103 protein-coding genes and 2 tRNA genes (1 of these 105 running past the window's edge) are annotated in these 112,948 nt (G+C 62.2%); 52 read left to right on the forward strand and 53 right to left on the reverse strand.

Annotated elements, in window-relative coordinates; genetic code table 11:
- Positions 1 to 571, reverse strand: partial view of an enoyl-CoA hydratase/isomerase family protein gene (locus tag NZ453_RS11900; protein WP_263770817.1) — the 5' portion only. 224 nt of this gene lie to the left of the window's left edge; only the first 571 of its 795 coding nucleotides appear in the window; its start codon is at positions 569 to 571; the stop codon falls past the left edge of the window.
- Positions 572 to 790: 219 nt separating this feature from the next.
- Between NZ453_RS11900 and NZ453_RS11905 the strand changes: the two genes are divergently transcribed.
- Positions 791 to 1,984: an alkaline phosphatase family protein gene (locus tag NZ453_RS11905; RefSeq protein ID WP_263770818.1), complete on the forward strand. Its 1,194-nt coding sequence runs from the start codon at positions 791 to 793 to the stop codon at positions 1,982 to 1,984.
- Positions 1,985 to 1,997: 13 nt separating this feature from the next.
- Here NZ453_RS11905 and NZ453_RS11910 read toward each other — a convergent pair whose 3' ends face one another.
- Complete coding sequence (locus NZ453_RS11910) at positions 1,998 to 2,885, reverse strand: DMT family transporter (protein WP_263770819.1); 888 nt, start codon at positions 2,883 to 2,885, stop codon at positions 1,998 to 2,000.
- A gap of 141 nt (positions 2,886 to 3,026) precedes the next feature.
- Between NZ453_RS11910 and NZ453_RS11915 the strand changes: the two genes are divergently transcribed.
- Both NZ453_RS11915 and NZ453_RS11920 read left to right on the forward strand, forming a co-directional pair.
- Positions 3,027 to 3,416 (forward strand): YajD family HNH nuclease, encoded by a 390-nt coding sequence (locus NZ453_RS11915; RefSeq protein ID WP_338051162.1) that lies wholly within the window; start codon positions 3,027 to 3,029, stop codon positions 3,414 to 3,416.
- 130 nt (positions 3,417 to 3,546) lie between these two features.
- Positions 3,547 to 4,296 carry a tetratricopeptide repeat protein gene (locus tag NZ453_RS11920; protein ID WP_263770820.1) on the forward strand — a complete coding sequence of 250 codons (750 nt, stop codon included), beginning with the start codon at positions 3,547 to 3,549 and terminating at the stop codon, positions 4,294 to 4,296.
- 82 nt (positions 4,297 to 4,378) lie between these two features.
- Here the strand turns inward: NZ453_RS11920 and NZ453_RS11925 are convergent, their stop codons facing one another.
- The 7 genes from NZ453_RS11925 to ubiU form a co-directional block, all read right to left on the reverse strand.
- Positions 4,379 to 5,200 carry a pyruvate, water dikinase regulatory protein gene (locus tag NZ453_RS11925; protein WP_263770821.1) on the reverse strand — a complete coding sequence of 274 codons (822 nt, stop codon included), beginning with the start codon at positions 5,198 to 5,200 and terminating at the stop codon, positions 4,379 to 4,381.
- Between the two features lie 24 nt (positions 5,201 to 5,224).
- A complete protein-coding gene (locus NZ453_RS11930) occupies positions 5,225 to 5,977 on the reverse strand; it encodes an SDR family NAD(P)-dependent oxidoreductase (protein WP_263770822.1) in 753 nt (250 codons plus the stop codon).
- 146 nt (positions 5,978 to 6,123) lie between these two features.
- Positions 6,124 to 6,540 carry an ACT domain-containing protein gene (locus tag NZ453_RS11935; protein WP_263770824.1) on the reverse strand — a complete coding sequence of 139 codons (417 nt, stop codon included), beginning with the start codon at positions 6,538 to 6,540 and terminating at the stop codon, positions 6,124 to 6,126.
- Positions 6,540 to 7,844 (reverse strand): phenylacetate--CoA ligase family protein, encoded by a 1,305-nt coding sequence (locus NZ453_RS11940; RefSeq protein ID WP_263770825.1) that lies wholly within the window; start codon positions 7,842 to 7,844, stop codon positions 6,540 to 6,542. The genes NZ453_RS11935 and NZ453_RS11940 overlap by 1 nt, the downstream gene beginning before the upstream one ends.
- A 107-nt stretch (positions 7,845 to 7,951) precedes the next feature.
- Positions 7,952 to 8,452: a ubiquinone anaerobic biosynthesis accessory factor UbiT gene (ubiT, locus tag NZ453_RS11945; protein WP_263770826.1), complete on the reverse strand. Its 501-nt coding sequence runs from the start codon at positions 8,450 to 8,452 to the stop codon at positions 7,952 to 7,954.
- Positions 8,453 to 8,494: 42 nt separating this feature from the next.
- Positions 8,495 to 9,418 carry a U32 family peptidase gene (locus tag NZ453_RS11950; RefSeq protein ID WP_263770827.1) on the reverse strand — a complete coding sequence of 308 codons (924 nt, stop codon included), beginning with the start codon at positions 9,416 to 9,418 and terminating at the stop codon, positions 8,495 to 8,497.
- 19 nt (positions 9,419 to 9,437) lie between these two features.
- Positions 9,438 to 10,451 (reverse strand): ubiquinone anaerobic biosynthesis protein UbiU, encoded by a 1,014-nt coding sequence (gene ubiU, locus NZ453_RS11955; protein ID WP_263770829.1) that lies wholly within the window; start codon positions 10,449 to 10,451, stop codon positions 9,438 to 9,440.
- Positions 10,452 to 10,825: 374 nt separating this feature from the next.
- Here ubiU and ercA point away from each other — a divergent pair, with 374 nt between their 5' ends.
- Both ercA and NZ453_RS11965 read left to right on the forward strand, forming a co-directional pair.
- Entirely contained in the window at positions 10,826 to 11,983 is a 1,158-nt protein-coding gene (gene ercA / locus NZ453_RS11960; RefSeq protein WP_263770830.1) for an alcohol dehydrogenase-like regulatory protein ErcA, read from the forward strand.
- Positions 11,967 to 14,168, forward strand: coding sequence for a putative bifunctional diguanylate cyclase/phosphodiesterase (locus NZ453_RS11965; protein WP_263770831.1), 2,202 nt, complete (start codon positions 11,967 to 11,969; stop codon positions 14,166 to 14,168). Before ercA ends, NZ453_RS11965 begins: the two co-directional genes overlap by 17 nt.
- On the opposite strand, the gene NZ453_RS11970 is transcribed toward NZ453_RS11965, so the two are convergent.
- From NZ453_RS11970 to NZ453_RS12010, 9 genes are all read right to left on the reverse strand, one after another.
- Complete coding sequence (locus tag NZ453_RS11970; RefSeq protein ID WP_263770832.1) at positions 14,165 to 14,956, reverse strand: SDR family oxidoreductase; 792 nt, start codon at positions 14,954 to 14,956, stop codon at positions 14,165 to 14,167. The two genes, NZ453_RS11965 and NZ453_RS11970, sit on opposite strands and share 4 nt — an antisense overlap.
- A gap of 29 nt (positions 14,957 to 14,985) precedes the next feature.
- Positions 14,986 to 15,711: a thiol:disulfide interchange protein DsbA/DsbL gene (locus NZ453_RS11975; RefSeq protein ID WP_263770833.1), complete on the reverse strand. Its 726-nt coding sequence runs from the start codon at positions 15,709 to 15,711 to the stop codon at positions 14,986 to 14,988.
- A gap of 151 nt (positions 15,712 to 15,862) precedes the next feature.
- The gene (locus NZ453_RS11980) at positions 15,863 to 16,492 is read right to left on the reverse strand and encodes an SPOR domain-containing protein (protein ID WP_263770834.1); all 630 of its coding nucleotides are present in this window, start codon (positions 16,490 to 16,492) and stop codon (positions 15,863 to 15,865) included.
- 37 nt (positions 16,493 to 16,529) lie between these two features.
- Positions 16,530 to 18,302, reverse strand: coding sequence for an arginine--tRNA ligase (argS, locus tag NZ453_RS11985; RefSeq protein ID WP_263770835.1), 1,773 nt, complete (start codon positions 18,300 to 18,302; stop codon positions 16,530 to 16,532).
- A 143-nt stretch (positions 18,303 to 18,445) separates the two neighbouring features.
- A complete protein-coding gene (locus NZ453_RS11990) occupies positions 18,446 to 19,048 on the reverse strand; it encodes a YitT family protein (RefSeq protein WP_263770836.1) in 603 nt (200 codons plus the stop codon).
- A 134-nt stretch (positions 19,049 to 19,182) separates the two neighbouring features.
- Complete coding sequence (locus NZ453_RS11995) at positions 19,183 to 20,391, reverse strand: acetylornithine transaminase (protein WP_263770837.1); 1,209 nt, start codon at positions 20,389 to 20,391, stop codon at positions 19,183 to 19,185.
- A gap of 289 nt (positions 20,392 to 20,680) precedes the next feature.
- Positions 20,681 to 21,958, reverse strand: coding sequence for a TRAP transporter large permease (locus NZ453_RS12000; protein ID WP_263770838.1), 1,278 nt, complete (start codon positions 21,956 to 21,958; stop codon positions 20,681 to 20,683).
- Complete coding sequence (locus tag NZ453_RS12005) at positions 21,955 to 22,446, reverse strand: TRAP transporter small permease (protein ID WP_263770839.1); 492 nt, start codon at positions 22,444 to 22,446, stop codon at positions 21,955 to 21,957. The genes NZ453_RS12000 and NZ453_RS12005 overlap by 4 nt, the downstream gene beginning before the upstream one ends.
- 11 nt (positions 22,447 to 22,457) lie before the next feature.
- Positions 22,458 to 23,438, reverse strand: a complete 981-nt coding sequence (locus NZ453_RS12010; RefSeq protein ID WP_263770840.1) for a sialic acid TRAP transporter substrate-binding protein SiaP — start codon at positions 23,436 to 23,438, stop codon at positions 22,458 to 22,460.
- Positions 23,439 to 23,767: 329 nt separating this feature from the next.
- Between NZ453_RS12010 and ubiB the strand changes: the two genes are divergently transcribed.
- The 5 genes from ubiB (at position 23,768) to NZ453_RS12035 (ending at position 31,215) form a co-directional block, all read left to right on the forward strand.
- The gene (gene ubiB / locus NZ453_RS12015) at positions 23,768 to 25,300 is read left to right on the forward strand and encodes a ubiquinone biosynthesis regulatory protein kinase UbiB (RefSeq protein ID WP_263770841.1); all 1,533 of its coding nucleotides are present in this window, start codon (positions 23,768 to 23,770) and stop codon (positions 25,298 to 25,300) included.
- A gap of 87 nt (positions 25,301 to 25,387) precedes the next feature.
- Positions 25,388 to 27,385: a UvrD-helicase domain-containing protein gene (locus NZ453_RS12020; RefSeq protein WP_263770842.1), complete on the forward strand. Its 1,998-nt coding sequence runs from the start codon at positions 25,388 to 25,390 to the stop codon at positions 27,383 to 27,385.
- A 207-nt stretch (positions 27,386 to 27,592) separates the two neighbouring features.
- Positions 27,593 to 29,584: a diguanylate cyclase domain-containing protein gene (locus tag NZ453_RS12025; protein WP_263770843.1), complete on the forward strand. Its 1,992-nt coding sequence runs from the start codon at positions 27,593 to 27,595 to the stop codon at positions 29,582 to 29,584.
- Between the two features lie 78 nt (positions 29,585 to 29,662).
- Positions 29,663 to 30,715 carry an Ldh family oxidoreductase gene (locus NZ453_RS12030; RefSeq protein ID WP_263770844.1) on the forward strand — a complete coding sequence of 351 codons (1,053 nt, stop codon included), beginning with the start codon at positions 29,663 to 29,665 and terminating at the stop codon, positions 30,713 to 30,715.
- 167 nt (positions 30,716 to 30,882) lie between these two features.
- Positions 30,883 to 31,215, forward strand: a complete 333-nt coding sequence (locus NZ453_RS12035; RefSeq protein WP_263770845.1) for a hypothetical protein — start codon at positions 30,883 to 30,885, stop codon at positions 31,213 to 31,215.
- A gap of 76 nt (positions 31,216 to 31,291) precedes the next feature.
- Here NZ453_RS12035 and NZ453_RS12040 read toward each other — a convergent pair whose 3' ends face one another.
- Both NZ453_RS12040 and NZ453_RS12045 read right to left on the reverse strand, forming a co-directional pair.
- The gene (locus tag NZ453_RS12040; RefSeq protein WP_263770846.1) at positions 31,292 to 31,735 is read right to left on the reverse strand and encodes a c-type cytochrome; all 444 of its coding nucleotides are present in this window, start codon (positions 31,733 to 31,735) and stop codon (positions 31,292 to 31,294) included.
- A gap of 71 nt (positions 31,736 to 31,806) precedes the next feature.
- Complete coding sequence (locus tag NZ453_RS12045) at positions 31,807 to 32,388, reverse strand: flavin reductase family protein (protein ID WP_263770847.1); 582 nt, start codon at positions 32,386 to 32,388, stop codon at positions 31,807 to 31,809.
- A 209-nt stretch (positions 32,389 to 32,597) separates the two neighbouring features.
- Here NZ453_RS12045 and mutY point away from each other — a divergent pair, with 209 nt between their 5' ends.
- The gene (mutY, locus tag NZ453_RS12050) at positions 32,598 to 33,647 is read left to right on the forward strand and encodes an A/G-specific adenine glycosylase (protein ID WP_263770848.1); all 1,050 of its coding nucleotides are present in this window, start codon (positions 32,598 to 32,600) and stop codon (positions 33,645 to 33,647) included.
- On the opposite strand, the gene NZ453_RS12055 is transcribed toward mutY, so the two are convergent.
- Positions 33,644 to 34,420, reverse strand: coding sequence for a FadR/GntR family transcriptional regulator (locus NZ453_RS12055; RefSeq protein ID WP_263770849.1), 777 nt, complete (start codon positions 34,418 to 34,420; stop codon positions 33,644 to 33,646). The two genes, mutY and NZ453_RS12055, sit on opposite strands and share 4 nt — an antisense overlap.
- 206 nt (positions 34,421 to 34,626) lie before the next feature.
- Here NZ453_RS12055 and garL point away from each other — a divergent pair, with 206 nt between their 5' ends.
- The 7 genes from garL (at position 34,627) to garD (ending at position 42,503) form a co-directional block, all read left to right on the forward strand.
- Positions 34,627 to 35,403, forward strand: coding sequence for a 2-dehydro-3-deoxyglucarate aldolase (gene garL, locus NZ453_RS12060; protein WP_263770850.1), 777 nt, complete (start codon positions 34,627 to 34,629; stop codon positions 35,401 to 35,403).
- A 98-nt stretch (positions 35,404 to 35,501) separates the two neighbouring features.
- Positions 35,502 to 36,392: a 2-hydroxy-3-oxopropionate reductase gene (gene glxR, locus NZ453_RS12065; RefSeq protein WP_263770851.1), complete on the forward strand. Its 891-nt coding sequence runs from the start codon at positions 35,502 to 35,504 to the stop codon at positions 36,390 to 36,392.
- Between the two features lie 16 nt (positions 36,393 to 36,408).
- Positions 36,409 to 37,710 (forward strand): glycerate kinase type-2 family protein, encoded by a 1,302-nt coding sequence (locus tag NZ453_RS12070; protein ID WP_263770853.1) that lies wholly within the window; start codon positions 36,409 to 36,411, stop codon positions 37,708 to 37,710.
- A gap of 151 nt (positions 37,711 to 37,861) precedes the next feature.
- Positions 37,862 to 38,824 carry a Bug family tripartite tricarboxylate transporter substrate binding protein gene (locus tag NZ453_RS12075; protein ID WP_263770854.1) on the forward strand — a complete coding sequence of 321 codons (963 nt, stop codon included), beginning with the start codon at positions 37,862 to 37,864 and terminating at the stop codon, positions 38,822 to 38,824.
- A 129-nt stretch (positions 38,825 to 38,953) separates the two neighbouring features.
- Entirely contained in the window at positions 38,954 to 39,415 is a 462-nt protein-coding gene (locus NZ453_RS12080; protein ID WP_263770855.1) for a tripartite tricarboxylate transporter TctB family protein, read from the forward strand.
- A 22-nt stretch (positions 39,416 to 39,437) separates the two neighbouring features.
- On the forward strand, positions 39,438 to 40,937 hold the full coding sequence (locus NZ453_RS12085) for a tripartite tricarboxylate transporter permease (RefSeq protein WP_263770856.1): 1,500 nt from the start codon (positions 39,438 to 39,440) through the stop codon (positions 40,935 to 40,937).
- A gap of 9 nt (positions 40,938 to 40,946) precedes the next feature.
- Positions 40,947 to 42,503 carry a galactarate dehydratase gene (gene garD, locus NZ453_RS12090; protein WP_263770857.1) on the forward strand — a complete coding sequence of 519 codons (1,557 nt, stop codon included), beginning with the start codon at positions 40,947 to 40,949 and terminating at the stop codon, positions 42,501 to 42,503.
- A gap of 65 nt (positions 42,504 to 42,568) precedes the next feature.
- Here garD and NZ453_RS12095 read toward each other — a convergent pair whose 3' ends face one another.
- Both NZ453_RS12095 and NZ453_RS12100 read right to left on the reverse strand, forming a co-directional pair.
- The gene (locus tag NZ453_RS12095) at positions 42,569 to 44,317 is read right to left on the reverse strand and encodes a response regulator (protein ID WP_263770858.1); all 1,749 of its coding nucleotides are present in this window, start codon (positions 44,315 to 44,317) and stop codon (positions 42,569 to 42,571) included.
- A 99-nt stretch (positions 44,318 to 44,416) separates the two neighbouring features.
- Positions 44,417 to 46,294 (reverse strand): MFS transporter, encoded by a 1,878-nt coding sequence (locus NZ453_RS12100; RefSeq protein WP_263770859.1) that lies wholly within the window; start codon positions 46,292 to 46,294, stop codon positions 44,417 to 44,419.
- Positions 46,295 to 46,572: 278 nt separating this feature from the next.
- On the opposite strand from NZ453_RS12100, the gene mnmG reads away from it, so the two are divergent.
- The 13 genes from mnmG to NZ453_RS12165 all read left to right on the forward strand — a co-directional run bounded on the left by mnmG (position 46,573) and on the right by NZ453_RS12165 (position 57,876).
- Positions 46,573 to 48,480, forward strand: coding sequence for a tRNA uridine-5-carboxymethylaminomethyl(34) synthesis enzyme MnmG (mnmG, locus tag NZ453_RS12105; RefSeq protein WP_263770860.1), 1,908 nt, complete (start codon positions 46,573 to 46,575; stop codon positions 48,478 to 48,480).
- Entirely contained in the window at positions 48,477 to 49,148 is a 672-nt protein-coding gene (gene rsmG / locus NZ453_RS12110) for a 16S rRNA (guanine(527)-N(7))-methyltransferase RsmG (protein ID WP_263770861.1), read from the forward strand. Before mnmG ends, rsmG begins: the two co-directional genes overlap by 4 nt.
- A gap of 1 nt (position 49,149) precedes the next feature.
- Positions 49,150 to 49,950 (forward strand): ParA family protein, encoded by an 801-nt coding sequence (locus tag NZ453_RS12115; protein ID WP_263770862.1) that lies wholly within the window; start codon positions 49,150 to 49,152, stop codon positions 49,948 to 49,950.
- Complete coding sequence (locus NZ453_RS12120; RefSeq protein WP_263770863.1) at positions 49,947 to 50,789, forward strand: ParB/RepB/Spo0J family partition protein; 843 nt, start codon at positions 49,947 to 49,949, stop codon at positions 50,787 to 50,789. The genes NZ453_RS12115 and NZ453_RS12120 overlap by 4 nt, the downstream gene beginning before the upstream one ends.
- A 136-nt stretch (positions 50,790 to 50,925) precedes the next feature.
- Positions 50,926 to 51,288, forward strand: coding sequence for an ATP synthase subunit I (locus NZ453_RS12125; protein WP_263770864.1), 363 nt, complete (start codon positions 50,926 to 50,928; stop codon positions 51,286 to 51,288).
- 2 nt (positions 51,289 to 51,290) lie between these two features.
- On the forward strand, positions 51,291 to 52,160 hold the full coding sequence (atpB, locus tag NZ453_RS12130; RefSeq protein WP_263770865.1) for a F0F1 ATP synthase subunit A: 870 nt from the start codon (positions 51,291 to 51,293) through the stop codon (positions 52,158 to 52,160).
- Positions 52,161 to 52,223: 63 nt separating this feature from the next.
- Complete coding sequence (gene atpE / locus NZ453_RS12135) at positions 52,224 to 52,466, forward strand: F0F1 ATP synthase subunit C (protein ID WP_263770866.1); 243 nt, start codon at positions 52,224 to 52,226, stop codon at positions 52,464 to 52,466.
- 47 nt (positions 52,467 to 52,513) lie between these two features.
- Entirely contained in the window at positions 52,514 to 52,984 is a 471-nt protein-coding gene (locus tag NZ453_RS12140; protein ID WP_263770867.1) for a F0F1 ATP synthase subunit B, read from the forward strand.
- 4 nt (positions 52,985 to 52,988) lie between these two features.
- Complete coding sequence (locus NZ453_RS12145; protein ID WP_263770868.1) at positions 52,989 to 53,525, forward strand: F0F1 ATP synthase subunit delta; 537 nt, start codon at positions 52,989 to 52,991, stop codon at positions 53,523 to 53,525.
- Between the two features lie 11 nt (positions 53,526 to 53,536).
- Positions 53,537 to 55,075: a F0F1 ATP synthase subunit alpha gene (gene atpA, locus NZ453_RS12150; RefSeq protein WP_263770869.1), complete on the forward strand. Its 1,539-nt coding sequence runs from the start codon at positions 53,537 to 53,539 to the stop codon at positions 55,073 to 55,075.
- A gap of 17 nt (positions 55,076 to 55,092) precedes the next feature.
- Positions 55,093 to 55,956, forward strand: coding sequence for a F0F1 ATP synthase subunit gamma (gene atpG / locus NZ453_RS12155; protein WP_263770870.1), 864 nt, complete (start codon positions 55,093 to 55,095; stop codon positions 55,954 to 55,956).
- Positions 55,957 to 55,992: 36 nt separating this feature from the next.
- A complete protein-coding gene (gene atpD, locus NZ453_RS12160) occupies positions 55,993 to 57,393 on the forward strand; it encodes a F0F1 ATP synthase subunit beta (protein ID WP_263770871.1) in 1,401 nt (466 codons plus the stop codon).
- A 57-nt stretch (positions 57,394 to 57,450) separates the two neighbouring features.
- Positions 57,451 to 57,876: a F0F1 ATP synthase subunit epsilon gene (locus tag NZ453_RS12165; protein WP_263770872.1), complete on the forward strand. Its 426-nt coding sequence runs from the start codon at positions 57,451 to 57,453 to the stop codon at positions 57,874 to 57,876.
- Between the two features lie 219 nt (positions 57,877 to 58,095).
- On the opposite strand, the gene NZ453_RS12170 is transcribed toward NZ453_RS12165, so the two are convergent.
- Genes NZ453_RS12170 through NZ453_RS12185 form a run of 4 tightly spaced genes read right to left on the reverse strand, consistent with a single transcriptional unit; the run spans position 58,096 to position 60,762 of the window.
- Positions 58,096 to 58,665, reverse strand: coding sequence for a ubiquinone biosynthesis accessory factor UbiJ (locus NZ453_RS12170; protein WP_263770873.1), 570 nt, complete (start codon positions 58,663 to 58,665; stop codon positions 58,096 to 58,098).
- Positions 58,666 to 58,687: 22 nt separating this feature from the next.
- Entirely contained in the window at positions 58,688 to 59,533 is an 846-nt protein-coding gene (locus NZ453_RS12175; RefSeq protein WP_263770874.1) for a Tim44 domain-containing protein, read from the reverse strand.
- Between the two features lie 11 nt (positions 59,534 to 59,544).
- Positions 59,545 to 60,285 carry a bifunctional demethylmenaquinone methyltransferase/2-methoxy-6-polyprenyl-1,4-benzoquinol methylase UbiE gene (gene ubiE / locus NZ453_RS12180; RefSeq protein ID WP_275983166.1) on the reverse strand — a complete coding sequence of 247 codons (741 nt, stop codon included), beginning with the start codon at positions 60,283 to 60,285 and terminating at the stop codon, positions 59,545 to 59,547.
- Positions 60,286 to 60,330: 45 nt separating this feature from the next.
- Complete coding sequence (locus NZ453_RS12185) at positions 60,331 to 60,762, reverse strand: gamma-butyrobetaine hydroxylase family protein (protein WP_263770982.1); 432 nt, start codon at positions 60,760 to 60,762, stop codon at positions 60,331 to 60,333.
- A 261-nt stretch (positions 60,763 to 61,023) separates the two neighbouring features.
- Here NZ453_RS12185 and phoB point away from each other — a divergent pair, with 261 nt between their 5' ends.
- From phoB to NZ453_RS12200, 3 genes are all read left to right on the forward strand, one after another.
- Positions 61,024 to 61,716 (forward strand): phosphate regulon transcriptional regulator PhoB, encoded by a 693-nt coding sequence (phoB, locus tag NZ453_RS12190; protein ID WP_263770875.1) that lies wholly within the window; start codon positions 61,024 to 61,026, stop codon positions 61,714 to 61,716.
- Between the two features lie 28 nt (positions 61,717 to 61,744).
- On the forward strand, positions 61,745 to 63,085 hold the full coding sequence (gene phoR / locus NZ453_RS12195) for a phosphate regulon sensor histidine kinase PhoR (RefSeq protein WP_263770876.1): 1,341 nt from the start codon (positions 61,745 to 61,747) through the stop codon (positions 63,083 to 63,085).
- Positions 63,086 to 63,274: 189 nt separating this feature from the next.
- Positions 63,275 to 64,816, forward strand: a complete 1,542-nt coding sequence (locus tag NZ453_RS12200; RefSeq protein ID WP_263770877.1) for a hypothetical protein — start codon at positions 63,275 to 63,277, stop codon at positions 64,814 to 64,816.
- Positions 64,817 to 65,038: 222 nt separating this feature from the next.
- On the opposite strand, the gene NZ453_RS12205 is transcribed toward NZ453_RS12200, so the two are convergent.
- From NZ453_RS12205 to NZ453_RS12220, 4 genes are all read right to left on the reverse strand, one after another.
- Positions 65,039 to 66,640, reverse strand: coding sequence for a hypothetical protein (locus tag NZ453_RS12205; protein WP_263770879.1), 1,602 nt, complete (start codon positions 66,638 to 66,640; stop codon positions 65,039 to 65,041).
- Positions 66,641 to 67,006: 366 nt separating this feature from the next.
- Positions 67,007 to 70,888 (reverse strand): DUF3683 domain-containing protein, encoded by a 3,882-nt coding sequence (locus tag NZ453_RS12210; protein WP_263770880.1) that lies wholly within the window; start codon positions 70,886 to 70,888, stop codon positions 67,007 to 67,009.
- 46 nt (positions 70,889 to 70,934) lie between these two features.
- Entirely contained in the window at positions 70,935 to 72,869 is a 1,935-nt protein-coding gene (locus NZ453_RS12215) for a bifunctional diguanylate cyclase/phosphodiesterase (protein ID WP_263770881.1), read from the reverse strand.
- Between the two features lie 120 nt (positions 72,870 to 72,989).
- Positions 72,990 to 73,628, reverse strand: coding sequence for a transglutaminase-like cysteine peptidase (locus NZ453_RS12220; protein ID WP_263770882.1), 639 nt, complete (start codon positions 73,626 to 73,628; stop codon positions 72,990 to 72,992).
- Between the two features lie 210 nt (positions 73,629 to 73,838).
- On the opposite strand from NZ453_RS12220, the gene ilvA reads away from it, so the two are divergent.
- The 4 genes from ilvA (at position 73,839) to NZ453_RS12240 (ending at position 81,181) form a co-directional block, all read left to right on the forward strand.
- A complete protein-coding gene (gene ilvA, locus NZ453_RS12225) occupies positions 73,839 to 75,350 on the forward strand; it encodes a threonine ammonia-lyase, biosynthetic (RefSeq protein ID WP_263770883.1) in 1,512 nt (503 codons plus the stop codon).
- Between the two features lie 72 nt (positions 75,351 to 75,422).
- A complete protein-coding gene (cysK, locus tag NZ453_RS12230; RefSeq protein ID WP_263770884.1) occupies positions 75,423 to 76,361 on the forward strand; it encodes a cysteine synthase A in 939 nt (312 codons plus the stop codon).
- A 58-nt stretch (positions 76,362 to 76,419) separates the two neighbouring features.
- Positions 76,420 to 77,565 carry a MalY/PatB family protein gene (locus NZ453_RS12235; protein ID WP_263770885.1) on the forward strand — a complete coding sequence of 382 codons (1,146 nt, stop codon included), beginning with the start codon at positions 76,420 to 76,422 and terminating at the stop codon, positions 77,563 to 77,565.
- 64 nt (positions 77,566 to 77,629) lie between these two features.
- Complete coding sequence (locus tag NZ453_RS12240) at positions 77,630 to 81,181, forward strand: bifunctional diguanylate cyclase/phosphodiesterase (protein WP_263770886.1); 3,552 nt, start codon at positions 77,630 to 77,632, stop codon at positions 81,179 to 81,181.
- Between the two features lie 43 nt (positions 81,182 to 81,224).
- On the opposite strand, the gene NZ453_RS12245 is transcribed toward NZ453_RS12240, so the two are convergent.
- On the reverse strand, positions 81,225 to 81,848 hold the full coding sequence (locus NZ453_RS12245) for a 5-formyltetrahydrofolate cyclo-ligase (RefSeq protein ID WP_263770887.1): 624 nt from the start codon (positions 81,846 to 81,848) through the stop codon (positions 81,225 to 81,227).
- 43 nt (positions 81,849 to 81,891) lie between these two features.
- Here NZ453_RS12245 and NZ453_RS12250 point away from each other — a divergent pair, with 43 nt between their 5' ends.
- The 5 genes from NZ453_RS12250 (at position 81,892) to NZ453_RS12270 (ending at position 87,452) form a co-directional block, all read left to right on the forward strand.
- On the forward strand, positions 81,892 to 83,838 hold the full coding sequence (locus tag NZ453_RS12250) for a lytic transglycosylase domain-containing protein (protein ID WP_263770888.1): 1,947 nt from the start codon (positions 81,892 to 81,894) through the stop codon (positions 83,836 to 83,838).
- A gap of 37 nt (positions 83,839 to 83,875) precedes the next feature.
- Positions 83,876 to 84,835, forward strand: a complete 960-nt coding sequence (locus NZ453_RS12255) for a complex I NDUFA9 subunit family protein (RefSeq protein WP_263770889.1) — start codon at positions 83,876 to 83,878, stop codon at positions 84,833 to 84,835.
- A gap of 27 nt (positions 84,836 to 84,862) precedes the next feature.
- On the forward strand, positions 84,863 to 85,486 hold the full coding sequence (locus NZ453_RS12260) for a glutathione S-transferase family protein (protein ID WP_263770983.1): 624 nt from the start codon (positions 84,863 to 84,865) through the stop codon (positions 85,484 to 85,486).
- Between the two features lie 41 nt (positions 85,487 to 85,527).
- Positions 85,528 to 86,766: a multifunctional CCA addition/repair protein gene (locus tag NZ453_RS12265; protein ID WP_263770890.1), complete on the forward strand. Its 1,239-nt coding sequence runs from the start codon at positions 85,528 to 85,530 to the stop codon at positions 86,764 to 86,766.
- 68 nt (positions 86,767 to 86,834) lie between these two features.
- The gene (locus tag NZ453_RS12270; protein WP_263770892.1) at positions 86,835 to 87,452 is read left to right on the forward strand and encodes a glutathione S-transferase N-terminal domain-containing protein; all 618 of its coding nucleotides are present in this window, start codon (positions 86,835 to 86,837) and stop codon (positions 87,450 to 87,452) included.
- Between the two features lie 39 nt (positions 87,453 to 87,491).
- Here the strand turns inward: NZ453_RS12270 and NZ453_RS12275 are convergent, their stop codons facing one another.
- The gene (locus tag NZ453_RS12275; protein WP_263770893.1) at positions 87,492 to 87,686 is read right to left on the reverse strand and encodes a YjfB family protein; all 195 of its coding nucleotides are present in this window, start codon (positions 87,684 to 87,686) and stop codon (positions 87,492 to 87,494) included.
- Between the two features lie 199 nt (positions 87,687 to 87,885).
- On the opposite strand from NZ453_RS12275, the gene NZ453_RS12280 reads away from it, so the two are divergent.
- Positions 87,886 to 88,104 (forward strand): hypothetical protein, encoded by a 219-nt coding sequence (locus NZ453_RS12280; RefSeq protein WP_263770894.1) that lies wholly within the window; start codon positions 87,886 to 87,888, stop codon positions 88,102 to 88,104.
- A gap of 447 nt (positions 88,105 to 88,551) precedes the next feature.
- On the opposite strand, the gene NZ453_RS12285 is transcribed toward NZ453_RS12280, so the two are convergent.
- The 5 genes from NZ453_RS12285 to cobT are packed head-to-tail and all read right to left on the reverse strand — an operon-like array spanning position 88,552 to position 92,323.
- Positions 88,552 to 88,749: a hypothetical protein gene (locus NZ453_RS12285; RefSeq protein ID WP_263770895.1), complete on the reverse strand. Its 198-nt coding sequence runs from the start codon at positions 88,747 to 88,749 to the stop codon at positions 88,552 to 88,554.
- A 47-nt stretch (positions 88,750 to 88,796) separates the two neighbouring features.
- The gene (locus tag NZ453_RS12290) at positions 88,797 to 89,981 is read right to left on the reverse strand and encodes a class I SAM-dependent methyltransferase (RefSeq protein ID WP_263770896.1); all 1,185 of its coding nucleotides are present in this window, start codon (positions 89,979 to 89,981) and stop codon (positions 88,797 to 88,799) included.
- Positions 89,982 to 90,002: 21 nt separating this feature from the next.
- Positions 90,003 to 90,509, reverse strand: a complete 507-nt coding sequence (gene cobC / locus NZ453_RS12295; RefSeq protein WP_263770897.1) for an alpha-ribazole phosphatase family protein — start codon at positions 90,507 to 90,509, stop codon at positions 90,003 to 90,005.
- Positions 90,494 to 91,249: an adenosylcobinamide-GDP ribazoletransferase gene (locus tag NZ453_RS12300; RefSeq protein WP_263770898.1), complete on the reverse strand. Its 756-nt coding sequence runs from the start codon at positions 91,247 to 91,249 to the stop codon at positions 90,494 to 90,496. The genes cobC and NZ453_RS12300 overlap by 16 nt, the downstream gene beginning before the upstream one ends.
- Before the next feature lie 33 nt (positions 91,250 to 91,282).
- Positions 91,283 to 92,323, reverse strand: coding sequence for a nicotinate-nucleotide--dimethylbenzimidazole phosphoribosyltransferase (gene cobT / locus NZ453_RS12305; RefSeq protein ID WP_263770900.1), 1,041 nt, complete (start codon positions 92,321 to 92,323; stop codon positions 91,283 to 91,285).
- A gap of 74 nt (positions 92,324 to 92,397) precedes the next feature.
- On the opposite strand from cobT, the gene cobU reads away from it, so the two are divergent.
- The 3 genes from cobU (at position 92,398) to NZ453_RS12320 (ending at position 94,294) form a co-directional block, all read left to right on the forward strand.
- Entirely contained in the window at positions 92,398 to 92,952 is a 555-nt protein-coding gene (gene cobU, locus NZ453_RS12310) for a bifunctional adenosylcobinamide kinase/adenosylcobinamide-phosphate guanylyltransferase (RefSeq protein ID WP_263770901.1), read from the forward strand.
- 9 nt (positions 92,953 to 92,961) lie between these two features.
- Positions 92,962 to 93,411, forward strand: coding sequence for a universal stress protein (locus tag NZ453_RS12315; protein ID WP_263770902.1), 450 nt, complete (start codon positions 92,962 to 92,964; stop codon positions 93,409 to 93,411).
- Between the two features lie 121 nt (positions 93,412 to 93,532).
- The gene (locus tag NZ453_RS12320; RefSeq protein ID WP_263770904.1) at positions 93,533 to 94,294 is read left to right on the forward strand and encodes a TIGR02281 family clan AA aspartic protease; all 762 of its coding nucleotides are present in this window, start codon (positions 93,533 to 93,535) and stop codon (positions 94,292 to 94,294) included.
- Here the strand turns inward: NZ453_RS12320 and NZ453_RS12325 are convergent.
- Entirely contained in the window at positions 94,283 to 95,776 is a 1,494-nt protein-coding gene (locus tag NZ453_RS12325) for a cobyric acid synthase (RefSeq protein ID WP_263770905.1), read from the reverse strand. The genes NZ453_RS12320 and NZ453_RS12325 overlap by 12 nt on opposite strands.
- A gap of 183 nt (positions 95,777 to 95,959) precedes the next feature.
- On the opposite strand from NZ453_RS12325, the gene cbiB reads away from it, so the two are divergent.
- Genes cbiB through NZ453_RS12340 form a run of 3 tightly spaced genes read left to right on the forward strand, consistent with a single transcriptional unit; the run spans position 95,960 to position 98,815 of the window.
- Positions 95,960 to 96,922, forward strand: coding sequence for an adenosylcobinamide-phosphate synthase CbiB (gene cbiB / locus NZ453_RS12330; protein WP_263770906.1), 963 nt, complete (start codon positions 95,960 to 95,962; stop codon positions 96,920 to 96,922).
- Positions 96,915 to 97,916: a threonine-phosphate decarboxylase CobD gene (gene cobD, locus NZ453_RS12335; RefSeq protein WP_263770907.1), complete on the forward strand. Its 1,002-nt coding sequence runs from the start codon at positions 96,915 to 96,917 to the stop codon at positions 97,914 to 97,916. Before cbiB ends, cobD begins: the two co-directional genes overlap by 8 nt.
- Positions 97,913 to 98,815, forward strand: coding sequence for a cobalamin-binding protein (locus NZ453_RS12340; RefSeq protein WP_263770908.1), 903 nt, complete (start codon positions 97,913 to 97,915; stop codon positions 98,813 to 98,815). Before cobD ends, NZ453_RS12340 begins: the two co-directional genes overlap by 4 nt.
- Positions 98,816 to 98,865: 50 nt before the next feature.
- Here NZ453_RS12340 and NZ453_RS12345 read toward each other — a convergent pair whose 3' ends face one another.
- The 3 genes from NZ453_RS12345 to gudD all read right to left on the reverse strand — a co-directional run bounded on the left by NZ453_RS12345 (position 98,866) and on the right by gudD (position 102,523).
- Entirely contained in the window at positions 98,866 to 99,981 is a 1,116-nt protein-coding gene (locus NZ453_RS12345; RefSeq protein WP_263770909.1) for an SMP-30/gluconolactonase/LRE family protein, read from the reverse strand.
- A gap of 167 nt (positions 99,982 to 100,148) precedes the next feature.
- On the reverse strand, positions 100,149 to 101,039 hold the full coding sequence (glxR, locus tag NZ453_RS12350; RefSeq protein WP_263770910.1) for a 2-hydroxy-3-oxopropionate reductase: 891 nt from the start codon (positions 101,037 to 101,039) through the stop codon (positions 100,149 to 100,151).
- A 140-nt stretch (positions 101,040 to 101,179) separates the two neighbouring features.
- Positions 101,180 to 102,523, reverse strand: a complete 1,344-nt coding sequence (gene gudD / locus NZ453_RS12355; protein ID WP_263770911.1) for a glucarate dehydratase — start codon at positions 102,521 to 102,523, stop codon at positions 101,180 to 101,182.
- 380 nt (positions 102,524 to 102,903) lie between these two features.
- On the opposite strand from gudD, the gene NZ453_RS12360 reads away from it, so the two are divergent.
- Positions 102,904 to 102,980: transfer RNA gene (locus tag NZ453_RS12360), tRNA-Arg, on the forward strand.
- A 94-nt stretch (positions 102,981 to 103,074) separates the two neighbouring features.
- Here NZ453_RS12360 and NZ453_RS12365 read toward each other — a convergent pair.
- Positions 103,075 to 103,683: a class I SAM-dependent methyltransferase gene (locus NZ453_RS12365; RefSeq protein ID WP_263770913.1), complete on the reverse strand. Its 609-nt coding sequence runs from the start codon at positions 103,681 to 103,683 to the stop codon at positions 103,075 to 103,077.
- Between the two features lie 347 nt (positions 103,684 to 104,030).
- Between NZ453_RS12365 and NZ453_RS12370 the strand changes: the two genes are divergently transcribed.
- A complete protein-coding gene (locus NZ453_RS12370; protein WP_263770914.1) occupies positions 104,031 to 105,704 on the forward strand; it encodes an FAD-dependent oxidoreductase in 1,674 nt (557 codons plus the stop codon).
- A gap of 67 nt (positions 105,705 to 105,771) precedes the next feature.
- On the opposite strand, the gene NZ453_RS12375 is transcribed toward NZ453_RS12370, so the two are convergent.
- From NZ453_RS12375 to moaA, 10 genes are all read right to left on the reverse strand, one after another.
- Positions 105,772 to 105,845 (reverse strand) — tRNA-Gly (locus tag NZ453_RS12375).
- Positions 105,846 to 105,913: 68 nt separating this feature from the next.
- Entirely contained in the window at positions 105,914 to 107,113 is a 1,200-nt protein-coding gene (gene purT / locus NZ453_RS12380) for a formate-dependent phosphoribosylglycinamide formyltransferase (protein WP_338051164.1), read from the reverse strand.
- Positions 107,114 to 107,467: 354 nt separating this feature from the next.
- Positions 107,468 to 108,028 carry a molybdopterin adenylyltransferase gene (gene mog / locus NZ453_RS12385; protein WP_263770917.1) on the reverse strand — a complete coding sequence of 187 codons (561 nt, stop codon included), beginning with the start codon at positions 108,026 to 108,028 and terminating at the stop codon, positions 107,468 to 107,470.
- Positions 108,025 to 109,305: a molybdopterin molybdotransferase MoeA gene (locus NZ453_RS12390; protein WP_263770918.1), complete on the reverse strand. Its 1,281-nt coding sequence runs from the start codon at positions 109,303 to 109,305 to the stop codon at positions 108,025 to 108,027. Before NZ453_RS12390 ends, mog begins: the two co-directional genes overlap by 4 nt.
- A gap of 23 nt (positions 109,306 to 109,328) precedes the next feature.
- The gene (gene mobA / locus NZ453_RS12395) at positions 109,329 to 109,937 is read right to left on the reverse strand and encodes a molybdenum cofactor guanylyltransferase (RefSeq protein ID WP_263770919.1); all 609 of its coding nucleotides are present in this window, start codon (positions 109,935 to 109,937) and stop codon (positions 109,329 to 109,331) included.
- Positions 109,934 to 110,458, reverse strand: coding sequence for a molybdopterin-guanine dinucleotide biosynthesis protein B (gene mobB, locus NZ453_RS12400; RefSeq protein WP_263770920.1), 525 nt, complete (start codon positions 110,456 to 110,458; stop codon positions 109,934 to 109,936). The genes mobA and mobB overlap by 4 nt, the downstream gene beginning before the upstream one ends.
- The gene (locus NZ453_RS12405) at positions 110,437 to 110,862 is read right to left on the reverse strand and encodes a molybdenum cofactor biosynthesis protein MoaE (protein ID WP_263770921.1); all 426 of its coding nucleotides are present in this window, start codon (positions 110,860 to 110,862) and stop codon (positions 110,437 to 110,439) included. Before NZ453_RS12405 ends, mobB begins: the two co-directional genes overlap by 22 nt.
- A gap of 1 nt (position 110,863) precedes the next feature.
- The gene (locus NZ453_RS12410; protein ID WP_263770922.1) at positions 110,864 to 111,103 is read right to left on the reverse strand and encodes a MoaD/ThiS family protein; all 240 of its coding nucleotides are present in this window, start codon (positions 111,101 to 111,103) and stop codon (positions 110,864 to 110,866) included.
- Positions 111,100 to 111,648 carry a cyclic pyranopterin monophosphate synthase MoaC gene (gene moaC, locus NZ453_RS12415; RefSeq protein WP_263770923.1) on the reverse strand — a complete coding sequence of 183 codons (549 nt, stop codon included), beginning with the start codon at positions 111,646 to 111,648 and terminating at the stop codon, positions 111,100 to 111,102. Before moaC ends, NZ453_RS12410 begins: the two co-directional genes overlap by 4 nt.
- 62 nt (positions 111,649 to 111,710) lie before the next feature.
- On the reverse strand, positions 111,711 to 112,757 hold the full coding sequence (moaA, locus tag NZ453_RS12420) for a GTP 3',8-cyclase MoaA (RefSeq protein ID WP_263770924.1): 1,047 nt from the start codon (positions 112,755 to 112,757) through the stop codon (positions 111,711 to 111,713).
- Positions 112,758 to 112,948 lie beyond the last annotated feature (191 nt).

Genomic DNA, 112,948 nt, shown 5'->3' on the forward strand with positions numbered 1-112,948 from the left:
CGTCGAGTTGTTCGTCGCCAGGGACGATCTCGTGTACCAGGCCGAGCCGGTAGGCCTCCGCGGCCGAAAAGCGTTCGGCCGAAAGCATGTAGCGCCGGCAATGCCGTTCACCGATGGCAGCTACAACGTAAGGACTGACTACCGCAGGAACCAGGCCGTGTTTCGCCTCCGTCATCGCGAACTGGGCATCGTAACTGGCAATCGCGATGTCGCACGCGGCGACGAGGCCTAGGCCGTTGCCGTATGCCGGCCCTTGCACTCGGGCGACCGTCGGTTTCGGAAGCTCGTTCAGGGTTTTCATGAGGGTAGCGAGTCGTACCGCGTCGTCGCGACACTCCTCAGCCGTGAAACCGGCGGATTCGCGCGTCCAGTTGGTATCCATCCCCGTGCAGAAGCTCTTGCCCGCTGCGGAAAGAACGACCACACGCACCCGGTCGTCGTTCTGGAGAACAAGCAACGCATCGGTGAGTTCAGCCACCAGGTGGTCATCGAAAGCGTTGTGGCGGTCGGGTTTGTTCAGCGTGACAATGGCGACCGTGTTGTCGATTTCGGTGACTATCGATTGATACATAAGATCTCCGCCAAGCGGCCAAGCAGGGGTGCGAAACACCTCAAATGAGTGGGACAGATACCCCGCGCCGCTGTCAGACTCTTGGACGGTTCACGTTTCCCCGAGAAAGAGGCGTTCTGGCGCCCTTCGGCGGGTCGGCATCTGGATGGGCTAGTGTATAGCGGACGCCCTTCGTGTTTCAACGTGCGGCAAAGCTAGCGGCAAGGAGATCACTAATCAATGATCGACGCTTCGAATGGAATGCCTTTGCCTCCGGACTATACGTGGGGCAATCTCCTTAATCTGGTCCAGAGCATCGCCGCGGCGTGCGGAGATGCCAACCCCCCCCATCCTGAATTAAGCAGCCTGACACCGGACGAACTCCGGGAAACGCGCCACATCGTACTGCTGGTAGTCGACGGCCTGGGGCAGAAAACGCTCGACGACTCGGGCGCTGCTCCCCGCTTGGCAACCCATTGGCGGACGACGCTGACGTCCGTATTCCCATCCACCACGGCATCGGCAATCACCACGTTCATGTCGGGGCTGGCGCCCTCACAGCACGGGCTGACCGGGTGGCATATGTATCTTGAGGAAATCGGCCGTACATTGGCGATACTACCCATGACGCCGCGCGAGCCGCCTCCGGTTCAGCCGGCGGCACCCGATGTCACGTCGCCATTGCTGCCGGAGCTTTTCGACTACCCCACCTTGTTTCAACGGCTCGGGCGCGAATCCTGGGTTCTATCGCCGCAAAGCATTGCCGCCAGCCCCTTCAATGCCTGGCATACGCGCGGCGCGAAGGTGGTGCCGTACGTGACCTTGCCCCAACTATTCGAACAATTACAGCTCTTGATGGCCGCCGAGACGCCACGCTTCATCTACGCGTACTATCCCGAACTCGACACCGTCTCCCACCGCTTCGGCACCGGCAGCGATCAGGCGCGGGAGACGCTCGCCGCCTTCGACGCGGCTTTCGGCGACCTCATGACGCGCCGGCAAGGGCCCCCGACCTGGATACTGGTGACGGCCGACCATGGTTTCATCGACTCACCGCCCGAGCGCGTGATTACCCTCGACGACCATCCGAGGCTTGCCGCTTGCCTGGCTCGACCGCTGTGCGGCGAACGCCGGGCAGCGTACGCCTACGTTCTCCCGGAGCGGTGTGTCGAGTTCAAAAGATACATCGAGGAGCATCTGAGCGAGAGCGCGATTCTTGTGCCAAGTGCCGAACTGATCGGTCGCGGCTGGTTCGGCCCACCACCGGTACATCGCCGTCTGGCTTCCCGGGCCGGCGACTACACGTTGCTCATGAAGGACAACTGGACGATCAAGGACTGGCTGCCATGGGAAAAGCGTTGCGCGATGATCGGAGTGCACGGCGGTACCAGCACGGACGAAATGCGCATCCCGCTGATTACGGCGAAGATTTGATCGCGTCGGGAAACTAGGCCTTGCTCGGTCGGTTGGTGAGGAAGACGCCGACGATGACGAGCGCGCCGCCCGAAAGCACCGCCGCTGGCAGCCGTTCGCCGAGGATCAACGCGCCGAGCAGGACGGCGAAGACCGGAACGAGGTTGATGAAGGCGGCGGACTTGGTGCTTCCGACCTGCTTGATAGCTTCCGAGTACCAGGTAAAAGCCGCCGCTGTGCCGATCAGCCCCAGAAAGACGATACTTGACCAGCCTTGCCAGGTTAGCCGGTCGAATGCGAATAGTGTCCCTTCGGCGAGGGCGCCGCAGGTGAGCATGATCCAACCGGTCAGACAGCCACCGAACGTCATCGCCAGCGGGGTGAAGCGTTTTGATGCGAGACGGCTGAACAGCGTATAGGCCACCCAGGCAAGCGCGCTACCAAGGAGGATGAGTTCGCCGAAACCCACCTCGCCAGCCAGCAAGCGGGTCGGATGACCGCCCGAGACGACGAGCAGACTGCCCGACAGTGCGATAGCGACGCCGAGCGTACGCAGGCGCGACATCGGCTGGCGAAAGAACAGTCGGTCGGCGATGGCAATCAGTACCGGAATGAGCGCCGTCACCAGTGCGCCGCGTCCCGCTTCTACCTGTTTCAAACCGTAGAGGAAGAACATGTTGTAGAGAAAGACACCCGTGAGCCCGAGCGCGCCAAGCAGCAACCAGTCGCGCGGCGACCAACGCGGCAACTTCTCGTTTGTGAGCAGAAGCGCGCCGAGTGCCAGCGACGCGATGAAGAAGCGCCAACTCGCGATGGTCAGCGGCGCGGCTTCTTGCACGGCGACGCGGCCGGCGATCCACGTAGCGCCCCAGAAAAGAGCGGTGAGAACGAGTTTGACGTAAATCGTGGCGCGGGCGGGCATCAGTATGCGGCTGGATCAAAGGTAGGAAGGCTTGCAGCCGCGCCTCTACGGCGGCCAGCCGTGGATTATCCCACGGGCGGAGCGCTCACGTACAATCGGCGGACTCAATCTATTCGACAATCGGAGAATAAGGGAACAACGATGCAAGGCAACGATGCGAAACGCGCCCACGCCGACCGGATGGTGGCCGAAGCCATTCGCGCCCGGCAGACGCGCGAACAGGGATATCGTGAACAGGCGCTCAAAATCTATCCGTGGATTTGCGGCCGCTGCGCGCGCGAATTCACGCGCGAGAACCTGCAGCAGCTGACAGTGCACCATCGCGACCACAATCATGACAACAACCCCTCCGACGGCAGCAACTGGGAGTTGCTGTGCCTGTATTGCCATGACAATGAACACGCTCGCGAACTCGACGCAGCCGCGGCGAATGAGGCGGGTGCGAGTGGCAACGGGGCAGCGAAGCGTGCGCATGCGACGGCGCAACCCTTCGCCAACCTCAAGGACCTGCTGAAGAGTCGAGGCAACTAGGCCGCCTCGCCACGACGGCGGCTGCGGCCGCCCGGCATCTGCGTCGTCTCCCGAACGATTTCCGGCGCTCGATGCGCATCGCTCAATGCGGTAGCATGTGAAAAAAAACAATCCGTCATAGGGGGATGTCATGCCGATATTGATGGGGCTTGAAGTCCTTATCCAGTTTTGTTTTGCTTTCCATGTCTTGAAAACCGGGCGGCCGTACTGGTGGATTTTCATCATCATGTCGTTTCCGGTAATGGGGTGCGTCATCTACTACTTCGTCGAAGTCTTTCCCGGTTCCCGAGAACACCGGCGCGCCGACAAAACCGTACGCAAGATCGTCAAGGCCATGCAGCCGGACGCCGACCTGAAAAAACGCGCCGAAGAACTGGAAATCTGCGGCAGCGTCGACAATCGCATAGCGCTCGCCGAAGAATGCATCAACCACCAAATGTATGCCGAGGCCGTGCAGCTCTATGAAAGCTGCTTGACCGGCGCCTTCGCGTCCGACGCAACGCTTCTTTATGGATTGGCGCGGGCCTCGGTCGAGCACCGGGCATGGGACAAAGCCAAGGAAGCGATAGCGCAGCTCAAGGCCGCGGCACCCAAGTCGCGCACCCAGGAAGTCCGTTTGCTCGAGGCACGGGTCAGCGAGGGGCTTGGCGAGAATGACAGGGCGTTGGCTGTCTATCAGGAGCTGATTCCTGTGTTCGTCGGTCTCGAAGCACGTTACCGGTATGCGTCGTTTCTGGCTCAGCTAGGGAAGAACGAATCCGCGCTGGAGGTCTTCAACGAGATCGTGAAAAACTCCAAGCGCTTCGCGTCATCGCTCGAAGACGAGCAGCATTGGGCGGAAGCGGCGCGTAAAGCTGTCCTTGCCGCCGGCGGGCGTTGATCCGGTCCCGGCCGCGGAAATTCGGGGGCACCGCGGGCGCCCGGTCGCGTCAGATTCGGAGAGCGGTACGCGCTTGCGTTGCTTACGTTCCGTTCCCCGCCCGCTTTCGCAACATCTCGATGATCAGCGATGCCGTCTGCTCGATCGAACGTTGCGTGGCGTCAATTACCGGCCAGCCGCGCTGGATAAAAAGCCGGCGGGCTTCGAGCACTTCCTTGCGCAGGCATTCGAGGTCGGCGTACTCGCTATTGCCGTCGTCATTGAGATCGCGCAGCCTGGCAGCGCGCACCATCGCTAGGCGTCCGGGGGTTACCGTCAAGCCGACGATCAAGGGTTCTTTAGCTTGCAGCAGCGCGGGTGGCGGTGGAGTTCCCGGAACCAACGGCACGTTAGCGGCCTTGATGCCGCGCGATGCGAGGTACATGCAGGTCGGCGTCTTGGTCGTACGCGAGACGCCAACAAGGACAACGTCGGCTCCCTCCAAGTGTTCGCTTTCCAGGCCGTCGTCATGTGAAAGCGTGAACTTCATCGCCTCCACGCGCCGGTAGTAGTCTTCGTCGAACGCATCGCCGCTGCTGTTGTGCGTCTCGACCGGTGCGCCCGAATACTCCGACAGGCGGCTGACAAGCGGTTCGAGCGCGTAATGGCATGGAACGCCGAGTTGCCGGCAGCCTTCTTCCAGCGCGCCGCGTACGTCGCTATGCGAAATGCTGTGCAGCACGTAGCCCGGTTCGCTGGCGATCGTGCTCAGAATGTCGCCGAGTTGGTCGAGGCGGCGCACCATTTTCCACAACCGGCGTTTGACCTCGAGGTCCTCAAGCTGGGCGATCGAATTGCGGGCCAGCATTTCCACGAGTTCGCCGGAGGCGTGGGAAACCAGGTACATGACGATCGCCTTGCTCATCGGCGTATCCTCAGCATCGGCTTATTAGCGGTGGTACCCGCCGTCGAGGCGAAGCACGCTGCCGTTGATCATCACGTTCTTGATCACATGCAGGACAAGCATCGCGAATTCGGCGGGGTCGCCGAAACGGTGCGGAAACGGAATCTGCCGCGCGAGCCGCGAATCGAGATCCTTCTCGAGCGCGAACAATGTCTGCGTTCCGAACAGCCCGGGCGCGATGGCCACGACGCGAATCCCAAGCGGCCCGAGCTCACGTGCCGCCGGCAGAATCATGCTCACCACCCCGCCCTTGGAGGCGGCATAAGCGGCTTCGCCGACCTGACCTTCGTACGCCGAAACCGATGCGGTGGACAGGATCAAGCCGCGCTCGCCGGTAAGCAGCGGCGGCAGCTTCGCCATGTCGGCCGCGGCGAGCCGCATCATGTTGAACGTCGAGATCAGATTGACTTCGACGAGTTGCCGGAAGCTTTCGAGCGACATCGGGCCGTTGTCGCCGAAAATCGGCTCGAAATGGCCGCGCCCGACGCAATTGACCAGCACTCTTGCAGGTCCGTGAGCCTCCCGCGCTTTGGCGAACGCCTGCTCGGCGGACGCCGAGTCCGCGACGTCGCATTGAATCGCCAGCGCACCGATTTCGTCGGCGAGCTTCTGCATGCCTTCGGCGTCGATGTCGATCATCGCTACCTTCGCCCCGGCCTCAGCGAGATAGCGCGCCGTTTCCGCGCCAAGACCCGAAGCCGCCCCGGTCACCACGGCCGGGCACTCCCACAAATCCATCAAATTCTCCAGTCGTTCGCCGCGGCCTCTCTGGCTCCACGGGCATCTTGAGGACGATTATGCGGGCTCTTGGCGCGACCCGCAAACCACACCGTCAAGCGATCCGCCGTGCGGTGCCTGGTGGGCAGAACGTCTATCGAATGAGATCAGAGCGATGGCGCAGTGTTCGGCCCGTGGTCTTTGAGCACGCGCAGGCCGGTCGCCACGTCGGCCACTTTCACGACGATGACGGCCTTGTTTACCTTGTGCTCAAGCGAGGCGTACAGGTACTCGATGTCGATCCCCTGGTCGCGAAAAAGGCCCATGATGCGGGCGAGGGCACCCGGTTTGTCCGGCACTTCGACGGCGATCACGTCGGTTTCGCGGGCAGTGAAGCCGGCATTCTTGAGCAGGGTCACGGCCTCGTCCGGTTTGTCAGCAACCATGCGCAGGATGCCGAAATCGGCGGTATCGGCCACTGAGATCGCGCGCAGGTTGATCTTTGCGTCGGCGAGCAGCTCGGTGATGTCAGCCAGTCGTCCGGCGCTGTTTTCCATGAAGATCGATATCTGCTTGATGATCATCAGATGGTCCTCCTGTCGATGATGCGCTGCGCCTTGCCCTCGCTGCGTGCGATCGTGCGAGGCTCGACGAGCTTGATGTTGGCCATGATGCCGAGTTCGCTCTTCAGTTCGTTGCGAATGCGCTGCCGGAGTTGTTCCATCGCGCGTGTGACGTCGGAGAAAACCGCTTCCTCGACTTCCACCTGGATTTCGATTTCGTCGAGGTGCGTGGCACCGCGATCGATGACGATCTGATAGTGTGGCTGCGTTCCCTCGATGCGCATGAGCACGTTCTCGATCTGCGACGGGAAGCAGTTGACGCCGCGGATGATCATCATGTCGTCGGTGCGACCGAGCAGGCGGTGGATACGTACGGAGGTTCGTCCGCAAGCGCAGGTATCGCGCATCAGGTAGGTGATGTCGCGGGTACGGTAGCGCAGGAGCGGAGTCCCTTCGCGGCGCAAGGCGGTAATCACAAGTTCGCCCTTCTCGCCGTCGGGCAGGACCTCGCCCGTGTGTGGATCGATGATCTCGGGGTAGAAGCAGTCCTCGTTGAAGTGCTGGCCGTTTTTGTGCTCGCACTCGGCGGCGACACCGGGACCGATGAGTTCGGTGAGGCCGTAGATGTCGTGCGCGCTGATGTCGAGCTTGCTCTCGATCTCGACGCGCATGTTCTCGCTCCACGGCTCAGCGCCGAAACATCCGGCCTTGAGCGGGAGTTCGCGGAAGTCGATACCCTCCTCGTGCGCTGCCTCCGCCAAAAAGAGGGAGTACGAGGGCGTGCAGGTGAGCAGCGTTGCGCCGAAGTCGCGCATGACCTTCAATTGCCGGCGCGTATTACCGGAAGAAATCGGCAGGATGTTGGCGCCGATACGTCGCGCTCCGTAGTGGACGCCAAGACCGCCGGTGAACAGGCCGTAGCCGTAACCGTTCTGCACCGTGTCGTCTTTCGTGCAGCCGGCCATCGACAGGGTGCGCGCCATGACGTCCGACCACATGTCGATGTCGGCTTCGGTATAGGCGCCGACCACCGGGGTGCCGGTGGTTCCGGACGAGGTGTGAATCTCCACCAGCTCGGAGCGGTCGCAAGCGAGCAACCCATAGGGGTAGGTCTGGCGAAGCTCGTCCTTGGTGGTGAACGGGATCTTCGCGATGTCCTTCAGGCTTGCGATCGTGTCTGGCGTGACGCCCGCGCCTTCCAACTTGTTGCGATAAAACGGTACCCGCGCGTAGACCCTTTCGACGGTCTTCTGCAAGCGTTCAAGCTGTAGTTTCCGGCGCGACTCGTGCGAAGCGCACTCGATTTCCTTGTTCCAGATCGGCATGCGATGACTCCCCTGATGGCGTAATTCTTTTCGTTCTCGCCGCCCACCTTACCTTTTATTCCAGTGGGGCCGGTGTCGCCCGCCGCTACAGCGCGGGTGGGTCCGCTTCAACGACTCGACGTGGCGAACCCCGGAAAGTGCGGCAGCTTCGGCCACTCGACCGCGTCGAGCATGTTCTTGACGACGAGGCCGAGTTCCGTGTCGCCCTCGATCGTCAGCTGCCGATTGAAAAACAGCGTGTCGGGATCTTCCTGGCGCGCCACGAGCTGCAGGAAGGCTGACAGGTTGGCGCGGAACACGAGGTCGTCCACAACGGTCGCTCCCTCACTGGTGGCGGGGGAACCGGTTTTGAACAGCGGCCGGAACAATCCGCCGCGGAAGGTGAAGCGCGCATGGCTGCCGGTGTCGAGCACCTCGACGAGAAAAGTTTTGCCTTCGAGCAACTCGAGACTGTCCTCGGGCAGCAGTCTCATTTTTACCGCGGCGTTGAGCCCGGTGGTCAGGACGACGGCGTGCGGCCATTGCGGCAGTTTGGCGCCGACGGCCGAAACGAAGGTCGGGAGCTTGAAGCTCGGAATGGTGAATGACTTCGGAAAGCTCTCGAACATGTGTTCCTCCTTGCTTGGGCCGCGGCTTGTCACCGCCGCCCGTTATCGTTGTGCGTCTTGCAGTTCCGCGAGCGCCGCATGATGATGCGCGGCGATCCCCGCGTCGCCGAACCAATAGCCGTCAACCATACCCGCGTTCGCCCAGCCGCTCATGTCAGGGACAGTCGTTTCACCCCGACGCGCGGCGTCAAAGGCGGCAACGACCTCGGCCGTGTGCTTCGGCTGCGGGCTGAGGCGGACGACGTCGATGCCCATCTGCAGCATGTCCGGGATCTCGGCCAGCAGATTATAGGTCTGTGCCGACATTGTCTGGATGCCGTTGATGGCGAGGAAGGGCTGGCCTTCGCGCGTCTTCAGCGTCATCGCCTCCGGATGGTCCAGGCACTTGAACTGACAGTCGTCCTTGTTGAGGTTGTAGTGACGCGCCGTGAAGCATCGTGCCGAAAATGCCAAGGGCAGCTTTCCGTAGGCGAACACCTCGGTTTCCACTCCGGTCGGGCGACTCGCGTGCAGGGCCTCGATAAGTGATCGGCCGCTCTCCAGCGGCGGCACCCAACGGCGCAGTCCGTAGCGATGGAAGGTGGCGAGCGTCGCCGCGTTATAGATGTTGAGATGCGGGCCGGCGACGAATGGACGCCCGGCCGCTACGTTAACCGCGCCGAGATCGTTGGCTTCGAGGGTGCAGCCGTTCAACTCGCCGAGTTCGCCAATCACGCGCCGCAGCGCCTTGAGATCGCTTTCCGATTCGAGCAGGGCCTGGGCCGAGACGACGACTTCCTTGCCGGCGTCGGTCAAATCGCGCGCCAAGCCGATCCAGTCGGCGACACGCAGCTGCTGCCGGCGCGAGCAGACCACCTCGCCGACGTAAATAATGTCGATGGCGTCGATCTGCGCCATCTCGGCGTAGAACTCGAGCACTTCCTGTTTAGGCCAGAAGTAGAGAAGGGGGCCGAGAGCGATTTTCATGAGCGGGCTCCGGAGAGTATCAGCGCCAAGGCCGGTTGTAGGCCCCGAGCGTCGCCTGAACGCCCTCGGAAACCTTGGCGAGCTCGGTTTGCCAAGTGGGCTTGACCTTGAAATGATCGACGTCGCGGCCGAGCTCGTCGAGTGCGGCGCGCAGCGTGCGCGTTACCTGTGCCACGTAGGCCGGACTGCGCTGGCGGCCCTCAACCTTGATCGCCGAGACGCCGATCTTGACGATCTCGGGCAGGATTTCCAGCACGTTCAGGCTGGTCGGTTCTTCGAGCGCGTAGTACGTTTCGCCGTTGACCTCGAAGCGTCCCTTGCACAGCGTTGGGTAGCCGGCAGGCTCGTTGTCGTCGTAGCGGTCGATCAGGATGCCGTTGAGTCGGGTGTTCATCTGCCCAGGCGCCTTCTCCCACTTGACGAACTTGGCCGGCGAACACGCGCCGACCGTGTTCGGCGATTCGCCTGTGGCGTACGAGGAAAGCCAGCAGCGGCCCTCGTTCATCACGCACAGGCTGCCAAAACCGAAGACTTCGATCTCGACGCTGGTGTTCTTGATGACGAGTTCGACCTGGGCGAGCGTGAGCACGCGTGGCAGCACGGCCCGCCGTACGCCGAACTCGCGTTGGGCGAAGTTGACCGCCTCGTAACTCGTCGCCGACCCCTGCACGGAAAGATGTAGGCGCAGGTCAGGATGACGTTTACTGGCGTAATCAAGGAGCCCTACGTCGGCCAGGATCACGGCGTCGACCCCCAGATCGGCGGCGCCATCGACCGCGCGGCGCCATTCGGCTTCGCGGCCCGGCTGCGGGAACGTATTGATCGCCATGAGCACATGCCGGCCACGCGCATGCGCGTAGCGGATGCCTTCGATCATCGCTTTTTCGTCGAAATTGAGTCCCGCGAAGTTTCGCGCGTTGGTGCTGTTCTTGTAGCCGAAATAGACGGTGTCGGCGCCGTTGTCGACCGCGGCCTTGAGCGCCGGGAGGCTGCCGGCCGGGCACACGAGCTCGGGTAATTTGATTTGAGGCATGAATGTTCTTCGCCTAGGGAAGCCTTCAAGTATACCGGCGGCCCACCGAAACCGCATGATTTCGATCAAGTTTCGAGAGTTTTCGCGCGTATCCGCTGTCCCTCGACGGAAGATCGACAGCGGTTATGACGGTACATTCTGTACGGTAGTAGGCAAGGAGTTTTATGCAGGGAGGTCGTAGCACCTTGCCTTGCCGAATTGACGGGCCTGGAGGCCAGCCGTCTGGATGCCTAAATGAAACCGTATCGTATTTCCTGGATTTCGGCCGACTAATTGTTATCCTTAATTCACGGGTACGAGAGACGCAGAAATCGAGTCGGCCGGAGGAAGCGCCGGGTGTGTCAGCCGGGCTCCGCGGGGCCAAGGAAGAAGCCATGCCGCTATACGAATTGCGCAAGTTCGTGGTCCCCGAGTTCATCTTTGGCGTCGGAGCGCGATGGCGGCTCGGCTACTACGCGCGGACCATGATGGCGCGGCGCGTTTTCATCGTGAGCGATCCCGGAGTCATTGCAGCCGGGTGGACCCAACAGGTCCGCGACGCTTTGGCGGAGGTCGGGATCGCGTCGACTGTCTTCAGTGACGTCTCTCCCAACTCCAAAGACGACGAAGTCATGGCCGGGGCGGCCATGTATGCGGCCGAACGTTGCGACGTGATCGTCGCCGTGGGCGGCGGCAGTGTCATCGACTGTGCCAAAGCGATCGCGATCGTACATGCCAATAACTGCCATGTACGGGCTTTCGAAGGAGTCGATCGAGTTGAAAAGCCGGGTCCGCCCCTGATCTGCATTCCAACGACGGCCGGGGCGTCCGCCGACATTTCCCAGTTCTGCATCGTCCTGAACTCGGCCGAGCGGTACAAGATGGCGATCATCAGCAAGACGGTGATTCCGGACGTCGCTCTTGTCGACCCGGAAACGACGGTCACGATGGATTCGTATCTGACCGCGTGTACCGGCATCGACGCCCTCACGCACGCGATCGAAGCCTTTGCGTCCACCGCGAGTTCGCCGATCGCCGATGTGCATGCGCTGGCTGCGATCCGCCTTATTTGGGCCAACCTGGGGCAGGCCGTGCGCGAGCCGCATTTGATGCCGGCACGCGAGAACATGGCTTTGGGCAGCCTGCAAGCCGGGATCGCGTTTTCAAATGCCAGCCTTGGCGCCGTGCATGCGCTTGCCCATTCACTCGGCGGGTTCCTCGATCTGCCGCACGGCGAGTGCAACGCGCTATTGCTCGAGCACGTCGTTCGTTTCAATGCGCCAACGGCTCCGGAGCGTTATCGGCAGATCGGCGAAGCGATGGAGCTTGATTTGCGCGGGGCGAGCAGCCAGATACTGACCGAGCAGGTCTCACAAGCTTTGTCGACGTTCCGAAATCGGGTCGGCATAGTCGGCGGGCTAGCGGCGCGAGGCGTGTCCGCGGCCGTCATTCCCGATCTTGCCGCTCACGCAGTCAAGGACGCGTGCATCGTCACCAACCCGAAGTACGCGAACCTCGACGACGTCAAGGCCATTTATGGTGAAGCCCTCTGACCCTAACGACTGGGAAGCTCGGCGGACCGACATCGTCGGGCTTGGCGAGCGCTCGTTCCACAAGAGCTATTACCCCCAGTTGCGCGAGAATGTTGAGCGGTTGGAACGGTTTCGCGCACTGCTCGATCGCACGACGGACTTCGTGCTCCTCGTTGCTTTGCCGGAGGGCACGGTCACGGACGCCAATGCGGCCGTCGGCGGACTGCTGGGCGAGCCCGTCGAGGCACTAATCGGGCGTCCGGTGGCGGCGCTCGGCTTGGGCGACGGCCTGCAGATCCTCAATGTCCTCAAGCGCGAGACCGAGCGGTCCGGCACCGATTACGAGGCGCCCAGCCATTCGGTGGCCGTCCGCTTTATCCCGCCCCAAGCGGAAGCGGCGGTCCGTCTCGAATTCACGTATCGGGTGGCGGTCGTCGACGGCCGTCCATATGGTGTCATGGTCGGCCGTGACGTTACCGAGCGCGAACGCCACCATGAGATGGTGACTGCGTTACTGGCGGAAAAGGAGGCGCTGCTCGAAAACGCCCTGGTCGGCATCATCATGGTTCAACAACGGCGGATTGTTTCGGCCAACCGGCGCTTCGCCGAGATCTTCGGCTACGCGCCGGCCGAGCTCATCGGCCGGTCGACCCGCCTGCTCTTCGAGTCGGAAGAGGCTTTCGCGGCCTTCGGTGTTGAAGCCTACCGTTCGCTGATCGGCGGGCAAAGCCTGACCGCCTCCGTTTCGATGCGACGCGCCGACGGCCGGCAATTCTGGTGCGAGCTGACGGGCAGCGCGCTTGATCCTCTGCAGCCGGAGGAAGCGAGCATCTGGATTTTTACCGACATCACCGAACGCAAACTCGCCGAGGAACGCGCCAATTTCCTCTCCTACCACGACACGATGACCGGCCTGCCCAACCAGGCGTTACTGCAGGACCGCCTGCAGCAGGCGATCGCGTTCGCCCACCGCAGCGGTACGAAAGTGGCGCTGATGGTTCTCGACATGGACCGCTTCAAGGCGGTCAACGATTTTCTCGGGCATACGGCAGGCAATACGGCGCTGATTGCGGTTGCCGATCGACTCAAGAACGCCGTGCGCGGTTCAGACACCATCAGCCGCCAAGGCGGCGATGAATTCCTGCTGCTGCTCACCAACCTGGCGCAACCCGACGCGATCGTTACCTTTCTTGGGGAATTGGCGGCGACGTTCCGCGAGCCGTTCAGGATCGAGGGCCACAGCATTGCGATCACGGCGTCGGTCGGTGTCGCCGTGTACCCGGAGGATGGCGCAGACTTTGCGACGCTGCACCGCAAGGCCGACATGGCGATGTATCGCGCCAAGGAGGCCGGGCGCAACGCCTACCGTTTCTTCAACGAAGAAATGAACGATGCGGTGGTCGAGCAAGCCGCCTTGTACTCGGGGTTGCTGCGTGCACTGGAAATGCATCAGTTCGTGCTCTGCTTCCAGCCGCAGATCGACATCGCTACCGGCAATCTCGTTGCTGCCGAGGCTCTCATTCGGTGGAATCATCCCGATCTTGGGCTGGTCTCGCCGGGCCGCTTTATTCCGGTGGCCGAGGAGACGGGTCTGATCGTCGATATCGGCGCTTGGGTGCTGCGCGAAGCTTGCGTTGAGGCCGCCCGCTGGCGCGAATCGGGATTCACGCATCCGGTGGTGGCGGTTAACTTGTCGGCGTTGCAGTTCAAGCGTGGCGATATCGAGCGTGCGGTCAGCGAGGCGCTGGAGGCTTCAGGATTGCAGCCGGAAATGCTTGAACTCGAGCTCACCGAATCGATCCTGATCAGCGATACCGAGAACGTTCTCTCTACGGTCAAGCGCTTGAAGCAGCTCGGGATCCGCTTGTCGATCGACGATTTCGGCACCGGTTACTCGAGTCTTTCGTACCTCAAGCGCTTCGAGGTCGACAAGCTCAAGATCGACCAGTCTTTCATACGCGATCTCGCCTCCAACTCCGAGGACGCCGCCATTGTGCGCGCGGTGATCCAGATGGCGCATGGCCTGGGGCTGCGCACGGTGGCTGAAGGTGTAGAGACCGACGCCGTACTCGAGTACTTGCGCGCGATTCAATGCGATGAATCGCAAGGCTATCTGCATGCCCGGCCGATGCCGGCGGCAGACTTTATCGCCTATTGCCGGGCGCACAACGGCGTGCCGCTTGGCGACGACGGGGAGACGGACTAGAGAACGCGCGGCTTGCGCGGAGCGTTGGCGAACAGGCGGTCGTACACGGCGTTCGGCAACAGACGCAGAAACTTGGCGACGATCCCCATTTGCCAAGGGATGACCGCATAGCTTACGCCGCGCTCGATGGCACGCGCGAAACGTCGTGCAGCCTCGTCGGCGGGTAGCAAGAAGGGCATCGGATACGGGTTGACCGCCGTCATCGGCGTCCGAATGTAGCCCGGCGCGATCGTCACCACCTTGATCCCCGAGGGGCGCATTTCGAGGCGCAGGCTTTCCAAATACGTAATGGCGGCCGATTTCGAGGCGCTATAGGCTTCGGCACCGGGCAATCCACGAATCCCCGCGACCGATGCGATGCCGACCAAGCGTCCCGGAAGGCCGGCCCGCGCTTTCTCCCGCATGGCTTCGATGAACGGCGCGAACGTTGCCGCCATGCCATAGACGTTGGTATCGAAGATGCGCCGGATGATGGCCAGATCTTCCTTGCATTCGGTGAGCGTCCCGGACGACACGCCGGCGTTGGCGATGACAATGTCCGGGATGCCGGTGGTAGCAATGAAGTCAACCGCCGCCGCGTCGAGTGCGGCAGCGTCCGCGACATCGAGGGGATAGCAGGCGACCCGCTGAGCACCCAGCTGCATCAGTTTTCCAGATAGGGTCTGTAGCGTCTCGCTACGCCTTGCCGCCAGACCGAGTACCGCGCCGTGCGCCGCATAGTGGCTCGCCAGCGCCTCGCCGATTCCAGACGAGGCGCCGGTGATAAAGACGATCGGAGAAGCAGCCACGTGCGCGGCCGGATTCCGGCTCCGGCTTCCTATTTCTTGCCGGCCGCAACCGGGGCGCCGGAACCGCCTGACTTGCCGGTTCCCGCCGCCGTATTGCGGTCCGCGCGTGCTTTGGCGACGACGCGATCGGTAAGCGCAAGGAGGTCGGGGAAGTTCTTCACATCCTGCCCAGTGACCAGGTAACGACCGTCGACGACCAGGGCGGGAACGCCCCGAATTCGTGCCGCCTGGGCCAGCTGATCGCCCCGCTTGGCTTTACTGACGACCCCGAACGAGTTGTAGGCCGCCGTGAATTTCTTCTCGTCGATACCCTGCGACGTGGCCCATTGAATGATGCTCTTGTCGTCGATCAGCTTCAGGCCCTGTTCATGGATCGCCTTGAAGACCGCGGCGTCGAGCCGCTCCAGTTCGCCGACCGCTTCCAGCGTGTAATAGAGTTTGGCCATCAGTTGGTAGAACGGATTGCCGAAACCGACCGGGACCCGCCGCAACGTCACGTCGGCGGGCAGCTTTCCAGCCCAGCGCACCAAGTGCGGATTGAGCTCGGCGCAATGTGGGCAAGCATATGAGAAAAACTCGAGAACCTCGATCTTCGAGGGGTCATCGGTCGGTTGCACGGGGTCGACGAGCACGTAGTCGCGACCGACCGTCAGTTGCTGGGCCGTGGCGGGGACGGCGCCGAGCAGCAGGAGCACGGCTCCGAGCCACATCAGGGGCAGGCTTACGAACCACCGGGACACACGCGTACGCATCATCAATCTCTCTCCTTCGAAGCCAATTCAAATATAAAGTGTCCGAGCGGGCCGCCGATCTCGCCAGCGTACCCTCCGTTGGACTTTCAATCCCCGGTGTTTGGCCCTTTATCCTGCGGTTCCCATTGCTCCAAGACCGCTTGTTGTTCGTCTCTCAATCCTTCTTCACGACGTTGGCGTCTATTCCCTGCTTGGCGAGGTCCGAGCGAACGCTGTTTACCTCCTCCATCCGCTTGAAGGGGCCGATGCGTACGCGGTACCACGTCTTATCCTGCAGCATCACCTGCTGAACCGACGCTTCGACGCCGGCGAGGGCCAGCTTGGCCTTCTGGTTGTCCGCATCCGATGCATTCTGGAAGGAACCGGTTTGCAGATACAGCGGCTCCTTCAGCACGTCATCTTTGCCTTTGACCGCGGCCGGCTGCTTTTGATCGGTGGGTTTGGCGTCGGCCGCTTTCGGGTCAGGAATCGCCTCGGCATTGCCGGGGAGAATCTTGTAGAAATCGAAGCGTGGCTTGTCGCCATTCTGCGGAACGGGGTCGCCGGGCTTGCCCGGGAGGGCGGCCGGATTCTGGGCGACCGGCTGTTTCGGGGCCGTCGTTGGCGGTGCCACCGGCGGACTCGGTTGTCCCTTGTTGCTGAACGGCATCGGTGTCTTGAAGATGTACCAGACGACGCCGGCCGCAACCAAAACGCCAATGACAAGACCGACAAAAAGGCCGACCAGCGTGCCGCCGCCTGAGCGGCTACGGGTTGTTGCTCCCCGGCTCTTGCGGGGTTTCATGTCGCGACTCATGGGTTCTCTCTATTGAGGTAGCGGCTTACATCGACTCAGGGCAACTGACGCCGAGAAGCGCCAAGCCGTTCCGGATTACCTGGCGCACCGCGGCCGCGAGAGCGACACGAGCGGTTCTTAAGGCCACGTCGTCGACCAGCATGCGCTCCGCATTGTAATAACTGTGGAATTCGGCGGCCAAATCCTTGAGGTAGAAAGCCACCATGTGCGGTGCCAGATCTTCCGCCGCGGATTCGATGATTTCGGGAAACTCGCTGAGCTTGGCGGCAAGCGCGAGTTCGCGCGGGTTATCCAGACGGGAGAAATCGGCGTCGCGCAGCGCGGCTTCGGCTTCCGCGTCGCCTCCCCATTGTGCAAGCACTGAGCAGACGCGCGCATGGGCGTACTGAATGTAGTACACGGGGTTCTCGTTGGTCTGGCTTTTCGCCAGGTCGAGGTCGAAGTCGAGATGCTGGTCCGACTTGCGCAGCACGTAGAAGAAGCGGCAGGCGTCATTGCCCACTTCATCGCGCAACGTACGCAGCGTGACGAATTCGCCCGACCGCGTCGACATCGATGCTTTCTGCCCATTGCGATAGAGGACGGCGAACTGAACCAGCGCGACGTCGAGGACGTCCGGGTCGAGTTCGAGCGCCGCCAGCGCGCCCTTTACCCGCGGAATGTAACCATGGTGGTCGGCGCCCCAGATGTTGATGATGCGCTCGAAGCCGCGCTCGTATTTGTTCAGGTGGTAAGCGATGTCGGAGGCGAAGTAGGTGTACAGGCCGTTGTCGCGTTGAACGACGCGGTCCTTCTCGTCGCCGAAGGCGGTCGATTTGAACCACTTGGCGCCGTTCTGTTCGTACAGGTGGCCCGCTTTATCCAGGCGGTCGATGCAACGTTCGACGAGGCCGGTTTCGAACAACGACATTTCGGAGAACCAGACATCGTAGTGCACGCCGAACTCCTCGAGATCGCTGCGGCAGTCCTCGAGTTGCTCGTTGAGCACATGGTCGTGCACGTAGGCCCAATCGTCACCGAGGAGCTTCTTGGCGTTGGCAATCAGCGTGTCGAGATGGACTTCGCGCTGCGCCTTGGCCTCGTCGTCGCCGCGCGACGCGTCTGGCAGGCCCGGCGTTCCTTGCGTTACGGCGGAAGCGGCACGTACGAATTTGTTGCCGTGAGCGGCCCTCATCTGCTCGGCCATTGCAATGACGTAATCGCCCTGGTACGCATTGGGCGGGAACTGAATGCGCTCTCCGTACGAGTCGAGATAGCGCAACCACGCGGAGACCGCGAGGATGTCCATCTGGCGCCCGGCGTCGTTTACGTAGTACTCGCGCGTCACGTCCCAGCCGGCGTAAGCCATCAGGCTTGAGAGACTGGCGCCGTAAGCCGCGCCGCGCCCGTGACCGACATGCAGTGGCCCGGTCGGATTGGCGGAAACGAATTCGATTTGCAGCTTCTTGTTGCCGCCTGCCTGCGAACGCCCGAAGACATCGCCGAGCGTCAGTACGCTGCGTACCACTTCGAGTTTGGCCGCTGGCAGGAGGTGAAAGTTGATAAACCCGGCGCCGGCGATTTCGGCTTTGGCGACGAACGGCGAGCTAGGAATTTCGCCGAGCAGCAGTTTTGCCAGATCGCGCGGGCTACGCTTCATCGCGCGCGCCAATTGCATCGCGAGATTGCAGGCGAAATCGCCGTGTGCGGCCTGTTTCGGACGTTCGATAACGATGGCCGTGTCAGCTTGATCGGGCGCCACGCTGAGCAGCGCCGTGTGCATCAGATCGGCGAGATGGGCTTTGATGTCGTGAGTCATCGCTTGTTTGCTTTAGTGTGAATGGAGCGAACCGGAGATTATACGATGCCCCGCGCAACCGGCGTCCGGGGCGGGGACGAACGGCGCAAGCTGGCATCGGGCAGAGAGCAGTCTCTCAATCGCCGAGGGGAACGTAGTCTCGCTCACTGCCCGAAATAACGACCGGGTCGGTGATTAATGGTGAGAACCATGTTGAGTGCGAGTACGCCAAGAATCGACAAGGCGACCCGCAGCGGCGAAACGACGAACAAGGCGCCGCCAACGATCAGGGCATCGGCGATCATTTGCAGGGTCCCGGCACGCCAGCCGCGTCTTTTTTGCAGATAAAACGCCAGGACGCCAATACCGCCGAGGCTGGCCTGATGCCGGATCAGCATCAGCAAGCCGGCGCCGGCGAGCAACCCGCCGAGAACCGCGGCGAAAGTAGGGTTGATGCTCGCGATGTCGATCCAGTGCGGTAGCCATTCGCTGTAGAGCGAGAGGAGGGCTACCGCGCAGAACGTCTTGATCGTGAACGTTCTGCCCATCGCCAGCAGGCCGAAGACGTAGAACGGAATGTTGATGACGAAATAGAGCAGGCCAAACGACATTCCGGTTGCATAGTGGGCAAGAAATGCGAGTCCCGGCGAACCGCCCGTGAGCAGTCCGGCTTGCTTGAAGAGAACGATGGCGAACGCGACAAGCAGCGTACCGGTGAGCAGCGCCTGAGCGTCTTCGAGCAGCGAATGGGCGGGTTGGTGAGTCATCTTGGAATCGTACGGGAATGCGGGGCCGTGCGGCGGAGCCGGGAGCGTAGAGCACCCGGGCCGCTTCGGCAAGCGCCTTGTCGACCGAAGCGGCTATCCCACGAAAACACCACGCTAGCCTGTATGCACCGTCGTCAAGGAACATCCGCGGTCGCCTCTTCGGCGAGGATTTCGCTCAATACGTCGTCGAGGATGCGTATTCCCTCATCGATTTCCTCGTGCGTTGAATTGAGGGCCGGCATGAAACGCAGACTGTGGGCGCGCGGGGCATTGAGCAGGAGGCCGGCTTTCCGGGCCCGGATGACGGCATCGTAGGCACACTCGCGGCCGAGTTCGAGCGCGAGGAGGAGTCCATTGCCGCGTACTTCGCCGAGCCCGAGCCCATTGGATAACGAGGTTAGACGTTCAGCGAAATAGAGACCGGTTTCGCGCACCCGTGGGAGAAACTCCGGCGCGAGGAGCGCCTGCATCACGGCGAGCCCGACGGCGCAGATGAGCGGATTGCCGCAAAAAGTACCCCCCTGGTCGCCCGGATCGAAACAGCTGATCTCGCGTCGCGCGAGAAGCGCCGACAATGGCGTCCCGCCGCCGATCCCCTTGCCGAGTGTCATGATGTCGGGCTCCACGCCAAACTGCTCGTAGGCGAACAAGGTCCCGGTACGCCCGCAGCCGGTTTGGACTTCATCAACGATGAGCAGAAGACGCTCTTGCTTGCACAGGGCAGCGATCTCCTGGACGAACGCGGGTGTTGCGGGAATCACGCCAGCTTCTCCCTGGACGGGTTCGAACATGACAGCCGCCGTCTCGGGACCGACGAGGGCGCGCACCGAATCGACATCGTTCAACAACGCCTTTGGAAAACCATCCACTTGGGGCGCAAAGAGGCGATCCCAGCCCGGTTTGCCGCTCGCCGACATCGTCGCCAGCGTACGGCCGTGGAAGGCGTTCTTCATGGTGATGATCTGATAAGCGCCATTTTTGTGTTTCTGCCCCCACCGGCGGGCGAGCTTGATAGCGCCCTCGTTGGCCTCGGCGCCAGAATTAGCGAAGAACACTTCGTCGAAGACGCTGTTCTTGGTGAGCAATGTCGCGAGTTCGAGCGCCGGACGGTTGTAGAACGCCGGGCTGGGATTGATCAACGTGTTTGCCTGCCGGTTGAGCGCTTCGGCGACGGCCGCTGGCGAGTGCCCGAGGCAATTGACTGCCCAGCCCTGGACCCAATCCAGATAACGTCGATCTTCGCCATCGAAAAGATAGCTTCCCTGACCACGCTCGAACACGAGTGATGGACGCGGGGTGATCGGCATGATCGGCGCATAACAACTGGAATGGTCTTGATTCACGAGTTACCTCCTGAAAATAAAAAAGCCACGGAAGACCGTGGCTTTTGTCGAAGAACCCTAGGGATGGGGCGCTAGCTGATTGTCCCTGCTTTCTATCTGCCCGCACCGCTCGAACTTCGCGACGTGCCACGTGCCGCCGGAAATTGGCGTCGGTTCTCACGATGGCGTCGGATGAAATGAGCAGTCATGCACGGATTGTCGGGCGAGGCGCGGTTTCGGTCAACGCCTAAATGCGGGGAACGAAGAAAAGCAGAGTGGACGACGGTGCGGTCCACTCTGCCCAGGAACGCTAACGGAATAGCGCTGGAACGTAAGTCGTAAGCGCTGGAACGACGGAGGTCGCGACCAAGACCGCGAACAACGGCCAGAGGAATGGCAAAGTCGCCTTGCATACCTTATCGAAGGGCAAATCGGCCACCCGTGCCGTGATGAACAGGACGATGCCAACGGGAGGCGTGATCGTACCGATCATCAGATTGAGGACAACGACGACACCGAACTGAGTCGGATCGATTCCTAGCGCCATTGCGGGCGGGACCAGAATCGGAATCAGGATCAGCATTGCCGAGATCGCCTCCATGAAGCAGCCGACGATGAGCAACATGATGTTCACCATCAAGAGGTAGCCCATCTTGGAGGAGAGATTTCCCGTCAACCAGCCACCAAACTCCTGCGGTAGGCGGGACATCGACAAGGCATAGCCGAGCAGGGCCGCACTCATCACCAGGGCCATCAACACCCCGGTGGTTTCCACCGTTTCCAGGACAACACGAGGAATGTCCCGCAAGCGGATATCGCGATACCAGATGCCGACGACGAGCGCGTAAAAGGCTGCCACCGCCGCCGCTTCGGTGGGAGTGAAGAAGCCCGTCATCATGCCGCCGAAAAGCACCACCGGGCACATGAGCGCCGGGAACGCACCGGTAAAGGCTTCCCAGATTTCCTGCATGCCGGGGACCGGGGCGCTGGGAAGGTTCTTGCGGATCGCGAGCGCGCGCACCATGACCATGAGCGCGAGAGCCATCAGCAGGCCCGGCACGACACCGCCGAGGAACAAGTCCCCGATCGACGTCTCCGCCGATACGCCGTAGATGATCATCGGCAGTGACGGTGGAATGATCGGCCCGATGGTGGCCGAGGCGGCCGTGATCGCGGCGGCGGTTTCTCCGTCGTAGCCTGCGTCGCGCATGGCTTTGATTTCGATCACGCCAATCCCACCGGCATCGGCCACGGCCGATCCGCTCATGCCAGCGAAGATGACGCTGCCGAGAATGTTGGCATGGCACAGGCCGCCTTTCCACCAACCGACGCACACCGTGGCGAACCTGAAAATCCGGACCGTCACGCCCGATGAGTTCATCAGGCTACCCATCAGGATGTACATCGGGGCGGCGAGCAATGGGAAACTATCGGCTGCTTTGGTGAATTTCTGGGGAACGACGATCAGATCGATTCCCGCGACGTAGGCGAAGGCGGCACCGGCGAGTGCCATCATCACGTAGATCGGCGCGCCGGAGAATAGCGCCACGAACCATACCGCGAGGATGATCAGCATGACAGAGGTCATAGCACGACCTCCTTGTTGCGCGCCGTGCCAGCCAGATTGGCCAGCAAGCCGCACGTCGCAATCACGATCGTGGCGATCGCCGAAATGGGAACGATCAGGTAGACGACCCAGAACCCGAAGAACAACGTTACCGTCTCGATATCCAGATTGTTGTTCACCAGACGCCAGCCGTTGAGGGCGAAGATCAGCGCAAAGACAATGACCGCCACGTCCCCGAATACGCCGAGCGCGGTCTTCAAGCGAGGGCCCGCCCGATCCGTAACGAGCGAAATCCGGATATGCGATTTGCGTTCGGTACTGATCACCCAGCCGATGAAGCACACCCAGATGAAGGTATAGCGGGCAAGTTCTTCGCTCCACACGAGCGGCTCGAAGAATTTTCTCGCCACTACCTGGGCGAGGACCAGGAGGCACATGCCAATGAACAACACCACCCCTGTCCCGTGCAGCACGCGTACGGCCGCACGGGATGTACGAGTCGTTCCCATGAACCCCCCGCTTACTTCATGTTGGCGATCGAATCGAACGTGCCTTTGCCCCACTTGGCTTCGAACTTCGCCGGAACGACGGCGAGCGTCGCCTTGCGGAACGACTCGACGTCCGGTTGCACGATCGTTACGCCCGCGGCCTTGAACTCATCGAGCAGCGCCACTTCCTGCTTCTGGATTTCCGCGTCGGCCCACGCCATATGCGTCTTCAGCGCGTCTTCGACGATCTTGCGGTCGGCGGCGGGCACCTTTTGCCAGAACGCGTCGTTGACCACCACCAGACGCGGGGTCATCACGTGCCCGGTGAGAATAATGAACTTCTGTACCTCATGGAACTTGCCCGACTTGATTGTCGGCAAGGGGTTTTCCTGCCCGTCGACGGTGCCCGTCTTCAGCGCCAGGTAAAGCTCGTTGAAGTTCATCGGCGTCGGCTTGGCTCCCCAGCTTTCGGCCATCGCCTTGAAGACGTCATTCTCGGGGACCCGAACCTTCAAGCCCTTCGCTTCGTCGACGGTCTTGATCGGCCGGTTGGAGGTTGTCAGATGACGCGTGCCGTAATAGACGGCACCGAGAATCCGCATGCCGCGCGCCTTGATCAACTGCTCGTTGTATTTTTCCAGCAGCGGGCCGTTCAGCGCGTTGATGAGATGTGCCGGGCTCTTCCAAATGAAAGGCGCTTCGGTGACCGAAATCGACGGAATCCACGCGCCGAAATTGGCCGCGCCTTCGGTGACCAACTGTTGCGTGCCGTTGGAGACCGCTTCGATCATATCGCGCGAGCTGCCGATCTGGCCGTTGGGGAACGGCTGGATGTCGATACGTCCGTTCGTCTTGGCTTTTACGTCGGCAGCGACCCGATCCATCATCACGACTTGCGGATGGCCGCCGGCGACAACGTCACCCCAACGCATCACAATCGGCTGCTGCGCAAACGCGCCGGCCGTCAGACCCATTCCAACAACGAGAGCTAGACAACGTGTTCTGGCAAACATGGACCCCTCCTTGGTTTTGTCGACACACCACGAATGGAGCGCCGCCCCCCGCTAAGGTAGGTTTCGCCCTTCTCATCGGGAAGATCCCAACGGAAGATCTTGTTTCTTCTCTACGCGTCGCGGAAAGTGCTGCGCCTCTCAACTAACACGATTTAGCAAATTTCGGCAAATCCTAGCGAACCGCACGCGCAATTGCAAGTGGCATTCGTGGCAATCGCCAAAATTGTTAGGTAAATTCAGTCCGGCTAACCTTCGAACCGAGCCTGGTGTTCTGCGTGGATTCCGATTCGGGATAGACTCACGTTTTTGTTCCCTTGCCTGCATCGCGCATGCGCCTTTTCCGCCTCGCCAAAATTCTCAGTATCGCGAGCCGCTTCGGTATCGACGAAATGATTCTCGAGCACGAGCCGACGGGGCGCCTCGCGGCTCTATGGCGTTCGGTCCATTTCTGGCGTAGGTTCGACTCGCCACGCGCGGTTCGCCTGCGCCTGGCGTTGGAGGCCCTGGGGCCGATCTTCGTCAAATTCGGCCAAGTGCTGTCGACCCGGCGTGACCTCCTGCCGCTCGACATCGCGGACGAGCTCGCCAAGCTGCAGGACCGTGTGCCGCCATTCTCGGCCGAGGTGGCCCTTGCCGAAATCGAAGCGGCTTATGGACGACCGGCGAGCGAAGTTTTCGCGGAGTTTGATGCGACGCCGGTGGCGAGCGCATCGGTGGCGCAAGTACACCTCGCGCGACTGCGTCCGGAGGACGGTGGCCACGAGGTGGCGGTGAAGATCCTGCGGCCGAACATGCTTAGCGTTATTGAGCACGACCTCGCTTTGCTCGAAACGCTTGCGGGCCTGCTGGAAAAATTGTGGGCGGACGGCAAGCGCCTAAAACCGCGCGAAGTCGTGGCCGAGTTCGCCAAGTACCTGCATGACGAGCTGGATCTCATGCGCGAGGCCGCGAATTGCTCGCAGTTGCGGCGCAACTTCACCGGCTCGACGCTGTTGCTGGTCCCCGAGGTTTACTGGGATCACTGCACGACGACGGTGATGGTCATGGAGCGCATGCGCGGCATCCCGATCAGCCAGATCGACGCGCTTGTGGCGACGGGAATCGATCTTAAATCGCTGTCGCGTGCCGGTGTCGAAATTTTCTTCACCCAGGTTTTCCGGGACGGCTTTTTCCACGCCGATATGCACCCCGGCAACATCTTCGTGGCCACCGAAGGCGAAAACAGGGGCAAATACATCGCCCTGGACTTCGGTATCGTGGGCACGTTGAACGATGACGACAAGGATTACTTGGCGCAAAACTTCCTGGCGTTTTTCCGCCGCGACTACAAGCGCGTTGCGATGGCGCACGTCGAGGCCGGGTGGGCGCCCGCCGATACGCGGATCGACGAGTTCGAAGCGGCGATCCGCGCCGTCTGCGAGCCGATTTTCGACCGGCCGCTACGCGAAATCTCGTTCGGCCGGGTGTTGCTGCGCCTGTTCCAGACGTCCCGCCGTTTCAATGTCGAAATCCAGCCGCAACTGGTCATGCTGCAGAAAACCCTGCTCAACGTCGAAGGCCTCGGACGTCAGCTCGATCCCGACCTCGACCTTTGGACCACAGCCAAGCCCTTCCTTGAGCGCTGGATGAAGAATCAAGTGGGCTGGCGCGCCTTTGTCCGTGCCGCGCAGCAAGAGGCGCCGGGTTGGGCGCGAACCCTGCCGCAACTGCCCCGCCTCGTCCATCGCGCTCTTGTTCGCGAGCCGGGTGCGGACATCGCGCTGGTTCTCGCCGATCTGGCCGTCACCCAACGCCGGCAGAACCGGCTGCTCTTCGTCGTCGCCGCGCTGTTGCTCGCCCTGCTCGCCTTCCAGTATTTTTGACCCGTTCTTGACCGTTGCGCGACGGTCTTGCCGCGACGGAACTCCGCCGCACTTGCCGTTGTGAAACATTTTCCCCGTTTCCTATCGATGTCCGCTTTACTTAATGCTCCCCAACGCGAAGCCATCTGCTATCTCGATGGCCCTTTGCTCGTTCTCGCCGGTGCCGGTTCCGGCAAGACGCGGGTCATCACGCAGAAGATCGCCTATTTGATCGAAGACTGCGGCTTCGCGCCGTCGGCCATCGCCGCGATTACGTTCACCAACAAGGCCGCGCGCGAAATGCAGGAGCGCGTCGGCAAGCTGCTTAAGACTCAGCCCACCGGGCTCACGATTTCCACCTTCCATTCGCTTGGCGTACGCATTCTGCGCGAAGAGGCCAAGGCGCTTGGTTATAAGCCGCGCTTTTCGATTTTCGATGCAACCGATTGCTACGGCATCATCTCCGACCTCTCTGGAAGCGTGGACAAAGCGACGATCCGTCGGCTGCAAACACTGATCTCGAACTGGAAGAACGCCCTCGTGTCGCCCGAACAGGCATTGAAGGACGCTCAGAATGACACCGAAAAGCTCGCCGCCCAGGCTTTCGCGAGCTATGCGGCAACGCTGAAGGCTTATCAGGCGGTCGACTTCGACGACCTGATCGCGCTTCCTGTGCGGCTGTTCGAGGAACACCCGACGGTTCTCGAAAAATGGCAGAACCGATTGCGCTACCTGCTCGTCGACGAGTACCAGGACACCAACGCCTGCCAGTATCGCATGCTCAAGCAACTGGCCGGCGTACGTGCCGCTTTCACGGCGGTTGGCGACGACGACCAGGCGATCTACGGATGGCGCGGTGCCGATATCGCGAACCTCCGCAACCTTCCTCAGGACTATCCTCGGCTGAAAGTGATCAAGCTCGAACAGAATTACCGTTCGACGGTACGTATCCTCAAAGCGGCGAACACCTTGATCGCGCACAACGAGAAGCTGTTCGACAAACGGCTGTGGTCCGATCTCGGGCAGGGCGACCCGATCACCGTAACCGTATGCAAGGACAACGAAAAGGAAGCCGAAAGCGTCGTCATGAAGCTACAGGCGCACAAGTTCGAGCACCGCGCCGAATACCGCGACTACGCGATCCTGTACCGCGGCAACTTCCAGGCGCGCGCGCTCGAGCAGCATCTGCGCGATCAACGTGTTCCGTATCTCCTGTCCGGCGGCCAGTCGTTCTTCGACAAAGCGGAGATCAAGGACATCACGTCCTACCTCAGGCTCCTGGCCAATAACGACGACGATCCCGCGTTCATTCGCGCCGTCACCACGCCGAAGCGCGGAGTCGGCGGCACGACGCTGGAAGCGCTGGGTACTTACGCAGGCGAGCGGCACCTTTCGCTCTTTGCCGCCGCCTTCGAGGAAGGCTTCGCGCACCGCGTGCAAGCGAGGCAACTCGCGCCATTGCTCGAATTCTGCGAGTTTATCAACCGTTTCGAGCACCGCGCGGCGCGCGAGCCGGCGGGGCAGGTGATCGAGGATTTGCTGGCGGCCATCGGCTACGAACTCTGGCTTCACGATGAGGACGACAAGCGCGTCGCCGCGGCGCGCTGGGAGAACGTGCAAGAACTCGTCAAGTGGCTGGCGACGAAGGGCGAGGAGGAAGGCAAGTCCCTGATCGAGCTGACGCAGACGATCGCGTTGATCAACCTCCTGGACAAACAGGAGGACGGCAACCGCCCTGACGCCGTTCAATTGTCGACGCTGCATGCGGCGAAAGGGCTTGAGTTCAAACATGTCTTCCTCATCGGCGTCGAAGAAGGCGTGCTGCCGCACCGCGAATCGCTCGAACCGGCCAAAATCGAGGAAGAACGGCGCCTCATGTACGTCGGTGTGACGCGGGCGCAACGCTCGCTCCATTTGAGTTACAGCGAAAAACGCAAGCAGGGGCGGGAACTCATTCCGTGCGAGCCGTCACGATTCATCGCTGAAATGGGCAAGGACGACCTGCGTTTTTCTGGCGGCAAGGCAGACAGCACGCCGGACAAAGCCAGCGGTGCCGCGCGACTTGCCGCGATGCGAGCTATGCTGTCGGCAAAAGGAGGCGGTTAAACACCGAAGCAGATACCAGAATCGCGGCGTCTGCTCTTCTGGATGGTAAAGTGGGCGCGCGGCGGACCGGGAACTCGAACATTAACCGGTACGTCCCCATGCCCCAAGCGGGATTCAGCCAAGCTACCGGTTTGCGGCACGGTCCAATTTCGATGGCCTAACGCAATGGATTTTTCGTTGATACGCTGGCGCTCGTTGAAGACCCGAGTGACGCTATTTACACTCGCTATTTTCCTGGCCGGGACGTGGGCGCTTGTGATCTATGTCAGCGGGGCCTTACGGAACGATATGGAAAGGCTGCTGGCTCGGCAGCAGTTTTCCTTCGCGTCGTTCATGGCGGCCGACGCGGACAGAGAGTTGAACGAGCGACTTCTGTCGTTGGGCAGGACAGCGGGGCTGCTGTCCCCAAAGGAAATACACGATCCCGCCGCTCTGGCCTCGTTTCTTGAAGAGCGCCCGGTTCTCGTTGTTCAGTTCAACGCCGGCGTGAGTGTCGTTGGCACGGATGGCAAAATCATCGCCGGAACACCGGGATCGGGAAGGTTGGGGCTCAGTTACGCTGGTCTCGATACGGTGGATGCCGCGCTCAAGGGAGGGCGGTCGACCATCGGGCAGCCCGTCCGCGATCAGACGCTTGATACGCCAATGTTCAGCATGGCCGTTCCAATCCGCGGCGAGACGAGCGAAGTGATCGGCGCGCTGGTGGGGTTCACTGACCTCAGCCGGGAGAGCTTTCTTGACCAGATTACCGGCCGCTACTATGGCCGTACCGGATATTTCTTGCTGGTTTCCGAAGCCAGCCGGATGGTCGTTTCGACGACCGGCCGGGAACGCGTCCTAACGCCTTTGTCGCCACCCGGGAGCAACGCGCTCTTCGATCGGTTTGCCGAGGGGTTTGACGAAACCGGCATTGCCATTGACGTAACAGGGGCCGAGATCATGGCGTCGGCGCGTCGCGTGCCTTCCGCTCGCTGGTTCATCGTTGCCGCGTTGCCTGCCGACGAAGCATTTGAAGCCATTCGCGACATGCGCCACCTGATGTTCGGCTCGGCGCTCGTGCTGACGATCCTCGCGGCGGCGCTGACCTCATGGATGCTGCGCCGCGAACTGGAACCGATGCTGACGGCGATCCGTACGCTGACCACGCTTTCCACTCGCGACGAGCCGCCGTTGCCGCTGCCCGTCCCGCGTAGCTACGAAATTGGCCGCCTGATTGAGGGATTCAACCGCTTACTGGAAACGCTGGCCCAGCGTGAGCGCGCGCTGCGCGAAAGCGAGGCGCGGTTCCGCGCGCTGGATGACGCCTCGTTTGGCGGCATCGCCATCCATGACCGCGGTCGGATCGTCGACTGCAACCGCGGCCTATCGACATTGACCGGCTATCCGATCGAGGAACTGATCGGCATGGACGTCTTCGACCTGCTTACGCCCGAATCGCGCGAGAGCTTTGCAGACTACGTCGAGTCGAGAATCGACCATCGGCGTCATGACGCGCTGGGCGTGCGCAAGGACGGGACTCGTTTCCACCTCAGCTTGAGTTCGAAGGACATCCCCTACCGTGGGCAAGTCCTGCGCGTGTTCGAGTTCCGTGACATCACCGAACGCAAGCAGATGGAAGAACTCGTTCGTCAGCAGGCCCTGCATGACAGCCTTACGCAGTTGCCGAACCGCCGCCTGCTGGCTGACCGGCTTGGCCAGGCGATGGCGGCGAGTAAACGCAGTGGCACGTACGGTGCGCTGTTGTTTCTGGACCTCGACAATTTCAAGCCGCTGAACGACATGCACGGCCACGAAGTCGGCGATTTGCTACTCGTTGAAGCGGCCTCGCGCCTGCGTAGCTGCGTACGGGAAAGCGACACCGTGGCTCGCTTCGGCGGCGACGAATTCGTCGTTGTCCTTACTTCGTTGGCCGCGAACGAAGCGGCATCTGTCTTGCAGGCCGAGGCTGTTGCGGAAAAGATCCGTGCCGTTCTCGGCGAACCGTATCGATTGAAGGTCGGCCGCAACGGCAAGGTTGACGTCATCGTCAAGCACCGCTGCACCGCGAGTATCGGCATCGCCCTGTTCCATGATCTTGACGTCACTCAGGACGAGGTGCTGAAGCGCGCGGATACCGCAATGTACGAGGCGAAGGATGCGGGAGCGAACGAAATCCGTTTTCACCGACCGCCGGATGGCGGCGCGCAAGTCCAGGCGTAGGCCGCGTACGCACCTCGAATTCCCAGTTTCCAGTTCCCAATTCCCACTCGCAAGTTGAAACAGAACATGGAGAAACAAATGACTATGCCGCGTTATCGCCCCGAATTCCTCGAGATGCTCGCTCGTGAGTTGTTTTCGGCCGCCGGCATGGACGAAGAAAAGGCGGTATGCGTCGCGAATGTGCTGGTAACCGCCGACAAAATGGGGGCTCGCACGCACGGTATCGCGCTCTGTCCGAAATACATCGACGAAATCGAGAAAGGGCTGATGGCCACGCGCGGCCTGCCCGAGGTCACCCGCGATCATGGCGCGACGCTGGTATGGGACGGCAACTATCTCCCGGGCCCGTGGCTCGTCGACCGGGCGATCGCGAGCGGCAGCGAGCGCGTGGCTGAGTTCGGCGTGGTCACGACCGTCATTCGCCGCAGCCACCATATTGCGTGTCTGTCGGCGCTGATCAAACGCGCGACCGAGAGAGGCCTGGTTGCGATTCTTGCCTCTTCCGATCCCGCGTTCGGATTCATCGCCCCGTTTGGCGGTAAGGAAGGATTGCTCACACCCAATCCCATCGCTGTGGGATATCCCGGCGAGGTACCCGTGTGGATTGACGTCAGCACGTCGATTACCACTGTCGGCATGGCGCGCCAGAAAGCGGCGGCGGATACGCTGTTCGAACATCCGTGGATGATGGACGGCTATGGTTCGCCGACGAACGATCCCCGCGTTCTCGACGCCACTCCCGCTGGCACATTGCTCCCTCTCGGCGGTCGCGAATATGGCCACAAGGGATTTGGTCTCGCGCTGATGATTGAAATGCTCACCCAAGGCCTGGCAGGTTTCGGGCGCCAGGATGTGGAGAAACGCTGGGGCGCTAACGTATTCCTGCAGTTGCTCGATCCGGATGCGTTCGCTGGCCGGGAGGCGTTCGCGCGGCAAATGGGGTTTCTCACGGCGAGTTGTCACGCCAATGCGCCTATCGATCCCCTGCAGCCTGTCCGCATGCCCGGGGAGGGTGCGCAAGCGCGCATGAAGTCCGCCGAGGAAACCGGCCTGGAGCTTTCTCCCGCGATGGTGGAAGCCTTGCGCGCAAAAGCGCTGCGCGCCGGAGTCCGGCTACCCGATCCGATCTGATGTTCTCCTCCTCTGGCTTACGGCAATTCGGCCTTTACAACGCGTTACAACTGTTACCGAGTTGCTGACATCAGCCGGTGTAACGGCGCGTTAAAGCAATCAAGGCCGCAACGTTTCCTGGCGAAAGCGACCGAGTGCCAAACAAACGTTACTTTGAGGAAATCATCATGCTGAAGACCGTTCTTGCATTGACCATGGCCACCGTTTTCGGTACAGCCGCCTACGCACAAAATGCCGCGACGCCGGCCACCCCCGCCAAGCCAGCCGAACCGGCCGCTGCTGCCCCGGCAGCACCGGCTGCGACACCCGCTGTCCCGGCCGCGAAAGAAGGTACGAAGGCCACCACCCACAGCGACAAGAAGGTAGTGAAGAAAACGACTAATAAGAAAGCGAAGGCAGTTAAGACACCGGGTAGCGCAGCATCCGACGCCGCTACGCCGGCGACGGCGGCAACTCCTGCCACCCCGGCAGCGCCGGCTGCCGAACCGGCGAAGAAGTAAGTCTCGCTTTCAGCCTGTTCCTGAAGCAAGAAAGGGAGGCCATGCCTCCCTTTCTTTTGTTGCATCGTTATCGCAGCTACTTCGCTTGCGATACGAGATAGTCCACGACGCTCTTGAGTTCGGCGTCGCTCAGGTCGGCGGCGCCTCCCTTGGGCGGCATCGCTCCCTTGCCGTTAGTTGCATTCTTCAGCAGCGTTTCCATACCCTGCGCGATGCGGGGCGCCCAAGCGGCCTTGTCGCCTGTCTTCGGTGCCCCCGCGGCGCCGGTACCGTGGCAGGCGACGCAAACGCCGTTGTAAATCGACGCCGCGTCACGCGCCTTCCCATCGCTGGCCGGTGCGGCCTTCTTCATCTCCACCCGGGCGACAGGTTGAATCCGCAGCTCGGCTTCGTCGCCGCTGGCGCTACTCGGGTCGCCCTTGCCGATCATCGACAGGGGCCAGATGATCACCGTCAACACGATGGCCACAGCGATGGTAATCATCATGATCGTTCGTGAAGAGAATTGTTTATTAGCCATGACGTGATTCCTGTGATTGGTCTTGTCTGTTCAAAACGACGGGACTGTCTGGTTCAACCGGCCGCGTTCCTTCATGTGCCGGCTTCGTGCACCAAGTGGCGATACTGACCGCCGTGGAATACCAGAGGCTCGGCCGTTTCCCCAACGGCAAACCGTTCAACCCGGCCGAGGAAGATCAAGTGGTCTCCTCCGGGATAGTGGGCGGCGTTGCTGCATTCGAACCATGCGCAACAGCCTTCGAGTACCGGCACGTTGTCGAGCCCGCCATGCTGCGCCAAGCCGGCAAAGCGGTCCTCATTGCGGGCGGCGAAACGGTCCGAGATATCGCGCTGCCCCGCGGACAGCACGTTCACTACGTATCGGTCGGCGTCGCGGAACGCTTCGAGTTTCGGCGAGTTCAACGACAGGCTCCAGAGGATGAGCTGCGGTTCGAGCGAGACCGAGTTGAACGAGCTGATCGTCACGCCGATCGGCAGGCGGTCGGGCGTGAGGGCGGTAACGACAGTGACGCCCGTGGCAAAGCGGCTCAGCGCAAAGCGGAACTCCCGTTCGCGAGAGACGGCCGGAGCGGCGGCCGCGACTTCGGGTACAGGTGGGCCGGCATCTGCCGGCGGCAGTTCGGGCGCCTCCACGGAAGGAAGAGGGGCGGTCATTTCGAGGTCAGGAGCGAATGTGATGGCATGCTAAGATCGGTCGTCCTTGCAGAAGTTCAGGAGCTGCCAATGCCGGCAGGTTGCCCCGGCTGCGTTTGTCATTCCCCCGCGACAGTCGTCATCGCGCGGTATTTGCGGCCGATTATCGCTTTGCCCGCGCAGCGTGTCGAGCGGCCCCGGATGGCCAGCTCGCGTCAAGAAGGAACCCGATGAGCGACTTTTCCGCCCGCCTGGTGGCATGGCAGCGTCGGCATGGACGGCATGATCTGCCTTGGCAAAGGACGCGCGACCCCTATCGGATCTGGTTGTCGGAGATCATGTTGCAGCAAACGCAGGTGGCGACGGTCATCCCTTACTATCAGCGTTTCCTAGACCGCTTTCCCACGATAGAGGCGCTGGCTGGAGCTCCGGTCGAAACCGTGCTGGAGCTATGGGCTGGCCTCGGCTACTACGCGCGAGCCCGTAACCTGCATCGTTGCGCGCAGATCCTCGCTTCTCAGCACGGCGGCCGGTTTCCGGCGGACCCGGTCGCCATTGCCGAACTCCCGGGGATTGGCTTTTCGACTGCGGCAGCCATTGCGGCCTTTGCGTTCGGTACGCGCGCCGCGATCCTGGATGGCAACGTCAAGCGGGTGCTCGCACGCTGTTTCGGCATCGAAGGCTTTCCGGGGGCCGCGCGTACCGAGCCGCAAATGCGGGAACTGGCCGAATCGCTGCTGCCGGAAGAGAGCATTGAAGCGTATACACAAGGGTTGATGGATCTCGGCGCGACCTTGTGTGTGCGCAGCAAGCCGCTATGTACCGCGTGCCCGATGTACGACGTTTGCGTTGCCCGCCGCGACGGAAGGCAAAGCGAACTGCCCGTGGCTCGCCCTAAGAAGGTGCTTCTGGAACGCGAAACAACGGTTCTTCTCCTGACAGACGGAGAGCGCGTTCTGGTTGAGCGCCGCCCGGCCGCCGGAATCTGGGGCGGGCTACTGGTGCTTCCCGAAGGTGGAGTTGCCGAGGCACGAGCTTTCGCCAGCCGCGTCGGGTGCCGGTTGCTTGATATGCGGCCCCTCTCGCCTCTGAAACACACGTTCAGCCACTTCCGGCTGAATATCACGACGCTGCTGTGCCGAGTCGAGCGCCTGCAGTCGATGGTTGCGGAAGCAGATTGGCAATGGCTCGCGCGGGAGGAAATCGAAACCGCGGCTTTGCCGACCCCAATGCGTCAGCTGTTGCGCGTTGGAGTTAAAACGTCGTACGACTTGAGTTAGGATTCCGCGGTCGGGTCTTTGCCCTTCGTTCCCTCTTGGCTCTTTTCTTCCGCCTGTTCGCTTGCTCGTTTCAACCGTTCGCTGCTGTTGGACAGATGCATACGCATGCTGGCCCTCGCCATCTCTGGGTCTTTGCGCTCGATCGCGCTCAGGATGTATTCATGTTCGCGATTGGCGCGGAACATGTAGTTAGGCGCGGGTTCCGCTGAAAGCTGTGGAGTATCAAGGCGATCGCGCGGAATCGTGGCTGTGCCGAGGTGACGGTAAAAGTCTTCGAAGTACTTGTTGCCGGTCGCTTGCGCGATTTGCAGATGGAATTGGAAATCCGCATCTACCGAGCGCTCGCCTTTCGAAATATTCTCGTTGATCGTCTCGATGGCACGGTGCATGCGCGCGAGTTGCTCGGGCGTACGCCGCAACGCTGCGAGCCCGGCAGCTTCGGTCTCGATGCTGATCCGCAACTCGAGCATGGCCAGAATGTCGCGGATCGTGACGACCGTCATCAGGTCAAGGCCGGCTGGCTTGGGCGGTAAGACGAAAGTGCCGATGCCATGACGCGTTTCGACGAGGCCGGCCGCCTGCAAGCGCGACATCGCTTCTCGCACGACGGTGCGGCTAACGCCTTGTTCCGCCATGACTTCGGGTTCTGTGGGCAGCTTGTCTCCGGGGCGGTAGACACCGCTGCGAATCTTCTCGGAAAGGTCATTCATGACCTCCTGAGCGAGGCTGCGGGAGCGCCGCCGGGGCAGCGAAGGCGCGTTGACGTGGTCCATTTCGGATGCCTGTCGTAACGGGTGGCAGAAGGGTGCGAGTTTCGCTTGCAAAAATCAATGCGGTCATTATACTCACAAGCCAGTCGTACGACGACTGATTTTAAGCCGACGAGCTAAAGATTACCTAAGTAACGTCACCGGCGAAGATCGGAAGCGGTGTCGATGCGGCGACAAAGATCAATCATGGGAACAGGCAGGAACAACAAATGAGCGAAACGGCGTACTGCGCATTACCGAACCGGTTCCGTCAGGACCTGGCGGCCGGAAAGCGGCTGATCGGTTGCTGGTGTTCGCTGGGGAGTCCGATCACCACGGAAATCATGGGGCTGGCGGGTTTCGATTGGCTATTGCTGGATGGCGAGCATGCGCCGAACGATGTGTTGTCATTCATTCCCCAGCTAATGGCGCTCAAGGACAGCGTCAGCGCACCGGTTGTGCGGCCACCTTGGAACGACCCCGTCGTCATCAAGCGGCTGCTCGACATCGGTTTTTACAACTTCCTGGTGCCTTTCGTCGAATCCGCGGAGGATGCTCAGCGTGCCGTCGCTTCTACCCGCTACCCGCCGCAGGGAATGCGCGGTGTTTCGGTCGGTCACCGCAGCAATCGTTACGGTGCGGTGAAGGACTATATGCAGGTGATCAACGACAACATCGCCGTCATCGTACAGATCGAGAGCCGCAAGGCGGTGGAGGCGATCGATGAAATCTGTGCCGTCGATGGCGTCGATTGTTTGTTCGTCGGCCCCTCGGATCTCGCCGCCGCGTACGGCCAACTCGGGAATGCCGCGCATCCGGAGGTCCAGGACGCGATGCAGAGGGTATTCGCCGCGGCCAAGGCGCACGGCAAACCGGCGGGTATCCTCGCCCCGGCGGAGGCGGACGCGCGGCGCTATCTGGAGATGGGCGTGACCTTCGTTGCGGTGGGCAGTGATCTTGGCCTCTTCCGCGGCGCTTCGCTGACCCTGTGCAACAAGTACAAATGATCTGCCGCCAAATACGGATGAATTAGTAGACGGGAGCCGCGGCAACCGACAAAGAAGCGAGGCTGTCCGGCCGCCAGAGAGAACGTAAAGGAGAAACGATGAGCAAAGTAGGCTTCGTAGGACTGGGGATCATGGGCACGCCGATGGCCGAACACCTGATCCAGGCCGGGCATGAGGTGTTTCTGTACAGTATCCCGAGCATTCCGGAGCGTCTCGTGCAGGCGGGCGGCAAAGCCTGCGCCTGTGGCAAAGAAGTGGCGCAACAGGCCGAAGTGATCATCACCATGGTCCCCGACACCCCGCATGTGGCCAGTGCCCTCTTCGACCCGAACGGGATTGCCGAAGGCCTCACCCCCGGCAAGATCGTCGTCGACATGAGCTCGATCTCGCCTATCGAGACCAAGGAGTTCGCCCAGAAGATCAATGCCTTGGGCTGCCAATACCTTGACGCTCCGGTCTCCGGGGGGGAAGTCGGCGCCAAGAACGCCACCCTGTCGATCATGGTCGGCGGCGGCGAAGCCACCTTTGAGAAGGTGAAGCCGCTCTTCGAACTCATGGGCAAGAACATCACCCTCGTCGGCGGCAACGGCGACGGGCAGACGGCCAAGGTCGCCAACCAGATCATCGTGGCGCTGACCATCGAAGCGGTGGGCGAAGCCTTGCTCTTCGCGTCCAAGGCCGGGGCCGACCCGGCCAAGGTCCGGGCGGCGCTGATGGGCGGTTTCGCGTCGTCGAAGATTCTCGAGGTGCACGGCGAACGCATGGTCAAGCGCACGTTCAACCCGGGCTTCCGCATCGAACTGCATCAGAAGGACTTGAACCTCGCGCTCTCGTCGGCGCGCAAGCTCGGGGTGTCGTTGCCCAATACGGCCACGTGTCAGGAGCTGTTCAACGCCTGTGCGGCCCACGGCGGTTCGGCCTGGGATCACTCGGCCATGGTCCGCGCCCTCGAAATCCTCGCTCACTTCGAGATCGGACAGAAGGCCTGAGACGAATAAGCCCGCCATGACGACGACCGCCGCCGTGAATCCACGCGAACTGCTGCAGAAGATGTTTGCCGCCGCCATCGAAGCGGCGCAGCCTGCTCATGGCGTTCCGCTTTACCTGCCGGAGCCGCCCAAAGGCCGCCTGGTCGTCATCGGTGCGGGCAAAGCGTCGGCAGCAATGGCTCAAGTCGTCGAGAAATACTGGCCGGAATCGTTGTCGGGAATCGTCGTCACGCGCTATGGCTACGCGGTTCCGTGTCAGCGTATTGAGATCGTTGAGGCGGCACATCCTGTTCCTGACGCCGCGGGCCTGGAAGCGGCTCGGCGCATCAAGCGTCTGGTTAGTGATTTGACGGCAGACGATACCGTCCTGTGTCTGATTTCGGGCGGCGGATCCGCTCTCCTGCCCTTGCCGCTCGATGGACTGACGCTCGAAGACAAGCAGGCTGTGAACCGCGAACTGCTCAAATCCGGCGCCAGCATCGGCGAGATGAATTGCGTACGGCGCCATCTATCTGCGATCAAGGGAGGCCGTCTGGCGGCGGCCTGCCATCCGGCACGTTTGGTGACGCTGTTGATATCCGATGTTCCGGGCGATAACCCTTGCGATATCGCCTCTGGGCCCACCGTCGGCGATCCGACAACCTGCGAGGATGCGCTCTCCATCGTTCGGCGCTACGGCATTGCCTTGCCGACCCATGTGCGCGAAGTCCTGGAAAGTGGCCGCGGAGAATCAGTCAAGCCGGATGATCCACGCCTGGCCGGCAGTGAGACACACCTTATCGCGACGCCGCAAATGGCATTGGAAGCCGCGGCCAGAGTGGCTCAGGCGGCCGGGGTGACGGCGCATATTCTCGGTGACAGCATTGAAGGTGAAGCGCGTGACGTCGGCAAAGTGATGGCCGGCTTCGTTCGCCAAGTAGCGACCCACCAGCAGCCCTTTACGCCGCCGTGCATTCTCCTTTCCGGGGGCGAAACCACGGTGACGGTGCGCGGCACGGGCCGGGGCGGGCGCAACGTCGAGTTTCTGCTCTCCCTCGGCGTGGCTCTCGATGGCCTGCCCGGTGTGCACGCCCTTGCTGGCGACACCGACGGCGTGGATGGCGTTGAGGAAATTGCCGGCGCTTATCTCGCGCCGGACTCGCTGTCGCGGGCCTGGGCCAAGAATATCCGGCCCAAGGATTCCCTTGCCAACAACGACGGACATGGCTTTTTCAGCGCTCTCGACGATTCCATTGTCACCGGGCCGACGCTAACCAACGTGAATGACTTCCGGGCGATTTTCATTGAACAGTCCCGTCGGGGAGTGCCATCGACTTGAGACGCAAAAAGGTAGCCGAAGACTAGGCGAACAAATAACTAAGTCGGAACGAACCGGCAGGTGCGGCGGTGATTCCGGCCATAAAAGCGCATTTTGTGTCCCGAGAATGCGCGAAGAATAAACGGGATTACTTTACAGAGAGGAGAAGCTCATGATGAAAAAGACAATCACGGCTCTGCTGGCGGGGCTCGTCCTGGCTGCGGGTGCGCAGGCGGCCTACCCCGACAAACCGGTGACGATTATCGTGCCGTTCCCGCCTGGTGGTTCAACAGATATGTTGGCGCGCATCATGACTCCGAAGATGTCCGAAAAGCTCGGGCAGCCGGTCGTCGTCGAAAACAAGCCGGGTGCGACCGGCGCAATCGGAGCCACACAGGTCAAGCGGGCGGCGCCGGATGGCTACACGGTCCTCTGCGCCTCCATCGGCATGTGGGCCGCGAACCCATTCCTGCAGAAAAATCTGGCTTACGACCCGGCCAAAGATTTCGATCTGCTGACCGTCGCCGTCAAGTCGCCCAACGTCCTGGTGACCAACCCGAATGTCCCAGCCAAGGACGTCAAGGAGTTGGTCGCTTATTTGAAGCAGAAACCGAACAAGGTCACCTTCCCGTCTTCGGGCGCCGGCTCTTCCGATCACCTATCAATCGCCTTGTTCTGGATGCTGACCGACACCACCGGCATTCACGTCCCGTACAAGGGCGGCGGCCCGGCCATCGCCGACTTGGTGGCCGGCCACGCGGAGGTATCTTTCCAAAACCTGAACAACGTCATCGGCCACATCAAGGCCGGCAAGTTGCGGGCGCTCGCAGTGACTAGCGAGAAGCGCGCCGCGCTTCTACCCGATGTACCGACCATGGTTGAGCTCGGCTACAAGGACATGGTGGTCACGTCCTGGCAAGCGCTCGGGGCGCCCAAGGGGCTGCCGGCAGACGTGAAGAATACCCTGCATGCCGCGATGATGGCCGCGCTCAAGGATCCAGAGACGGCCAAGAAGTTGACCGACCCGGGATTCGAGGTAACGGCGTCCACTCCGGAGGAGTTTGAGAAGTTCCTGCAATCCGAGTTGGCCAAGTGGAAGCACGTCATCGAAGTCGGCAAGATCACTTTGGATTGATCTTTCGATCGCTCGAGCGTTAGCCAGCCAAGAACAACAATACGGGAGAGGGGCATTGGCGGCGGAGAGGCATTACGAACTCTGACCGCCGCCGGCCGCTCATTTGAGAAGGCGAGTTGAGGACCGCAAATGAGTTCGTTGATCAAACACCCGAGGGATTTTTACGCCGGGTTGATGTACTCCGCCGTCGGCCTCGGTGCAATCATCATCGCCCGGGATTACAACATGGGCACCAGCGTGCGCATGGGCCCAGGCTACTTTCCCACGATGCTCGGCGGATTGCTCGTCCTCGTGGGCGCCATCTCGATGGTGCGCTCCTTTTTTAATAAAGGCGAAGGCATCCCAGCTTTCTCATGGAAGGAAATCGTGCTCGTGCTCGGCAGCGTCGTCCTGTTCGGCGTGCTTGTGCGGGGAGCGGGCCTTGTGCCTTCGTTGATCCTTCTGGTCATCGTTAGCGCGTGGGCGAGCGATCAGTTTCGCCTGAAAACGGCCCTGCTACTGGCCGTCCTGACCAGCGTCTTCAGCGCTTTGGTCTTCGTGAAGGGGCTGGGGCTACCGTTTGCCATCATCGGCCCCTGGTTCGGTATCTAGCGAAAGCGAATAAGAGAGCCCCATGGACATCTTGGCAAATCTGTCACTTGGCTTCAGCACGGCGTTTTCGCTAGCCAACCTCTTCTACTGTTTCGTCGGCGTTGTACTCGGCACGCTGATCGGTGTTTTGCCAGGGCTTGGACCTGTGGCTACGATCGCCATGCTGCTGCCGGTGACGTTCAGCTTTCAGCCGGTCACGGCATTGATCATGCTGGCCGGCATTTTCTACGGCGCCCAATACGGCGGCTCGACCACAGCCATCCTGGTGAACCTCCCGGGTGAAGCGTCCTCGGTGATCACCGCGCTGGACGGCCACGCGATGGCTAAACGCGGCGAAGCAGGGAAAGCGCTGGCGACAGCAGCGATCGGCTCGTTCATTGCCGGAACGATCGCCACGTTCCTGATCGCGCTCTTCGCGCCGCCGCTCGCCGAAATGGCGCTGAAGTTCGGCCCGGCGGAATACTTCTCGCTGCTCGTACTGGGGCTTGTCGTATCCATCGTGCTCGCGCACGGCTCGCTGCTTCACGCGCTCGGGATGATCTTTCTGGGGTTGCTGCTCGGCATCATCGGTACCGACGTGAACTCCGGCGCAGAACGCTTCACCTTCGGCGCTCCGTGGCTAGCCGATGGCGTCAACTTCGTCGTGCTGGCCATGGGCATGTACGGTCTTGGCGAAATCATCAACAATCTAGAGAAGAAGGACAAGCGCGACCTGATGCTCAAGTCCGTCTCTGGACTCCGCCTGTCGTGGGCCGAATTCAAGCATATTCTTCCGTCCGTGTTGCGCGGCACGACGGTCGGCTCGTTCCTCGGCATCCTGCCCGGAGGCGGCGCGGTACTTTCGTCCTTTGCCTCCTACGCGGTTGAGAAAAAGGTCGCAAAAAGCACCGTACCATTCGGCGAGGGTGCCATCGAAGGTGTCGCGGGGCCTGAATCTGCGAACAATGCCGGATCGCAGACCTCATTCATCCCGATGCTGACCCTCGGCATTCCGTCGAATCCGACCATGGCCATCATGATCGGCGCGATGATGATCCATAGCATCCAGCCAGGGCCGTCGGTTTTGTCGGAGCAACCGGCGCTGTTCTGGGGCCTGATCGCTTCGATGTGGATCGGCAACCTCTTCTTGATCGTACTGAACCTGCCTTTGATCGGGCTTTGGGTGAAACTGATCACCGCCCCCTACCATCTAATGTTCCCGGTGATCATCGTCTTCTGTGCCATCGGCGTCATCAGCATCAACAACACCGAGTGGGATGTCTTCATGATGGCGTTCTTCGGTTTGGCGGGTTATGTGTTCAGCAAGCTTGAATGCGAACCGGCGCCCATGCTGCTTGGATTCATCCTCGGTCCGATGATGGAAGAATACCTGCGGCGCGCGCTGTTGATGTCCTCGGGGGACTTCTCGGTGTTCTTTACTCGCCCGCTCAGCGCAACCTTGCTTGTCGTTGCGGCCGTCGCGATGGTCGTTGTGCTGATGCCGTCGATCAGCAAGAAACGCGAGGAAACGTTCAAGGAGTAAACGCATTCCATGTCCGCCGAATCTCAAGTCGGAAAGCCACTGCGCATCAAGGTTCACGATGCCGATAACGTAGCGATTGTCGTCAATTCCGGTGGCTTGGCCACAGGCACTGTTTTCGACGACGGACTGACCCTGCGCGAGCACGTTCCACAAGGGCACAAGGTGGCGCTTTCCGACTTGCCCGAAGGCGCGCCGATCGTACGCTACGGTGAAATCATCGGCTATGCGGTGAAACCAATTCCTCTGGGAAGTTGGGTCGAAGAGTCGCTCGTGCGTCTGCCCGAAGCCCCGGCGCTCGATAGCCTCCCGCTGGCGACCCGCGTGCCGCCGCCCTTACCACCGCTCGAAGGTTACACCTTCGAAGGGTACCGGAACCCCGATGGTTCGGTGGGCACGAAGAATCTGCTGGCGATCACCACCAGTGTGCAGTGCGTCGCGGGGGTCGTCGATTACGTCGTGAAACGGATCAAAGCCGAACTCCTGCCGAAGTATCCGAATGTGGACGGTGTGGTGGGCCTGAACCATATCTATGGATGCGGGGTGGCGATCAACGCGCCGGCGGCGATCATCCCCATACGAACCGTTCATAACCTGGCGCTCAATCCGAACTTCGGCAACGAGGTCATGGTGATCAGCCTAGGCTGCGAAAAGCTGACGCCCGACCGATTGCTCAAGGAAGGTGGCATACCGATCAAGGTCGCTTCCGACGACATCGTCTGCCTGCAGGACGAAAAGTTCATAGGTTTCATGTCGATGGTCGACGCGATCATGGCGCAAGCCGAGAAGCATCTTGAGAAACTCAACTTACGGCGTCGTGAAACGTGCCCGGCATCGGATCTCGTGGTCGGCGTTCAATGTGGCGGCAGCGATGCATTTTCGGGCGTAACCGCCAATCCCGCGGTGGGTCATGCCGCCGACCTACTGGTACGCGCAGGGGCTACCGTCATGTTCTCCGAAGTCACCGAAGTGCGCGATGCGATCCATTTGCTCACGCCGCGTGCAGCGGACGCGGAGGTCGGCCACGCCTTGCTGCGCGAGATGGCGTGGTACGACAACTACCTGGCCCTCGGACAAACTGACCGAGCAGCCAATCCGTCGCCCGGTAACAAGAAGGGCGGCTTGGCGAATGTCGTCGAGAAAGCGCTGGGGTCGATCGCGAAGTCAGGCAAGAGCGCGATTGCGGGTGTGCTGGGGCCGGGCGAGAAGGTGAACCGGAAGGGCCTCATCTTTGCGGCGACGCCGGCCAGTGATTTCGTCTGCGGCACCGAGCAGCTTGCTTCGGGAATGACCTTGCAGGTGTTCACGACTGGTCGCGGTACGCCCTATGGGCTTGAGGCCGCACCGGTCATCAAGGTGGCCACGCGTTCCGGCCTCGCCGCACGCTGGCATGACCTGATGGAAGTGGACGCCGGGCGGATCGCGACCGGTGAGGCGACGATCGAGGACGTCGGCCAGGAAATCTTCCAACTCATTCTCGATGTTGCGAGCGGGCGCAAGAAGACATGGTCCGACCGCTGGGGGCTGTACAACGACTTGGCCATTTTCAACCCGGCGCCGGTGACCTAAAGCGGTGCGACTGCAGCGGCTATAGTTCGGCAGGGAATGGGCCGGCAACGTTTCGGCATCTAGTCTCAGCTCGCGCGCGCAGGGAGAGCGCCAGACGCATTTTTCTCGCGCGGCGACCGGATTCCTCCCTGCACGATTTCGATTCCGTATTTGCGTGCGACCTGGTGGCAGAGCTCGCGCGCGGATATGACTTTCGGATTGCGTTCTTCCTTGCTCTGCGCCATCTCGAGATAGCGGAGGCCCCGAATCGCGAGGGGTTCGTTCCAACCCTTGCGATCGATGAGCGTGAAGATGGCCTTCGTCGCGTTGACCAGGAATTGCAGATTGGGAACGCGCTCGGCCGCCTCGATCAGCATCTGCACAGAGCCTTCGAGGTTGCCGCTGCGCGCCGCGAGCACGCCACGGTTGTTGAGCTCCACGATCTCGCGACTGACCTTGGCGAGCAATGTCTGCCCAGCCTCTTCCTTGCCCGTCTTGCTGAACACACCCCGGATCTGCGCGATCATGCCGCGGTCTTCGTTGTACTCGGCGGCGACTTTGCCCAGGATTTCCTGGGCCGTCGCCTCATCGCCGTTGGCAAGGCAGGCGTGCGCCAGGTCGACCGCGATCTTCTGTGAAAACTCGCCAGCGAGGCCGTCGTTACGCAGTTCGTTATGCAGTTCGAGCGCTTTCTCCAGCGACTGTTTTGCCTTCGCCGGCTCGCCTTCCTTGTCGGCGCAGAGACTATCCATGATCAGTGCCGCGAGCTCGCCCTGCCGACTGCCACGCCAGTCGCGTCGCAATTCCTGGGTGACACGGCGAGCTCCTTCGGTATGCCCATTGCCGAGCATGACGCGGCTCAGGTTCGTATAGTCGTCGATGACTCGCAGCGACGAGCCGCGGCGCCGTTCGAGCACCTTGCTGTAGGCCCGCTCCGCCGCGTCGAGGTCGTCGTTGCGCATCGCTACGTCGCCGATCATGCGTTGCCGGGCCGAGTTGTTCGGCGACCGTTCCGACGCCTTCAGCAAGGCTTCCTGCGCCTCAGGGAGCTTACCCATCTCCTCGCGCACGCTGGCGACGAAGTCGTAGGCCGCGAGGTATTGCGGGAACTCCTCGATCAATTCGGCGCCGATCGCCTCCGCCTCATCGAGATTGTCCATGCCGCGTAGCGCAACCGCCAGGCCCATACGGGCCCAGGGCACCATGGCGTTGTCCAGAACCTCCTGATACACCGCCTTCGCCTCGTCGTAACGGCCCAGAACGTTGAGGATTTCGCCTTTGAAGCGCAGCGTGTCGTAATGAAACAACTCTTCCTGCCCCTGCAGCGCTTCGCAGGCGGCGAGGGCATCGAGGTAGGCGCCGTTGTCCAGATGCTCGAACACCCGCGCGAAGAAGCGCTTCTTGTACAGCGCACGCGCCAGCCGGCTTTGCAGCTGATCAGCGGTAAAGGGCTTGATCAGGTAGTCATCGGGCGCCAATTCGGCGACCGAGACGACGTTCTGATAGGCGCGCTCGGCCGTAATCACCATGTATACAGTAGAAAGCGGGATTAGGTGCTTCTGTCGCAATTCCTCGAGGAGCTGCTGGCCATCACGGCCGTCTTCCAGATGGTAGTCGGCGAAAATGATGTCGAAGGGAAACCCCTTCACCTGCCGCAACACCTCCGCCGTGCTGCCCGCATTGTGAATGGCTGTGACACCGAGCGTCGAGAGAATGACGCGTAGGCTGTTGCGGGCGCTCGAATGGCGGTCGACGAGCAGGACGCGCATGCGCGTCAACTCCCTTCCCATCTTCTTGAGCACTTCCGTCGAGTTGAGTTGTTCAGCCACGGCCATGACAATCACCTTACGCGGTTGAATCGCGCCGAGCAAGCGGCGCTGGACGTTTCCCCAAACATCACTGCGGCCGGCCGATCTCCGTCGGTTGCCGGCACCCTACCGCGTTTCTCCACGTAGCGCGAGGACACCTTGCGCGAGGCCGTCGGGCGTCGCTTGCTTCGCTGGCATCGGCATGCCGACGGTGACGCCGACCGCGCGCATCGGACGCAAGCCGGTCAGGCGCCGTGGCCCGTTCTCCGCATGCCGGGAAAACACGCTGCCCCAGAGCCCGGAGACGGCGACCGGAATGACCGGGACCGGGGCGCCGTCGAGAATCTCGCTCAACCAAGGCTGGAAGTTCCGCAGATCGCCGTCAGCCGTGATGTCGCCTTCCGGAAATAAGGCGATCAGTTCGCCGGCATCGAGAGCACTCCGGATATCGGCGAGTGTCCGTGAATCCGGAAACCCGGCGGCATCGCGTGCGTTAAAGGGGATCGCCCGCCCGGCCTTGAGCAGGCTGTGCAGTAGCGGCATCGCGAAGAAGCGCTCATTGATCACGAAGCGGATGGGCCGCCGGCTGGCCGCGGCGATTACCAGCGAATCGACATAGCTCACGTGGTTGCAAACGAGGACGGCGGCCCCTTCCAGCGGGATGCGCTCGGTGTCTCGCTTCTCCAGGCGATAAACCGAATGCACGAGCATCCAGATGACGAAGCGCAACAGGAATTCCGGAACGAGGGTATAGATATAGACGGCGACGATCGCGTTAAACAGCGCGGCGATGCCAAACAGCGCCGGGATCGAAAGGCCATACAACAATAGCCCGGCCGCCACGAGCGCGCCGACGACCATGAATAGGGCATTGACGATATTGTTCGCGGCAATGATGCGCGCCCGGTGATTGAGGCTCGAGCGAATCTGCATCAGTGCATAGAGCGGAACGATGAAGAAGCCGCCGAAAAGGCCGATGGCGAAGAGGTCGGCAAGCACGTGCAACGTGCCGCCCGTGGCAAGGAGGGGCAGAATCCCCAAGGGAGCTCCCGACGAACCCGCTGGCGTGACGAAGGCGAGGTCGAGGCAGAACACGGTCAGACCGATCGAACCGAAGGGCACCAGACCGATCTCGACCTGCTTGGCCGATAGCCGTTCGCATAACAGCGACCCGGTGCCGATGCCGAGCGTGAATGTGCCGAGGAGCAAGGTAACACTGGATTCGGTGCCGCCGAGAACGTTCTTCGCGTACGCCGGGAACTGCGCAAGCAACAAGGCACCGAGCAACCAGAACCAGGAAATGCCGAGGATCGACAGGAAGACCGTGCGGTTCTCCCGCGCGAAGCCTATATTGCGCCACGTCTCCGTGATCGGGTTCGGATTGATCCGGAGTCCCGGTTCAGGCGCAGGCGCCGAAGGAATCCTCCGGCTGGTGGCATAACCTGCAAGGGCGGTGAGCAGGCAGCCGGCGCTGATCCACGCCTTGCCGCCCTCCATTCCCGCGAGCAAACCGCCCACAAGCGTACCGAGGAGAATGGCCACAAAAGTGCCGGCTTCCACGAGGGCGTTGCCGCCGACCAGTTCATCCTCTGCAAGATGCTGCGGAAGAATCGCGTACTTGACGGGCCCAAACAGCGTTGAGTGCAGGCCCAGCAGGAACAACGCCCCCAACAGAACGTTGAGGCTGTGGAGCCAGAAGCCCGTACCGGCAACGAGCACAATGCCGATTTCAAGCACTTTGACGGTTCTCGCCAGGCGTGCCCGGTCCACCTTGTCGGCAAGCTGTCCTGACGTGGCCGAGAAAAGGAAGAACGGGAGGATGAAAATACCCGCTGCAAGGTTGGCGAGCAGTTCGGGTTTCAGCGTTGTCCACTGAGCGGCCTGGAAGGTCAGCAACACCAGCAGCGCGTTCTTGAAGAGGTTGTCGTTGAAAGCGCCGAGAAACTGGGTTGCAAAGAAGGGGCCGAAGCGGCGGGCTTTAAGCAGCGAGAATTGCGAGCTCATGCGGGCTTCCGTGGTCGAATGGGTCTTCTTGTTTGCCTCAACGGCGGGAGAGCTGGTGTCCCGCGTATGGTAACAGCGCTGTAGCGGTAGCCAGAAGCCAACGGTTAAAAGTGAGTTGAACGTGCCACTCGAGCCCGCCCGCGGCATGTCGTCCGGTGCCCGAAGGCCGCTTTCCGGAGTCCGATTTGAGCGAAAACAAACGGTGAAACCTGTTATCTTTCAGCGAATTGCCTTAAAATCCGCATCCCTCCTGCGTTCCCAAGATCGTGATTCTCTCAATGCTGTATCCAGATCGTTTTGACGTCATTGTGGTCGGCGGCGGCCATGCCGGCACCGAGGCGGCTCTTGCCAGCGCGCGAATCGGCGCCAAGACCCTGCTCCTGACGCACAGTCTAGATACGTTGGGCACGATGAGTTGCAATCCGTCGATCGGCGGCATCGGCAAGGGTCACCTCGTCAAGGAAGTGGACGCGCTTGACGGCGCTATGGCGGCGGCTACCGATGAGGCGGGAATCCAGTTCCGCATCCTCAACTCAAGCAAGGGACCCGCCGTGCGCGCGACGCGTGCGCAGGCCGACCGCGTGCTTTACCGGCAAGCGATTCGCCGCCGGCTGGAGAATCAGCCGAACCTCACTTTGTTTGCGCAAGCCTGCGACGACTTGCTCGTCGAAGGCGACCGGGTCGTCGGTGCGGTGACCCAGCTCGGCGTCAGTTTTGCCGCAGACGCGGTCGTGCTTACCGCCGGCACCTTCCTCAACGGCTTGATCCACGTCGGCCTTGCCAATACCAAGGGCGGGCGCATGGGCGACATGCCCTCGGTATCTCTAGCGGCCCGCCTGCGTGAGCTCAAACTGCCCGTCGGTCGTTTGAAGACCGGCACGCCGCCGCGGCTGGACGGCAAGACGATCGATTTCTCGGTCATGGAGGAGCAGTATTCGGACGATCCTCTGCCGGTGTTCTCGTTCCTCGGCGATGCGAGTCAGCATCCCCGGCAATTGCCCTGCTGGATCACGAACACCAACGAGCGTACGCACGACATCATCCGGGCCAATCTCGATCGTTCGCCAATGTACACGGGCGTCATCGAAGGTGTGGGGCCGCGCTACTGCCCGTCGATCGAAGACAAGATCCACCGTTTTGCCTCCAAGACAAGCCATAACGTCTTCCTCGAGCCGGAAGGCCTGACGACGCACGAAATCTATCCGAACGGGATTTCGACCAGCCTGCCGTTCGACGTCCAGTTGGCCGTCGTGCGTTCGATGCGTGGGCTGGAAAACTGCCATATCCTGCGGCCGGGCTACGCGATCGAGTACGACTATTTCGATCCCACGGGCCTCAGGTCCTCGCTTGAAACCAAGGCCATCGGCGGCCTTTTCTTTGCCGGGCAGATCAACGGCACGACGGGCTACGAAGAAGCCGCCGCGCAGGGACTGCTCGCCGGCGCCAACGCCGCATTGCAGACGCAGGGTAAAGCCTCCTGGACGCCGCGTCGTGACGAAGCCTACCTCGGCGTACTCGTTGACGACCTGATCACGCGCGGTGTCTCCGAACCCTACCGCATGTTTACGAGCCGCGCCGAATTCCGTCTGTCGTTGCGCGAGGACAACGCCGACATGCGCCTGACAGAACAGGGGCGCGAACTGGGACTCGTCGGCGACGAGCGTTGGCAGGCTTTCTGCGAAAAGCGCGAGGCCATCGCCCGCGAACAGGAGCGTCTACGTTCGACGTGGGTGCATCCGACGCGGGTGAGCGCCGAAGAAGCCACGCGAGTGCTCGGTAAGCCGATGGAGCGCGAATATACCTTGTACGATTTCTTGCGCCGTCCCGACGTGAATTACGCCAACCTGATGACGCTGCGCGTCGGCGACGCCTCGGTTGACGCCGGAGTTGCGGACCCGGCGGTCATCGAGCAGGTCGAGATTCAGGCCAAGTACCAGGGGTACATCGATCGCCAAGCCGAGGAAGTGGCGAAGAGTCTGGAGAACGAGGAAACCGAGCTGCCGGAAACGATCGACTACAGCCGAATCAGCGGCCTTTCGGCCGAAATCCGCCAGAAGCTTACCCGCCATCGCCCGCAGACGATTGGCCAGGCATCGCGCATCCAAGGCATGACGCCGGCAGCGATTTCGATCCTGCTCGTCCATTTGAAACGCGCCGGCCTCGAAGCCGCGCGGCGGAGCGCATGAGCACCTCCGCCCGGCTTGCGCAGGGACTGGCCGAACTCGGTATCGAGTTGCCGGTAGCGGCGCAGGAAAAGCTGCTTGCCTATCTCGCGCTGCTCAACAAATGGAATGCGACATATAGCCTGACGGCGCTACGCGATCAGGAAAAAGGCGTCAGCCACCACTTGCTCGACTCCTTGGCGGTGCTGCCCTACGTTCCAGCCGGATCGCTGCTCGACGTCGGCAGTGGCGGCGGCATGCCGGGAATCCCGTTCGCTATTGCCCGGCCGGATCTGACGGTTACGCTGCTCGACAGCAATTCAAAGAAAGCGGCTTTCCTGCGCCAAGCGATCATTGAGCTGGCACTTCCGAACGCTGCCGTTCACTGCGGGCGGGTCGAACAGTATCATCCGTCGGTTGGCTTTACGGCGATCACGTCGCGGGCCTTTTCGGAACTGGCGAATTTCGTTGCCCTGTCCCGACACCTGCTCGCTGAAGGCGGGTGCTGGCTAGCGATGAAAGGCGCCTTGCCGAGCGCTGAAATCGCGCAATTGCCCGCTGACGTACGGGTTGAAGCGGCGCATGCGTTATCCGTGCCGGGAGTTGACGCCGAGCGTCACGTGATTGTCTTGCGGCCGGACGATGCGGACGCCGAGTGCAAAAAACCGGATGAGAGCACCAGGGAGAATTGAGTTGGCAAGAATACTGGCGGTAACGAACCAGAAGGGCGGCGTCGGCAAGACGACCACGGCGGTCAACCTTTCCGCCTGCCTCTCGGCTCTCGGTCAGCGCGTGCTGATGATCGATCTCGATCCGCAAGGGAATGCGACGACTGGCTGTGGCGTCATCAAACGCGAGGCGTTGCCCACGGTGTATCAGATACTAATCGGCCGTTCGACGCTGGCCGATGCGCGCATCAAGACGGAATTCGGTTTCGACATCCTGCCGGCGAATCGCGAGCTCGCGGGGGCCGAAGTCGAATTGATCGAAATCAACGGGCGCGAGTACCGGCTGCGTGCGGCCCTGGAACCGGCGTTGGGCGACTACGATTTCGTGCTCATGGACTGTCCGCCGGCGCTCAATATGTTGACGGTCAATGGATTAGCGGCCGCCCACGCGGTGATGATTCCGATGCAGTGCGAGTACTACGCGCTCGAGGGACTGACCGACCTGGTTGCCACGCTGAAGAAGGTGCGTGCCAATCTGAATTCCCGGCTCGAAATCGAAGGATTGCTGCGCACTTTGTTCGATCCGCGTTCGACGCTCACGCAACAGGTTTCGGGCGAACTCGTCGATCATTTCGGCGACAAGGTCTACCGTACGATCATCCCGCGCAACGTCCGTCTCGCGGAGGCGCCTTCGTACGGAAAGCCGGTGATCGCGTTCGACCGGCTGTCGAAGGGGGCACAAGCGTATATGGCCCTGGCACAGGAAATCCTCGACCGGCGGGACGCCCTCGCGAATGCAGCCGAGGCACAAGGAGCACAAGCATGAAACTCAAGGGACTCGGCCGCGGCCTCGACGCGCTGCTTGCCGGCAACGAAACGCAGATCCGGGAGCAGCAGCGCGCCTTGCCCGTTGGTAGCTTGCAGCCGGGGAAATACCAGCCGCGGACGCGCATGGACAGCGCCTCACTTGAGGAATTGGCGGCCTCGATCCGTGCCCAGGGACTGATGCAACCGATCCTGGTCCGACCGCTCGGCAACGGCGAGGAGAGGTATGAAATCGTCGCCGGTGAGCGGCGTTGGCGCGCAGCGCAGATCGCCGGCCTCTCCGAAGTCGCTACGCTGATCCGTGAAATTCCGGACGAGTCGGCACTGGCGATGGCGCTGATCGAGAACATCCAGCGCGAGAACCTGAACCCGCTCGAAGAGGCGCAGGGTCTGCAACGGCTGATCGATGAATTCTCGATGACACACCAACAGGCGGCCGATGCCGTGGGGCGTTCGCGTCCGGCGGCGTCGAATTTGCTGCGTCTGTTACAACTTGCTGCGCCGGTTCAGGAACTTTTAATGAGCGGCGCGATCGATATGGGCCACGCCAGGGCGCTGCTCCCTTTATCGGGAGCTTTGCAGGTGCAGTTGGCTCAGCGCGTGGTGCAGAAAGGGCTCTCCGTCCGTGAAACGGAACGGCTCGCCCAGAATGCATTGAAGCCGGCAAAGGAAGTAGAAGCCAGGAAGCCCGACCGGGATGTCCTGCGCTTACAAGAAGAGCTTTCGGATCTGCTCGGAGCCCAGGTTGAAATCCGGACCAACAAGAAGGGCGCTGGCAAGATTCAGATCGACTTTGGTAATCTCGACCAACTGGAAGGCATTTTGCAACGCCTGCGTTAAGCTCGCCGGTGGGGCGGAAGCCTTGAGCAGCTTAGTGGAGCAGGAGCGGACGGAACGACGGTAACATTAAAAAGATAGTATAGTATTCGGCGCTGGCGGCGGCACCGAACCTTGCGTGGAATAGCTGAGTGGCTGAGTGCCGACGACGGTACATAAAATGTTTCGGGCGATTCTTTTGCAGGTCATCGTAACGCTGATCGTCGTCGCTGTGGCGGGTCTGGTGGTAGGAATTCGGGGGGCTGTGTCCGCCTTTTTGGGTGGGGCGGCCTGCATTATCCCCAACGCGTTGTTCGCATTACGTCTGCGTGCGGTAGCTAACCGTCGCGGCGCGTCTTATCCATTGAATTTTTTCGTCGGTGAGCTGGCCAAGGTCCTCCTCACGATTGCGTTTTTGTTTCTGGCTGCGCGAATTTATGCCGATTTGCATTGGCCTTCGATGCTGATCGGCTTGGGGCTTGCGTTGCAAGCGATGTTTCTGGCTTTCTGGAAAACGAAATAACTATGTCGACGGGTCATGAAGCGGCTGAGCAAGCTCCGAATGCCGGCGCGTATGTGCTGCACCATCTGGGCAACCTGAATTCCGCCGGGCATCCGCAAACCGCGATTGTCGATTTCTCGATCATCAACTTCGACACGCTTTTTTTCGCGATCCTGCTCGGATCCGCCGGCATCTTTTTGCTCTGGCGGGTGGCGCGCGTGGCGACAGCGGGTGTTCCGGGCCGGGCGCAGGCCGCGCTCGAAATCCTGATCGAGATGGTCGGTAATCAGGCCAAAGGGATTGTTCATAACGAACAATCGCGGCGTTTCGTGGCGCCGCTCGCGTTGACTGTGTTCGTCTGGGTGTTCTTGATGAACTCGATGGACTTCCTGCCCGTCGATCTGCTGCCTGCTCTATGGCAAAAAATATCAGGGAATCCGCACGCCTATCTGCGTGTGGTGCCAACGGCCGATTTGAATGGAACACTGGGACTCTCCGTTGGCGTGCTGCTCCTTTGTTTCTTCTACAACATCAAGGTCAAGGGCTTGGGCGGGTGGGTGCACGAACTCTTTACGGCGCCTTTCGGCAACCATCCGCTGCTTTACATCCCCAATCTGGCAATTCAGATCATCGAGTTCATGGCCAAAACCGTCTCGCACGGCATGCGGCTGTGGGGAAACATGTACGCCGGAGAGTTGCTCTTCCTGCTCATCGCGCTGATGGGCATGGCCTTCCCGTCGCTGCCGATTTTCGGAGGCTCACTGCTCTGGCTGGGACACTTGATCACAGGGACGCTGTGGGCGCTGTTTCACATTTTTATCGTCGTGCTGCAGGCATTCATCTTCATGATGCTTACGCTCGTGTATATCGGTCAGGCACACGAAAGCCACTGATCACGCTGTTGGGGAAGCCGTTTTTTCATCATTTCGCTGGTAAATCAATCTGAAGGAGTAGTCATGGAACAAGTTTTCGGGAATGTCGCCCTGGCCTGCGGTCTGATCATCAGTCTCGGTGCCATCGGAGCCTGTATCGGCATCAGCCTGATGGGTGGGAAGTACCTTGAAGCCTCCGCCCGTCAACCCGAATTGATGAACGAACTGCAGGTGAAGATGTTCATTCTCGCCGGCCTGATCGACGCGGCGTTCATCATCGGGACGGGTATCGCCGTCTGGTTCGCCATCTCGACCTTCCTCAAGTAACGCGCACTCGGGGTACGTGCCATCCATTCAATGGAAAGGTATCTAACGTGTATCTGAACGCTACGCTATTTGCACAGCTCGCGGTCTTCCTCATTCTTGCGCTGTTCACTATGAAGTACGTCTGGCCGCCCATCGTAAAGGCGCTTGACGAGCGTGCGGCGAAGATCGCGGAAGGTTTGGCGGCGGCGGAACGCGGCCGGCAAAGCCTGGATCTTGCGGCCAAACGCTCGGCCGAGGCCGTGCGTGAAGGCAAGGAGAAGGCGGCGGATGTCATCGCGCAAGCCGAAAAACGCGCGGAGCAGATCATCGAGCAGGCCAAGGATCAGGCCCGGGTCGAAGCAGATCGCATCATTGCTGCGGCCAAGGGCGAAATCGAGCAGGAAGCCATGCGTGCCAAGGAGGACCTGCGTGAACGGGTCGCCGAACTGGCGGTTTCCGGTGCCGAGAAGATCTTGCGGCGCGAGATCGACGCCAAGGCGCATGCCGAGATGTTGAGCTCGATCGGGCGAGATCTGTAATCCCATGGCCGAATTCGTCACTATCGCGCGCCCCTACGCTCAGGCTGTGTACCGCTTGGCGCGGGAAGCCAAGACGCAAGATCTCTGGCTCGAACGGTTGAAACGCCTCAGCGTCATCGTGCAGGACCCGGAGATGGCCGGCGTCATCGGTAACCCCAAATTCTCCGCCAAGCAGATCGCCGACGTCGTCTTGTCCTTATCCGAGGAGCCGGGAGACCGGGAGCTGGCCTCGTTTCTCGGCGTTCTGGCTGAAAACGAGAGGCTGGCGGTACTGCCGCAGATCGAGGAGCTTTTCGCGCAACTTAAAAGCGAAGACGAGCAGATCAAGGAAGCCGTGGTCAGCACACCGTATCCGCTTGACGAAGCCCAGCTCAAGAATCTGATGACCCAGCTCGAGCCATACTTCGGCAGCAAACTCCAACCACGCGTCGAACTGGACGAGACGCTGATCGGTGGCGTGAAGATCACCGTCGGCGACCAAGTACTGGATGCCTCCGTCCGCGGCAAACTCGAAGCGATGGCCGTAGCGCTCAAGAATTAGGAGAATTTTGAATGCAATTGAATCCTTCCGAGATCAGCGAGCTGATCAAGAGCAAGATTCAGAATCTGGATACCGGGGCTGAAACGCGGACGCAGGGAACCGTCGTATCGGTGACCGACGGCATCTGCCGTGTGCATGGGCTAGCCGACGTGATGCAGGGCGAAATGCTTGAATTCCCCGGCGGTTCGTATGGCATGGCACTCAACCTGGAGCGCGACTCCGTCGGAGCGGTCGTGCTTGGCGAGTATGAGCACATCACCGAGGGCGACACGGTTAAAACGACCGGCCGCATTCTCGAAGTCCCGGTTGGTCCCGAGCTGCTCGGCCGGGTCGTGAATTCGCTGGGTCAGCCGATTGACGGCAAAGGCCCGGTGAACGCCAAGCTGACGGACAAGATCGAAAAGGTCGCGCCCGGCGTCATCTGGCGCAAGTCGGTATCGCAGCCGGTACAGACGGGTCTGAAGTCGATCGACTCGATGGTCCCGATCGGCCGCGGCCAGCGTGAGTTGATCATCGGTGACCGGCAGACCGGCAAGACGGCCGTTGCCGTCGACACCATCATCAACCAAAAGGGTAAGGACCTCATTTGTATCTACGTCGCGGTCGGGCAGAAAGCATCGACGGTGGCGAACGTCGTGCGCCGGCTTGAAGAGCATGGCGCGATGCACTACACCATCGTCGTGGCGGCGACGGCGTCCGAATCGGCGGCCCTGCAGTTCATCGCGCCGTATGCGGGCTGCACGATGGGCGAGTATTTCCGCGACCGCGGCCAAGATGCGCTGATCATTTACGACGATCTGACCAAACAGGCATGGGCGTACCGTCAGGTTTCGCTGTTGCTGCGGCGCCCGCCGGGGCGTGAAGCGTATCCGGGCGACGTCTTCTACCTGCACTCCCGCCTTCTCGAACGCGCGGCGCGGGTCAACGAGGAATACGTCGAGAAATTCACCAACGGCGCAGTCAAAGGCAAGACGGGGTCGCTGACCGCGTTGCCCGTGATCGAAACGCAGGCCGGCGACGTTTCCGCCTTCGTTCCGACGAACGTCATCTCGATTACCGACGGCCAGATCTTCCTCGACACGGACCTCTTCAATGCCGGTGTCCGTCCGGCCATCGACGCCGGTATTTCGGTGTCGCGGGTGGGCGGCGCGGCGCAGACCAAGGTGATCAAGAAGCTCGGCGGCGGCGTACGTCTCGCCCTGGCGCAGTATCGCGAGCTGGCAGCATTCGCGCAGTTCGCTTCCGACCTCGACGAAGCGACACGCAAGCAGCTCGACCGTGGCCGCCTAGTCACCGAGTTGATGAAGCAGCCACAGTATTCGCCGATGGCCGTCGCCGAAATGGCGATCACCCTGCATGCGGTGAACAAGGGCTTTTTCGACGACGTGGACGTCAAGAAAGCTTTGGCTGTTGAAAGCCAGATGCAAAGCTACATCAAGCAGAAGCACCCGGCCGTCGTCGAGAAGATCGAGACGACGAAAGAACTTGATGCTGATGCTGAGCAGGCGCTCACCAAGGCCATCGAGGAGTTCAAGGCCACGTTGGCCTGAGCGACCAGGGAGACGCCATGGCGAGCGGCAAGGAAATACGCAACAAGATCAAGAGCGTCGAAAGCACGCGCAAGATCACCAAGGCAATGGAAATGGTGGCTGCGTCCAAGATGCGCAAGGCGCAGGACCGCATGCGGGCGGCGCGCCCGTACGGCGAAAAGATCCGCCGTGTTGCCGGCAACCTGTCGCATGCGCTGACCGACTATAGCCACCCGTTTCTTACCAAACGCGACGAGGTAAAAGCCGTCGGCCTGATCGTAGTGACGTCGGACAAGGGGCTGTGCGGTGGTCTCAACACCAACGTGCTGCGGCTGGCGCTGACCCGCATGAAGGAGTGGGATGCCGAGGGCAAGAAGCTGCAGGTGACAGCCATCGGTAACAAAGGCCTCGGATTCATGCTACGCGCCGGCGCGACGCTGGTTTCGCAAGTCGTTGCACTCGGTGACACGCCGCGGCTCGAGAAACTGATTGGCCCGGCGAAAGTGCAGTTCGACGCCTATATCAACGGCGAGATCGATGTCCTGTACATCGCCTACACGCGCTTCATCAACACCATGAAGCAGGAGCCGGTGGTCGAGCAGCTGCTGCCGTTGTCCGGCGATTTGATTGGCGGTGGCGCGCATGGTTGGGATTACATCTACGAGCCCGACGCGAAGGTCGTGATCGACGATCTGCTCGTGCGCTACGTCGAAGCCGTGCTGTACCAGGCCGTCGCGGAAAATATGGCCTCCGAGCAAAGCGCGCGGATGGTGGCGATGAAGTCGGCGTCGGATAACGCCAAGAACGTGATCGGCGAACTCAGGCTGATGTACAACAAGGCGCGTCAAGCGGCGATTACCAAGGAACTCTCGGAAATCGTCGGCGGCGCAGCGGCCGTTTGATCGAGCGAACGCAGTTTATTGATTGGGGATATGACGATGAGTCAAGGAAACATTGTTCAGTGTATCGGCGCTGTGGTGGACATCCAGTTCCCGCGCGAGGGGATACCGAAGGTCTATGACGCGCTCGTGCTCGACAAATCCGAGGAACACCCCGGCTGTGAGGCGGACCTTGTATTTGAAGTGCAGCAACAGCTCGGCGACGGCGTGGTGCGTACGATCGCCATGGGTTCCTCTGACGGCCTGCGCCGCGGCATGAAGGTTAACAACACCGGTGGCTCGATCTCGGTGCCGGTCGGTGATGCGACGATCGGGCGCATCATGAACGTCCTTGGCCGTCCCATCGACGAGGCGGGGCCGATCGCGACCGAAGAGCGCCGTGCGATCCATCAACCGGCGCCGAAGTTCGACGAATTGTCGCCGTCGGTCGATCTTCTCGAAACCGGCATCAAGGTGATCGACCTCGTCTGTCCATTCGCCAAGGGCGGCAAGGTCGGCCTGTTCGGCGGAGCCGGCGTCGGCAAGACCGTCAACATGATGGAACTGATCAACAATATCGCCAAGCAGCACTCGGGTCTGTCGGTATTCGCAGGCGTCGGCGAGCGGACCCGCGAAGGCAACGACTTCTACCACGAAATGAAGGACTCCAACGTCCTTGACAAGGTGGCGATGGTCTTCGGCCAGATGAACGAACCGCCAGGTAACCGTCTGCGCGTGGCGCTGACCGGTCTTACCATGGCCGAGCGTTTCCGCGACGATGGCCGCGACATCCTGTTCTTCGTCGACAACATCTATCGCTACACGCTCGCGGGAACCGAAGTTTCTGCGCTGCTCGGCCGGATGCCGTCGGCGGTGGGCTACCAACCCACGCTGGCGGAAGAAATGGGGCGGTTGCAGGAACGGATTACGTCCACCAACGTCGGCTCGATCACCTCGATCCAGGCGGTTTACGTCCCGGCCGACGACTTGACGGACCCCTCGCCGGCCACGACCTTCCTGCACCTTGATTCGACGGTCGTGCTCTCCCGCGACATTGCGGCTCTCGGTATCTACCCGGCCGTCGACCCGCTCGATTCCACTTCACGCCAGCTTGATCCGCAGGTCGTCGGGGAAGAGCATTACAAAGTGGCGCGTGCGGTGCAGATGACCTTGCAGCGTTACAAGGAACTGCGCGACATCATCGCCATTCTCGGGATGGACGAGCTCTCGCCCGAGGACAAGCTCAGTGTTTACCGGGCGCGCAAGATCCAGCGCTTCCTGTCGCAGCCGTTCCATGTGGCGGAAGTATTCACCAACTCGCCGGGCAAATATGTGCCGCTCAAGGATACGATCAAGGGCTTCAAGATGATCGTGGAGGGTGAGTGCGACAACATCCCCGAGCAGGCCTTCTACATGGTCGGCACGATCGAGGAAGTTTTCGAAAAAGCGAAGACGCTCTAAACCGGACGGCGCGGCCTGCGTCCTCCGGATGCAGCCGCCGCGCGGGGAAGAAAACCTATGCCACTCAGAGTACATGTCGATGTCGTCAGTGCCGAGGAACTCATTTTCTCGGGGCAGACGGACTTTGCGGTGTTTCCTGGCGAGGCCGGCGAACTGGGCATCTATCCGCGTCACGCGCCGCTGCTGACGCGCATCAAGCCCGGTACCGTGCGCCTGAAAGTGCCGGATCGCGACGAATACGAGCTTGTTTATGTTTCGGGCGGGATACTCGAAGTCCAGCCGGCGATGATCACCGTTCTCGCCGACACGGCGATCCGGGCGCATGACCTCGATGAAGCGAAGTCGATCGAAGCCAAGCAACGTGCCGAGGAAGCCTTGCGCAACCGTTCGTCCGACGTCAACTACGCGGCGGCCGAATCTGAGCTCGCACAGGCCATTGCTCAGCTGCAGACGATCAAGCGTATCCGCAAGCCCAACCGCTGAACGCCTCAAGCAGCAGGTAGCCGACTAAAGGGCAGGTTTCGACCTGCCCTTTGTTTTCATGGCGATCGCCGTGTTTCCGGCTCCCGGAACAAGCCGGATCCACGGATTACCTTGGCGTTACGGCGATTCCTTTCGGGGGCATCAGTTCCCACGCTTGGGCCAAGGAGTCTGCCGACCTACAACGTAATGCGGGCATGTGCTCGCGGCGTCTACCCGGCGTCAGTGTTCCAGTTGAGCGATGCGCTGTTCAAGCTTTGCCAACGTGTCGCGTACGCCGGCTACGTCACAGCAGAACCCGGCGATTTCGGAACGCCCGGCGACCGCTCGCTTCTCGTGGGTGAGATACTCGGCGACATTCATAGCCAAGTTTGTTGCCTGCTCCTGTTGCAACGAAAGGAAGCGCCGGCCGACTTGGGTAAGGCGCCGTGCCGGAATGTCGCCGACAACACGCGAAAGCTCGGCTTCGACATCCCAACGCAAATGACGGAAAACGAATCCGATCGTTTCTGCCAAATCCGCTGGTCCGCTGATACGCGCCGATGCGAGAACCGACGGCCGATCCGTGAGGCCACGCAATAAGGCGTCCGGAGGAAGGTTGATTTCGACATCCGGCTGGGCGTCGGCGGCGGCACGTTTGAAAAGGCCGGCCTCGGTGATCTCCAATGGCCACGAGAACGGACCCACTTCGAACTTCACTGTTCGCCCAACGAACCCCCGCAAGCGCTCGCTTGCCCAGTCTTCTTCACCTAGCAGGTGGTTGAGCGCCCGAAGCGCGGCTGCCGTCAGCATCCTCGGCTCCTAGGGCAGCCGTTCAGTTAACTTGCTGAATTCCCGCGACTGTCCAGCCGCGGCTGCCATCCACCGGCTTGGCCAGGTGCCAAACCTCATCGAACGGCGCCGCCGCGGCACCTTCCATCTCGCGGATCATGCCGCCAAAACGGACGCTGGCAATGTGCCGGTCGCCTTCCGTGACCACTTCGAGCAGTTCCGCATCAAGCGTGACGACGTCGGTTTTTTGTTCCGCCTGACCCCGTTCATCCATTTGCATCTTGATCTCGGCGAAAAGCTCTGGGCTCACGAATTCGCGGATATCGGCAAGATTGCGTGCGTCGTTGGCCGCTTGCAGGCGGATGAAGTTGAGTTTTGCCACTCGCAGAAAGGCCTCACGGTCGAAGCCAGCGGGAACGTTGCCGCCAGTCGGAGCGGTGGAGTTGGTGCTCGCTGCAGAGACGGGCTCCATCGCTGCATACTGCGTTGGCTGATTTGGGTAAGTCGCGGGGCGTGCATTTCCATTTTGCGGCCGAGTCAGCAATCGCAAAAGGAACATGCCGCCCATGACGAGCAGGACAATCATCAGAAAGTCGCCCATCGCGGGGGCCAACCCGAAATGCGAAAGCAGAGCGCCGAGCCCGAGACCCGCGGCCAGGCCAGCCAACGGTCCCATCCAACTCCGCCTCGGCGTACCGACCGGCGTTCCGGGTTGTTGGGGTGTGGCGGGCGCGGGAGCTGCCTGTGTGGGACTCAAGGGCCGCGGCGCTACGGCTTGGCGTTGCATGCCGAACGACCGGCCGCCACCGAGGCGAGCCGCTTCGGCGTCGCCGACGCTCAGGCCAAGCGCCAGAACCGAGAGAAAAACCGCCATGAAAATGCTTTTCATCTGTTTCCTCGTCAGAATTTGAAACCGCGATGCAGGGCAACGACGCCCAACGTCAGGTTGAAATAGTCCACTTTTTCGAGCCCGGCCTGCTCCATCATCGCCTTTAGCGTTTCCTGGTCTGGATGGACACGGATGGACTCGGCGAGATAGCGATAGCTCGCTTCGTCTTTCGTTATCGCTTCTCCAATGCGCGGAATGATCTTGAACGAATAGAAGTCGTAGATCGGTGAGAGCGGCTTCCAGACATGCGAGAACTCAAGAACGAGCAGCCGTCCGCCAGGGCGCAGCACGCGGTGCATTTCGGCAAGCGCGACATCCTTGTGCGTCATGTTGCGCAATCCGAAGGCAACCGTCACGCAATCGAAGTAATCGTCGGGGAAAGGCAGCTTCTCGGCGTCACACTGCGCGACGGGAATCAGAAAGCCCTTATCGCACAGCCGGTCCCGACCGTTGGTCAGCATGGCGTTGTTGATGTCGGTCAGCCAAACTTGGCCAGTCTTGCCCACCCGCCGCGCGAAGGCCAACGATAAATCGCCGGTGCCCCCGGCTACGTCGAGCACGCGCGATCCTTCGCGTACTCCGCTCTGGCCGATCGTGAACGACTTCCAGAGACGATGCAGCCCGCCCGACATGAGGTCGTTCATGATGTCGTAGCGTTGGGCCACGGAATCGAAAACACGGGCGACGCGCTGAGCCTTCTCAGCCTCCGATACTTGCTCGTAGCCGAAATGCGTGGTCGGTTGAGGTTCCATAGTGATCACCAAATGGGGGCGACACCCCCGAGTTTCAACCGCGCTTCAATTCTTGCGCGGGCCGCAGGAAGGCGCGGGTTTGGGCGGAGGAGGCGGGCACTCGGCCGGATCACGGCTTCCACCTTCTTCTTGCAGCCTGTCGAGATAAGCCTGCCATAGCTCGTCGCGGTGCTCGCACAGTCCGTGCAGAATGTCCCATGAGTAGAGACCGCTATCGTGCCCGTCGGAGAAAATCGGCCGGATAGCGTAGTTCCCTACCGGCTCGATGCTCAAGATGGTCACATCGCGCTTGCCGACTTGGAGCGTTTCTTGCCCCGGGCCGTGGCCCCGGGCTTCCGCGGACGGAGTAAAAACGCGCAGAAACTCGTAGGTGAGTTCGTAACGTTCGCCGTTCTCGAAAGCGAGTTCGAGAACGCGCGACTTCTGATGTTGCTTGATTTCAGTCGGAATCGGCGTGTCGGGGTGCAGTCCTGCCATGGCTACCTTAGTGATGAGCGCTACCAGCGAACGCGTATCATAGCGCAACCCCGTCCGCCGGACCGACCCTCTGTCCCAGGCGAGATATGGCCAGAGGTAGCGCGACCCGTGTGAGGTACGCGTTGACATGAAGCATGGATGCTATCGAGAGGCTCATCGCGGGACCCTCCCTCTTTCAGATCTCAATCTCGCGCAAGTTGTCATCGTTCTGTAACCTTACGTTCATAAGCTACGCCGGCGAACCGAATGAAGGACTGCGAAATGCCCGCGAACATCCTTGTCGTCGAAGACGAGCCCTCGATCCAGGAGCTGATCGCCGCGAGCTTGCACCATGCCGGCCACCGGGTGTTGCGAGCCGACAGCGCGGAAGAGGCCGCCCACCTCGTAAACCAGACGCTCCCCGATGTGATCCTGCTTGACTGGATGCTTCCCGGGATAAGCGGCGTGCAATATGCGCGGCGGTTGCGGGCCGAAGAACGAACGCGCGACCTGCCGGTCATTTTGCTCACTGCCCGTGGGGAAGAGCATGACAAGGTGGCCGGGCTCGAAGCCGGAGCCGACGATTACTTGACCAAGCCGTTTTCTCCCAAGGAACTGCTGGCACGGATAAAGGCCGTGCTGCGCCGCCGGGCGCCGCAGATGACCGAAGACTGCGTCGACGTCGACGGCCTGCGCGTCGATCCCATAACGCATCGAGTCTACGGCAACGGACGTCCGCTCGATCTCGGTCCGACCGAATTCCGCCTTCTTCACTTCTTCATGACGCACCCGGAACGTGTCCATAGCCGAGCCATGCTGCTCGACCAGGTTTGGGGCGACCACATTTTTGTCGAGGAACGGACCGTGGATGTGCACATCCGGCGTTTGCGGGCTTCGCTCGAACCCACTGGCCATGACCGGCTGATCCAGACCGTACGTGGCAGCGGCTACCGTTTTTCGACGCAGCCTGAATGAGAAAGAAAGACGCGATCGGGTGCAGCCAATGAGTGCTCTCTGGAGCCGTACGTTATGGCTGCTGGTCGCGATTGCCTGCTTCGTTTTCCTGCCGGTGCTCATCATTTCCGGGGTGGCATGGGCGCTCGTTGCCGTGTTGATTTGCGTGTTGGCGATGCTTGCCTGGCACCTCACGCTGCTCAGTCAGCTGATGAAGTGGCTCGAAGGGCCTCTCGACGCCCGGTTACCGCGTGGTCGCGGCGTATGGGAAATCGCCTTTGCCGGATTGCACCGGCGCGTTCGTATCCGCCTCGGCCAGCACCGGGCGCTTTCCGATACGCTCGAGCGCTTCATGCGCGTCTTTCAGGCATTGCCGGACGGCGTTATCGCGTTCGACAGGCACCGGCACATCGACTGGATCAACGAACGTGCTGAAGCGCATTTTGCGCTGTCGGCGAAGACCGACCGCGGACAGGCGCTCACGAATCTGATCCGCCATCCCGATTTTGTGAGCTATCTCGAAGCCGGAAACTACGACGAACCCCTCATCTATCGAGGCGGCCGTGTCGAAGGGCTCACGCTTTTGCTGCAGGTGATTCCGTACGGCGACGAACAAAGCCTGCTGGTATCTCGCGATATCAGCCAGATCGAACGGACCGAGCGGATGCGCCGGGATTTCATCGCCAACGTGTCGCACGAACTCAAAACACCGTTGACGGTGGTCGCCGGCTTTTCGGAAATGCTGACCGAAGGATACGAAGACTACGATGACGCCGAGATTAAGCACTATCTCGGGCTCATCTATGAGCAGACTGCTCGCATGCAGCGCTTGATCCAGGACCTGCTCACGCTGTCGGCGCTTGAATCGGGAGCGCCGACACCAATCGAGGAACGCGTCGAACTCGAACCGATGTTGCGCAGCATTCTCGCCGACGCACAGGCCCTGTCTGCCGGAACTCACGAGATTGTCCTCGACATGGCGACACCATCGATCCTGTCCGGTTGTGCGAACGAACTGCGCAGCGCTTTTGCCAACCTGGCGGGCAACGCGGTTCGCTATACCCCGCCTGGCGGTCGGATCGAGATAGCGTGGCGGGCAGACGAAACGGGCGGAGCGTTTTCAGTCGCCGACACCGGTATCGGCATCGCGGCCGAGCATTTGCCGCGGCTGACCGAACGCTTCTACCGCGTTGATCGAAGCCGCTCACGCGAAACAGGAGGGACCGGCCTCGGTCTGGCGATCGTCAAGCACGTCCTGACGCGTCACCACGCAACACTGGAAATCGAGAGCGAGCCGGGCAAGGGAAGCCGGTTTACGGCGCGCTTTCCCGCCGACCGGTTGCTCGAACCCGCCCATCCGTTGCGCCAAGCACTTCCGTCAGCGATTTGACCGCGTCCGCCGAATCCGCGTACCGCAGGTGAGCCCGCACTCATTGACGTTCCCGGCGGCGTCAAGGATACTGCCTCGTTATAGTTGCGCAGCGCAAAACGGGCTGGGACCCGCCGCCTTTGATTGTTCCGTCGTCCCCCGTTTGCTCCTTGCGCCAACGCAGGTTTCACTTACTTACGCAGGATGATCATGACCAAGAAGATTCTGTTCCAAGACACCAGCTTCCGCGACGGATTCCAGTCGATTTTCGGCGCCCGGGCGTTGACGAAGGATTTCATTCCAGCGGTCGAGGCAGCGGTTGCTGCCGGCATAACGCACTTTGAAGCCGGTGGCGGTGCGCGGTTTCAAGCGCCGTTCCTGTACTGCGGTGAGTCGGCCTTCGACATGATGGACGCCTTCCGCAAGGCGGTCGGGCCGGATATCAAGCTGCAGACGCTGGCCCGGGGTATCAATGTCGTCGCGCTCGAACAGCAGCCGGCCGACATGATCGATCTCCACGCCAAGATGTTCAAGAAGCATGGCATGACGCGCATCCGCAATTTCGACGCGCTGAACGATGTGAACAACCTCATTTACTCCGGCCAATGCATTCACGATGCCGGCCTCGAGCACGAGGTCGTGGTGACGATGATGGAACTGCCGCGCGGGTGCTCGGGTGCTCATGATCCGGAGTTCTACACCAAGACGCTGCGCAACATTCTCGATTCCGGCGTGCCGTTCTCCAGCGTGTGCTTTAAGGACGCGTCGGGAACATCGAATCCGCGCAAGGTCTACGAGACCTTCAAACAAGCGCGCAAGCTACTGGGCGACAAGGTCGAACTGCGCATGCATACGCACGACACCTGCGGCACCGGCGTCGCTCAGTATGTGGCGGCAATCGAAGCCGGCTGCGACGGCGTCTGTCTCGGCCGGGCGCCATTAAGCGGCGGCACGGCGCAGCCCGATCTCTTTTCGCTCTGGCACGCATTGAAGGGCACCGACTATACCCTCGACATCGATGTAGAGAAGATCATGGAGGCCAACGAGGTCGCCAAGGAATGCCTGGGCGACTACGAATTCCCGCCGGAAGCCTTGGGCATCGATACCGAAGTCATCTTCAGCCCGATGCCGGGTGGTGCGCTCACGGCCAACACGCTGATGATGCGTGAGAACAAAACCTTCCATAAGTATCCGGAAGTCATCAAGGCGATGGCCGAGTGCGTGGCGCGTGGCGGGTATGGTACGTCGGTCACCCCGGTGTCCCAGTTCTACTTCCAGCAAGCCTATGCAAACGTGATGATGGGACCGTGGAAGAAGATCACCGAGGGCTACGGTAATATGGTGCTCGGCTATTTCGGCAAGACGCCGGTCGAGCCGGACCCGGAGATCGTGAAGATCGCCGCCGAGCAGATGAAGAAACCCGTCTTTAGCGGCGATCCGATCAAACACTTGGAGCCGGGCATTCCGAAGGCGAAGAAAATCCTTGAGGAGAACGGTCTGCCGGTAACCGACGAGAACATTTTCACCATCGGCGCGTTGGCGACGAAGGGCGGCAACAAAGGCCTGGACTTCCTGAAGGGCAACTTCAAGATCTCCGTCCCCAAGAAAAAGAAGGAAGCGGCTGCTGCGGCGCCGGCTCCTGCGGCGGTTGCCCCGTCCACGGCATCGGGTTCCGCTCCGGCCGGGACGAAGCGCGCTTACCGCATCGCCGTCGGCGCACAGTCCTTCGAGGTGAACGTCGAACATATTTGATTCAGCCAACGTTTCCCGTTCGCTGGCGCCTGACGCGGACGGGAATGACCCCATTGAACCGCTCCCGGGCTTCGTCTCGCGGGGCGGTTTTTTCTTTCGGGATAATGAGTGGGACGGCGTTTCAGGCGAATGGCATGGCGTGCGATGCGCCGGACTCTCGCCCAGTACACCGGCAAGCGGGCTACCCGCATGAATTCGCTTTAGTTTAGCCGTGCTTGTTGGTCAGGCGGCAACGAAACTGACGCGTTCGAAATCCACGCCGTCTTCAAGCATGTGGACAAGCTGCACACGCTTTGGCGTATCGATGAAAAGATCGAGCAAACGTTCCCGGCGGTACCACCCGCGTGGCAGCACCAATGACGCGTCCGCGCTTACGGCGGGTACGGCTGGGAGAAGAAAGGCGCGGTGATACCGGCCATCCTGTACCGCCGCTGGTTCTACGGGACGCGCGGCGATGGCGCTCGGCAAGCCGGGGAGCGCCATCAGACCGGCGATCAAACCACCGCCTTTTTCCTGCATCAGCCAGACGTTGCGAGCAAGCAGGAAGCGACCGCCGTCGTGCGGACACAAAGCAACCAATTGATCATGCGCCATGCTCTTGCCAACCGCGCTGCGGACGAGGCGGAATCCGTTTGCCGACTGGTTGACGATCTCCCACGTATCGACGCGGTATGCCAGCCGCTCTTCACGATACTTGAGGGCCTCTTGCGGATTCTCCTGATGCCGGAAGGCGAACAGGCTCTCGAATTCATGCCGCGAATAGACGCGCGCATTCTCCGGCTGTTCGAACTCCTTGCCGGAAACGAAGTAATGAATCTCGTCGAAACCCGTGCACAAGCGCGCCGTCCCTGATGTGGCGTGGCGTTTGAAACGGCGTGGCGCCTGCACTTGCGACCAAGGTCGGGAGAGTCGGTGGAGCAGCCGGTTGCACTGCCCGGCCGTACAATCCTCGCCCAACGCCAACTGGGCGGGCGGAATACGCTCGTGCAGTTGCTGGCGGATGTGCACCATGTGCATCGCCAGCCGCGATGTGTCCAGGCGGCGGACGTTCTCGGTCTGTAGGCACATGGCAACAGGGCGCAGCGCCACGTCCTGCATGAGGTCGATGACGAAAGGCGGCAGCGTATCGCCCGGGCGGGCACGGTGTATTCCAACCAGCGGCGCCCAATAGGTCGCCCAGCGGCGGACTAGCCGTTGTTCTCGCACCGGCAAGCCGTAACCCCCGGCCATTTCGACGAGAATGAAGCTCACGTAGGCGGCGGTGCAATGCACGGCCCGACCGAGCGGATCGAGCGGATCGGCAACCGCGAGGGTCGCAATGTCCCAATCCTCGGCGGAACCGAAGTAGCCATGCAAATCGAGCCAAAGGCCCCAAGGCAACTCCCGGCGAGCCTGCTGGTGCTCGAGTATTGCCATGCCGACGTGGTAGATGCATCGGTGCAGGACGACCGCGAGGCGCGCGGGGCGCGCCGGGTCGTCCTCGTCGACGCGTTCATGATCCAGGCAATGAGCGTAAGCGCGCGCGGTTTTCAGCCAGAGGGCGATGACGCGCTGGAATGTTTTTTCTTCAAGCTCCGCGAGCGGCAGCGTTTTGTTCAGATAACGCTTGGCAAGTTCTTCTTGAACGAAGCAGATCGGTACTCGGGCGTGTTCAAGCAACCGAAAGTAGATTTCCCCGTCGGGCGGCGCGGCGAGCAGGCTGTCAAGAAAGGCGTCGAGTTCTCCCGCGGCCTGCCAGGGATTGGCGAGCGAAATGCGCGCCAGGAGCTCGCACCCGGTCTTCAGATCCCGTACGGTGAAAGGAAATGGCAGGGGGGTCGTCATGGCGCCGGACGAGGGGGCTGATGCGGCCGGTCAGCCGCGCTGCGCGCACAGCAAGCGTCCCGGGCAGGCGCGATCCTCGGTGGACCACCGCTGGCCGCTACTTCGCACTTCGCGCGACGCAAGGACTTCGGCCATTATTCTCCACCCCCAAAGGTTGCTGTTTCTCAGGCCGCCGATTTTCGCCTTCAGCTTACGGAGTTTGCTCGATCTTTCAAGGCACTATGTCACACAAGTATTTCCAATTGAATGTGTGCGGAAGACGGAGCGCACGATAAGGCAAAGAACCACCGGATACAACAGGCGGCTCCCCGTCCACACTTCCTGCCCGGCCAAGCGATACGTCGCGCCGGTCGGATCTCGCCCTGGCTAGAGCAGGACGCGCTCGATGCCGCCGTCGTTCGCCTGCCGAACGTAATTCTCCAGCCAGTCGGGCCCAAGCAGTCTCTTGGCCATCTCGACGACGATGTAGTCCGCCTGCGTCCCTGCATCTCCGTTGTAGCGTGATAACCCTTGCAGGCATGACGGACATGAGGTCAGCAACTTGATCTCGCCGGCAAACCCATCGTCGCGCAAACGGTTGGCACCCTTCTCGATTTCTTCCTGCTTGCGGAAGCGCACCTGCGTCGAGATGTCGGGCCGCGTGACCGAGAGCGTGCCCGACTCGCCGCAGCAGCGGTCTGAAAGATCGACACGCTGGCCCATCAGGGCAGTAGCGGCCTTGATTCCGGAGATGGTCTGCATGGGAGCATGGCACGGTTCGTGGTACATGTAGCGGACGCCACTGACCTCGTCACCGGATAGTTTCACGCCTTTTTCAAGAAGATATTCATGGATGTCGAGCAACCTGCAACCAGGAAATATCTTGTCGAACTGGTATTGCAGCAACTGGTCCATGCACGTGCCGCAGGAGACGATCACCGTGTTGATGTCGAGGTAGTTAAGGGTGTTCGCCACACGGTGGAAAAGAACGCGGTTATCGGTGATGATCTTCTGCCCTTGGTCGGCGTCGCCGGCCGCCGTCTGCGGATAGCCGCAACACAGATAGCCGGGTGGCAGAACGGTCTGGGCGCCGATCTCATAGAGCATGGCCTGCGTTGCCAGGCCAACCTGCGAGAACAGGCGTTCCGATCCGCAGCCGGGGAAGTAGAAGACGGCGTCGCCGTCATAATCCGGCTCGCCGATTTTGCGCGGGTCGCGGATCACCGGAACGATTGTGTTGTCTTCGATATCAAGCAGTGCCCGCGACGTACGCTTGGGTAGCCCGCCGGGCATCGGCTTGTTGATGAAGTGGATGATCTGCGCGCGCAACGGCGGTTGCCCGACAGTCGACGGCGGTTGCCGTGTCTGGCGCTGGGCGAGACCCACGGCGCGAGCGACCTTGTGCGCCCACCGCTGACCAGCGTACCCCCACTCGATCATCGTCTTGCGCACGAGGCGAATGGTCGCCGGGTCGGTCATCGACAGGAAGGCCATTGCCGCCGCCTTCGCCGGCACGATTTTTCGCTTGCCCTGCTCGCGCAAGAAGTTGCGCATGCGAATCGAGACGTCGCCAAAATCGATATCGACCGGGCATGGCTTGACGCACTTGTGGCAAATCGTGCAGTGGTCAGCAACGTCGTTGAACTCGTCGAAATGCTTGAGCGAAATACCGCGCCGTGTTTGCTCTTCGTATAGGAAGGCCTCGATCAGCAGCGAGGTGGCGAGGATCTTGTTGCGCGGCGAGTAGAGCAGGTTGGCCCGTGGTACGTGCGTCGAGCAGACCGGTTTGCATTTGCCACAGCGCAGGCAGTCCTTGATCATCGTCGAGATGTCGCCGACTTCGGACTGTTCCATGATCAGCGACTCGGTGCCGAGCAGAGAGAACGACGGCGTATAGGCCCCGGAGAGATCGCCGCCGGCCATTAGCTTGCCGCGATTGAAATGGCCGTTGGGGTCGATGCGCGCCTTGTAATCGCGGAACGGCCGTATCTCGTCTTCCGACAAGAACTCGAGCTTGGTGATGCCGATGCCATGCTCGCCGGAGACGACGCCGTCGAGTGAGCGAGCCAACGCCATGATGCGTGTGACGGCGGCGTTCGCCGTTTGCAGCATGGCGTAGTTGTCGGAGTTCACCGGAATGTTGGTGTGCACGTTGCCGTCGCCGGCGTGCATGTGCATGGCGACGAACACGCGTCCGCGCAAGTTCTCTTTCTGAATGGCGTCGATGCGTTCGAGGACACGCCGAAACACCTTGCCGTCGAAGACCGCTTCCAATTGCGGCTTGAGTTCGCTTTTCCACGAAACGCGCACCGAATAATCCTGCAGGCGGTGAAAGAGTTTCGGTGCGGCGGCCTTGTTGAGCAGCATCCCGGCCGCGATGCCAAGCGACTCAAACTGTGTTTCCGCGTACGCGAGCGGTAGGTCAAGGTTGTCGAGCAACCACTGCCAGCGCGCCCGCACCGCCCCGATCGCTTCCAGCGCCGCCTGCCGTTGATCACCGATCAGAAGCGCGTTGTCGAGGTTGGCGTCGCCGCTATGCAAGGGCAGGTCGCCTTGCAGGAATTCGCTCAACCGATCGCACAACGCCAGCTTGTTGCCGATCGAAAGCTCGATATTGATGCGTTCGACACCGTCGCAATAGTCGCCCATGCGCGGCAGAGGAATGACCACGTCCTCGTTGAGCTTGAACGCGTTGGTGTGCCGCGAGATCGCAGCCGTGCGCGAACGATCGAGCCAGAACTTGCGCCGGGTGTCCGCGTCGACGGCAATGAAACCTTCGGCCGAACGCAGGTTGCATAGACGGACGACCTCCGAAGCCGCCGTCATCACCGCGTTTTCATCGTGACCGACGATATCGCCGATCAGCACCATCTTCGGTCGGCCGGCCTTCTCGCCCTTGCGCTTGGCTTTGGTCGAATAGCCGACGGCGCGTACGTAGCGCTCGTCGAGGTGTTCAAGACCGGCAAGTTGCACACCCGCCGCATAGCCGGCGCCGCCCGGCTTGAAATAGTCGGTAATCTCGACGATCGCCGGTACGGCTTCGCGCACTTGGCCGAAGAATTCGAGGCAGACGGTGCGCGTGTGCGGCGGCATCTTGTGCAGCACCCAGCGCGCGGCGACGATCAGGCCGTCGGTGCCTTCCTTCTGCACGCCCGGGAGGCCGGAAAGGAACTTGTCGGTGACATCCTTGCCGAGCCCCGTCTTGCGGAAGCGCGCTCCAGGGATTTCGAGCATCTCGGGTTCGCCTCGCGGCGTCGTGCCGTCCTTGGCGAAGCGGCGAACTTCGAAGCGAGCGATATCCTGATCGTGAATCTTGCCGAAGTTGTGCCCGATACGCGTGACTTCCATGAAGTAGCCGTTCGTATCGACCATCTTCCACCACGCGAGGTTGTCGAGCGCCGTTCCCCACAGCACCGCCTTCTTGCCGCCCGCGTTCATCGCGATGTTGCCGCCGATGCACGAGGCGTTCGCCGACGTCGGGTCGACGGCAAAGACGTAGCCGGCAATGCCCGCCGCGTCGGAAACGCGCTCGGTGACGGCGCCGGCCCCGGTACGGATGGTCGCGTACGGGCGGTCGCAGCCGGGCAACAACGTTTCCTCGACCGGGTCGATGTCGATCAGCTTCTCGGTGTTGATCACCACTGAATCGGGCGTCAACGGGACGGCGCTGCCGGTGTAGCCGGTGCCGCCCCCGCGCGGAATGATCGTCAGCCCGAGTTCGATGCAGCCGCGCACGAGACCGGGAATCTCGTCTTCGGTATCCGGGTAGAGGACGACGAACGGGTACTCGACCCGCCAGTCGGTCGCGTCGGTCACGTGCGCGACACGGGCGAGTCCGTCGAAAGCAATGTTGTCGCGGCGCGTGTGCCGGGACAATACCTTCAGGACCTGCCGACGCTTGGCGGCGGTATCTTCGAAATGGCGTTCGAATTGGAGAACGGCCTGTGCGGCGGCTTCGCACAGACGGCGCACTGTTTCATTTCCCTGCCGCCGCTTCTCTATCTCGTTCAGCCGGTGCCTGAGCGCCTGCACGAGCGCATCGCGCCGCTGGCGGTTGGCGAGCAGATCGTCCTCGAGGTAGGGATTGCGCCGAACGACCCAGATGTCGCCGAGCACTTCATAGAGCATCCGTGCCGAGCGGCCGGTGACGCGCTGGCTACGCAGCTCGTCGAGGATCGCCCAATTCTCGGCGCCGAGCAGGCGGATGACGATCTCGCGGTCGGAGAACGACGTGTAGTTGTACGGGATTTCACGCAGACGCGCGTTCATGGGCTTCGGCAACACGCAAAAGCGCGATTTTACCGTATCGTCCGCGCTAACCCTCGGTTGCCTCCTGCGCGACCGCCGGTCCTGTCGCGCCGTCAAATCCCAGTTCGCGTATCGCGATCAACTCTGCCGGCGTTTCTACGCCCTCGGCGAGCACCTCCAGACCCATCGTGTGTGCAATCGAGCAAAGGCCTTTAAGGAACGCGGCGTTTCCCTGCGTTTGGTCGACGCGCCGCACGAAGCTGGCATCGACCTTCAGGTAGTCGATTCCCAGGTCGTGCAATGTGCCGATGCGGCTGAATTGATGGCCGACATGTTCGAGCCCGACTCGGCAGCCGATGCCCTTGAGTCCCCGGCACAGTTCGCGGAACATCGCCGGGTGCCTGAAGGCCCCGGTTTCCGTAATGTCGATCCACAAACGCTTGGCCTCCGGGCGTCGTCTTCCGAGCAGCGCCAGAAGTTGCTTGCGGAACGGCGCGTCGGCGACCGAGCCCGCCGCGAGATTGATGCCGAGACCGGGCAAGGCCGGCTCGGCGCGCAACGTATCGAGCCCGAGCGAGACGGCGATCAGGTCCAGCGTCGTCGTCATTCCCAGGCGCTCCGCGACCGGCATGAACTGACCTGCCGGAAGCCACTCGCCGCTGGCGGCATCGTCGAGCATCAACCGTAGCGGGCACTCGCGGTGCGAGAGAACACTTGCCATATCGACGACGGGGAACGACCCGAGACGAACCTGTTGCCGATCAAGCGCACGGCGGATCAGGCGCGACCACTGCGCCGCAGTGTGGGGATGGCCCTGACCGTCGTCGACCGGCGCTTCGCCGTATGGCTCGTCGGCTCGGCCCTCGGCCTGGGCGAGGGCGAGATCGACGCGGGCGAGCAACGCATCGAGGTCCATGCCGTGACCGAACAGCCCGAATCCGACCGACGCCGCCCGACGGCCGCCGACGTAGGCGCTGCCCGCTTCGCCGAGTGCGCGCAACAGCGAAACCGCTGCCGCTTCCCCGTCCGTCTCGCCGAGCAGCATGACGGCGAAGTCGGAACCGTTGAGTCGAGCGGCGGCCCCTTCGTGGCGCTGTTGGGCCCACACGTCAATCGCTGCTCCCGCGCGGCCGACGTATTCGTCGGCGGCTGCCCGGCCCAGCCGTCGGTTGACCTCAGCGAGTTCGGCCAGACGCACGAGGAGCAGCAGACCGCCGCCTACATCTTCGGCCGCGAGCGCGTGTTCCAGCCGAGCCAGGAAATGAGCACGGTTTGCGAGGCCGGTGAGCGGGTCGAGGTTGGCTTCTCGGCGAAGCTGCTCAAGCCGTGCGGCTTCCTCGTCAAACGTCGCTTTCAGGCGTTTGACCATGCCGTTCATCGCCGCGGCGAGATGTCTCAATTCCGGAACGTCCGGCTCGGGGATGGTCACGAAGCGGCGTTCGCTGATTGCGCGCGCCTGCCCGATCACGGCATCGAGCGGCACCTTGAGCCGGCGCACAATGAACGATCCGAGCAAGCCGGCGACGAGGCCGGCCGCGGCCAACGCGGCCGTCATGCGCAGGACGCTGGACCAGAGTGCCTCGTAGGCAAAGCGGCTGTGGCTGACGAGCGTCACCGTACCAAGCGGCTGCCAGCCGTTTGATATCTGGGCTTGGCCAGGTACGGAGCGAATCGGCAGCGCGCTGACGAACCATGCAGGCGTACGCGTCTCGCCCGCGCGGCTCTGTTTCTCGACGAGCGTCTTGCCTTTGCCGTCAACGACGCGAATCGACTCGTAGTGTCCGCTGTCGAAAAGGGCGCTGGTCGCCAGCTCAACGGACACCAGATCCTGGTCGCCGCGGCTCAAGGTTAGCGCCAAGGCGGCCGCGTTGTCGGCGTTCTTCAGCGACAGCTGCGACTCCAGGTAGTCGCGCGCGCTCAGCACCGAGGCAAGGAGTGCGCCGGCGAGAGCGAGCAGCATGCTGCTGACGACGGCAAGCCACATTTGGCGATACATCGACATCGTGAGCCTTCCTCAGTCGGTGGGCCAGCTCCGGCGTGCGGCGCGTGCCGTGCCGCGGTTTAGGCCCGGGTGCCGGTACGTCGTTCCGGCCGCCTGTTCACGGTATAGATTCTCCGCTTGCTATTCGAAACCCTCGGCGTGCATTCGCCGCAGGACGTCCTCCCAGCGCGACAGCCGGTCCTGGCTACGCGGCCCGCCGGAACGTCCCGATGCGCCGGTGAAAACGCCTTCGCCGTTGAAGCTGAAGACCGGTTTCAAGTCGGGTCGTTTCGACGCCGCCCGAATCTCGGGATCGAGATTGTCGAGCACCAGAGCTTCCCGGTCGGGTGCGGCGTAGTAGGCGACCACCATGTGCGCCTGCTCGACCTCGCCTTCCGGCGTCCGCAAATGCGCCTTGACGTAGACCAGTCGCAGTTTGTTCTCGGCAATTCCAGCGAGGCGTAGCGAAGCATATTTGAAGATCGAGAAATCTTCGCAATCGCCTCGGCCCTGGCCGATCGTCTCCAGCGGTGTGGCCCAGTAGTCGGCTTGCTTCCACACGTCAGTATCGGCCGCAAAGACGATGTTTCGGTTCACGAAATCGTTGACTTCACGCAGTATCGCCAATTCTTCCTGTCCCGGCAGAGCGTCCAGCAAATGCAGCCATTCATTGAGCACGACGACGCGTTCGATGCCGAAACGGGCGGCCAGGCGTCGCTGCAGTTCCGGTGGGTCGAGTGCTGCGCCGATCGACGCGACGCAGAGCAAGAGCGCCCACAATATGAGACTCCGGACGCCGCGCATAGTGCGAGCGATCGGGCGGAACGGCGGCGGGACGTCAAATCGCGTCAATGGAGCGGGCGTTTCTACTGCAAAGAATGCGGCAGTGTAAAACGATTGGCACGCAGTGCGATACGCTCCTGGACTCCATCGCCGGCGCGGGTTCCCGAGGCTGCTAGAATCGAATCTTTTGTCGGCAGGACCGTGGGCATGTATCCGGATTATCTTCAGAAAATTCTTACCGCTCAGGTCTACGACGTTGCGCTCGAAACGCCGCTCGATCCGGCCCCGAATCTTTCGGCGCGCTTGGGCACGCCGATCTTCATCAAGCGCGAGGACATGCAGCCGGTCTTCTCGTTCAAGCTACGCGGCGCGTACAACAAGATCGCGCAGCTTTCGCCCGAGAAACTCAAACGCGGCGTGATCTGCGCCTCGGCGGGCAACCACGCGCAGGGAGTGGCTCTGGCGGCTGCGCGTATCGGCTGCCGCGCGGTGATCGTGATGCCGACGACCACGCCGTCGATCAAAATCGAAGCCGTACGCGGTCGTGGAGGCGAAGTCGTTCTCGCCGGTGAATCGTACGACGAGGCCTACGCGCACGCACTCGAACTCGAGAAGCGCGAGAAGCTGTCGTTCGTCCATCCCTTCGACGACCCGGACGTGATCGCCGGCCAAGGGACGATCGGCATGGAAATCCTGCGCCAACACCCAAAGCCGATTCACGCCGTTTTTTGCTGTGTCGGCGGCGGCGGCCTGATCTCGGGCGTCGCCGCCTACATCAAGCGTTTGCGTCCTGAGACGAAGATCATCGGCGTCGAAGCCTGTGACGCCGACGCCATGACGCAATCGCTGCGCGCCGGCCGCCGGATACGACTGAAGCAGGTCGGCCTCTTCGCGGACGGCGCGGCGGTCAAGTATGTGGGCGAGGAGACGTTCCGGCTTTGCCGCGAATACGTCGATGAAATGGTGTGCGTGGATACCGATGCGATCTGCGCCGCCATCAAGGACGTCTTCGAGGACACGCGTGCCATCCTCGAGCCGGCCGGTGCCTTGGCGGTCGCCGGGGCCAAGGAATACGCGGCACGCCATCGCCTGAAAGACAAGGCACTGGTGGCGGTGGCCTCTGGAGCCAACCTCAACTTCGACCGTCTGCGCTTCGTCGCCGAACGCGCCGAGGTCGGCGAGCAGCGCGAAGCCGTGCTGGCCGTAACGCTGCCGGAAAAACCCGGCGCCTACAAAAAATTCGTGGCGTTGATCGGCTCGCGCAACATTACCGAGTTCAACTACCGCTATAACGACCCGGAGTTCGCGCGCGTTTTCGTCGGTATACAGGTGTCGTCCCGGGCCGAGTCGCTGAAGCTCGTCGAGCAGCTGCGAAAAAATGGTTATGCGACCGTCGACCTGACCGACGACGAGACAGCGAAGCTGCATGTGCGGCACATGGTCGGCGGCCATTCACCGAGCGTCGAACACGAAATCATCTACCGTTTCGAATTCCCGGAGCGTCCCGGCGCCTTGATGAACTTCCTGAGCCGGATGAGTTCGGGTTGGAACATCACTTTATTTCACTACCGCAACCATGGCGCCGACTACGGCCGCGTCATGGTCGGCATGCAGGTGCCACCCCACGAAGCCCGAGACTTTCGCGAATTCCTAAAGAACCTGGGCTACGCGCATTGGAACGAGACGGAGAATTCCGCCTATAAGCTGTTCCTCGGTTAGCTTTCGCAGCCGGAGCACGGTAACGCGGATAGTGCCCCCGCAACGACAACTCGAACGCCAAGGAGGAGAACGATGGCTCTCAATATTGCACAGAACGTTACCGACCTTATCGGCAACACACCGCTGGTGAAACTCAACCGTGTCGCGGCAGGCATTGACGGGACGGTGGCCGTCAAGCTCGAGTTCTACAACCCGGCGCACAGTGTCAAGGACCGCATCGCGATGGCGATGGTCGACGCGGCGCAGGCGGCCGGCCGTATCACGCCCGATACGATCATCCTCGAACCGACGTCGGGCAACACCGGCATCGGCTTGGCGATGGTGTGTGCGGCGCGCGGTATCCGCTGCTGCTTCACCATGCCGGAAACGATGAGCCGCGAGCGGCGTCTGTTGCTCAAAGCGTACGGCGCGCAGCTTGTATTGACCCCCGGAGGCGAGGGCATGGCCGGCGCGATCCGGCGCGCCGAGGAGATGGCTGCCGCCGATCCGCGCTACCTGATTCCCCAGCAATTTGAAAACCCCGCCAATCCGGCGATCCACCGCGCGACGACGGCCGAGGAGATCTGGCGCGATACCGACGGACAGGTGGACATCTTCGTCGCCGGCGTCGGCACGGGCGGTACCCTGACCGGTGTCGGCGAAGTGCTCAAGTCGCGTAAGCCCGGCGTGCGCGTGGTGGCCGTGGAGCCCGATGCTTCACCGGTACTTTCGGGCGGCGTCAAAGGACCGCACCCGATCCAAGGCATTGGTGCCGGGTTCGTTCCGCAGGTGCTCAATACCGAGATCTACGACGAGGTGATCCGCGTTACCGCCGAGGACGCGTACGACGTTGCCCGCCGCCTGGCGACCGACGAGGGCATCCTCGCGGGGATTTCGTCGGGTGCGGCGGTGTGGGCGGCGTTGCGCGTCGCGCGGCGGCCTGAAAATGCGGGCAAGCTGACGGTCGCTGTAGTGCCCTCATTCGGCGAGCGTTACCTGTCCACCGCTCTGTACGCCAACCTCGACGCGTGACGGATCGCCGCGCGCTGTTCCGTTCCTCTAACTGATTTCTCTTCTTTCGGTATCTGCCATGTCTGCTTCTCCCTTTGATTTCGACCGTGTGATCGACCGCCGCTCCAGCGACTCGCTGAAGTGGAACAAGTACGGCGATGCCGTGTTGCCGATGTGGGTCGCGGACATGGATTTTGTGGCGCCGCCGCCGGTGCTCGAGGCGCTGAAACAACGACTGGACCACGGATGTTTCGGTTACGGCCGTGTGCCGGGTTCCCTGCTCGATGTGGTGGTCGCGTACGCCGAACGCGAATACGGCTGGCACATCGAACCGGAGTGGATCGTCTGGCTGCCCGGCCTGGTGCCGGGAATCAATGTCGCCTGTCGGGCGGTTGACGGCGACGTGCTGACCTGCAGCCCGGTCTATCCGCCGTTTTTCTCGGCGCCGCCCTTGTCTCGACGCGACTTGGTACGCGTGCCGTTGGCACTTGCCGATGGGCGTTGGCAGTTCGACTTCGCCGCCCTCGAGGCGGCGATTACGCCGCAGACGAAATTGCTGCTTCTCTGCCACCCGCATAACCCGGTGGGCCGTGCCTGGCGTAGCGACGAACTGGCGACGCTCGCCGCCTTTTGCAAGCGGCATGATCTCATCGTTTGTTCCGACGAAATCCATTGCGACCTCGTCCTCGAAACCGGGCTTCGCCATCAACCTTTCGCCTCGCTGAACGAGGATACCGCGGCACGCACCATTACCCTGATGGCCCCGTCGAAAACCTACAACGTTCCGGGACTCGCTTGCGCCTTCGCGGTTGTTGCCGACCCAGCGCTGCGCCGCCGTTTTGTCGGCGCGACGCGCGGTATCCTGCCCGACGTCAATGTTTTTGGCCTCATTGCAGCCGAAGCCGCATTTCGTGACGGTGCGGAATGGCGCGCGGCGCTGCTCGACGTACTCCGCCGTAATCGCGATCGAGTGGAGAAAGCCGTTGCCGGCATGCCGGGACTTGCCATGACACACGTTGAGGCCACGTATCTGGCGTGGATCGACGCGCGCGGTCTGGGCGTCGAGGACCCCGCCGCGTTCTTCATGCAGGCCGGCGTCGGTCTTTCGGATGGGGCGGATTTCGGATCGCCGGGCTGGGTGCGACTTAACTTCGGGTGCCCGATCTCGACACTCGATGAGGGATTGGTTCGCATGGCCGCGGCCTGTTCGTCCCGACGGCCGTGATGTATCGTGGCGCCTTCGTCCTGACGCGGAGAGCCGCTCCAAAGGCCCCGTAGGAATGACCTCTGTGCGCCTATCGCTCCCTCGCCGCCCCGGCCGTTGGCTGGTGCTCGGTGGGGTCGGCCTGCTCGGCCTGCTTGTCACTGGCTGGGTCACGCGTTCGTTCTCAGAACACGAGCAGGAGTGGCTGGAACACCGTTTTCAGATGGCGGCCCATGCGCGCGCCGAAGAAATCGCCCACGAACTGCGTCAGCCGCTCGATGACCTCGTGATGCTGCAACGCTTGTTCGACGTGACCGACGTCGATTGGCCCGCGTTCAAGCGCTTCACCGCTTCGATGCTCAGCAAAAGAGGAGTTCTCAACCTCAATTGGGTGCCGCTTGTCACGGATGCGGAACGGGGCGCTTTCGAGGCACGCGGCAAGGAAATCTGGGGCAAAGATTTCGCGATACGGGAGATCGAGAGCGCCGGCCACCTCGTGCCGGCGGCTCGCCGTGACCATTACTTTTCTGCGTTGTACGCGGTTCCGGAGGAAAGTGCGCGGCATGGCATCGGACTCGATGTCTATTCGCTTCCCCATCGGGCGGAGATGATTGACGCCGCGATTGCAGGTAACCAGCCTGTCGTAAGCGACATCGGTCCATTGACGATCAATCCGGATATTTCCGAAGCGCTGCTGATCGTCCTTCCTGTATACAACGAAGAAGAGTCTTCCACCCCTGAGGCGCGCCAAGGAGGTGCGAAAGGAGTCGTCATTGCCGTGGCGGATATCGGCCGTCTTTTTGCAGCGGCTAACGCCGGCTTGACCGAAGCCGGTTTCAACGTGCGCCTTCTCGATGCGCAACGCCCGGATGGCGACAATGAACTGGCTGTCTGGAACGCGCGCAATCCCTGGACGGGTCCGGAGTCACATCGCGCTGTCCTTACCTCCAGCCAGCGTATCGACCTCGGCGGCAAACGGTGGCTGGTTCGGGTCGAAGCAACGCCCGGATGGGTCGAAAGCAACCAGTCACACGGATTGGCACTCATTCCGGCCTTCGGTTTCCTCGCCACCATCGTGCTCGTTCTGGGGCTGGATTTCCTTTTGCGTCGCAGTGCTCTCGTGAACGTCCTCGCGGCGACGCACGAAGACGACATCAAACGCCGCCGGGCGGCCGAGGCGCGTGCCGACATGTTGTCGATGGCCGTCGACCAGAATCCGACGTCGATCTACATCACCGATCTCGACGGTTGCGTGGAGTATGTGAATAACGGGTTCGTCGAGGCTACAGGGTGCCAGCGCGAGACGGTGATCGGCAGAAAAGCACAAGCACTACCGTGCGGGTTCGCCGACGATGCTTTGCAGGCAGAGATCGGCTCCGCGCTCGCGGCGGGGAGCGATTGGCATGGCGAGTCCTCTGTGCGGAATGCCGACGGGTCGGTGAAATGGCTGCGCACGGTCGTATTCCCGATCCGCGACGAATCGGGCATCACGACGCGCTACATGACGGTTCAGGAAGACATTACCGAGTTGCGCGAATTGATGAACCGCCTGCTCGAGAGCGAGAGCCGTTTCCGCGCCGCTATGTCGGTGATGATCGAAGGGCTGACCATCATCGGTCCCGACGGTACCTATCTGTATGCCAACCGGGCCGCCGAAGAGTATCTCAAATGCCGGGTGGACGAACTGACCGGACTGCGGCCGGAACAGTGCCCGGTACAACGCTTGCGCGAGGATGGCACGGTCTGTCCGCGGGACGAATTCCCGTCGCGCGCCACGTTGCTTGAAGGTCGGGAAGTGCGTGGTTTCATCCTCGGCCATCGCTATGCCGACGGCAGCGTACGCTGGTTCGAGGTCAACTCGTCGCCGATGCCTGCCCCGAGCGGCGGGCGATGGTGCGCCGTGCAAACGCTTTCCGACATCACCGAACGTCGCCGCGTCGAGGAAGAACTCAAGCTCGCCTTTGCCGCGATCCGCTGCAGCGGTGAAGGCATCCTGGTCACCGACGCCGAACAACACGTCGTCTCGGTCAATCCCGCTTTCGAATCCGTGACAGGCTACAGCGCGCAGGAAATCCTCGGTCAGCCTCCTGCTGTCTTCGCTTCATCGAGGCACGATGCGGCGTTTTATGCGGCGATGCAGGAAGTGCTGGAGAAGACTGGCCACTGGCAGGGGGAAGTGTGGAGCCAGCGCAAGAACGGCGAGGTTTACCTGGAATGGCTCGGCGTATCCGTCGTGCGCGACGAAGACGATCGTCCGAGGTATTACGTCTATATCTTCTCCGACATGGCGGTGCGCAACGAGGCACAGCAACGCATCGAGTTTCTCGCGCACCATGACCCGCTGACCGGTCTCCCGAACCGCCTGCTGCTGCGCGACCGCGTCGAGCAGGCGCAGGCGCAGGCGGCGCGGATGCAGAGCCACGTGGCTCTGATGTTCCTCGATCTCGATCGCTTCAAGACGATCAACGACTCGCTCGGGCATCCGGTCGGCGATGCGATGCTCAAGGAGGCCGTGGGCCGCCTGCGTAGTTGCGTGCGCGAGTCCGACACCATCAGCCGTCAAGGTGGCGACGAGTTCATCATCCTGCTCAACGACGTCCGCGACGGCGAGGCCGTTTCGCGGGTAGCCGACAAGATTCATCAACGCATGGCCGAACCGTTCGTCATCGGCGAGCACACGCTGATCGGTTCTTTCTCGATCGGCATCGCCCTCTACCCGGAGGACGGCAGCGATTTCGACAGCCTCCTGCAGAAGGCCGATACGGCGATGTATCACGCCAAGGAGGCAGGCCGGAACGGCTATCGCTTCTTCACCGAGGAAATGAACCAGCAGGTCGTTGAACACCTGACGCTGGAAACGCAACTGCGGCGGGCCATCGATAACCGCGAGTTCGTCGTGCATTACCAGCCGCAGCTCGACCTCAGCGAAGGCCGGATCATAGGTGTCGAAGCGCTTCTGCGCTGGAACAGTCCCGAGAGCGGACTGGTATCCCCAGGCAAGTTCATCCCGGTGGCGGAGAACTCGGGTCTGATCGTACCGATCGGTGCCTGGGTGCTCGGTGAAGTTTGCCGGCAGGCGCGCGCGTGGCAGGATGCGGGCCTGCCGCCTTTCGTAGTCGCCGTGAATCTGTCGGCGATCCAGTTCAAGCGCCTCGACCTCGTCAATACGGTGATCAACGCGCTCGTTCTCGCCGATCTCGACTCACAGTGGCTTGAACTCGAACTTACCGAGTCGATTCTGATCCAGGATGCGGAGGTGACGCTGGATACGGTGCGTCGCCTGAAGGCGCTTGGTGTCAAGCTCTCGGTCGACGACTTCGGGACCGGCTATTCAAGTCTTGCGTACCTCAAGCGTTTTGCCGTCGACAAGCTCAAGATCGACCAGTCGTTCGTCCGCGATCTGGTGAGCGACCCGGACGATGCGGCGATCGTGCGTGCGATCATCCAAATGGCACACAGCCTCAAGCTCAAGACGATCGCCGAAGGGGTCGAAAACGAGGAATTGGCCAATCTGCTGCACGTTTTTCATTGCGATGAAATCCAGGGGTTCTGGTTTGCGCACCCGATGCCCGCCGCAGAACTCGAATCCTTCATGCGAGCACACTTGGCCGGCACGAAGCTCGGAGAGCGCGGCTAACGGAACCTCTCGCCGCGTCAGGACATGCAAACGTCGGTGGCGTTTAGGTTTCGGGATAGAACACACCGGCTTCGGTGACCATGGCGTCGAGCGGCACATCGTGCACCATTGGAGCGATCGACTCGACTCGCGCCAGTTCGAAACCCACGCCGATCGCCAGCGGACGCGGCTGTAGCGAGGCCAAGGTACGGTCAAAGAAACCGCCGCCGTAACCGATGCGATAGCCCGCGGCATCGAAGGCGTTCGTCGGCAGCAGGAGGGCATCGGGGACCAGGAACTCGCCATCCTCCGGCGTGGGAATCCCGTACGCGTCCGGGACGAGTGGACTTTTCGGGGTCCACGCGCGAAAGGCAAGCGGGCGCTCGGAGCCAACGACAACGGGCAACAGAGCCGCAAATCCTTGGAGATTCTGTGCCAGCCAAGACGCCATCAGGGGACGGAGATCCGGCTCGTTCTTGACCGGCCAGCAATAGGCGACCCGCTTGCGGGCGAGTTGAGGAAATGCTGTGCGCAAATGGCCGCAAATGACGCTGGAAAATTGCGCATGCATTTCCGGAGGAAGCGCCTGCCGTTTCTCGACGCTTTCGCGACGTAGCCGCCGACGGTATGCCAAGCGTGCCTCGTCGCTTGATAAATCCTCGATTCCTGCCGTTGCGTCGACGCCCATGTGGTATGCTCAAAAGCAGTGTTTACGCGCCTTCCAGCTTATCATGAAGTTCCTCCGCAGCACGCTCCTCCTCTTCGCCGTCCTTTTCGTATCCTCGCTGCCTCCTGCCCACGCCGCACCGGGCGATGAGCGAATTCTCGCTGCCAATGCCGCCGCACGCGGCGGCGACCGTGGCGCACTCGAACGTCTTGCCCCGGAAATCAAAGGACACGAACTCGAGTCCTACGTCGACTACTGGCGTCTTTCCGTCGACCTCGGCAACGCCGACCCGCAGGCGATCAAGGCATTCCTGACGCGCAACGAAGGCAGCTACATCGCCGAGAAGATGCGTGCCGACTGGCTTAAGCAACTCGCCAGGAAACAGCAATGGGCCGACTTCGACGCCGAATACCCGTCGCTGGTGCAGCCCGACCAGGAGCTCGCTTGTTACGCGCTGCAAAGCCGTCGCCGCCAAGGGGATGCGTCGGTCCTCGACGAAGCGATGCCGCTGTGGCAAAACCTGATCGAGCCGCCCGAGTCGTGCTATCCGGTGTTCGAAGCGCTGATCATCGAAAAACGCGTCCTCGCCGACGGTGTTTGGGCCCGCGTCCGCCGACAAGTGGAAGCCAATCGCTTGGCCGGCGCGCGTTTTACCATGAACTACTTGCCGGCGAGCCAAACGCCCGAAATCCGAGTGGCCGAGACGGTTCTCGACAAGCCGCTGGCGTGGCTTGTCAAACTCCCCGCCAGCATTGCCGGCAACCGCATGAATCGGGAATTGGCGGCGCTGGCGATCAGCCGCATCGCCCGTAATGACCCACGCATGGCCGCCGAACGCCTTGGCAAGATCGAAAGTCAGCTGCAGGCGGATGAGCGGAACTGGGCCTGGGGCCAAATCGGCTGGCAAGCGGCGCAGAAACACATGAGCGACGCGCTCGACTGGTACGCAAAGGCCGGTAACAAAGGGCTTTCCGACGAGGTGATGCAGTGGAAAGTGCGTGCGGCGTTGCGTTCCCAGGATTGGGGGACGGTGCGCACGACGATCGAGAAGATGCCCACTGAACTCGCCGAACAGCCGGCATGGACTTATTGGCTCGGGCGCGCGTATCGCGCCGGCGGCCGCTTGCAGGATGCGGACAACCTGTTCGCCAAGATTTCTGGCCAGCCGAATTTCTACGGCAACCTGGCCGACGAGGAACTCGGACGCGCCGTTGCGCTGCCGCCAAAAGCGACACCGCCGACGCCGAGCGAAGTGGCCGCGATCGCAGCAAAGCCCGGCGTGCAGCGCAGCTTGGCGTTATTCCGGGTCAACCTGCGTACGGAGGGCGTGCGGGAATGGAACTGGACTTTGCGCGGGATGAGCGACCGCGAACTCCTGGCCGCCTCGGACATCGCCCAGCGTGCGGGAATCTATGATCGCGCGATTGCCGCCGCCGATCGGACCCGCAGCGAGCACGACTATTCCCTGCGTTACCTCTCGCCGTTCAGCGATCAGGTGCGCCCGGCAGCGCGTAGCCAGTCGCTCGACGATGCCTGGGTTTACGGCCTGATGCGTCAGGAGAGCCGTTTCATTACCAACGCGAAGTCATCCGTTGGCGCGGCCGGTCTCATGCAGCTCATGCCGGCGACGGCCAAATGGGTCGCGCGCAAGATCGGACTGCGTGATTTTCAGCCGAACCAGGTCCATGACGCCGAAACCAACGTCCTGCTCGGCACGAGCTACATGCGCATGGTGCTGGAAAGCCTCGACAACCATCCCGTGCTCGCCTCGGCGGCTTATAACGCCGGGCCGGGGCGCGCTCGCAAATGGCGAGCGGACAGCCCGATGGAAGGCGCCATCTACGCCGAGACGATTCCGTTCAACGAGACACGCGACTACGTCAAGAAGGTGATGAGCAACGCCGTGTATTACTCGGCGCTGTTCGACGGCAAGGCGCAGTCGATCAAGAGCCGCCTCGGCGTGATCGGCGTGCCGACCGTGCTTGATCCTAAGGCCGAGGAATTGCCGTAAAATCGACATCTTCGCTTTTTTGGGTCGCAGAGGCGCTATGAACGTCAACAAGGTGTTGTTGATCGGGGGGAGCGGATTCATCGGTGGATGGGTCGCCAACCGGCTGTCGCAACGCGAGATCCGCGTCACCATTCCGACGCGTCGTTACGACAAAACCAAACTCGGGACGCTGGTGCCTACGGTCTACATGGCCGACGTGGACGTCAACGACGAAAAGGCGTTGGCAGAAGCCATGGAGGGCATGGATGCGGTCATCAATCTCGCCGGCATCCTGCACGACGGCGACTCGAGCAAACCGTATGGCAAGCGCTTCGCCGCGGTGCACGTCGAATTGCCGAAGAAGATCATCGCCGCGATGAAGGCGACCGGCGTACGTCGGCTCGTGCACATGAGCGCGCTCAAGGCCGCGCCCGACGCGCCGTCCGCCTACCTGCGCTCCAAGGCAGCCGGTGAAGCGGCCGTACTCGACGCGGCGAAAGATGTCGATGTGACGATTTTCAGGCCGTCGGTCGTCTTCGGTCCGGGCGACTCGTTCCTCAATCGTTTCGCCAGGATGCTGAAGTTGTTTCCCGTTTTGCCGCTCGGCGGTTCGTCGGCGCGCTTTCAGCCCGTTTTTGTTGGCGACGTCGCCGACGCCATCTCTGCGAGCCTCACGAACAGCGAGACGTTCGGCAAGACCTACGAGCTGGCGGGGCCCAAGGTCTATACGTTGCGTGAACTCGTCGAGTGCACCGGCAAAATGGTGGGCAAGTCGCGGCCGGTGATCGCTCTTCCGGACGGACTCGCTTACTTTGAGGCCGCCGTCTTGAGCCTGCTGCCGAACCCGCCGCTGTCGCCGGACAACCTGCGCTCGATGCAGGTGGACAACGTCACCGACGGCCACCAAGTTTTTCCCGGCTGGCACCCCCGCTCGCTGGAGGCGATCGCGCCGACCTATCTATCGTCTGTCAAGCTGAGGCAGCGGATGGACGGATACCGTTGCCGCGCCGGGCGCTAAGTTCACCCCTGGAGTATTGTTTTCATGATGAAACTCGTCATCGGCGACCGTAATTATTCGTCGTGGAGCCTGCGTCCCTGGCTCGTGATGAAACAAGCCGATTTGCCTTTCGAAGAAATCCCGATCCGCCTGAGCAGTACCGGCGCCAAGGCACAGATTCTCAAATATTCGCCTTCCGGCAAGGTTCCCTGTCTGATTGACGGCGAGACGGTGGTCTGGGAGTCTCTCGCCATCTGCGAATACCTAGCCGAAAAAGTCCCCGGCCTCTGGCCCGCGCACGCCAAGGCCCGCGCCGAGGCGCGCTCGATTTCCGCCGAGATGCATGCCGGCTTCCGAGCTCTGCGCCGGAGCATGCCGATGGAGATCCATGCCTCGAAACCGTTTGAGGGCCGTACACCGGAAGGCGGCGCCGATATCGCCCGCATCGTGGATATCTGGGAAGGTTGCCGTAGCCGTTTTGCCGAGCAGGGGCCCTTCCTGTTCGGCCGCTTCTCGATTGCCGACGCGATGTTCTCACCAATCGTCTGGCGTTTCCTCACCTATGCCGTGGAGTTGCCGCCGGCCTCGCAAGCGTGGGTGGAAAACATGTGCGCGCTTCCGGCTATGCAAGAATGGCGTACCGGCGCGCTGGCCGAGAAGGGTGTGAAATAGCGGGTTGGCTGCCGCCTGCTGACCGCCATCGCGAGTCGCCCATGCAGATATTCACTGTCGGCGGTGCCGTTCGCGATGAACTTCTCGGCTTGCCCGTGCAGGATCGTGATTTCGTCGTCGTCGGCGCCTCGCCGGAGGACATGCTGGCGCGTGGTTTTCGGCCCGTCGGCAAGGACTTTCCGGTCTTTCTCCATCCCGAGACGCACGAGGAATATGCGTTGGCGCGTACCGAGCGCAAGGCCGGTCATGGTTACAAGGGCTTTACCGTCTACGCGGCGCCCGACGTTTCGCTAATCGAGGATTTGGCGCGCCGCGACCTGACCATCAATGCGATCGCGCGTGCGCAAGACGGAACGCTGACCGATCCTTTCAACGGCGTGGGCGATCTTCGGGCGCGCATTCTCCGCCACGTCGGACCGGCTTTCATCGAGGATCCTGTCCGTATCCTCCGTTTGGCGCGGTTTGCGGCCCGGTTTACGGACTTTTCGGTGGCCCCGGAAACAGTCGAACTGATGCGCGAGATGGTGCGCAGCGGCGAAGCCGATCATCTGGTGCCGGAACGCGTCTGGCAGGAACTCGCGCGCGGCCTGATGGAAGCACGGCCATCGCGCATGATCACCGTGCTGCGCGACTGCGGTGCGCTGGCCCGGCTGTTGCCTGAGGTTGATCGTTTATTCGGCGTTCCTCAGCGTGCCGATTACCACCCGGAAGTTGATACCGGGGTGCATGTGATGATGGCACTCGACTGGTCGGCGCGCTGCGGCTTTGCTCTGCCCGTACGCTTCGCGGTCCTGTTGCACGATCTAGGCAAAGGCACAACGCCGGATACGGATCTACCCCGCCACCCCGGACACGAAGCGAGGAGCGTAAAGCTCGTCGACGAGGTGTGCGGCCGTCTGCGTCCCCCGACGGAGTGTCGCGACCTCGCCGTACTCGTCGCTCGTTATCACGGGGACATCCGACGCGGTCCCGAACTCCGCGCCGGTACGATTGCCACCTTGCTTGAGCGGGCGGATGCTTTGCGCCGGCCGGAGCGGTTCCGCCAGTTGCTCGATGCGTGTGCATGTGATTTCCACGGCCGGCTCGGCTGGGAGGACAAACCTTTGCCGGAACCCGATCTTTTCCCGCGGGCGCTGGATGCCGCCCGCTCGGTTGACGCGGCGGCCATAGCGGCTTCCTGCGCCAGCACGGCACAAATCGCCGAGCGCTTGCATGCTGCCCGCGTTGAGGCGATCAAAAAGGCGTTGGCGCGCCCCGACATTGACGGCGACGCGAACTGACCTTGCACGTTTCAAGCGGCCTGATCACAGGCGCGACATCCTGAAATTTTCGTCTACGGAGACTATCGATGATCACGCTTTATACATGGGGAACACCCAATGGGCGCAAGGTTTCGATCATGCTCGAGGAGTGCGGGCTGCCTTATGAAGTCCGCCCGATCGACATCACCCGTGGAGACCAGTTTCGGTCCGACTTCGTCGCGGTCAATCCGAATTCCAAGATTCCGGCGATCATCGATTCGGACGGCCCAGACGGGGCGCCCATCACGCTCTTCGAGTCTGGTGCCATCCTCGTTTACCTGGCCAGCAAGACGGGCCGATTCCTGCCGGGCAGCGACCGCGGCAAGTTCGAGGCATTGCAGTGGCTGATGTTCCAGATGGGCGGCGTGGGGCCGATGTTCGGGCAGGCGCACCACTTCCGGCGTTTTGCCCCCGAGCAGATCCCTTACGCGATCAAGCGCTACAGCACCGAAACGGTCCGGCTCTATGGGGTACTCGACAAACGGCTTGCCGAAACGGAATTCCTTGCCGACGAGTATTCAATTGCGGACATCGCGACTTACCCATGGGTTGCGCGGCATGAGTGGCAAGGCGTAGACCTTACCGATTTTCCGGAAGTACTGCGTTGGTTCGAAACGATTGGTGCGCGAGCGGCGGTCGTGCGCGGGATGGCCGTCCCCGGCTAGCAAAGAAGAAAGGGATGCGAGCTTGCTCGCCCCGGAACGTCAAGCGAAGGTGTTAACGTTATTACCGAGCGTTGCCGTCGTTCCGGGAGCCGCTTGCGGCAACGCTTGGACGAGTTGCAACGCCGCTTGTGCCTGAAGATCGAGCGACTTTTTCAGGACGGCAATGGCCACGGCATTCCCTGTACTTGCAGAGCTCAGTGAAGCCGACACGTTTCCGACGCTGTTGATATCCATAGTGACCTCGTTGCTACATTCTTACCTTAGCACGTTTACTGGCATGTGCGGACAGGCGCTGCACTTTTCAAGAGCGGCATTGGGACCCCAAAAAAATAGTCTTCTTTGCCTCAACCTTTTTCGTCACGGTGCGTTATCTCAAACACGAGCTCGCTGTTTTGAGTCCCTTTGATGGATGGCCGATGCAATGGTGAAAACGATGGAAATGGAATCCGGAAAAGTCCTGGACGAGGCGTGCAACAGCAACAATGACGCCTACAGCGACGAAGGTTTGTATACGGCATGGTTGCATGCGCCGCAGACGGCTGTCGCGCCGACACGCGCGGCAGACAACGGAAATACCTGGGCAATGTGGGCGGCCTTCCCCGCGTTCATCGCCCGACCGGGTGTTGCCAAGGGCAAGGCGGGTCTTCACTAGGCGGCTGCCACGCGCGGATGTGCCGCTTAGTGAGGGTCCGCCTTATCCGGCAACCCGGCAGGCGGTGCGGAATGTTGGCTCGGGGCTGCTGGTGGGGCGGAATAGGATTAACGACCGCCCTTGATTAAATAGCATCCTCCCCCGAGTCTGCCGTTGGCGTGCTCGCGGAATTCCCAACGCCGCGCCGTACGCCGACCACTCCCAATACTTCACGCTCCGAGGATAGCCGCTTTGTGCCGTGGCGTTCTCTGGGTTGCTTGGGCTCTTTTCCAAACTCCAACTGGACAGGCGAAACGCCTACGTCAGGTCCCCGCCCGTTTCGGGCCTTAGCGCTCTTAGTTCAGGCGAGGGCTTGATCGAAAGTTGCGCGCGTGCTCGTCATTGCCATCGCCAGGTCGTGCCGGCCCCTCTGAGCAGAAGAATGGCGCGATTAACCTTTGGCCATGCCTACTGTCTTTGGGGCGTAAGTAAGGAAGCCTTGATCGGTGGTGGGTGCAGTGCAAGCTGTTGAGGGGTGGCTTCAGCAAGATCGTGAAGCACCGTGCCGATTGCGATTCCGAGTAGCAGGCGGACTAGGAGGCGGGTGCCGCGATCGATGATGGTTTCCATGGTGCCCATGAAAACATGGCCGCATTGCGCTGCCATGACAGGCCTCCAGTAGACCACCAGGCGGCGTGCCCTGCACCCTGGCCCTAAAGCGTGAGCCGTCGGTCGTTGTGCGCGAAGCCGATCAGGGCGTCATCGAGGCCTTTGCCGAGCGCGATGACCTTGAACAAGTCTCCCATTTCTGCGGGCGAAATCAGTTTCTGTGCGGCTTGCGCCTGCGGCAGGTAGCGTCCATGGTCATCGGTCGGGATGCGCGCCAGCGCCTCGGTGAGACCGCAATTGAGCAGGAAACTGGCCTGCGTGGCGTAGCCGAGGACATCGAGCCCCGCCTCGAATCCGGCCTCCGCGATCGCCGTAAAGTCCACGTGCGCGGTGATGTCCTGCAGCCCGGGCAGGAAGAACGGCTCCGTGTGTGCCCGATGCCGGTAGTGGCACATCAGCGTTCCGGTGTCGCGCTGGGGATGATAGAACTCGTGGCGCGGAAACCCGTAATCGATAAGCAACAGCGCGCCTCGGCCGATGATCTGTCCCCACGAGGCCGTCCAGTCCCTGGCGGCGAGGCCAAGCTCGCTCAGATAGCCGACCGGCAGTTCGTTCTCGTCGGCAACCGTGAGCGCGGCGTCCCGGACGCGCGGGCTGGCCGGCCGGTCGTCCCAGCGGAACGTCTGCCCGTTCCGATCGAGAACCACTCCGCGTTCGAGAATCATCTGTTCATCCGTTTCGGTACCCCAGACGACGAGGTGCACGGGCATCGCGTCGAGCAGTTCGTTCGCCAGCACGAGCCCGTCGAAGCGATCGGGAAGGCGATCGAGCCAGCGCACGCGTTCGACAAGGTGCGGAACCGCAGCCTCGATCGTCGCCCGTTGCCGCGCGCGCAATTCGCCCGACAGGTCGAGGATTGCGTATTGCTCGGGAAGAGCCGCGCGTCGTTCGAGGTCCTGCAACAGATCAGCGGCGAGCCGCCCCGATCCGGCACCGACTTCGAGGACGTACGGCGCGCTGAGCGAGAGAATTTCCTGCACTTGGGACGCCAGCGCCCACGCGAACAGCTCTGAGAGTTCGGGGGCTGTGACGAAGTCGCCCGCCGCGCCGAATTTGTGCGCGCCACCGGAGTAGTAGCCCATTCCCGGCGCGTAGAGCGCAAGGTCCATGAAACGGTCGAAACCGATCCATCCTCCCGCGGCAGAAATTTCGTCCGCGATGCGGCGTTGCAACGCATTGCTGAAGGCGAGCGCGTCGGCGGCGGGTGTGGGAAGGTCGGTCGTGGCCATTTTTTCAGCGGTCCTGCGTGGTCAGACCCGCAGCGTTGTGATGCTGCCAAAGTCGAACTTCATTTGCGTCCACTCGGCGACCGGCAGGTGAAGCCAATGACCGACGAGAGCGCGCAGAATCCCCGCGTGAGCGACGATCGCGACATGTTCGCCCGAGAGCGACGCGGCGAAGCTGACGGCGCGGTCTCTCAGTTGCGCCACGGATTCACCGCCCGGCGGAACGAAATTGAGGACGTCGGCCGCCCAGGCATCGAGGGCTTGCCGGTCGATCCGCGACCAAGGCCGGCCTTCCCATTCGCCAAAATCGATTTCGCTCAGCCGGCCGTCAACGCGAACGGCCGGATCCAGCGCTTCGGCGAGCTGGCGTGCCCGTCGCAACGGACTCGAAAACACCGGGACACCCGCGGGCAGGTGAGGGCGGATACGTGCCGCGGCGACGCCCGGCAATTCCGCATCTACATCGCAACGCCCGTAACAGATGCCGGGTTCGATCAGCGGGCGCGGGTGCCGGATCAGGAAAACTTGCACAATAGCCCGGCGTAGAAGGCGACTTCGGCGAGTTGCTGTGTCGCTCCAAGGCAGTCGCCCGTATAGCCGCCAACCTGGCGCTTGAACATTCGTGCCATCCACCAGGTCGCGAGTACGGCGAGGAGGACGGCGGGAATGGATTGCCGCAATGGTAGCAGGAGCAAGGGCAATAGCCCTGTGCCTATGGCGAATGCAAAGGCGCGCGGCCCGATGTGTGTGGACATAGGCTTGGCTTTGCCTTCGTCGCGCACGTACTCAAGTGAGCGCAACACCGTGGTGGCACACAAACGCGAGAAGGTGTGCCCGGCAAGCAGCGAGGCTGCCACCAATAGCGGCTCGATTTCCACCAGCGCGCAGAACTTCGCAAGCAGGAGAAGGACCAGCGCCACGGCGCCGAAGCTGCCGATGCGCGAATCCTTCATGATGGCGAGGATGCGCTCCTTGTCCCAGCCGCCGCCGAAACCGTCGACGGTGTCGCTCCAGCCGTCTTCGTGGAAAGCGCCGGTGGCGTAGATCGTTGCCGCCATCGACGCGACGACGGCCAAGGTGCGCGGCCAGAAGAATGTCGTAACGGCGTAAACGATCGCCGCGATGCCGCCGACGATGAGGCCGACGGCCGGGAAGTAGCGCGTCGAATGCTGCAACGCCTCGCTGCTGTGCCCGATCCAGCGCGGTACCGGCAGCCGGGTGAAGAAGCGAATGGCGCCGAAGAAATACTCGAGTTCGTTACGCGCGGACATGGGCGGCTGGGGGTGCGTTGGAGAAAGCGGCGTTCAGCACTGCTCGCTGACGCCCGCGGATTCGAAGCTCGCCATCTCGTTGAGGAAGGCAACGGCGGCGCGCACGAGTGGCCAAGCCAACGCCGCGCCCGTGCCTTCGCCCAGACGCAGGCCGAGGTCGATCAGCGGGTCGCCGCCGAGCTCGCGCAACTGGGCAAGATGGCCGGGTTCCGCCGAGCGATGGCAAAAGATGCAGTACTCGCGCACGTTGGGCGCGATGCGCGCGGCGGCGAGCAAGGCCGAGGTAACGATGAATCCGTCGATGAGCAGGACCATGCCGCGCTGAGCCGCGCCGAGCATTGCGCCGGCCATCATGACGATCTCGAAGCCGCCGAACTCGGCGAGCACGGAGCGCGGGTCCGGCTGCGCGGGCAATTTGGCGCGCTCGACGGCCTGCGCTAGCAGGTCGCGCTTACGGGTCAGTCCTGCATCGTTGAGACCAGTACCCCGGCCGACGCAATCGATCAACGGCGTACCGGTCAGCGCGTGTGTGATCAGCGACGCGGACGCCGTGTTGCCGATTCCCATCTCGCCGAAGCCGAGTACGTTACAACCGGCGTCGTTTAATCCCCGGGCGATCTCAGCGCCCTTGGCGAGTGCCGCTTCACATTCGGCGAGGGTCATTGCCGGTTCGGACAAATAGCTGCGGGTGCCGGGCCCCATGCTCGCGTCGACAAGATCCTTCCGTTTGCCGAAGTCGTGGGCGACGCCGGCGTCTACGATCTTGAGCGCCATGCCGTTCTGCCGGGCGAACACGTTGATGCCGGCGCCCCCGGCAAGGTAGTTTTCGACCATCTGCCAGGTGACCTCCTGCGGGAAGGCCGAAACGCCCGCCTTGGCCGCGCCGTGGTCACCGGCGAAGACGAGGATGTGCGGATTCGTGAGCGAGGGAGTCAGCGTCTTCTGAATGCGCCCAATCTGCAACGCCATGCGTTCGAGTTGCCCGAGCGCGCCGAGCGGTTTGGTTTTGTTGTCGATCTTGTGTTGAAGCGCTGCGTCGAGCGAATTATCCAGGGGGCGAATGGAGAAGGGCATGGTGTGATATTCGAATTTGGAAGCGGGAAAAACCCGCAATTATACGCCCCGGGGTGTCATGCTAAGCTTGTTGCATGAACGAGTTGATCATCGGCGGTGCCCGTTCGGGCAAGAGTTCGCTGGCAGAAGCGCGGGCGGCGGAAAGCGGCTTGCGGGTCGTCTACGTTGCCACGGCGCAGGCTCTCGACGGTGAAATGACGCGCCGCATCGCGCACCATCGTGCGCGGCGTCCCGCCACCTGGGGGCTTGTCGAATCGCCGCTCGATCTTGCCGTGGCGCTGCGCCGGCATGCAGCGCCCGATGTCTGCCTACTCGTCGATTGCCTGACCCTCTGGCTGTCGAACCTGCTCTTCGCCGGGGCGGCCGCTCGGCAGGCGGAAGCGGGCGAAACCGTCGATTGTCCGCGCCTTGCCGGCGAGGTGGCGGCGCTTGTCGAATGCTTGCCCCGGTTGCCGGGGCGAGTGATCCTCGTCTCCAACGAAGTCGGTTGGGGCATCGTGCCGATGGCGGCGGTGTCGCGGCTTTTCGCCGACGAACAGGGTCGGCTCAATCAGCGCGTCGCCGCAGTCTGCGAACGTGTGACGCTGGTGGCTGCCGGTCTGCCGCTCGTACTCAAACAACCCGCTTAGGAGGACGTCATGTACAAACGCATCATGGCTGCCGTCGATGAGAACTTCGCCACGGGTCCGGTGCTGGAGGCGGCGATCGCCATGGCGGCGCAATCGCGCGCCCGGCTGGCGGTCTGCTATGCGCTCGACCACACGGTTTTCGCACGGCGCGAGGGCCAAGTCCTGCTTGCGAACAGCGTCGAGCAGATCGAGAGCGACATGCATGGGCCCGCGCAGGAAGTAGTCGACCGGGCGGCCGAGGCCGCGCGGGCATCCGGGCTGGAGGTCGACACGCGCATTGTCGAGTCGGAAAAGGAAACGGTGGCCGACATGCTGGCGCGCGCGGCGCTAGAGTGGCAGGCGGATTTGCTCGTGGTCGGCATGCACCGCCTTGGTGTGGAGCGTTTCTTTGTCGCCAGTGTGGCAGAGGCGTTGGCCAAGAAGGCGACGACGTCCTTGCTGCTCGTGCGCTCAGCGTAGGGCAAAATTGAAAGAAACATGAAACGCAGGCGGAGACGCGCGAAGACGACGTTCCGCCTGGTGCCGCAATAAAATCGGGTCAATGCTGACGACCGCACAAAAAAGCAGTTGAGGGGGAAAGATGGGGAAAAAAGGGAGGGGGAGGTCGACACTCGCCGCCGCGCTGATCGCGCTGGCATGTCCAGCCGTTTCGGCGGTGGCACGCGATTGCGACGAGCGCTATTTCGCGGCCGACGATTATGCCAATGCGAAGCCGTTGCGCCGGCCGTCCGCGAAATTCGCGCAAGCCCTGGCTGACGCGCAAGACGGCACGGCGAGCGCCCAGCGCGCCGTGGCGGTGAGCTACGAGACGGGCTACCTCGTCTCGCGCTGTGAGTCCAAGGCGTACCGCTGGTACGAAAAAGCCGCCGCAGGAGGCGATGCAACGGCCCGCACATGGATCGAGCGACGTCAAGCCTTGTCGGCGTTGAGCCGCGGCGACGAATGCGTCGGCGAACATTGCTCGGGACATGCCGAGAACCGGGTCGCCATGCTTTACGCCGACGCGGCGCGCAGCGGGCATTTCTTCGCCCCGATCACGATCAACGGCCACACCGTACGCGGCCTGGTCGACACCGGCGCCTCGTCACTGGCGATGAGTGCGGAGACCGCGAAGGCCTTCGGCATCACCGCCGCTGGTGCAAAGGCCGGACAGGCATCCACGGCGAACGGCACGATTTCTACGCAGAACCTGGTCGTGCCGCTGGTCGATATCGCGGGCATCAAGCTGCGGGACGTCGAAGTCTCGATCGGCGTTAGCGGCGAAACACTGATCGGTATGAGCGTTCTGCGGCGCCTTAATGTCGGCATGACGCCGGGAACGCTCTCGCTCTCAAAACGGTAACCACTCCGCAAGCCGACGCAAGTCTAAGTGCGCCTCGACGGCGTCGGCGAGGCGGTCGATGTCGTGCTCGCGGCGTGCGTTTGGATCGAAACTCGCCGACGGCCGGTGCCCGGCCCAAGTGAGCAAAGCGTCCAATGCCTCCGGCGTGTCGAACAATCCGTGACAATAGGTGGCCAGAATCTGCCCATCCGCCGACAGTGCGCCTTCGGCCACGGTCGACGACCCGCCGGCCGGAGTCGCCAGATCGGTGGCCGGTTGATCGAGCGCCGGCCCACGCGTCACGCCCATGTGAATGCGGTAGCCGGCAATCGCCGGTGCGCCGGGGAGGCGCAGCGTGCCGGTGACATTTTCGAGCGTCTTTTCCGTTTCCAGCGTCGTCTCGTAGTCAAGCAGCCCGAGCGCCGGAGCGCTGCCCGGTTTACCTTCGAGTCCGAGAGGATCGTGCAACTGGCGACCGAGTATCTGCAACCCGCCGCAAACCCCAATCACCTTGCCGCCGTAACGCAAATGCCGGCGGATCGCGTTCTCCCAGCCCATTTCGCGCAGCCAGGCCAAGTCGGCCTGCACCGCTTTCGAGCCGGGCAGAACGATCAAGTCGCACGGCGGCGGCAAGTCGTGCGGCCCGACAAAGGCGAAGTCGACTTCCGGATGGAAGCGTAGCGGGTCCAGATCGTTGTGGTTCGAGATGCGCGGGTAGGCCGGTGCCACGACTTTCAAGCGCGCGGCGCTCTTGGCCTCCTTGCCGCGCGGTAGCGCGTCCTCGGCGTCGAGATAGAGACCGTGGACGTAGGGGAGCACGCCGAGGACCGGTTTCCCGGTGCGCTCCTCGAGCCAGCGCAGGCCCGGTTCGAGAAGGCTGATGTCGCCGCGAAAACGGTTGATCACGAAACCCTTTACGCGCGCCTGTTCGCTCGCCGAGAGCAGGTCCAGCGTACCGACGAGGTGCGCGAAGACGCCGCCACGGTCGATATCGGCGATGAGGATCACCGGGCAGTCGACGGCTTCGGCGAAGCCCATGTTGGCGATGTCCCGGTCGCGCAGGTTGATCTCGGCCGGGCTTCCCGCACCTTCAACGAGCACGCACTCGTAGGCGACGCACAGCCGCCCCCACGATTCGAGCACAGCTTTCATCGCCCGCGGCTTGTACTCGTGATAAGCACGGGCGTCGAGGTCGGTGAGCGCCTTGCCGTGGATAACCACCTGGGCGCGCTTGTCGGTGGCGGGTTTGAGCAGGATCGGATTGAAGTCAATGTGCGCGGGAACGCGGGCGGCGATCGCCTGCAATGCCTGCGCGCGGCCGATTTCGCCGCCGTCCACGGTGACCGCCGAATTGAGCGCCATGTTCTGCGGCTTGAATGGAGCAACCCGGACGCCGCGGCGTGCGAGTACGCGGCAGAGCGCGGCGACGAGAACCGATTTTCCGGCATCGGAAGTACAGCCCTGGACCATCAGGCAGGGGGTCTTGCGGGAAATAATGGACATGGGGTCGGTGCGGCGCAGTGCCGTTGTCAAAAGAACGGATTAATCGGTGTTTGGCGGTTGTCGAGGTTTTCCCGGCCTCCGTTGGATGGAATGCTGGAAAACGATCCGTCATTGCAGCGGCCTCGATTCGCCCCGGTTGGGGTTAGGGCGTAGAATTCCGCCTTCGTTGCTCCGTATTTTCTCATGCCTGTCCCGTTCCTCGCCGATCCCTTGCTGTTTTCCGTTCCCAGTTCCCTCGGCTTGCCGCTGGCCGCGCTTGCCGGCGTACTGCTGGACCGGCTGCTCGGCGAAGTGCCGCGTTGGCATCCGCTGGTCGGTTTTGGTCGTGTGGCGAACGGACTCGAAATTCTTCTCAACCGGGGCGCGGATACTGGCCGCCGGGCCAAAGGCGTCATTGCCTGGATGGTGGCGGTCCTTCCCTGGGTCGGACTCGCTGTCTGGGCGAGGCGTACTCCGCTCAGTGCCTGGTTGAGCGACGTTGTCCTGCTCTACCTCGCACTCGGCGGACGCAGCCTTGCGCAACATGCCGAGCGCGTTGCCCGCGACCTGGGTGCCGGCGACTTGGAGGCGGCAAGGCAGCATGTGGGCTGGATCGTTTCGCGCGACACGAGCGCGCTTGACGAGACCGGTGTCGCCAAAGCCTGTGTCGAGACGACGCTGGAGAACGGCAACGACGCCGTTTTCGGCGCGCTGTTCTGGTTCATGCTGCTGGGCGGGCCGGGCGCCGTTCTTTTCCGCCTCGCCAACACGCTTGACGCGATGTGGGGCTACAAGACGACGCGGTTGCGGTATTTCGGCTGGGCGGCGGCGCGCATCGACGATGGGCTCAACTACATTCCGGCGCGGCTTACGGCGCTGTCCTATGCCGCGTTCGGGCATACCCGCCGCGCCTTGGCGTGTTGGCGGGCGCAGGCGCCGGCTTGGGAGAGCCCGAACGCTGGACCGGTTATGGCGGCGGGCGCCGGCAGCTTGGGCGTAGCCCTGGGCGGCGTGGCCGTGTATCACGGCCAGATCGAGGAGCGTCCCGTGCTCGGTCAGGGCGAGCCGGCGCGCGGCAAGGATATTCCCCGCGCGTTGAGGCTTCTGCGGCGGACGACCTTCCTGTGGCTCTCGCTCTACCTGCTCGGAGGGTTTGCCTGTGCTTGAGCACGGCGGACGGTTGCGCGCCGCCGCACGCCTTTACGGGCTGCCACTGTCCGACTGGCTCGATCTGTCGACCGGCATCAGCCCGCATACCTACCCGGTTCCTCCTCTCGACGCCAGTTGCTGGAACCGGCTGCCGGAGGATGACGACGAACTCGAAACGGTGGCCGCCGCGTACTACGGCAACGAGCGTCTTCTCGTATTGCCCGGTTCGCAGGCGGCGATCCAGACGTTGCCGTCGCTGTTCCGGCCGGCCACGGTGGCTTGCGTGGCGCCGCTTTACGAGGAGCATCCGCATGCCTGGGAGCGCGCCCGCCATACCGTGCGCCGCCTGCCGACGCTTCAGCGCGCACTCGGCGTCGTGACGCCCAACGTCCTGCTGTGTAATCCGAACAATCCGACGGGTACGGCGTTTTCACGCGACGAGCTCCTTGACGCAGCAAACAAGCTGCAGCGCCGCGGCGGTTGGCTGATCGTCGACGAGGCCTTTGCCGATGCCGAACCGACGCGCGGCATTGTCGACCTGGCCGGCGGCCCGGAAGCGCCGTCTCTCATCGTGTTGCGTTCGCTTGGCAAGTTTTTCGGCTTGGCCGGAGCGCGTGTGGGTTTCGTTTTCGGCGCGGCAGAAAAGCTCGAACGCTTGCGCGAAATGATTGGCCCGTGGCCGGTTGCTCACCCGTCGCGCATGGCGGCGTGCAAAGCGCTGGCGGACACTGCATGGCAAACAGCCATGCGCGAGCGATTGGCTGTCGAATCACATCGCCTGTCCGAGCTGCTCACGCCGCTCGGCACGGTGAATCGAACGGCGCTGTTCTGCACTGTGTCCTTGCCTGGCGATCCAGCGCGCTGCGCTGCGTTGTTCGAGCACTTCGCACGGCGCGCGATCCTCGTCCGCCGCTTCGAAAACCTGGGACTGCTGCGTTTCGGCCTGCCGGGCGACGAGAGGCAGTGGTTGCGTCTGCAAGCAGCCGTTGCCGAGTGGAGCCGTACCGAATGACGGGCGCTCGGGCGTTGTCGGTTTCGGTGGTTTTATTCGGTGTGCTCGCCCTGGGAGCCAGCCCGGCCCGCGCCGAAATCTCCGTGATCGACGATGCCGGAACGACCGTGCGTCTCGCACAGCCGGCGCGCCGCATCATCACGCTGGCACCGCACATGGCAGAAACGCTGTTCGCGGCCGGTGCCGGCGAGCGGCTCGTGGGAACGGTGGAATTCAGCGATTTCCCGCCGGAGGTGAAGAAGCTCCCCCTCGTTGGCGGCTATTCGCGCCTCAATCTCGAAGCTATCGCCGCGCTCAAGCCGGACCTCATCATTGCTTGGCAGAGCGGCAATGCGCCGGCGCACATCGAGCGGTTGCGCGCGCTTGGCTTGCCAATTTATGTCTCGCAACCCAATCGCATCGAAGATGTGGCGAAGGAAATCGAGCGCATTGGCGTACTCGCCGGCACGCAGCCCGTGGCCAACGACGTCGCGGCCAAGTATCGCCAGCGGCTGGCGGACATCCGCAAACGCTACAGCGATCGCCCGACAGTGCGCACGTTCTACCAGGTATGGAAACAGCCGCTATCGACGATCGGTGGCCGGCAGATCATTTCGAGCGTCATTGCGCTGTGCGGCGGCGAGAACGTGTTCGGCAAGCTCGATGCCTTGGCGCCGGTCGTCAGCGTCGAGTCGGTGATCGCTGCCAACCCCGAGGCAATCGTCGCGAGCGGCATGGACGCGTCGCGGCCCGAATGGCTCGACGATTGGAAACGCTGGCCGGCGATCACGGCCGTCGCGCGCGACAACCTGTTTTTCGTCCAGCCCGAGTTGATCCAGCGCCACACGCCGCGGTTGCTCGAAGGCGCGGAACGCCTCTGTCAGCACCTGGAAACGGCGCGCAGCCGACGGCCGAAATAGTCGCTCCGCACCTTTCTCTTCTCCTCGATTGCAGATGGACGCAGCGGGTGCTACCGCTCGGCTCCTTGCGTTTCGACGTACAGCGCGTATAGCGAGTGGCTGCTCGCCATGTATAGCCGGTTGCGTTCGGCTCCCCCGAAACAAAGGTTGGCGCAGCGCTCAGGAAGCTTGATGAAGCCGATGGCTTTTCCTTGGGGGTTGAAAACCATGACGCCGTCGAGGTCCTCGGAACGACCTTTAGGCAGATAGACATGGCGTCCGTCGATCTCGGTGGGCTCGGGCTGCAGCACGCCGTTGCTTCCCCAGCCGCACCAAAGATTGCCGTCGCGGTCGACGCGGAAGCCATCGAGTGCGCCGTGGTCGGTGGCGTCGATGAGCTTGGTCTTGTTGTTCACCGTACCGTCCGCGTGCACGTCGTAACTCCAGATGCTGCGGTTTGGCGTACCGCGGGATTCGACGACGTAAAGCTTCGATTCGTCGGGCGAGAAGGCCAGGCCGTTCGGGTTGCCGAGATCGGTGATCACGGCCGTCAGCCGTCCGTCGCTGCCAAGGCGGTAAACGTTGGTCGTGGCCTGCTCGGATTCGGCGCGGTAGCCCTCCCACTCACCGTTGATTCCGAAGAGCGGATCGGTGAACCAGATGCTGTTGTCCGATTTGACGACAATGTCGTTCGGGGCATTGAGCCGCTTGCCTTCGTAGCGGTCGGCGAGCACGGTGATCTTGCCGTTTCTCTCGGTGCGCGTGATGCGCCGGGTCAACGAATGCTCGCAGGTGACGAGCCGTCCTTGCCGATCGCGCGCGTTACCATTAGCGAAGTTGGCCGGGCTGCGGAAAACGGTAAAGCGGCCGTCGCGCTCGCTGTACTTCATGATGCGGTTGTTCGGGATGTCGCTCACCAGCACATAGCCGCCATCGTCCGGAAAGTAGACCGGGCCTTCCGCCCAGCGCAGGCCGCTTGCCACCTGTTCGAGCGTGCTGCTGTAGATACGGTACTTGAGGAAACTCGGATCGAGAATCTGGATCGCCGGATCGGGGTAGCGTTGATTCGGCTGGAAGGGGAAAGCCGGTGCGTCCACGCCGCACCCACCGCTCAAGCGCGACGTTGAAGCGTGGCTGGCACCTTCCGTCCCGCGTTGTACGGTCGTTTTTCTCGCTGGCTGGTCCATGCCGCCTCCTGTTTTTTATCGAATAGCCACCTCGATTATGACAAAGGCGGAGGGGAGGATGGAGAAGCGGGGAAGCGGCAACCGATTACGGCGGCGCCACTTCTCCCTGTTACTCGAACGGCATGCCGCTGCTTCTGGCTGTGGCGGCAATTAACCAGCGATTCGTCTCAGTCCTTCTGTCCGATCTCGAAGTGAGCGAGGATTTCGAGGGCGCGGACCATGGCCGAGTGATCCCAGGCCGAACCGCCGTGGGCCGCACAGGCGTTGAACAGCTCCTGGCACGTGGCCGTATTGGGCAACGACACCCCGAGCTTGCGCGCCGACGAGAGCGCGAGGTTCAAGTCCTTCTGATGCAGTTCGATGCGGAAGCCCGGGTTGAACGTGCGCTTGACCATGCGTTCGCCGTGCACTTCGAGAATCTTCGACGACGCGAAACCGCCCATCAGCGCCGCCCGGACCTTGGCCGGGTCGGCCCCGGCCTTGGACGCGAAGAGCAAGGCTTCGCCCACCGCCTCGATGGTCAGCGCCACGATGATCTGGTTGGCGACCTTGGCCGTCTGCCCGTCGCCATTGCCGCCGACGAGGGTGATGTTCTTGCCCATCAGTTCGAAGAGCGGCTTCACCTTCTCGAAGGTGGCTTCGCTGCCGCCGACCATGATCGAGAGCGTGGCGTTCTTGGCGCCGACTTCCCCCCCGGAGACCGGAGCGTCAAGGTATTGGCAGCCCAAGGCGTTGATCTTCTGGGCGAACTCCTTGGTCTCGATAGGCGAGATCGAGCTCATGTCGACGACGATCTTGCCGGGGGTGAGGCCTTCGGCAATCCCGTTCGGGTCGAAGAGGGCACTGGCCACATGCGGGGTGTCGGGGACCATGGTGATGATCACTTCGGCCTGTTGCGCCACTTCTTTGCCACAGGCGCAGGCTTTGCCGCCCGCCTGCACGAGACGCTCCGGAATGCTTGGGATACTGTACAGAAACACCTCATGCCCGGCCCGGATCAGGTGTTCGGCCATCGGCGTGCCCATGATCCCCAGTCCTACGAAGCCTACTTTGCTCATCTGTTTTTTCTCCTTTACGTTCTCTCTTGCGGCCGGACAGCCTCGCTTCTTTTCAGCGAGGGATCGTCTCCGTACCGTTCTTAATCGCATGCCGTCGTATTTTGTGCCCATGCGCTAGTTCCTTTCCAGTGTTCGCCCGCTTAACGGACGAGGCTCGGGCGCTTGTTGTCGAACTTCCAGCCGGGGATGAGGAACTGCATGGCCACCGCATCATCACGCGCGCCCAGCCCCATCGCCTTGTAAGCCTGATGCGCTTTCTCGACTTCCGCCATATCGATTTCGAGCCCGAGGCCGGGTTTCTTTGGCACGCGGATCAACCCGTCGCGGATCGGGTACGGTTCTTTGGTCAGCCGCTGGCCGTCCTGCCAGATCCAGTGGGTGTCGATCGCCGTGACCTTGCCCGGTGCGGCGGCGCCGACGTGGGTGAACATGGCGAGTGAAATATCAAAATGGTTGTTCGAGTGCGAGCCCCAGGTGAGTCCGAACATCTGACACAACTGTGCGACGCGCACCGAGCCCTGCATCGTCCAGAAATGCGGATCGGCGAGCGGGATGTCGACCGACTGCAACTGGATCGAGTGCGCCATCTGGCGCCAGTCGGTGGCGATCATGTTGGTCGCCGTCGGTAGGCCGGTGGCGCGGCGGAACTCGGCCATCACCTCCCGGCCCGAGAAACCGGCTTCGGCGCCTGTCGGATCTTCGGCGTAGGCCAGAATCCCATGCTTGTCGCGGCAGAGCGCGATCGCTTCGGCCAACGACCAGGCCCCGTTCGGATCGAGCGTGATGCGTGCCTCGGGAAAGCGCTCATGCAGCGCGACGATGGCTTCCATTTCCTCCTCGCCGCGCAGCACGCCGCCCTTGAGCTTGAAATCGTTGAAGCCGTAACGTTCGTGGCTTGCCTCGGCCAGTCGTACGACGCCTTGGGCATCCAGCGCGGCTTCGTTGCGTAGCCGGAACCAAGCGTTGTCGGCGTTTGGCTCGCTGCGATAGTCGAGCGTCGTCTTGCGGCGATCGCCGATGTAAAAGAGATAACCGAGAATCTCGACGGCCTCACGTTGCATGCCTTCGCCCAGCAGCGCGGCGACGGGAACGTTCATGAACTGGCCGAGCAGGTCGAGCATTGCCGATTCAACGGCGGTAATGGCGTGGATCGTCGTGCGCAGGTCGAACGTTTGCAGACCGCGACCGCCGGAATCGCGATCGGCAAAGGTCACGCGCATCTGGTTGAGCACGGCGTTGTATTCGCCGAGGGTCTTGCCGATGATGAACGGGCGGGCATCCTCGATCGTCTGGCGGATCTTCTCGCCGCCCGGTACTTCGCCGAGGCCCGTATTGCCGGCGCTGTCCTTGAGAATCACGATGTTGCGCGTGAAGAACGGCCCGTGCGCACCGGAGAGATTCAGCAGCATGCTGTCCTGTCCAGCGACCGGAATGACGTCCATCGCCACCACGCGTGGCGCATCGATTCGAGTTTCCAAGCCCATCCCTGATCTCTCCTGTCCTGTCGTTGTTTCGGCGATTCTAATCTTGTGACGTCTCATGGATTCGGTGACTGACCGTTTGCTGACCTTAGCTCCGGAGCCTTGAAGCAAAGGCCGCTTCTCGCGGTGCAGTGCTCACACAAGGCCTTTTAAGTCATCGTACGTCCGACCACAAAGTATAGCGAGGAGAAGAATAAAAGCAACCGGCCGGAGGGCGTCCGGGCACCCTTGCATTCTGCGCTTTCTAGCGCTGGGCGTTAAGGGAAGACGCGGTGCGGCAGCAAAACACGGTGCGGCCTCATGCTGAGGCGCTGCTTGCCTGCCCGAGGTAGAGCCCGGGATGGACGGCGAGCCCCAAACCGGCTATGCTTCGCAACCTCCATGCGCCCGTAGCTCAGCTGGATAGAGTACTGCCCTCCGAAGGCAGGGGTCGTGCGTTCGAATCGCGCCGGGCGCGCCAAGGATTCGGAAAAAGGGACACTTCACCGAGTGTCCCTTTTTTATTTGCGTCGCCGGCCAGCTTCAGATTACCCGATGCCGGGGTGCGCTTCGCTCTATTCGTGGCTTGCAGCTCGCCCAACCCAGCGCGTCACGTAACCCTGGCCTTGGTGGCCCGCGCCTTCATCGAGTGCAATCTCCCCTTCGAAAGCGGAGAGTTCCTCGAGAACTCCCGAGAAGTCGGCGCGCAGCGATTCGAGCGTGTAAAGCATGTCGGCGTCCTTGGGGCCGCCGCTGCCATAGCCGAGCTGGGCGGGATGAAAGGCTTCGAGAATCAGGATTCCGCCGCGCGCCAGCGACTGGGCGAGGCGGCGGTGCACGTCCTGCCGGGTCGCGGACGGCAAGTGCACGAAGATCAGGGCCACCGCGTCGCAGCTTTGCGCCGCCGGCGACCAGTCGGCGAGATCGGCGAGGACCGTTTGCAATTGGACCGATTGACGTTCCGCCAGCGCCCGAGCCTTGGCCAAACCCACCGCCGAGCTATCGACCGAGGTTACCCGATGGCCCTGGCTTGCGAGCCACACACCGTTTCGGCCCTCGCCATCACCAGGTACCAGAACGCGCGCGGCACGTGGTAGCAGGTGTTCCTGCTGGACGAGAAAGTGGTTCGGCGAGGTACCGTATTTGTAGCCTTCGATCGAATAGTTCTGGTCCCACATGTTCATCGGCTGATCCTTTTCTTGATGTTGATACCTCGAGTGGCCACTTAGTGATTTAGCCGCTCTGCTTGTGTGCGTGAGATCAGCTCGGCGACAGGTCGAGACGGTCGACGATGACGACCACGTGGCAGGTCGTGTTTTGCGACATACCCGAGCTGCACCGGTTCCGTGTGCCGTCCGAAATTCTGAGAATCCCCTGGTGTTTCTGTGTCGACTCCCCGGCTGGCTATTTCGTTGGGTGGCGAGTGCCATTAACTGGCTTCCAGAATCATTTCACACTATATTGTTAAATATATTATAAGTCGTTAATATAACGATAAAGGTGAACATCGCATGGAAGACAGGAGAAGCTCATGGAACAGCATAGGCCACTGAATATCGTCGTCATCGGAGGGGTTGCCGGAGGCGCGTCATTTGCAGCGCGTGCGCGTCGCCTCTGCGAATCGACCCGCATCACCATCGTGGAGCGCGGCCCGGACGTTTCGTTCGCCAATTGTGGGTTGCCGTACCACATCGGGGGCGAAATCCAAGGCCGTGAGGCGCTTGCCGTGCAGACGCCCGAATCCCTGAAGGCGTTGCTCAACCTCGAGGTCCGCACGCGTTGCGAGGCGGTCGCCATCGACCGCGCTGCAAAGCGAGTGCAAGTGCGCGATCTCAGCAGCGGCGAGACGAATTGGCTCGACTACGACAAGCTCATGCTGGCACCGGGCGCTTCGCCATTGCGTCCGGCACTGCCGGGAATCGACGACCCGCGCATCTTCACGTTGCGCAATTTGCAGGACATGGACCGCATCGTCGCGGCGACCAAGGAGGGGATGCGCGCCGTTGTGATCGGCGCCGGTTTCATTGGGCTTGAGATGTCCGAACAACTGCAACGCAAGGGGCTATCAGTGCAACTCGTCGAATTACAGTCCCAGGTCATCCCGCCGCTCGATGCGCCAATGGCTGCCCTGCTGGAGAGCGAGTTGCGCAACAACGGTATCGGTTTGGACCTTGGCGACGGCATCGCCCGCTTCGAGGGCAGCGAAACGCATGTGCGCTGCCAATTGAACTCTGGCAAGGCCCTCGATGCGGACCTCGTTATCCTCTCGATCGGTGTCAAACCGGATAGCGAACTCGCTCAGACGGCCGGGCTGCAACTCGGCCCACGCGGGCATATCGTGGTCGACGAGTTCCAGCGTACCTCGGACCCGGCGATCTACGCGGCGGGCGACGCCGTCGAGACCGTCGACCGCGTCCTCGAAGGCAAAACCGCCGTGCCGATGGGCGGGCCGGCCAACCGGCAAGGGCGGGTCGCCGCCGACCACATCTTTCTCGGCGAGAAGGCGCGGCCCTATCCCGGCTCGATCGGAACGGGCATTGTGCGGGTCTTCGGTATTGCCGCCGGCATTACCGGCTGGAGCGAAAAACGTCTGTTGGCCGCTAAGACTCCGTACGAAACCGTGACCGTTAACGACAACCACCATGCTTCGTACTATCCGGGGGCCAAGCCGCTGACGCTGAAGGTGCTCTGGGCACCCGATAGCGGCCGCCTGCTCGGAGCGCAGGTTACGGGATTCGAAGGCATCGACAAACGCATCGACGTGCTCGCCACCGCGATCGCGGCCCGCATGACCGTCGAAGATCTCTGCCACCTCGAGCTCGCCTACGCGCCGCCGTTCGGATCGGCAAAAGACGTCGTCAATCTGGCCGGATTCGCCGCCTGCAACCGGCGTGATGGCCTTGTCCGGCATATCACCGAGCTACCCGAAGATCCTGCGGTGCAAGTCGTCGACGTGCGTGGAGCACCCTTAGCCGAAGCTTTTCCGCCGCCCGGCCGGTCGGTCAATATTCCCTTCCCGACGTTGCGCGCCAACCTCGGCAAGCTCGATCGCAACCGTCCGGTGGTGACGCTCTGCGCCTTCGGCAAGATGAGCTACTTCGCCGCCCGCGTGCTGGCGCAAAACGGTTTCGACGTCGCAAGCTTCAGTGGCGGCATGAAGGCCAACGTCGATCCCCGTTCGCCGGCCAAGTTGCCGAATCCCTAAACGCAAAAAAGCCAACCGGAGTCGGTTGGCTTTTCGTTTAGCAGATCGCAATCCGCTGGAGTCCGTGTGGAGCGGGCGATGGGAATCGAACCCACGGCACAAGCTTGGGAAGCTTGGGTATTACCATTATACGACGCCCGCGAAGGCGGCCATTTTATGCGTTCCCGGCGCGCGCTTCAATCTCTTTTGCGCGTCCCGGCTGGCGCGCCCTACGCCTTGACGGGGCGCACACGGCTCGCGGCGAGCTTGGCGCGGCGGCGGGCTTCGTCGGTATCCGGAGCGGTGGCGACGGCCACGCCCATGCGGCGGCGGGTGAAACTTTCCGGCTTGCCGAAAAGGCGCAGGTCGGTATCCGGCACCTGCAGTGCCTCGGCCACACCGTCGAAGGCGATGCCGGCCGCATCGACGCCGCCATAGATCACCGCCGAGGCTCCGGATGCACGTAGCGACGTATCGACCGGTAGGCCGAGAATCGCGCGGGCATGCAGTTCGAACTCAGAGAAGCGCTGCGAGGCCAGCGTGACGAGGCCTGTATCGTGCGGGCGGGGGCTGACTTCGGAGAACCACACCTGGTCGCCTTTGACGAACAGTTCGACGCCGAAAAGGCCGCGCCCACCGAGGTTCTCGGTGACCGCTTGCGCGATGGCACGCGCCTTCGTCAGCGCGGCGGGACTCATCGCTTGCGGCTGCCACGATTCGACGTAATCGCCGCTCACCTGCATGTGGCCGACCGGTTCGCAGAAATGGGTCTCGACCGTGCCGGAAGCCCCAACAGCACGCACGGTGAGCAGGGTGATCTCGTATTCGAAATCGATGAAACCCTCGACGATGACCCGGCTCTGGTTCACGCGCCCGCCCTGCATCGCATATTCCCAGGCGCGCGCCACGTCGTCTGGCCCTTTGAGCAGAGATTGGCCTTTGCCCGACGACGACATCGTCGGCTTGACGAGGCACGGATACCCGATGCCCGCATCGATTGCCGCCTGCAACTCCGCCAGCGAGCCGGCGAAGGCGTAAGGCGATGTCGGCAGGCCGAGCTCTTCGGCAACCAAGCGGCGGATGCCTTCGCGGTTCATCGTCAGGCGGGTCGCGCGCGCCGTCGGAATGACTTCGGCGAGCCCTTCCTGCTCGACTTCAAGCAACATGTCGGTGGCGATGGCTTCGATTTCCGGGACGACGAGGTGCGGTTTTTCCTGCTCGATCAGCGCTCGCAACGCCGGTCCGTCGGTCATCTTGACCACGTGCGAGCGGTGCGCCACTTGCATGCCAGGCGCATCGGCATAGCGATCAACGGCAATCGTTTCAACGCCGAAGCGCTGCAAGGCGATGATCACTTCCTTGCCGAGTTCGCCCGCGCCGAGCAGCATCACGCGCGTGGCCGACGGACTGAGCGGCGTACCAATGCGCAAGGGAAGAGAAGGGCGGGCGGACGAAGGCATGGCAGGATTCCTGGGAGTTGGCGACCCGCGCATTTTAGCAGTCGGAGGGTGTGGGGCCGGGGCAGGCTACGCGTAACTGGTTCGACTGACTCATTCGTTGGCAAGGGGACTGGGAGGGGTGGAGCCGAGCACGCAGGCCACACCGCACCGCACCGTTTTGCGGTGGCGGTGGCCGGGCCGGGGCGTGCAACGTGGCTTGGGATGACGTTTCGGGAAGGCTGGCGGCTCTTAACCCCCTTGTTCCTCGTTGCCAGGGGCTGACGCACATCGAACATTGGGCGGCGGTAGCCGCGGCCTTTCCCGCCTGCCCGCGGGTTCTTCCCTTTACTTCGCGTGTGCCGGTCTGAACGCCTTGCACACGGTCGGGTCGGTCTCCAGGCGGGCGCCTTCGATGAGGTCGACGCAATACGGAATTGCGGGAAACACCGCGTTCAGGCAATCGTCGATGGCCGACGGTTTTCCGGGCAGGTTGACGATCAGGCAGTGGCCGCGGATACCGGCGGTCTGGCGCGAGAGGATGGCGGTGGGGACGAACTTCAGCGAAGCGGTGCGCATCAACTCGCCGAATCCCGGCAGCATCTTCTCGCAGATGGCCTCGGTCGCTTCCGGCGTCACGTCGCGTAACGCCGGGCCGGTCCCGCCGGTGGTCACGATGAGGGAGCAGCCTTCGCCGTCAGCCATAGCGCGTAGCGCGGCTTCGATTTGCGGTTGCTCGTCGGGAATCACCCGCGCCACGGCCTGCCAGGGACTGGTCAGGGCACGCGTCAGCCACGCGTTGATCGCCGGGCCGCCCTTGTCTTCGTACACGCCGCGGCTGGCGCGGTCCGATACCGTGAGAATGCCGATGCGGGCGATTGCGGCGGCGCCTGTCGTCGTCTGGGTCATGCGGTTTCCTCGAATCCGGGTTCGTGTTGGTAACTGGTGCCGTCAAGCAACTGCACGGTCACCATCTCGCCGGCGGTCAGTTGCGCGCCGCTTGCGGGCAAGACAAGCAAGGCGTTGGCGACCGCCATCGAGCGCAGGACGCCGCTGCTCTGGTTGCCGGTCGAACTCGCGGTCAAGCCGCCCGCGCTATCGGGCGCGAGAACGACGCGCACGAACTCGGTCCGCCCTGGTCTATTGCCAAGCGCGTGTGTCAGGCGCGCCGTCGCGGTGCGCCGGAAAAGGCGCGGATGCCCGAGCCGGCGGCGCAAGGCAGGCGCTACGAACTGCTCGAAGCAGACCATGCTCGACACGGGATTTCCCGGAAGGCCGAACACCAGTGTGCCGTTCCGCGTACCGAAAGCCACCGGATGCCCCGGGCGCATCTCGACGCGCCAGAAGTGCATCTCGACGTTCAGCGTGGCGAGCATCGGGCGCACGAAATCATGAACGCCGACCGACGAGCCTCCCGACACGAGCAGCACGTCGTGCTCCAGGCCGGCTTTGAGATGTCGGGCAAGATCCTCGGGATCGTCGCGCGCAATGCCAAGCAGGACGGGTTCGATGCCGAGCGCCTGCAACTGTGCCATCAGGGCGTAGCTGTTCGAGTTGGGAATCTTCTCCGGGTCGAACGGCTCGTCGAGCCCTTCCAGTTCGTCGCCGGTGGACAGGATAGCCACGCGCGGCCGCCGCACCACGTCCACTTGGGCGCGCTTGACGGTGGCCAGTAATCCGATCACCCCCGGAGTAATCTCAGTGCCCGGCGTCAGCACGATCTCGCCGGTGCGCATGTTTTCGCCGCGCGGCCGGATGTCGTTGCCGGGCGCGACGCGGGTGCTGATTTCCACGCGGCCGTCGGCGAGGGTATGCGTATCCTCAACGCGGATCACGGCATCGGCGCCCGCAGGGATCGGTGCACCGGTCATGATGCGAACGCACTGGCCGGGGCCGACGGTTTTCGTCGGCCGGTCGCCGGCCTTGATGTCCTCGACGACAACCAGCGTGGCGGGAATCGCCGCGAGATCCCCGGCGCGCAGCGCAAAGCCATCCATTGCGGAAACGTCGTAGGGCGGCTGATCGCGATTGGCCCGCACCTCCTCGGCGAGCACTCGGCCGAGCGAGGCTTCGAGCCTTACCGTCTCGGAGGCGGCTGGCGCGACATGGTCGAGCACGATGCGCTGGGCGGCGAGCACCGAGAGGCGTCCCGCCGCCGAGCCTGTGGCTTGGGTATTGGCTTCCATGTCCTTTGTTTCTCTGTCTTCGTTCAAGGGCGTTGGCTGTTCCGCGGCGACGGTTCGCTGCGTGCGGCGTCGAGGTCCTGCGGTGTGTCGAGGTCGATGAAGCTGCGCAACGCGGGGTCGGCGCCGCGCAGCTCGGACTCATCGACACGGCAAACGCGCAGGCGTTCCAGAAACGCGCGCAGGCTGCGCGGCCCGTCTGCCTTCAGCAAGGCCCGCGCCGCCGACGCGCACTCCACGGCGTAGAAGGCGGCCAGAGGTTGCGGGTGCCCGCCAACGACCGGCACGACGGCCTCGTAGCCTCCGCGCCGCGTGGCCAGAAGCTCGATGGCACGCGGCTCGAGAAACGGCATGTCGGTCGCCACCGCGAAGACCCAAGGTGTCGCGGCCGCCTCCAGCCCGGCGCAGACGCCGGCGAGCGGTCCGGCGTTTTCGAACGCGTCGCAGACCTGCGGCAAGTCAAACTCAACGCGCGGCCGGCGCACGCTGAGGAGCACGTGCGGAAACACCGCGCGCACGGTCTCGGCGATGCGCCGCCAGAGCACTTGTTCGTCGAGCACCAGCGTTGCCTTGTCGCGCCCCATGCGGCGCGAATCGCCGCCGGTGAGGATCAGCGCCGTCGCATCATCGATCATCGTCCGGCGCGTTCGAGCAGAAAGTCGGCGAGGCGGGCGACTTCTTCGAGGCCGAAGTGCGGCAGCTCGGGGTAGGTTTCAGCCACATCCGTGGCGAGCGCGATCAGGCCGTCCGCCGGGACGCAACGCGGCGGCTTGTCGCAAGCGCGGCGGAGCACTTCGATCTTGTCGCCCGGCGCCAGCGAAAACCCCTCGGCGAGAACGATGTCCGCTTCGCCGAGGAAACGTTGCGCAAGCTGGGCCGGCTCGCGCCGCTCGGCGGCTTCGGCCACGAGCTGCAGCGCGTCGGTCGTCACCAGCATGCTCAGCGCCGCGCCAGCCTGGGTGAAGCGCCAACTGTCCTTGCCTTCATGATCGAGTACCACCTTATGGTGCGCGTGCTTGATCGTCGCCACGCGTTGCCCGCGCGCCGCCAGCTCGGCGACGAGCTTCTCGACCAGCGTGGTTTTTCCCGACCCGGAGTGGCCGACGAAGATGAACAGCGGAGGCGTTTGCACGCTCATGGGTGTGGCGTGACCCATGAATCGCCTTCGGGCGTGATTTCCTTCTTCCAGATCGGCACGCGTTCCTTGAGTTCGTCGATCAGCCAACGGCAGGCTTCGAGCGCAGGTGCGCGGTGTTCGGCTCCGGTGGCGATGAAGACGATGCGATCGCCGGCGCGCACCGTCCCCAGCCGATGCACGATGCGGGCATCGATCAGGCCAAAGCGCGTGATCGCCTCGTCGCGCAGCTTGACCAGTTCGGGCAGCGCCATGCGTTCGTAGGCCTCAAAGCCGATCTCATGCACCGAGCGGCCCTGCGAAAAATCGCGCGCACAACCGAGGAAGGTGGCGATGCCGCCCATGCGCGTCGAGGCCGCTTGCAGGGCGCTAATCTCCTCATCCTGCGAGAAGTCTTCGAATTGCAGGCGTACCGGTTCGCTCATCTCAACCCCCCGAGAATTTCGACATGAAGACGACCTCGCTGCCGTCGCCGAGCGGCACGTCCATGTTGCGCACGTGCTCGCCATTCACCGCCGCCAGCGAGACAATTTCGAAGGCTTCCGGGTGGCGTGCCGCCAGTGTCGAGCGCAGGTCGGCGAGGCGCATGCCGGCCACATGCTCGACCTCGATACGCCCCGTTTCCATGCGTTCGGCCACCGGGCCGAAAAAGAGCACCGTGATCATCGCGGCGGCACCTTGGCCTGGGCGGCACGGCGCCACTCGCCGCTTTTGCCGCCGCGCTTCTCTTCGAGCTGGATCGATTCGATACGCATGCCGCGATCGATCGCCTTGCACATGTCGTACACGGTGAGCAATGCCGCGCTGGCGGAACACAGCGCCTCCATCTCGACGCCGGTCGGTCCGGTGCAGCACACCGTTGTCGTCACCGCCAAACCGACATCGCCCGCTGCATCCGCACCGACGTCGGCAAACGCGACCTCCACGCCCGTGAGCGGCAGTGAGTGGCACATGGGGATCATGTCCGGCGTGCGCTTTGCCGCCATGACGGCCGCCACGTCGGCAACCGCGAGCACATTGCCCTTGGCGATCTCGCCGGCATGGATGCGCTCTAAGGTCGCCGGCCGCATGCGCAAAATGCCGCTGGCCACCGCCACGCGTTGCGTGTTCGCCTTGGCGGAAACATCCACCATGCGGGCGCGTCCGGCGTCGGAAAAGTGCGTCAGATCGTTCGCGGCGCCCGCCGTGGGGGCCTTGGTCGTGGTATTCAATCGTCTCCCCGTTGAGTTTCGAGTTTCGCTGATTCTCGGCTAATTCTCGTTTCGAAGCGGCATCAGCCGCCGATGTACGACATTTCGATGCGTTTTTCCGGCCGTACCGTAGCCGCGTGGCGTTCGGCCGAGTAGCGGTCGGTGCGCCGTGACCACGTGTCGACGATCAAGCGCTCGATCGCCTCGTCATCGGCATTGTGCCGCAACGGATCGCGCAGATCGACGCCCTGCGTAGCGAACAGGCAGGTGTAGAGCTTCCCGTCGGTGGATAGCCGCATTCGGCTGCAGTCGTCGCAGAAAGCCTGCGTCACCGAGGCGATGACGCCGATCTCGCCGGCGCCGTCGTCGAACGCCCAGCGCTTGGCGACCTCGCCGCCGTAATTGGCATCGAGCGGATGGATCGGATGGTGCTCATTCACCCGGCTGATAATGTCTCGCGCCGGGACCACGTCATCCATGCGCCAGCCGTTGGTCGTGCCGACGTCCATGAACTCGATGAAGCGCAGGATGACGCCCGTATGCCGGAAGTGACGCACGAGCGGCAGGATCTCGTGCTCGTTCACGCCGCGCTGCACGACGGTATTCACTTTCACCGGGGCGAAGCCCCAGGTGCTGGCGGCTTCGATGCCGGCGAGCACGGTCGCCACCGGGACCGCGGAGTCGCTCATGCGGCGGAAGGTTTCGTCGCTTAGTCCGTCGAGACTAACGGTGACGCGCGTGAGCCCCGCTTCCTTGAGCACCTTGGCTTTCTTGGCCAGGAGGACGCCGTTGGTGGTGAGGGCGATTTCGACCGGAGCACCGTCGGGCGTGCGGATGCCGGCGAGCATTTCGATCAGGTTCTCGACGCGATGCCGGAGCAGCGGTTCGCCGCCGCTGAGGCGGAACTTGCGTACGCCGCGCTGCACGAAGAGCCGGGCAACGCGGGTGATTTCTTCGAAAGTCAGCAGTTCCGGGCGCGGCAGGAAGACGAAGTTGCGGTCGAACACCTCGCGCGGCATGCAGTAGGTGCAACGCAGATTGCAACGGTCGGTGACCGAAATGCGCAGATCACGCAACGGACGTTGCCTTGTGTCGGTGACCGGCGATGCCAACTCGATGATTCGCTTCACTTGGATTATTCGCTCCGCTCTGGCCCTGGGCATGGCGCCGCCCGCCTGCGCCGCGTCCATTCTAGTGGCTACACAGAGGGCCTTTTATGATCCTGATCAAAAACGGCGGTTCGACTGAGACGCCGGGTCTGCCCGGGTTGCGCCCATCCCGCCTGCTGCTTGGATTGGCCCCGAGCAGTGGCGTTCCCTTC

It is taken from the genome of Propionivibrio soli, from assembly GCF_025770765.1.
Classification (GTDB): domain Bacteria; phylum Pseudomonadota; class Gammaproteobacteria; order Burkholderiales; family Rhodocyclaceae; genus Propionivibrio; species Propionivibrio soli.

What these genes read in the sequence shown, in the direction of transcription:
- NZ453_RS11905 (WP_263770818.1), top strand. Translation starts at nt 791, where the DNA reads ATGATCGACGCTTCGAATGGAATGCCTTTGCCTCCGGACTATACGTGG.
- NZ453_RS11910 (WP_263770819.1), bottom strand. Translation starts at nt 2,885, where the DNA reads ATGCCCGCCCGCGCCACGATTTACGTCAAACTCGTTCTCACCGCTCTT.
- NZ453_RS11915 (WP_338051162.1), top strand. Translation starts at nt 3,027, where the DNA reads ATGCAAGGCAACGATGCGAAACGCGCCCACGCCGACCGGATGGTGGCC.
- NZ453_RS11920 (WP_263770820.1), top strand. Translation starts at nt 3,547, where the DNA reads ATGCCGATATTGATGGGGCTTGAAGTCCTTATCCAGTTTTGTTTTGCT.
- NZ453_RS11925 (WP_263770821.1), bottom strand. Translation starts at nt 5,200, where the DNA reads ATGAGCAAGGCGATCGTCATGTACCTGGTTTCCCACGCCTCCGGCGAA.
- NZ453_RS11930 (WP_263770822.1), bottom strand. Translation starts at nt 5,977, where the DNA reads ATGGATTTGTGGGAGTGCCCGGCCGTGGTGACCGGGGCGGCTTCGGGT.
- NZ453_RS11935 (WP_263770824.1), bottom strand. Translation starts at nt 6,540, where the DNA reads ATGATCATCAAGCAGATATCGATCTTCATGGAAAACAGCGCCGGACGA.
- NZ453_RS11940 (WP_263770825.1), bottom strand. Translation starts at nt 7,844, where the DNA reads ATGCCGATCTGGAACAAGGAAATCGAGTGCGCTTCGCACGAGTCGCGC.
- ubiT (WP_263770826.1), bottom strand. Translation starts at nt 8,452, where the DNA reads ATGTTCGAGAGCTTTCCGAAGTCATTCACCATTCCGAGCTTCAAGCTC.
- NZ453_RS11950 (WP_263770827.1), bottom strand. Translation starts at nt 9,418, where the DNA reads ATGAAAATCGCTCTCGGCCCCCTTCTCTACTTCTGGCCTAAACAGGAA.
- ubiU (WP_263770829.1), bottom strand. Translation starts at nt 10,451, where the DNA reads ATGCCTCAAATCAAATTACCCGAGCTCGTGTGCCCGGCCGGCAGCCTC.
- ercA (WP_263770830.1), top strand. Translation starts at nt 10,826, where the DNA reads ATGCCGCTATACGAATTGCGCAAGTTCGTGGTCCCCGAGTTCATCTTT.
- NZ453_RS11965 (WP_263770831.1), top strand. Translation starts at nt 11,967, where the DNA reads ATGGTGAAGCCCTCTGACCCTAACGACTGGGAAGCTCGGCGGACCGAC.
- NZ453_RS11975 (WP_263770833.1), bottom strand. Translation starts at nt 15,711, where the DNA reads ATGATGCGTACGCGTGTGTCCCGGTGGTTCGTAAGCCTGCCCCTGATG.
- NZ453_RS11980 (WP_263770834.1), bottom strand. Translation starts at nt 16,492, where the DNA reads ATGAAACCCCGCAAGAGCCGGGGAGCAACAACCCGTAGCCGCTCAGGC.
- argS (WP_263770835.1), bottom strand. Translation starts at nt 18,302, where the DNA reads ATGACTCACGACATCAAAGCCCATCTCGCCGATCTGATGCACACGGCG.
- NZ453_RS11990 (WP_263770836.1), bottom strand. Translation starts at nt 19,048, where the DNA reads ATGACTCACCAACCCGCCCATTCGCTGCTCGAAGACGCTCAGGCGCTG.
- NZ453_RS12000 (WP_263770838.1), bottom strand. Translation starts at nt 21,958, where the DNA reads ATGACCTCTGTCATGCTGATCATCCTCGCGGTATGGTTCGTGGCGCTA.
- NZ453_RS12005 (WP_263770839.1), bottom strand. Translation starts at nt 22,446, where the DNA reads ATGGGAACGACTCGTACATCCCGTGCGGCCGTACGCGTGCTGCACGGG.
- NZ453_RS12010 (WP_263770840.1), bottom strand. Translation starts at nt 23,438, where the DNA reads ATGTTTGCCAGAACACGTTGTCTAGCTCTCGTTGTTGGAATGGGTCTG.
- ubiB (WP_263770841.1), top strand. Translation starts at nt 23,768, where the DNA reads ATGCGCCTTTTCCGCCTCGCCAAAATTCTCAGTATCGCGAGCCGCTTC.
- NZ453_RS12020 (WP_263770842.1), top strand. Translation starts at nt 25,388, where the DNA reads ATGTCCGCTTTACTTAATGCTCCCCAACGCGAAGCCATCTGCTATCTC.
- NZ453_RS12030 (WP_263770844.1), top strand. Translation starts at nt 29,663, where the DNA reads ATGACTATGCCGCGTTATCGCCCCGAATTCCTCGAGATGCTCGCTCGT.
- NZ453_RS12035 (WP_263770845.1), top strand. Translation starts at nt 30,883, where the DNA reads ATGCTGAAGACCGTTCTTGCATTGACCATGGCCACCGTTTTCGGTACA.
- NZ453_RS12040 (WP_263770846.1), bottom strand. Translation starts at nt 31,735, where the DNA reads ATGGCTAATAAACAATTCTCTTCACGAACGATCATGATGATTACCATC.
- NZ453_RS12045 (WP_263770847.1), bottom strand. Translation starts at nt 32,388, where the DNA reads ATGACCGCCCCTCTTCCTTCCGTGGAGGCGCCCGAACTGCCGCCGGCA.
- mutY (WP_263770848.1), top strand. Translation starts at nt 32,598, where the DNA reads ATGAGCGACTTTTCCGCCCGCCTGGTGGCATGGCAGCGTCGGCATGGA.
- NZ453_RS12055 (WP_263770849.1), bottom strand. Translation starts at nt 34,420, where the DNA reads ATGGACCACGTCAACGCGCCTTCGCTGCCCCGGCGGCGCTCCCGCAGC.
- garL (WP_263770850.1), top strand. Translation starts at nt 34,627, where the DNA reads ATGAGCGAAACGGCGTACTGCGCATTACCGAACCGGTTCCGTCAGGAC.
- glxR (WP_263770851.1), top strand. Translation starts at nt 35,502, where the DNA reads ATGAGCAAAGTAGGCTTCGTAGGACTGGGGATCATGGGCACGCCGATG.
- NZ453_RS12070 (WP_263770853.1), top strand. Translation starts at nt 36,409, where the DNA reads ATGACGACGACCGCCGCCGTGAATCCACGCGAACTGCTGCAGAAGATG.
- NZ453_RS12075 (WP_263770854.1), top strand. Translation starts at nt 37,862, where the DNA reads ATGATGAAAAAGACAATCACGGCTCTGCTGGCGGGGCTCGTCCTGGCT.
- NZ453_RS12080 (WP_263770855.1), top strand. Translation starts at nt 38,954, where the DNA reads ATGAGTTCGTTGATCAAACACCCGAGGGATTTTTACGCCGGGTTGATG.
- NZ453_RS12085 (WP_263770856.1), top strand. Translation starts at nt 39,438, where the DNA reads ATGGACATCTTGGCAAATCTGTCACTTGGCTTCAGCACGGCGTTTTCG.
- garD (WP_263770857.1), top strand. Translation starts at nt 40,947, where the DNA reads ATGTCCGCCGAATCTCAAGTCGGAAAGCCACTGCGCATCAAGGTTCAC.
- NZ453_RS12095 (WP_263770858.1), bottom strand. Translation starts at nt 44,317, where the DNA reads ATGGCCGTGGCTGAACAACTCAACTCGACGGAAGTGCTCAAGAAGATG.
- NZ453_RS12100 (WP_263770859.1), bottom strand. Translation starts at nt 46,294, where the DNA reads ATGAGCTCGCAATTCTCGCTGCTTAAAGCCCGCCGCTTCGGCCCCTTC.
- mnmG (WP_263770860.1), top strand. Translation starts at nt 46,573, where the DNA reads ATGCTGTATCCAGATCGTTTTGACGTCATTGTGGTCGGCGGCGGCCAT.
- rsmG (WP_263770861.1), top strand. Translation starts at nt 48,477, where the DNA reads ATGAGCACCTCCGCCCGGCTTGCGCAGGGACTGGCCGAACTCGGTATC.
- NZ453_RS12120 (WP_263770863.1), top strand. Translation starts at nt 49,947, where the DNA reads ATGAAACTCAAGGGACTCGGCCGCGGCCTCGACGCGCTGCTTGCCGGC.
- atpB (WP_263770865.1), top strand. Translation starts at nt 51,291, where the DNA reads ATGTCGACGGGTCATGAAGCGGCTGAGCAAGCTCCGAATGCCGGCGCG.
- atpE (WP_263770866.1), top strand. Translation starts at nt 52,224, where the DNA reads ATGGAACAAGTTTTCGGGAATGTCGCCCTGGCCTGCGGTCTGATCATC.
- NZ453_RS12145 (WP_263770868.1), top strand. Translation starts at nt 52,989, where the DNA reads ATGGCCGAATTCGTCACTATCGCGCGCCCCTACGCTCAGGCTGTGTAC.
- atpA (WP_263770869.1), top strand. Translation starts at nt 53,537, where the DNA reads ATGCAATTGAATCCTTCCGAGATCAGCGAGCTGATCAAGAGCAAGATT.
- atpG (WP_263770870.1), top strand. Translation starts at nt 55,093, where the DNA reads ATGGCGAGCGGCAAGGAAATACGCAACAAGATCAAGAGCGTCGAAAGC.
- atpD (WP_263770871.1), top strand. Translation starts at nt 55,993, where the DNA reads ATGAGTCAAGGAAACATTGTTCAGTGTATCGGCGCTGTGGTGGACATC.
- NZ453_RS12165 (WP_263770872.1), top strand. Translation starts at nt 57,451, where the DNA reads ATGCCACTCAGAGTACATGTCGATGTCGTCAGTGCCGAGGAACTCATT.
- NZ453_RS12170 (WP_263770873.1), bottom strand. Translation starts at nt 58,665, where the DNA reads ATGCTGACGGCAGCCGCGCTTCGGGCGCTCAACCACCTGCTAGGTGAA.
- NZ453_RS12175 (WP_263770874.1), bottom strand. Translation starts at nt 59,533, where the DNA reads ATGAAAAGCATTTTCATGGCGGTTTTTCTCTCGGTTCTGGCGCTTGGC.
- ubiE (WP_275983166.1), bottom strand. Translation starts at nt 60,285, where the DNA reads ATGGAACCTCAACCGACCACGCATTTCGGCTACGAGCAAGTATCGGAG.
- NZ453_RS12185 (WP_263770982.1), bottom strand. Translation starts at nt 60,762, where the DNA reads ATGGCAGGACTGCACCCCGACACGCCGATTCCGACTGAAATCAAGCAA.
- phoB (WP_263770875.1), top strand. Translation starts at nt 61,024, where the DNA reads ATGCCCGCGAACATCCTTGTCGTCGAAGACGAGCCCTCGATCCAGGAG.
- phoR (WP_263770876.1), top strand. Translation starts at nt 61,745, where the DNA reads ATGAGTGCTCTCTGGAGCCGTACGTTATGGCTGCTGGTCGCGATTGCC.
- NZ453_RS12200 (WP_263770877.1), top strand. Translation starts at nt 63,275, where the DNA reads ATGACCAAGAAGATTCTGTTCCAAGACACCAGCTTCCGCGACGGATTC.
- NZ453_RS12205 (WP_263770879.1), bottom strand. Translation starts at nt 66,640, where the DNA reads ATGACGACCCCCCTGCCATTTCCTTTCACCGTACGGGATCTGAAGACC.
- NZ453_RS12210 (WP_263770880.1), bottom strand. Translation starts at nt 70,888, where the DNA reads ATGAACGCGCGTCTGCGTGAAATCCCGTACAACTACACGTCGTTCTCC.
- NZ453_RS12215 (WP_263770881.1), bottom strand. Translation starts at nt 72,869, where the DNA reads ATGTCGATGTATCGCCAAATGTGGCTTGCCGTCGTCAGCAGCATGCTG.
- ilvA (WP_263770883.1), top strand. Translation starts at nt 73,839, where the DNA reads ATGTATCCGGATTATCTTCAGAAAATTCTTACCGCTCAGGTCTACGAC.
- cysK (WP_263770884.1), top strand. Translation starts at nt 75,423, where the DNA reads ATGGCTCTCAATATTGCACAGAACGTTACCGACCTTATCGGCAACACA.
- NZ453_RS12235 (WP_263770885.1), top strand. Translation starts at nt 76,420, where the DNA reads ATGTCTGCTTCTCCCTTTGATTTCGACCGTGTGATCGACCGCCGCTCC.
- NZ453_RS12245 (WP_263770887.1), bottom strand. Translation starts at nt 81,848, where the DNA reads ATGGGCGTCGACGCAACGGCAGGAATCGAGGATTTATCAAGCGACGAG.
- NZ453_RS12250 (WP_263770888.1), top strand. Translation starts at nt 81,892, where the DNA reads ATGAAGTTCCTCCGCAGCACGCTCCTCCTCTTCGCCGTCCTTTTCGTA.
- NZ453_RS12255 (WP_263770889.1), top strand. Translation starts at nt 83,876, where the DNA reads ATGAACGTCAACAAGGTGTTGTTGATCGGGGGGAGCGGATTCATCGGT.
- NZ453_RS12260 (WP_263770983.1), top strand. Translation starts at nt 84,863, where the DNA reads ATGAAACTCGTCATCGGCGACCGTAATTATTCGTCGTGGAGCCTGCGT.
- NZ453_RS12265 (WP_263770890.1), top strand. Translation starts at nt 85,528, where the DNA reads ATGCAGATATTCACTGTCGGCGGTGCCGTTCGCGATGAACTTCTCGGC.
- NZ453_RS12270 (WP_263770892.1), top strand. Translation starts at nt 86,835, where the DNA reads ATGATCACGCTTTATACATGGGGAACACCCAATGGGCGCAAGGTTTCG.
- NZ453_RS12275 (WP_263770893.1), bottom strand. Translation starts at nt 87,686, where the DNA reads ATGGATATCAACAGCGTCGGAAACGTGTCGGCTTCACTGAGCTCTGCA.
- NZ453_RS12280 (WP_263770894.1), top strand. Translation starts at nt 87,886, where the DNA reads ATGGAAATGGAATCCGGAAAAGTCCTGGACGAGGCGTGCAACAGCAAC.
- NZ453_RS12285 (WP_263770895.1), bottom strand. Translation starts at nt 88,749, where the DNA reads ATGGCAGCGCAATGCGGCCATGTTTTCATGGGCACCATGGAAACCATC.
- NZ453_RS12290 (WP_263770896.1), bottom strand. Translation starts at nt 89,981, where the DNA reads ATGGCCACGACCGACCTTCCCACACCCGCCGCCGACGCGCTCGCCTTC.
- NZ453_RS12300 (WP_263770898.1), bottom strand. Translation starts at nt 91,249, where the DNA reads ATGTCCGCGCGTAACGAACTCGAGTATTTCTTCGGCGCCATTCGCTTC.
- cobT (WP_263770900.1), bottom strand. Translation starts at nt 92,323, where the DNA reads ATGCCCTTCTCCATTCGCCCCCTGGATAATTCGCTCGACGCAGCGCTT.
- cobU (WP_263770901.1), top strand. Translation starts at nt 92,398, where the DNA reads ATGAACGAGTTGATCATCGGCGGTGCCCGTTCGGGCAAGAGTTCGCTG.
- NZ453_RS12315 (WP_263770902.1), top strand. Translation starts at nt 92,962, where the DNA reads ATGTACAAACGCATCATGGCTGCCGTCGATGAGAACTTCGCCACGGGT.
- NZ453_RS12320 (WP_263770904.1), top strand. Translation starts at nt 93,533, where the DNA reads ATGGGGAAAAAAGGGAGGGGGAGGTCGACACTCGCCGCCGCGCTGATC.
- NZ453_RS12325 (WP_263770905.1), bottom strand. Translation starts at nt 95,776, where the DNA reads ATGTCCATTATTTCCCGCAAGACCCCCTGCCTGATGGTCCAGGGCTGT.
- cbiB (WP_263770906.1), top strand. Translation starts at nt 95,960, where the DNA reads ATGCCTGTCCCGTTCCTCGCCGATCCCTTGCTGTTTTCCGTTCCCAGT.
- NZ453_RS12340 (WP_263770908.1), top strand. Translation starts at nt 97,913, where the DNA reads ATGACGGGCGCTCGGGCGTTGTCGGTTTCGGTGGTTTTATTCGGTGTG.
- NZ453_RS12345 (WP_263770909.1), bottom strand. Translation starts at nt 99,981, where the DNA reads ATGGACCAGCCAGCGAGAAAAACGACCGTACAACGCGGGACGGAAGGT.
- glxR (WP_263770910.1), bottom strand. Translation starts at nt 101,039, where the DNA reads ATGAGCAAAGTAGGCTTCGTAGGACTGGGGATCATGGGCACGCCGATG.
- gudD (WP_263770911.1), bottom strand. Translation starts at nt 102,523, where the DNA reads ATGGGCTTGGAAACTCGAATCGATGCGCCACGCGTGGTGGCGATGGAC.
- NZ453_RS12365 (WP_263770913.1), bottom strand. Translation starts at nt 103,683, where the DNA reads ATGAACATGTGGGACCAGAACTATTCGATCGAAGGCTACAAATACGGT.
- NZ453_RS12370 (WP_263770914.1), top strand. Translation starts at nt 104,031, where the DNA reads ATGGAACAGCATAGGCCACTGAATATCGTCGTCATCGGAGGGGTTGCC.
- mog (WP_263770917.1), bottom strand. Translation starts at nt 108,028, where the DNA reads ATGACCCAGACGACGACAGGCGCCGCCGCAATCGCCCGCATCGGCATT.
- NZ453_RS12390 (WP_263770918.1), bottom strand. Translation starts at nt 109,305, where the DNA reads ATGGAAGCCAATACCCAAGCCACAGGCTCGGCGGCGGGACGCCTCTCG.
- mobA (WP_263770919.1), bottom strand. Translation starts at nt 109,937, where the DNA reads ATGATCGATGATGCGACGGCGCTGATCCTCACCGGCGGCGATTCGCGC.
- mobB (WP_263770920.1), bottom strand. Translation starts at nt 110,458, where the DNA reads ATGGGTCACGCCACACCCATGAGCGTGCAAACGCCTCCGCTGTTCATC.
- NZ453_RS12405 (WP_263770921.1), bottom strand. Translation starts at nt 110,862, where the DNA reads ATGAGCGAACCGGTACGCCTGCAATTCGAAGACTTCTCGCAGGATGAG.
- NZ453_RS12410 (WP_263770922.1), bottom strand. Translation starts at nt 111,103, where the DNA reads ATGATCACGGTGCTCTTTTTCGGCCCGGTGGCCGAACGCATGGAAACG.